Source organism: Marinomonas rhizomae (assembly GCF_024397855.1).
Classification (GTDB): domain Bacteria; phylum Pseudomonadota; class Gammaproteobacteria; order Pseudomonadales; family Marinomonadaceae; genus Marinomonas; species Marinomonas rhizomae_A.
This window is the reverse complement of the sequence record NZ_CP073343.1, coordinates 1-115,343: the sequence shown is the minus strand read 5'-3', so window position 1 is coordinate 115,343 and position 115,343 is coordinate 1. Positions and strand designations below refer to the sequence as shown.

The following is a 115,343-nucleotide window of genomic DNA, read 5'->3' as shown; positions in this document are numbered from 1 at the left end:
CACAGCAAGCCCAAGTCAGTGGTTGGTAACAACCTCTTAGAAAAAGACAGCGAAGGCAATGCTCACGACTTTGAACGTACGGTAAAAACCCGTGAAATTGTTCCCGGTGCGAACTTCTCAGGCAACGGAAGTTTCTTAGTCGGTAATATTCAAAATGGTATTCCTGTTACCGTCATCAACCAAAAAACAGTGGATTTAGATGTTTTTCGGGTTCGTGATGACGCTTTAGACCGCTTCCTTGATGAAACGTCCTTTCAAGGCATGAATGATTACTATAGCCTCAAGCGCTTAAAGCAATACGCAGACTTAGTGCATTCTGCACGCTATGAAAATGACGCTAAAGCCAATCAACGTAAAACCTACAATTTAAATTTAGATCCCGTCTTAGAAAAGAATGCTCCGGGCATTTATGTCGCCATTATTCGCAAGCCTGGTGATTATGATTACGCCTACGACACGGCGGTTTTCACCATCACAGACATAGGGTTACACGCCCGAAAATACAAAGATTCGTTGGTGGTTTACAGTCATTCCATTGCCACAGCAAAACCAATGGCTAACGTCAATTTGCGTTTCTTGTGGCCAAAAACAGAAAAGCAAGCAGCCCACGAACAAGCGGCAACCAGTGGACAAGACGGTAGCTATCAATTATCGACCAATGACCTGCCACAAGCCGTCATTGCTCGTCATGGCGACAGTATTACCTTTTTAAAATTAGATCGAGACGAATTAGACTTATCGGCTTACCCAAATGTACCAAGCTTACATCGCCCTTATCAGATGTTTATGTACGGCCCGCGAGATCTTTATCGTCCCGGTGAAGAGGTGTCGATTAATTTATTGCTACGCGATTTTGACGGCCAAAAAGTCGCACCTTTGCCCCTACAAGCTAAGCTTTACGATGCTCGTGGCGAACGTAAAAAGCAATTCACTTGGCAGCCTGACGGCACCAACCTTTATCAAACAGGCTTCCAGTTAGGCGACAACGCACCCACCGGCAAATGGCGCCTTGAAGTCAGCATCAAGGGCGACTATGTGGATACTTACTGGTTTCAGGTCGAAGATTTTTTGCCGGAAACCCTAACGCTTTCGTTTTACGATGATGCTCCCAATAAAACTCGCTATGCTCCTAAAGGCAGTTTTGATGTTCCCATTCAAGGCGATTATCTCTATGGCGCGCCTGCCGCAGGCAATGATGCCGATGCGGTTATCACAGTCACACCTTCTACCACACCGTTTCCGTCGCTAAAAGAGTACTACTTCGGCAACGCCAACGAAAAAATCAATGGCCGAACCTTAAAAACTAGCCCTATCAAACTGGATAAGGATGGCAAAGGGATGATTTCCATCCCTGATAACTGGGCCAATATGCCAGTGCCATTACGCTACAATGTCAGTGCCAGCGTTTACGAAAGTGGTGGCCGCCCAGTGACGCGTAATCAGAACGTCATACAGTTACCAGACTACGAAAAATTGGTTGGTATCCAGCCATTATTTAAAGGTCGACCTGCATCCAATGAAACGCTGCAATTTAAGTTATTGAGTGTCGATCAAGAAGGGGAACAGGTTGCTGACAAACTCAGTGTTCGCCTGTCTCGAAATTACCGAGAGTACTTCTGGGAATACAACGAATCCCGAGGCTGGTACTGGAATTATCAGAGCCATATTTATACGGTTGGTAATGAAAATATTGCCGTCAAAGACGACGCCGTCACCGTCGATTTTCCTGTGCAATGGGGCACGTATATTTTAGAAGTCACCTCTGAAACGGGTGCGAAAAGCACCTTCGAGTTTGACACAGAATGGAGTTGGAATAATCAAAGCAGTAGCAATCTAAAACCTGACATGCTGCAAATGTCGTTGGATAAAGATCACTACGAGCCCGGTGATAAAGCAACATTGCGTTTAACCAGTCCTGTTGCTGGTGATGGCATTATTAATGTGGAATCCACTAATGGCGTTCAATACAGCCTGCATAAGAACATCGAAAAAGGCACAAATGAAGTTAGTTTCGATGTACAACAGAATTGGAATCGACACGACTTATACGTCACAGCGATGGTGTTAACGCCAGCGGACCAAGTCACCGAAGTCGCACCAAAACGCGCCTTAGGAATTGTGCATTTACCCATCATTCGCCCAGATGCCATTGCCGACGTAGAGCTGACCACCGAAGAAAAAGTTCAGCCAAACAAAGTAGTTAGCGCGCATATTAAGGTAGCGAATGTATCAGTACTTGGGAATCAACCGCTTTATGCAACGGTGGCTCTTGTTGATAAAGGCGTGCTGAATATTACGCGCTATAAACCACCTCAACCTGAGCAGTATTTTTATGCTCCGCGTCGTTTTGAATCGGCGTATTTCGATATCTATGGCAAGATTATTAATAACTTAGGTTATGACATGATCCGCCAGAAATTTGGTGGCGATGCCTTTAATGAATCTGATGCCGAACTCAGCCGCGGCGGTAAAAAGCCAAAATCTGATGTGCAAATTATCTCCTTCCTGAGTGAGCCGGTTGCTCTCGTCAATGGCGAAGCCGATGTCAGTTTTGATCTGCCTAATTTCAATGGCAAATTGGAATGGATGGTCGTGGTCTATGGTGATCACAGTTACGGCAGCGCTCACAACGAAATGATTGTCGCTGACAAGCTTGTCTCGCAAATTGCCATGCCGCGTTTCCTTGCGATGGGTGATAAGAGCCAAATCAGCATTGACCTGCATAACCTTTCCGATGCCAAGCAGACATTTGATGTCAGTGTAGAAGTAAATGGCGCCATCATTAGCGAAGGTTTGCAGCAGAACCTAGAGCTTGCCGATAAAGAAAAAACCGTGCTTTCCATTCCTATCAAAGGCTCGGACATGGAAGGCCAAGGTGTCATTACACTTAATGCCACCAACGGCGACGACATCAATATCACGCGAACGTGGCGACTTGGTGTGCGAAGCCCTTATCCTTGGGCAACGAACCAATTACGTGCGACGCTTGAGCCAGACGAACAGTGGAAGCCTCATTTTGACCTAAGCACATTACGAGATAGCAGCATTCAAGCCATGCTGACCATTTCTAATCGTCCTGCGATCAACTTTAGAAGCCAATTCGAGAACCTATTACACTATCCCTATGGTTGCTTAGAACAAACCACCAGCTCGACTTACCCTTGGCTGTTGTTAAACGAAGACATGGTCAGTCAGCTCGACTTGAATGACAGTATTGAACAAGAATTCAAACAACCATTTAGCGAAGCCTTTCGCCTAACACAAATCCAGGATGGGATTGAAAAGCTTAAAGCTAAACAGTTGAGTAACGGTGGCTTTGGTTACTGGGATTCGAGCAGTTGGGAATCTCGCTGGGGCACTGTTTATGCGACAGAGTTTTTAGTCGATGCGCGTAAACAAGGCGTTGTCGTTGATGATGATATGCTAAAACGCGCCATCGAAAGATTGACCTTCTTTGTCAACAATAACCCTGAAAGCGATATGTGGAGCGACAGCGCCGATTATTATGCGTTCTCTTATCGCGCTTACGCCGCGTTTGTCTTAGCCAAAGCTGATGCCATTAGTTTGAGTTTCGTCCGCCGTCTTTATGATCAGGCGATGACCAATAATGACGACACGGTTGCTTCCAGCCATGCCAAATCAACACCATCCTTCGATGAGTCAGGTCTTGCTTGGATGCACTTAGCAGGTGCATTGCATCTATTAAATGACACCTCAAGAGCCCAAAAAGCACTTGAACTGGCTCTAAAGATTGACCGCAAACAATATGCTTATTATCGAGATTACGGCTCTATTGTGCGCGATCAAGCCCTTAGCCTTGCGGTTGCCTTAGAGCTTGGTCTGGATGACGGCAATCTGGCCGATAAAATGATTGAGAGCCTACAAAGCAAGCGTTGGTTCAGCACACAAGAGCGCATCGCCCTATTAAAAGTTGCTCGCCAATACGCGAACAAAGACAGTGAATGGCGTGCCAGTATCCAATTGCCGTCTGGGGATCAATCGCTCGTTAAAACACAGGCGTTCAATTCTGTATTCGATGCCGACCAGTTGCGCAAGCTCAAAGGCATTACCGCAGACGACCAAAAATTGTATGTCAGCCTGCAATACCAAGGCGCACCGAAAGACACACCAAAGCCCTACAGCGAAGGGCTACGCATTAGTCGTCAGTATTACGACCTTACAGGCAAGCCGACAACACCGACGCAGTTAACCAGTGGGGATTTGCTCATTGTGGAATTGAATGTGTCTACGGTTGATGATGACTTACGCATCCCAGACGCCTTAGTGGTTGACCTTTTGCCAGCAGGCTTGGAATTAGAGAACCAAAACCTCAGCAATGCCAGTGTCGACCTGGACAGCATTATGATTGACGAAAAGCCGCTTGGTCGTTACTTCCGTGAAAACAACCTACTCTATCAAGAATATCGGGATGATCGCTTTGTGGCTTCCGTGAGCCTTTCCGATAAATCTGTGAAGAAGCTCTATTACCTAGTTCGTGCTGTCACACCGGGGACTTATCAGGTCGCACCGCCCTTTGTAGAGGACATGTATCGTCCTAATTACCGTGCCATTGGTACGTCGATTACGACCTTGGAAATACAGCCTCGTTAATGGCACTGTTGAATAGTCGATTCCGGTTATGGGTTTGTTTGCCCATCGCCGGAATACTGTTGTTTTTGTCTTTCTTGTTATTCGACAAGCTTGTGCCAGTCGACTTGGAATCCCGCTCGTTGAGCCAAACCGTTCTTGCTGAGGATGGTTCGATTTTACGTAATTTTGCTGATGAAAACGGCGTGTGGCGCTTTCCGGTAACATTAGACGAGGTTTCCCCAAACTACCTCGAAGCGCTCATTACTTACGAAGATCAATACTTTTATGATCATCCCGGTGTTAATCTTTTTGCGCTCACTCGCGCCACTTGGCAATGGATAAGCACAGGCGACATCGTCTCTGGCGGCTCAACCTTGACCATGCAAGTGGCTCGCATACGTTACCCAGAACCCAGAACCGTATGGGGGAAACTCAAAGAAATCGTCCGTGCTCTGCAATTAGAGTGGCATTTTAGTAAAGCAGACATACTCACCTATTATCTCAACCATGCGCCCTTTGGTGGCACCTACGAAGGCATTCAAGCCGCTTCCTTGGGTTACTTTGGTCATAAGGTGAAACAACTGACAGACGCCCAAGCGGCTCTTTTGGCGGTTTTGCCACAAGCACCCAGCTATTACCGACCAGATCGACATAACGAACGCGCCCAGCAAGCTAGGAACAAGTTGATGCGCCGTTTAGTAACACTGGAAGAGTGGTCAACAGAGCGCTTAAACGACGCATTAATCGAAGACATTCCCACCATAACCAAACAAGACTACCAATCGGCGCCATTGCTCGCCCGCCGATTGGTAACACAAAGCACTGCACCTCAGATCAAAACCTTTATCCACTCTCAATGGCAAGGCCAGATCAGTAACCTACTGAGAAATTATGTCCATGGAATTGGGCAAAAAGTCTCGGCTGCAGCCTTGGTTGTCGAAAACGAGACAGGCAAGGTAAAAGTCTACGCAGGATCGGCGGATTTCAATGACAGCAGCCGTTTCGCTTATGTGGATATGGTTCAGGCAACCCGATCACCAGGTTCAACACTGAAACCCTTTATTTATGGTATGGCATTGGATGAAGGCTTAATTCATAGCGAAAGCTTATTAATGGATGTGCCGCTTAAGTTTGGAGACTATCAACCCGACAATTTTAACGGTGGCGTCAGTGGGCCAGTCTCTGTCACCCATGCTCTGCAAAAAAGCTTAAATATTCCTGCCGTACAAGTTCTGGAGCAGCTCAAGCCGATTTACTTTTTCTTAAAAATGAAAAAAGCAGGCATCGAGCTGAAACTCCCGATCGGGGCAAAGCCTAATCTGGCAGTGGCTCTCGGTGGCGTTGGCTCTGACTTAGAAGATCTTGTCTATGCTTACACCAGCCTTGGAAACAAAGGCCAAGCACAACAACTGCGCTTTAGTCCTACCGACCCACAATCACAGCAACCGCTTTTGAGTGAAGGCGCTGCTTGGGTTATTCGAAAAATATTATTAGATAATCCAGATTCTGTTTCTGGCTTGGCGGTTAAAACCGGAACAAGCTATGGATTCCGTGATGCCTGGGCGATTGGAGTGAGCCAGCATTACACCTTAGGCGTTTGGATTGGCCGACCCGATGGTGTTCCCATGCCAGGCCATTACGGCCAAGTCACCGCTGTGCCGTTATTAAACAATATTTATCAACGGCTCAATGATCAACGTCCAGCCCCACAAATGCCCGACAGCGTGTCTAAAGTAGACATATGTTGGCCACAAGGTGACGTGGTTAAAACGGATTGCGAGGAAAGCCACAGCGCTTATATCGTCGATGGCACCATTCCTAAGACTTGGTACAACACAGCAGCGCTAGAGCAGCCATTCAACCAAGCAGAATTTCAATTCTGGCAAGCGAATGATTCCAAGTTACGGGTCAATATCAGCTGTCAGGTCGAAGCCAAACGCCAAAAGGCCACCGTTTGGCCTGCCCCCTTAGATAATTGGCTAACACCTGAACAACACCGATCTTCCCGGATTCCGAGCTGGGACCCTAGATGTGAAACAACAGGCAATATCATTCGCCAATCAGCAGTCCGTATTCATGGGCTCACCGATCAAGATGCGTTTCAGCTACCTAAGCAACAAAATCGCAATATCCGTATTTCAGCCGAAGGAGGCGAAGCGCCTTTCTACTGGTTTTTAAACGGTGTTTTGTTACCAGACCAGCAAAGACAAACCACCTTAAAAGACCTAACGTCCGGTAATTATCAACTCACGTTAATAGACCAAGCGGGCTCAAGAGACCAAGTCGACTTCTCGGTTCTTCTCTATTAGAAAATGAAGCCGTTTTTCGCCACTAGGCAAAAACGCTTTCCATTCTCTTGCTAGCAAATTACTTACCGTTAGGTCTCTCATCGCTTCCTATCATCTGTCAAAAAAATAATTGATATTGTTTACTATACCAATAATTTATGAAGTCAGCACAAAATTGGATGACTAAGTCAAACCACCAAGTATTACACTGGATCAATGCAGTAGAACAGATTCATTGTTTTACCAAGATTGCAGACTTATAAAAATAATTAATGCATTGGTGTAAATATGAAGTTTGATTTTTCTATCTACGACCTTCAGGTCGCAGAAGCTTCTTCGCAAACGCTAACAAACATTTTACGAGATAAGGCGTTTGGAGAGTATTATTTCATTCAAAGCTCTCCCCTTCAGAAACTTGCAAAGTTAACGTTTAAGGAGTTCGGACCACTTTCTATTTTAGAGTACGAAGCTGGCAACAGCACAAATATTCGCGCATCTAACGTTTCAAATGCTTATTTCCTGCATATCATTCTCGCCGGTCAAAGCATCGGTAAGTCTAATAACGAGGTACGTACACTGCGGGCTGGTGACTCTATTTTAGTCATGCCAGGCACTCGATTTGAATCCAATAACTCTAAAAACTGCCGAAAGTTAATTGTTAAAATTCCAACCGATTTTTTACACCAGACCGCACGAAAATTCGGCTATGTAACGACAAAAGACCCAATTCAATTCGAGCATAAAGCCAATGTATTCCCAATGACAGGGCCTTTATTTAACCTACTTAATGACATGTTACAGCAGGATAAACGCACTCTTTGCGACCGAGCATTGATCTACTACTGTCGACTATTTAATAGTGCAATTCTAACCATGTTCAAGAGCAACTTTACCCAGCCTCAGTCTACTTTGTCGCTACACCGTCATGTAGAACGCGTGCGTAATTATGTGCTAGACAATATTACAGCAGACATAACAATCGATGAATTGGCCAAGGTGTGCCAGATTAGCCGCAAATCCTTATATAACCTCTTTGAAAGAGAAGCAGGACTAACGCCGTCCGCTTACATACGCCGCCTAAAGTTAGAAAGTATTCATTCCGAATTAAAGAACAATGAACGCGTTAGAAATGTGACACAAGTCGCGTTGGAGTATGGTTTTACGAATTTGGGAAGGTTTTCAGCTCAATACCGAGAACAAATTGGGGAATTGCCTTCTCAAACGCTAAGGCATTTTACTCATTAACCTAGAGTTAAAAAAAACAGACTAGGCAAAAGGGTAAGACCCAGTCTGTTCTTGCTAGTGCTCTTTACTAGAACTTATACATCGCCATGACTTCAACTTGCTGTCCAGCAGGACGCGTTACAATGCTACCGCTCGCGGCACCATTAGTCGCGGCACTTTGATCTCGTAGCTCGACACCAATATCAAGCCCTGGAAGGTAAGTGTAAATCATGTTCGCTGTGGTAATGGTCAGCGTATCATCAGCCAAGCTTGAAGCATCTGTCGACACTTGACCATAACGTAGATTCGCTCGTAACTTATCATTCACTTTATGGCCAATACCCGCGGAAAAGCCAGTGATTGTTAACAGGTCACCATTGCTATCTAATTCGGCTGAGCCAGCTGTTCCAGCGGCTCCGTTGTATCCCCAACCTGCATATATTGCAGCACCCGTACCAGAAAAACCGCTTACAGACACACTAGTGTCACCAAATTTAAGCTTTGCTGCCAAAGACAATGCGGCACCAAATTTCGACTCGCTATCGTTTGTATCAGACGGCGTTGTGTCGACGTCTCGACCTGTAACCGACACGTTATAAGCATGGCCTTCTGCAGTTCTATGAGTATATCCGGCAACCAAATCAGGAAGGTTTGCATGACTATAAAGAGGATCCTGTGCAGTTAAACGCAAGCCAGCCTTTGCATAATGCGCAACAAGGTCAGGTCGGACTACTGCTCCGTTCCCTGAAACCGTACCAATACCCGTTCCATAGAAGTTAATCATTTCAGTATCAAAAGGTGCATTGGCGAAAAACTGCCCAGTCCAAGTCTGACCCACCGTTAAATTATCAACCGTCAATGTTGCATGGCGTAGACGAAATACTGAAGAAGCGCCTCGGAAATCGCCTTCAATAAAGCCTCTCAGTTTATGATCGCCTTCTTGACGGCTAGTCGTAAAGTTCAAGCGTGACTGGCTAGCACTACTTTCAAACGTACTACGGCTCTCATCGGGATTATTGAAAACACCCTCAGCTTTAATATAACCGCCTACACTAAATTGAGTACCGTTAAAATCACCCAATTCAAGCGCAAAACCTTGAGAAGATAAGCCTGCAATAATGACCGCTTGTGCGACTTTATTTTTCATCAACATATGGATACCACCCTATTCATTCACAGTTATATTTATAATTAGAGGGTTAATATCGCAAAGGAATGCGTATCCAAATATCCATATAGTGCAATCTTTGTACACTAGGTGAAAAGACAATAAAAAAGCCGCGGCCTAGTCGGCAGCGGCTTTTTTATTGAAAGCACGAAGTTCTAAAAGATTAGAAATTACACGCGAAATTGCTTTTGCAATCCCATTAAGAAGTTACGCAAGATTTGGTCTTTGCATTCGCAGTAGTGGCGGTTGTCTGGTTTGCGGAAGAAAGAGCTTAGCTCATGTTTGCTTAAGTTGAATTCTGCTAGCGACATGATGTCGAGGATTTCCTCTGCTTGTAGGTTCAAGGCTATGCGTAATTTCATAAATACAGCGTTGTTGGTCAGGCGCTTTTCCGGTACAGGCTGTGGGCCTTCACGCTTGCCGCGTTTAGTGTTAATAAAACCATTGAGGAATGTCGCCATTTCCACGTCAATCATTTCAACATAGCCTGCATCATCTTCTTTCTTCAGCCAGCTGGTGACTTGCTCTTGTGAGGCGATACCATCAGCAGAGGCAAAAATGTCCACTATATCCAGTTCTTTCAGGTCAAAGGTATAGCGAAGGCGGCGTAAAATGTCGTTGTTGTTCAAAATGATTTCCTAGTGTTAGGGGGCATAAATAATAGTAGGATGCGACTCTAGCAGATTGGCAACTTTTTACCTACATTTGTCGCTAAATTCGTAAGAATATCGTCGAAAATGCATGATTAACGTAAAATTTTAGATTCTGTCTGCAAGCTATATTGATTAGCAACAGAACTGGCGACTTAATAGCTTATATTTCTCACTTTCATGGATGTAAGCCAGTGAACATTACGCAAAAACCCACTCTGATAGTCATCAAGACGCCCCAACAATCGTCTGTTGTCGAATCCAACCAGTCGAAAGCCAAGAAGTCCTCTCGAGTTATTGAATTTGATTATCTACGTGGGTTAGCCATTGTACTAATTGTATTAGGGCATTCCATTACCAACACCAATGACGGCTTCCCTGTTTGGCTAGAGAATATCATTCGCGGTGGCACGGGCGTTTTTGTGTTTATTTCGGGCTTTTTCTTTCATCACATCTTTGCTCAACGCTTTGATTATAAAAATTTTATGTCAAAGAAGGTGCAGAACGTATTAGTGCCATTCTTGTCGGTGTCAGCGTTTGCCATTGTAGTCAATTTCTTCGTTTTTCTGTTCGTTGATCGCGTTACTGTAATGGAGGCTTTATCAATGTGCTGGGAGCTCATACTGCAAGGTTTTGTGTTGTTTCCCCATTGGTATATCCCTTTTATTATGGCGACTTTTCTTTGCTCTGGACTGCATTTTCGTTATTTAAAACTGCCATTATTGACTCAGTTAACTATCTTGGCATTATTTTCAATCACCGCCGTCATGATTCACCGCCCAGATGGCAATATCAATGTGCTGCAGTCTGTTGTGTATTTTACCCCTTTCTATTTAGTGGGCATGCTGTACTCACAGTATTTAGATTGGATGAAGCAACACTACCGTTACTTTTTGATCGCTGCGATTATCGCAGTAATCACAACAGTCTGGCTGCAATCTAGTGTGCTATTCCATGCAGGTGGCTATCATAAAGCGGCATTTGAATGGGCGGGTATTGATTTACAGTTCATTCAAAAAATGGGCCTGTGCGTGTTATTTGTCGGGTTTTGCTATCATCTCGTTTGGCCTGCACTTGGCAAACACTTGATAATGCTCGCCTCTATTAGCTTCGCGATTTTCTTTTTGCATCCCTTACTCAGCATGATTTGGGGTAATACCAAATACTTATTGCTCAATGCTGGCTATATCGAACCCAATACCACCATGGCTTATAGCCTTATCTCATCGGTATGTTTGTTTATTTTCCAGTTCTATGGATCGGTGTGGTTGATAGGGAAACTAAAACGTTTATTTGGATCAAAAAGCCGACTGTTGATTGGCGCTTGATAGCAAAAGAGACTAAGTAAAAATATCTTTTGGTTTATTTTTGTTCAGTTTATTGTCATCTTTAAAACTCTAAAAAGATTGAAAGGTATGAATAATGATTAGTATGGAATTCTTAATCACTTCATTAATTCTGGTGCTTATTCCGGGAACGGGTGTCATCTACACGATTTCAACAGGGCTTTTTCAAGGGACTCGTGCTTCATTCTCTGCGGCATTAGGTTGCACTTTGGGCATAGTCCCTTCGATGCTAGCCAGTATTTTTGGCTTAGCCGTTATTCTGAATACCAGCGCATTGGCATTTCAAGTGGTGAAATTCGTCGGTGTGGCTTATTTACTTTATTTAGCTTGGGGAATGTGGCGTGAATCTGGTGGGTTCGCATTAGAAAAGACTGAAGATAAGCAGATTAATTTATTCCAAGTCGCTCTAAAAGGTTGTCTTATCAATGTGTTAAATCCAAAACTGACTATCTTCTTCTTGGCGTTTTTACCGCAATTTATTCATTCAAATATCAGTTCGACGACCAGCCAAATGCTATTGCTTGGCGGTACTTTTATGGCAATGACGCTCATTGTTTTCATTCTATATGGAGCTCTCGCCAGTAGAGCGCGTAAATACTTGATAGGTTCCTCTCACATAGCAAAGTACTTGCAAAAAACCTTTGCGGCTAGCTTCGCTTTATTGGGTGTAAAGCTTGCACTTACTGATCGCTGATATACCTTAGAGTGAAGAGGTAACAGAAAAATCTCGTTGTGACTCCGCATCAATTGTATTAAAAAACCATGCTATAAAAACTAAAAAAACGCCCATTTTTTCAAATGGGCGTTTTCGTTTCGCAAAAGCTGGGGCGTTATTTTTTCTTTGGTTGGCGACCGTGATAGATGGCGAAGCCTTTGTCTCGATACAGTCGAGTATGCGAGCCCAGCGCCGCATCTAAGATTGGCGGGTAACGTAAGAAATCGTTGGCAACCACAAACAACTCACCGTTTAAGGTAAGGTGTTGCTTCACCGCCATAAAGAAGCTTTCTGCAATGCTGTAGTCGGTATTCACGCCACTGTGGAATGGTGGATTAGTGACAACATAATTAAAGCGGCCTTTCACTTCACCTAAGCCATTGGAAGCAATAACGGTAACCGCGTCGCTGACTTGGTTTGCAGCGAAGGTCAGTTCCGTCGCTTTCAACGCTAACACGCTGTCGTCCAACGCGGTGATGCGCGCTCCCGTTTTGTTGTGTAGCCAAAGGGCGATAATACCGTCACCACAACCGAAATCGAGTATTCGTGCGCTGGCAACGTCGCTCATAAAGCGATGCTGGCTTAGCTGGTTCAATAAAATGTCGGTGCCCTTGTCTAATTTTCCATGACCAAAAACGCCCGGCAAGCTACATAGCGTTAATGTTTGCCCTGCAACATCTTGTTGCCAAGTCACAATCCAATCTTCGAATACGAATGGCTTCGCTGGACGGCGCTTGTAGCCTGTATAAAGCAAGCAGTGTTTTGCACCATCACGCTTACCAACGTCGTCTAATCCGTCCTCTAAACGCTTCATAGAGGATTTAACACCGCTTTTATTATCGCCCACCAGCCAAATTTGACCGCCATCTTTTAACAGAGGCAAAACCGCCGCAAGAAGATAGTCTAATAACTCTTTCGCTTTAGGCTGATAGATCACAATATGATCGAAATCATTGCCATTCTCTGGCGCCCATTGCTCGGACAAAAACAGTTTTGCGTCCGCAAAGCCAACTCGCAACAAAGCATCATAAAAGGTTTTAGATTGGCACCAAGCAGACACATCGGCTTTTTTGCTTAGATCAAGTGGATAAGTGTCTTCAGGGTTAGCAAATAATACTTTGCCAACCAAGTCTTCTTCGTTGCGCACCAATAATTGGCTCGTCGAGTTAAGATTCATAAGTTACAGATAGCTCTTTAATAGATAAGGTGGTTACCGGCGCTAATAAGGTATTCAAGCGCGCAGTAGGAAGTTCTGGTTGCACTCGCGGATAGCGAGGTGCTTTTCGATCATTCAGCAAAGGCGATGACCAGCCTTTGGTTAATGTTAGAAAGTCTTGTGCAAAATCATCACCATGTTCTAAGCAACCAGACAAAATGACATCTAGGTAACTTAGTGCAATAGGGCACTCATCATGGGGATCAACCACATCGTCAGTGTGATAAACCCAATAAGTGCCTTCTGGTAAAGGATGGTCTTGATACGCAGTTAATTGTTGGGCATCGATTACGGCTCTTTGATAGCCTTGCTCTCGCTCATCAAATAATGGAAATTGATCGTAAGGCACTTCAACCAATACACCGTTGCAGGCTTTTTCAGGAGCATGGATTACAGCAACAGAGCTCATACCATATACATCAGACATTACTGACCAATGACGCTCGAACCCATGTAATTTAACAGGCCAAACCTTGCCTGTTTCACCGGTTTTTGCACGGCTCTCACCATTAATTAGGCTGCCATAGCCCAAAATAAAGTGTCGATCTAATGTACTCATGACGGCCTCCAAACAAAACTAACCAAATCAAATCCCAGATAACCTGCATGATAACGTGTGGCTTTAGACAGTACTAGCTTATGTCATGATTGATCGAAAGAAGGAAAACCGCTAAAGGGCATCGATTAAACAAAAAAGCTCTGAAAAATCAGAGCTTTTACTGTTTTTACCTGAATAGAAGTTTTGCTTATGCTTTAGCTTGTTTCGATTTTCCTTTTAATAAAAGCACCAAAGGCAATGCAGCTAATGTCACCCACATCATCAAGCGAAAATCTTGCAAGTACGCCAAGGTAGCGGCCTGGCCAGTCACAACTTGGTTTAGCGCCGTTAAACCGGCCTCTGTAGTCGTATTATAAGCGCCCTGTTCTTGTGCCATCTGTAGCCCAAGACTGAAGGGATTAATATAATCGGCAAATGCAGCATGATTGATCTGCGTCCGCTGCGCCAAATAGGTTGTCACTACCGAAATACCAATACTGCTGCCAATGTTTCTCAGCAAGCTAAACATAGACGTACCTTCGTTTCGGTATTGGGGATCCAAGGTCGCAAAGCTGATAGTTGATAAAGGAACGAAAATAAAACCTAAGCCTGTTCCCTGTACCAAACCAGTACGAATAATATCCCACGCCGTTACTTCCGTAGTGAATAACGTCATTTCCCACATAGAGTAGGTAATCAACACCAAGCCCAAAGTAATGAACAAGCGTGCATCCACTTTATTCGATAAACGCCCCACAATGATCATCGCTGCCATGGTGCCAAACCCCCTTGGAGCCAATATCGCACCGATATCCACAACGGGATACCCCATTAATGAACTCATAAACGGCGGCAGCAAGGCCATTGAAGACAATAAAATAATGCCAACAATAAAAATGAACACCATACCAACACTGAAATTTCTATCTCGAAACATTTTTGGATCGATGAACGGATGGCTGTGAGTAAAAATATGCGCTAAAAACATAGCACCACAAACAAGGGTTAGCAGACCTTCGATGGTAACTTCCAAGCTGGCAAACCAGTTCTGCGACTCGCCTCGGTCAAGCATCATTTGCAAGCTACCAATCGCAACCCCCAGCAGCACGAAGCCATACATATCAAAGCTGCGTTTCTTATCGAGTTTTGATTCTTCTAAGAAGCCTGCAAGACCAAGCCAAGCAACGATGCCAAATGGCACATTAATGTAAAACACCCAACGCCAGCTGTAATATTCGGTCAACAAGCCACCAAGATAAGGCCCTAAGATTGGCCCCACCATGACACCCACGCCCCACATAGCCATGGCTGAACCGTGTTTTTCTTTAGGGTAAGTATCAAGTAATACAGATTGAGACAAGGGCACCAAGCTCGCACCAAACACACCTTGTAGCAGACGGAATAATACAATCTGGTCTAACGACTGTGCCGCACCACATAAAATAGACGATACGGTGAAACCCACAATTGACCACATAAACAAACGCTTACGGCCAATTCGAGCGGACAAAATCCCCGTCAATGGCATACAAATCGCCGCCGCCACGATATAAGACGTCAGCACCCAAGAAATCTGATCTTGAGTCGTTCCCATAGCGCCTTTCATGTGTGGCAGGGCTACGTTTGCAATAGTGGTATCTAAGGCTTGCATGATGGTCGCTAACATCACAGAGATCGTGATCATCATGCGATTCGTGCCAGCGCCCTCCGTTTTTAGGCTTTGCGTAAGCGCCATATCTATCGCCTCACAAAGCTAGACCGAATAAACGGCGCTGATGTTCTGTGTCTATTGTGACGTTTGAGCTAAAACCTGTACGCAATACTGGCGTATCTTGATTGGCATCAACAAGAATTTTCACTGAAAGACGCTGGGCTATTTTCACCCAATTACCCGTCGCATTTTCGGCTGGAATCACAGAGAATTCAGATCCCGTCGCAGGGCTGATACTTTCCACCTTACCTCGTAATGACACTCCAGGGTACGCATCCACTTCGATTTCAACTTCTTGGCCAGGCTGAACGTAAGTCAGATCTTTTTCGGTGAAGTTCGCTGCAATCCATTGCTGCTCATCAGACACCAACACCATAGAGGTGGAACCTGCTGTTACGTATTCTCCGCTATTTGGAACCTTAGCTACCACTCCGGATGCTGGCGCTCTCACATTAACGTGCCCAAGATTAATTCTTGCTTCATCTAGCGCTGCTTGAGCGGCCTGATAACTAGGGTGATCTTCCAGTGGAGCGCTTGGATCTCCGCCTAACGCTTCTTTCAAGCGAAACAAATCTTTTTTCAATGTGGCGACCTTAAGCTCACTAACTTCAGCTGCCTGTTTGGCTTGGTCAAACTGAGTGTCAGAAATAAATTTTTGCTTTAATAGATTTGCCTGACGCTTTTCTTCACGTTGATTAAAAGCAAATTCGTTCTCTGCCTGATTAATCTCCGCTTTTTTCTCTTCGTAAGCGGCTTTTTGTTCCAAGATATTCAATCTGACTTGCTGGAGTTGAGCTTGTGCTTTGGCTTCCGCGACTTTAAATGGCGTAGCGTCAATACTGAACAACAACTGACCTTTGGCAACTTTTTCGTTTTCTTTGACGGCTATCGTCTGAATAGCACCAGACACCTCAGCATTGATTGTCGTGATATCTGACTGCACATAAGCGTTGTCGGTTTCAACATAGCGACCGCCTTTCATATAAACAAACACAGAAGCTAAGATCACCACTAGCGGAAATGCTATTAATAAAATGCGACGAGTCGTGCGTTTTTCTACTTGCTTTGGCACGGATGGAATATTTTCTTGTTCACTCATTTCCAGTATTTCCCCAGGTAAATTCTATAATGACGATTCAGCTGATAAATTTGTGTGCATGACAGAGAGCGCACCTTGAAGAACTGTTACTTGCTCATCTGTTAAGCCTTGCAGCGCTTTCTCACGAACTCGCTTCACCTCAACATCGATTTTTTCTAACAATGGCGCCGACTTCGCCATTAAATACAATCCATAGGCTCGACGATCTTTTGGATCGGGACGACGTTCGACCAAATTATCTTCCGCCAATTGATCGATTAAACGGGCAAGCGTGATGGGCTGAATATCCAGCATTTCAGCCAATTGCACTTGTCGAATCCCCTCGTAATGAGAAACATAAACCAGTGCCCGCGCCTGCATTGGAGTCATGCATAGATCGCTTTTTAAATACTCCCTACGCATGAGACGAATGATGTCAGTTAGAAGAAAACCAATGTTGTTTGTTTGCATTCAAATCACCAAATTTAATATCTTATAATTATTATATACATTACTTACTATATTCAATCTGGCTTTATAAAGATGCCTAATACTTCCTCAATTTATGAAGAATAGTCGCTCAAAAATCCTTAATGTCAGAGGAGGTAGAATCTGGTTTTAGTCAGATGGGCACGTTATTGTTAAGAGTAAATAAAACCGCAAGGAGAGTGATTTGAAATTACCCATACTTTTGATTACTGGTGGAGGGAGAGGCATAGGCGCAGCGACGGCGAAACTCGCGGCTCAACACGGCTATGAAGTTATTATCAACTATCGAAAAGATGCGACTTCTGCAGAAAACGTCGCCACTGACATCATCGCATCTGGCGGACTAGCACATTGCGTACAAGCGGACATAAGCGACACAGAACAAGTCAGTAAAATGTTTGCCACGATTCGACGTAACTGGGGGCCTATTAAGGCTTTGGTAAATAGCGCGGGCGTACTAGATCAACAAGCGCGATTTGTGGATACCAAACCAGAGCGCTGGCAGCGAGTCTTTCAAACCAATGTCTTTGGCACCATGCAATGCTGCCAAGAAGCCTTCCAAGACATGGCTAAGAGCCAAGGTGGTGACGGCGGAGCAATCGTCAACGTATCTTCTCTGGCCTCTGTTTATGGTTCACCAAATGAGTATGTGGATTATGCCGCTAGCAAAGGGGCCGTCGACTCTTTCTCCAAGGGTTTTGCCTTAGAAGTGGCTAGCGATGGCATTCGAGTTAACGTGGTCAGACCTGGCTTAATATATACCGACATGCACGCTGATGGCGGCGAAGCGGGCCGAGTGGATCGCATAGGACCTAATTTACCGCTGCAGCGCGGAGGACAACCAGAAGAGGTCGCCGAAGCGATTCTCTGGTTTCTTAGCGACAAATCCAGTTATTCCACTGGCGGCTTTATTGATGTTGGCGGTGGGCGCTAACCTGACACAGGTTATTTGGCGACCACACATTGAAAAGACGTCGCCAGAAGAAAGTCGCCCCTATTGTATCTAGCGTAAGATGGATAAGGGCACAAAGGGCGCTTTATCCCAGTCATACGCGCGGTTATTTCTGGATTGTCCGCGCGCGTGGCAGCAACAATATATTGAGGTGCTTGCTGCTTTTCTACCCATGAAATCAAAGGCTGCAGCATATCAAACTGATCGGCTGATGGACCGCCTTGCCCATGAGGCATGCCAGGAACACGATACAAGCGAACAAAATCTGAAGCGCGACCTTCCAATATAAAGTCCAAAAAATCATACCAACGTATGGTGTCTTTCACGGAGAAAACCGGGTCACTATTGCCATGGAAAATCATCATTTTCCCTCCATGCTGCTTGAACTCTGTCAACTTTGGCTTGGCAGCATCTGGTGGCGTCATGATGGTCATTGCAGACTCTTTGAATCGCTTATTCGTCGCATAAATTTTCGGCGCATCTTTATCAAAATCAAACTTAAGTAAGTAGTCTTCTAATGAGTAAATATCACCTGAAACATTCGTATAAGGCGTGGTAAAAATATGTGCTAATGAAGCTCCACCCATCACGACATTAATCGGCTTATTGCTCCAGTCTGAAATCGTGCTTTCTACTTTCCACATGCGCCAGTTATCAGAACGAATGCCTGTGTCATATATCCAATCAGTGTACAACGCCTGGTTTTTCGAATTATGTGGCCCCATATGCATGCGCATCAAGGCTCCTATCTTATTTAACGACAAACAGTCTCGATCAAAATTGCTTTTACATACCAATGCCTTTGGCTCGAATACCTTTTGACAAGCATCCGCTGCAAACACCATATCATCGCTAATCCCATCTAAGGTGTCGCATTGATCAAGTATACGTTTTGCGAAGACTTTCAAATCTCGTTTTGTTAACGATTGACTAATATCGTCGCTTACTCGATGCAGTGCCTGAACATCCCAAGCATGCTGCAATGCCGCTTTTGGTAAATTAAAGCCAGGATACCCCACCAACAGACCATCAAACATATCGGGGAAGCGCGTTGCAGCAACCATCGCCATGCGTCCGCCATTTGACTGGCCAAGACCGTATGAATATTTGATAGGAGATTCGTAATAGCTTTCAATTAAAGAGCGCGCAACAGGATTTAACTTTTGTACTGCACTATAGCCATAATCGCGACGCGCTTCTGGATCATGACCAAACACGGCAGGACCAACCAAGCCTGATTCTGGATTAGCTTGTGCATCATGACCACCGTCGCTTGAGACAACAGCAAAACCTTGATTGATCGCATATTGAGAGTTAAGCAGGCCTGTCATTGCACCCAACGCTGGCTTCACTTCACCGTCGTTACCACCATTAAACTGATAAGCAAAACGACCTTGCCAAAAGTTAGGCAAGCGTAGCTCAAATTTGATCGCGTAGAATTTACTATCAAGCCCCATACGCTGGGACATAACGCCTGACACCAAACAATATGGACTTCTAACATCCTTGTCTCTGCCCATCATTGTGGTTTTAATTTCTACGTTCTGAGGCGCTTTTGTGATTAATGTTTGGCAATTAACAGCATAAACCGAGTTGCTGCCTAATGAAAAAAGCATCAAAGCGGGGGCTAAATAGGTGAAAAGCGCTTTCATTCACATCGTCCTTTTTGATTTTAGAATCAGAGCAAAAATTTATTCCTACCATTTCGGGAATATTTTAAAAATACGAAACTCAACGGGCAGGCTTCAAAATAACCAATAATGAGACAAATAGAAAGTTATCAAGATAAACACAGGAGGGGAAATAAAAAACGGGCTAAAAAGCCCGTTTTGAAAAGCATGGATTAATGGGCAGCAAACACCAATAAGTTTGGAGAAACTTCATTAAAATCCAATGCCATAGTCACACTAAGCGCCGTTACAGTGATAATGGAAAAGAAAAACACTTGTCGTGCCCATCCATTTACATCAATCCCAGGACGGTAGCCTCGTAACGCCATCGCTAGCCACCAAAGGCTGGTAGCCAGTGCAACAACCATAAAGCCAATTCCAACATAACCCGTCAGCGGTAAAAGTGCTGCGACGACTGCAAAAGCAGCAATATGTAGAATTATATGGCGTTTTGCTTTCGCGATACCTTGTGACACAGGCAAGACAGGAATCCCTGCCGCTTCGTAATCTTTGTAGCGAAAAATAGCGATTGCATAGGAATGTGGCATTTGCCAAATACAAAACATAGTAAGCAAGATAGCAGCACCTGCATCGAACTGACCTGCTGCGGCGCAATAGCCCACAACCGGCGGAACAGCGCCAGATAAACTACCAACAAAAGTCCCATAAACGGACTTACGCTTGAAATACAGAGTGTATAAACCGACGTAAACCACATAACCGAATACAGCAAAAGCCACTGCAACCCAGTTCGTAAAATACGACAGCAAAGCAAAACCAATAACACCTAACAAAATACCGTGGAAAAATGCCGCTTTACCTGACATCTCACCATTTACCGTCACGCGGTTACGCGTGCGTTGCATTTTGGCATCAATATCTCTATCAACATAGTTGTTAATGGCACAGCCAGAAGCAACGACCAACGACAAACCAACCACTGTCGCTAGCATAAGAATCCAGTCAATCTCGCCACGGGAGGCTAAAAAGAAGCCCCCCGCAACAGAGATGAGGTTGCCCATAATGATGCCTGGCTTTGTTACCTGAAGATAACGCTTAAACATCTTTATAGGCTCCCATCGGACACTCATTACTTATAATGAAAGAAGTCCGCATAATCATCAAATGACTCTACTTACATCATCATTGCGTTGGAAGCGTAGATAATCCATACGGATAACGCGACAACCATCACAATAATTACAGCAGAGAATATAAATGAATAAGTGTCCAGCTTACCTTGCTCAGAGAAGTCCAAATGAAGGAAATACTTCAAATGAACAAAGATCTGAACAACGGCTAACAATACGATTGTTATATAAGTTGGACCTTTATCGAACGCTTCAGTCATTACCATCCAAAATGGAATACCAGTCAAAATTACAGACCAGATAAACCCTGTTAGGTATGACTTCACGCTACCGTGTGAATGCGCTTCAGAAGAATGATCGCTCATTAGATCGCCCCCATCAGATAAACAACGGTGAATACACAGATCCAAACAACATCCAAGAAGTGCCAAAACAAGCTAAGGCAGCTAAGACGAGTTACTGCTCGTGCTGTTAGGCCTGTTTTAGTTACTTCCATAATCATGATAAACATCCAGATCAGACCAGCAGTTACGTGTAAGCCGTGAGTACCCACAAGGGTAAAGAAGGCAGACAAAAACGCACTAGCTTGTGGACCATGACCGTTGACAATTAGGTGATGGAATTCATAGATTTCCATCGCAATGAATATAGCACCTAATAAAAACGTAACAGCCAACCAAGATAGGGTGCCTTTTTTGTTTTTGCTGTGCGCGCAAATCATTGCAAAACCGTAAGTGATACTTGAAACAAGTAACGCCGCAGTTTCAGCCAACACAAAGTCTAACTCAAAAATATCTTTACCAGACACGCCCCCAGCTGTGTTCATGAAAAGCACAGCGTAGGTAGCGAAGACGGATGCAAATAACAAACAGTCCGTCATTAGGTAAATCCAGAACCCAAATACAGTGTTTCCACCAGTATCATGGTGTTCGTCGTGATGTGCACCAGCTTCGTGAGCGTCGTGCGTATTCATATGTGTAGTGCTCATGATTACCCCTTAGCCACGTTATCTAGGTGCTCATTTTCGATCTGAGCGATTTCATCAGGCTGAACATAGTAATCAACATCTGAGGTGTAAGCGCGAGCAATAAAGGTCACGATTGAACCCACCAAACCAACAATTGCCAACCACCAAATATGCCAGATCATTGCAAAACCAAATGCCGTAATAAGGGCACCAATGATAATCCCAGCCTTAGTGTTCTTAGGCATGTGGATAGGTGCGTAGCTTTCTTTACGAACATAAGCAGTGCCTTTTTCTTTCATATCGGTAAACGCATCGATATCAGAAACAACAGGCAGTTCAGCAAAGTTATAGTACTGCGGCGGAGAAGCTGTAGACCACTCAAGCGTATGACCATTCCATGGATCACCAGTGGTATCCATGTTGTCCTTACGATCGCGGAAGCTGACATACAATTGTAGGAACTGACAAATGATACCCGCAAGGATAACAAAAGCACCAACAACCGCTATATATAGCCAGATGTTCCAGTCTGGGTTATCCGTGTGGTTAAGACGACGAGTCATACCCAAGAAACCCAGTACGTAAAGAGGCATAAAGGCTAAGAAGAAGCCGACCAACCAGCACCAGAAAGCCGCTTTACCCAATTTAACATTGAGGTGGAAGCCCATTGCTTTAGGGAACCAGAAAGCGAAACCAGCTAGATAACCAAATACCGCACCACCAATGATGGTGTTGTGGAAGTGGGCAATCAAGAACAAGCTGTTATGCAATACATAGTCAGCACCAGGTACTGCTAGTAGTACACCTGTCATACCACCGACAGTAAACGTCACCATGAAACCAAGCGTCCAAAGAACCGGTACAGTCACACGAAGGCGACCACGGTACATAGTAAACAACCAGTTAAATAGTTTCACACCTGTTGGTACCGCGATGATCATTGTCATCACACCAAAGAAGGCATTGACGTTCGCACTGGAACCCATGGTAAAGAAGTGATGCAACCATACGATGAAACCAAGAATGGAAATCGACGCTGTCGCCCAAACCATAGATTTGTAGCCGAACAAACGCTTACCAGTAAAGGTAGAAACGATCTCAGAGAAGATACCAAATGCTGGAAGTACAAGAATGTACACTTCAGGGTGACCCCATGCCCAGAACAAGTTGATATACATCATTGAGTTACCGCCGCCATCATTCGTGAAGAAATGGAAGTCTAAGTAACGGTCAAGTGTCAACATCGCTAGTACAGCAGTCAAAATTGGGAATGATGCGGCGATCAAGATATTGGCCCAAGTACAGGTCCAAGTGAAGATCGGCATATCCATCAACTTCATACCTGGCGTACGCATTTTGAAAACAGTCGCCAAGAAGTTAACTGCTGTTAATGTCGTACCTATACCGGATATCTGCAGCGCCCATATGTAGTAGTCAACCCCGACCCCTGGACTGTATTCCAATCCTGATAACGGTGGATAAGCCACCCAACCAGTTTTAGCAAACTCACCAAGGCCTAAGGAAATATTTACCAATACCGCACCAGAAACAGCTAGCCAAAAGCTTAAGTTGTTTAGGAATGGGAAAGCCACATCACGAGCACCAATTTGTAGCGGTACAACAATGTTCATCAAACCGATCATGAATGGCATCGCCATAAAGATGATCATGATGACACCGTGAGCCGTGAAAATTTGGTCATAGTGGCTTGGAGGTAAATAGCCTGGATCACCGTTCGTTGCAAGCGCGAGCTGCAAACGCATCATAATGGCATCCGCGAAACCACGAATAAGCATTACCAATGCTAGAACGATATACATAATACCCAGTTTTTTATGGTCAACAGACGTTAACCAGTCATTCCAGAGTACACCAAGCAATTTGTGTTTAATAAGTAGGAAAGCAAGTACACAACCAGCGATCGCAACGACACACAATGTGCCGATAACAATCGGGTCGTACGGAAGAGCGTCCCACGATAGTTTGCCTAAGAGTGCAGACATTATTTTCCAGCCTCCGTATGCATATCATGCGATGAGTCTTCAGACTCTCCATGATTCATATCACTGTGATTCATCTCACCGTGACCCATTTCGCCATGAATCATTTTAGGTTCAAAAGACGTTTCTTTCAGCAATTCAACTTGACCATGGTCTTTCATGAACTTCGTAACGTTGTTCATGAAAATACTCGATGCAATTGAGTTGTAGTACTGAACTGGAGTCGGTTCAATGTGATGCTCATCTAAATCATGCTCAGCAAGCTTTTCATAGGATGTTTGATCCAATATGCCATTATTGATGACATTATGAGATCCAGCTTTCACACCTTCTACCCAAGCGTCAAAATCAGCTTCAGTTTCCGTAGCGATTGCTTTGAATTTCATCCCAGTAAAACCAGCACCACTGTAGTTTGCAGAGATACCATCAAATGTACCTGGCTCATTTGCAATCAAGTGAAGTTTAGTCACCATGCCTGCCATTGAGTAAATTTGGCTACCCAATTGAGGAATGAAGAACGAGTTCATTGTGCCTTCAGATGAAATTTGGAAAGCGACAGGAACGTTAGCTGGGAATCTCAGTTCGTTGACTGTAGCAATGCCTAAATCAGGATAGATGAACAACCATTTCCAGTTCATAGAAACGACCTGAACATTGATATGATCTTTATCCGATTTCAAAGGCTTGTAAGGATCCAATGAGTGAGTAGATTTCCATGTAATCACACCAAGAATGATGACGATAACAATTGGAATAGCCCAAACAATGGTTTCAATTTTTGTGGAGTGCGACCATTTTGGTTCGTAAATTTCGTCACGGCCTTCACGGTATTTCCAAGCGAAATACAGTGTCATGAAGATGACAGGAATCACAACAAGCAGCATCAACAAAGTCGCAACAATAATTAGTTGCTTCTCTTCAATACCTACTTGCCCTTTAGGATCGAGCACACCACCCTGACAACCGGCGAGCAAGCCCACCATTAGCGCCAAAGCGACTTTACTTAGGATACGAGTTAACAAGAGAATCATCCTCTAACCCTTATGTTCACAAAACTGCCACCTGACAACCAAGCAACAGAACGAAAATCCGGCAAATGCCGGGTATTTCAGTAAAGATCACCACACTGAAAACAGTACAAAGACTATTACCTAGTTAACAGAATTAACGCAGCAATAGCTTTTTGGATCACCTAAATCTGAAAAGGGGAGCTCCACATCTCATCATGCATCGCGCCTCAGCACGACTGGGTTGCTCATTAGGAGCAAACACATGAAATAAAGAGAAGGCCAATTTCTGGCGAGCGGGGTTGATATTGACCATAACGGACCAATAACTAACCAATAATAGAGTTATAAATACGAGGCTAGAGGCTAGCCCCGCATTAAAAATAGGGTCGATATTAATAACACTTTGGTTATCAACAGAGAGAGGTGCAGCAATCAGTAAGAAAAAAATCAAAAACAAGCAAGACACGGTGGCAGCATGGCGTAAAGAATCCGCCAAGACACTGGATACCGAATGCACATAGTGATGCTGAATGTCTTGAAATTTGTTCAATTTATCCATCCGATTCATAAAATCAAAAGTGTAAAAGCCGTTTTTACTCGCTTCATACGAATTTAAGTGTGCGAAATATAGCAAAAATTATACAACCGCACAAAGTCTAGTTTAGCCTTTGTTCATGTTTGCTTCACGGTCTTTTTGTAAAAATTCACATTCTTGTCTTGAGCAAATCCTGCTGCCATAGCCCGCAACTACTAAGGTTAACAACCTTCTAAGGCATTTTTCTTACAATCAGTAAGGCTTCTTTTTTACCAAATTCGCACGTGACCAATTTTGAAGAATGTTCACTATATACGTCATTTCTTCCTCTTTTGGACCACTAAAACCTAATAAAAAACCAAATCGACAATTATTAGATTCTTTTTGTGCATAAATGTAGTGGTCAGACAAAGGAGAAAGTTGTACATCATCAAGTTTAAGTTCTTCGGCTATTAGCTGATCTAAAGCCACATCAGTTTGCACGATAGGAACAAAGGCAGACTTTAATTCAATTAATACATGCATGCCACCGCGAGGCTTCTTCCATTCGAACCAAGTCGCTAAATGACGCTCTAATAGCGCTAATAGAACATCTCGTTTAAGTCGATAATGACGACGCATTCGATTTACATGGCGATCAAAATGACCTTGAATCATAAAGTCTGCTACTGCAGGCTGTATTGGCAAGGATGCAGATGACCCCAGCACTCGCTGACTTTTATGTAATGTTTCGATATGTTTCTTGGGCGCAACAATAAAGCCAAGCCGTAAACCACGGAACAGCACTTTCGAAAAACTCCCAACAAAGAACACTCGATCTCGGGTTTGATCATGCACACTCGCCGTTTGCATAAAAGGCACATTGCTTCGCCCCTGATAGACAAACTCATTGTCGTAATCGTCTTCTATCACCCACCAGCTAGTGGAGTCATTTTGCAACGCCTGCAACCATTGCTGTCGTCGAGCCGCACTCATACTTACCCCAAGCGGGTATTGCCGATTCGGTGTAACAACCGCCACGTTCGAAGCGTATTCACTGACTGGCAAGCACGGTCCATCTTCATCAATCAAAAGGGCACCCGCTTTGGCAGATGAATCAATAGCTTGGCGAATTGGCGGATAGGTCGGCTCCTCTAACCACCACTTCATTGACGATCCTCCAGAACCACCTAATAACGTAACCGCATGTTGCAATAATAGTAGTGAATCCCGACTGCCAGCCGTGACAATAATTTGCTCAGCCGAGCAGTCAAGACCACGAACACGATACAAATAATCGACTATTGCGTCTTTTAAAGCAGGGTATCCAGCTGGATAGCCACCTTCCAAGACAGTGAAATCCGGCTTTAACCAACTACGTCGCATACTCGCAGCCCATTCCTTGGTAGGAAAGACAGACACATCAGCCCCCGCATCAAATGCCCATGTCAGTGGCGTTTTATGAGTAGATGCAGAGATAGGGTGAGATGACGTCGTGCGATGGTTCACCATGGGTAAAGCCGCAACAAACACACCACGCTTTTCTTCGCTGGTTAAAATACCTTCTGCGATTAGCTGATCATAAGCCCGTGAGGTTGTACTTCGAGAAACGCCCAACGAGCCAGCTAGCAAACGCGAGGAGGGTAATTTGTCACCCACAGATAACGCTCCCGAAACAATGCCTTGCTGGATTTGCTCAATCAACTGTTGGTAATAAGGAGCGCCTTCGTCATCAAGTGAAAAACGTAAACTGCCTATGCCGTGCTTCATATCTGGCCTGCTTTTTTATCTTAATTCTGGCTATTTTTATAAAAGCCAGTTTTCTCTAAAGTCTTGTTATAGCCAATCACCCATTGAGACACAAGGAGAGAATGCATGAGTCAGTCGCTAGAAGAAACGGCATTAAGCAAAGTAAAAAGAGGGCCGAACAGAGCCTCTTATGATAAAGACCTAGCGCTAGACATTATTGATGCAGCGCTAATGTGCCATGTAGGACAAACTAAAGATGGCCAAGTCTTCGTTACACCAACGTGCCATTGGCGTGACGGCGACTATTTGTATTGGCATGGGCATTCTAAGGCGCGCAACATCAAAGGTCCCATTGATGCAGCTGAAAAGGTCTGCATTAATATATCGCAGTTAGATGGTTTGGTAATGGCGCGCTCGGCATTTCACCATTCAGTAAATTATCGTTCCGTAACCTTATTTGGCGTACCAGAGCTGGTCGAAGACAAAGAAGAAAAAGTGCATCAATTCAAACTTTTCCTAGATAAAGTAAGTCCAGGTCGCTGGGAAACATTGCGCCCCGTCAACGAGCAAGAGATCAAAGCGACGGGAGTCGTGCGTATCAAAATAGACGAAGCCTCGGTCAAATTCCGAGCTGAGCCTCCTGTCGATGATCCAGCCGATAACGACTGGCCAGTGTGGGCAGGTGTTGTTCCCTTAAAAAGAGAGTGGGGCACGATTGAGCAAGACCCGAGTCAAACGGCGCACTATCCAGCGCCCAAGGCTCCCGATGCTTTTTAACCTCAGGGACAAGATCTGCATCAAAGGATCTTGTCCCTCCTAATCGAGCCTGCTAGTATCAAAAGCATGACGTATCTTATTGCACGATCACATCGATTTATCAGCCTCCGAGTCCCTAAACTGGACGCGGCGGCTTTGCTCTTTCTGAAATAACCTTTCAAAGACAAGCTCTCTCCGAGTCCTGACTCGGAGGAATCCAAAAGATTGCATTGAATTTTTTATCTTGGATTTATGGAGCTTTATTATGTCTACACACAACAACTATCTAACCCACGAGCAATTACTTCACGCACTGTCTCTACGCGACCTGAGCAACCCTTGTCACGGCATACATGCCATGCAGCAACTCATTAGCGAAGCTGAAACCGCAGTTTCATCACTTTGGCCTTGTTACTTACAACGTGTAAATGCCAATCCTATCGTGCCGGTCTACGAAAACTACGACGCCCTCGGTTATCCGACCGATGGTGCATCAAGAGACGCTCGCTACAGCCGCTATATTTCAAATAGCTTAATGCTACGCACGCAAACATCCAGTACTGTGCCAACCTGGTTAAAGAGTTGGCAAAGTCTGCGACCGGAGTCTATAGGGATAATCAGTCACGGATTGGTTTATCGTCGCGACTGCATTGATCGCTGGCATTGCGCAGAACCTCATCAACTGGACATCTGGATTGTATTGCCAAAACATCAAGCAGAAGACAATCAGATATTGAAAGAATCCATTTCAGCGCTGATGAAAACCTTGTTACCGAATCATGTCGTACAACAATCCAAATCGCCGCACCCTTACACCATGAATGGCATTCAGCTAGACGCTGTGGAAGATCAAGGTCTTATTGAAGTAGGCGAGTGCGGCAATATAGATCCAGACTTATTAACCAGAAATGGTTGGCCAGGCAATGACTATACAGGCGTCGCCATTGGGTTAGGATTGGATAGAATACTGATGCTGCGCAAAGGCATTCCCGACATTCGATTGCTTCGAGATCCAGATCCACGGATTGAGCAACAAATGCTCGATTTATCCCCTTGGAGGCCCGTCTCGCGACAACCCAAAGCCGAGCGAGATATTTCGATTGTGGTGGACCAAAATTGCGATATGGACATTATCGGCGATCAAGTTCGTATCGCCTTAGGAGAACAAGCCCATTGGCTAGAAGAGCTTAAACTTTTATCTCGAACACAATACCAACAGTTACCAAAATCAGCGGTAGAAAGGCTAGGAATGACGCCTTCACACGTCAATTTACTGTTACGCATTAGTTTGCGTCATCCAACCAAAAGCGTACCAACTCGTCTCGCTAACGAACTGAGAAATGAAATTTATTTATCGCTAAATCAAGGACATAACTACTTAGCAAACTAATTCAAACGGCCAACACCTACAACCCCCCAACCACTTTTATGCACTTTTTATGTGCATGGAAGTGGTTTTTTTCTTGCGGTTTTCCATAAAATCGCTACCCTTGCACACTTTTTTACGACTCCGCGCGTTTCTTGGAAAGGTCTTTTTATCAAAAAAATCTTTCCAATATTCAACCCACGAACAATAAAACAATCGATATTATCGAATAACGGGAGAGGCCTACATGGCAGCCATCATAGACTTTTTAAACACTATTTTCTGGGGCTATATCCTCATCTACGGGCTACTAGCAGTTGGTGTGTATTTCACCTTGCGTCTAGGTTTTATTCAGATCCGTCGGTTTCCAGAATTCATTCGTACTGTTCTAAAAGCACCACAATCAGATCGCGGCGGCATTTCGCCTTTCCAAGCGCTTTGTACCAGCCTTGCGTCTCGTGTGGGAACAGGCAACATGACAGGCGTTGCTGTTGCTTTGTTTTTAGGTGGCCCAGGTGCCATTTTTTGGATGTGGGTTGTTGCCCTCATAGGCATGGCGACCGCTTACGCGGAAAGCTCCCTTGCCCAGCTTTATAAAGTACGCGACCAAAATGGTCAGCTGCGAGGCGGCCCAGCGTTTTACATCAGCAAAGGATTAAAAGCTCCTTGGGCTGGCGCTGTTTTCTCACTCGCGCTTATCTTGGCTTTCGGTTTGGTCTTCAACGCGGTGCAAGCTAACTCGATTGCTGGAGCAATGAAAGGCGCATTCGGTGTAGACACAGGTGTAACAGGCTTAGTGATTATGGCTCTGGCCGCGATTGTTATCTTTGGTGGCATCAAGAAAATCGCTCGTTTTGCTGAAATCGTTGTGCCATTCATGGCGGTATTGTACCTATTGCTCGCTTTGTATGTGATTTTCAGCAACATAAACGACGTGCCTGCAGCCTTTGCATTAATCTTCAAAAGCGCGTTTGGTATCGAACAAGCTGCTGGTGGTGTATTAGGTGCGATGCTAAACGGGGTTAAACGTGGTTTGTTCTCTAATGAAGCGGGTATGGGTTCTGCGCCAAATATCGCAGCCGTAGCGACACCAAATCCTCATCACCCAGCATCACAGGGTATGGTGCAGTCTTTAGGTGTATTCATCGATACCATTTTGATCTGTACTGCCACTGCATTAATGATCTTGCTATCTGGTGCTTTGGGTAATGGTGAAACAGGGATTAACTTAACGCAAACCGCCTTGACGCATCATGTGGGCAGCGCAGGTCAGTACTTTGTCGCCGTCGCTATCTTCTTCTTTGCCTTTACGTCCATCATTGGTAACTACAGCTACGCAGAAAACGCGCTAACTTACCTAAAATGGGCAAACAAACCAGGCATTTTCATTCTACGAGTTTTAGCGCTAGCCATGATCCCTTGGGGTGCTTACGAAAGCGTCGCTATGGTATTCAATGCGGCTGATGCGGCTATGGGTCTAATGGCAACTATCAACTTAATTGCCATCATGATGCTATCTGGTTTAGTTGTGAAATTGACCAAAGACTATTTCAATCAATTGAAAACACATACACCAGTATTCAATTCAGAAGACTACCCAGAAATTCGTGATGATATCGACTTAACCGTTTGGGATGAAAAGCCAAGCAAATAAGTTCTACTGTTGTAAAACAGGCTTAGCCTTGTTTCAAACACAAAAAACCCGCTGACCAAGCGGGTTTTTCGTTTCTGGCTCTATACTTAAGGAAGCCTTATCTTGAATACTAGATTTTAGCCGCTAATTTATGCGCTAAACCATGCAAAAACGGCCCAGCAATAAAAGAAATAATGCCAGCAGCTGGCCAAGCGAGCACCCAAGAATGCATCCATAATTCAATAAAATCAGCTCTAGCGCCAATATTCAAAAAAGTAATCCACGCTGACATCACCAATGACAAAGTAAACGACATTAAGATGGCAAACAGTATTCTGTGTTTCATTTTTCTCTCCTGATTAACTTATCGCCTTCTCTAAATAGAGTGCCCCAGACGAAAAGTAAGTAAACGACTCAAACTCTTAGTTCATACTAGCAAACAACAATATTTGTAAATATACTGATTTTTTAAAATCAAAATTACGAAAATGCAAAATGCTTGATGACCTAAAGATTTTTATCACTGCCGCCAATAAACATAGTCTGACGGCTGCTGCCCAGCATCTTGATATGACTATCGCCACCGTATCTCGCCGTATCAGCGCTCTTGAGCAAAAACTTGGCTGTGAGTTACTACATCGTTCTACCAAAGGCCTCAAGCTCACGCCGGTAGGAGAAAGTTACTACGAAGAATGCGCCGAGTTTATCGATGCATTAGACCAGCGTATTTCTAATTTAGATCAAACGCTTAACAGTCTAATAGGCGACCTCAAAGTGCTCGCACCGGTGAATTTAGGCAGTGGGCCATTGGATGCATTTTGGCAAGATTTTGTTCAGAGACATCCCAACATCGAATTAAATATCGAGCTTAGCAATTCCCTTCAAGACATCAGAGACACTCGAGCTGACATTGCTCTACGTTCAGGCAATCAACCCAGCTCATCATTGATTCAGAAGAAACTAGGCCACATTGTTCCAATCTTAGTTGCTTCACCAAAAGCCTCCTTCTTACTCCCTAAAACGATAGAAGACTTACAGCAAGCGCCGAGCATTGCATCGCATATTTTTTCTGACTGGCTACTGATGAATCAGCAAGGAGATCTTCATCCACTCAACAAAGAACACCGACACCTTAGTAACGATATGACCATCACCCTAAATCTTGCTAAAGCGGGTGCAGGCATTGCCTTAATGCCCATGAGTATGGTGATGAATGCCCTTGAAACGGGCGAACTGGTTCGAGTTTTACCTGAATGGCGTGGTCAAAATCGAGAGATTTTTCTTGTCTGGCCTTATCGACGTAGCTTATCAGCCAGAGCCAAATTATTGCGCGACGAATTAACTCAGTTTCTCGAGCAGCAAACATGGTTTCACTCAAGCCCTTAGCCTAAAAAGCAAGAGTTTAAAAAGACAACTTTGGTTACACTATCATTCGAATAACGACAGACCCGCTCTAAACAAGGATCAACATGGAACACTTACTCTGGTGGCAATACGCCTTAATCGGCGCCATTTTTATATGGAGCGGCTTTGTCCGCAGTGGCTTAGGATTTGGCGGCGCCGTACTCGCTTTGCCTTTCCTATTGTTAGTAAAAAACGATCCTTTGTTATTTTTACCGATCATTTCCATCCACCTTCTGGTGTTTTCCAGCTGGATTGCATGGCAAGGATCAAGAGCGACAAAACAACAAGCCAAGCTCGCAGCTGAGCGCGGTGAAGCACCACAAGAAGCACAGGGCAACATCGCTTGGGGTTATTTAAAAAAAGCCCTCGGCATCATGATAGTGCCGAAATTGATCGGTGTATTTGGCTTATTAACCTTACCGGGCAACATAGTGACAGGCGTGATTTTTGTCATCGTCGCCGTTTTTGCCGTGTCTTACATATTGAATAAGCCGTTTTATACCAACAACAAATTCCTCGACACCATTTTCCTCATGCTTGGCGGTTACGTTAGCGGCACCTCCTTAATCGGCGCACCGCTCATCGTCTCCGTCTTCGCCACCAAGGTCCCACGCCACCAACTGCGTGATACCTTATTCGTACTTTGGTTCATTCTGGTAATGATCAAAATGGTGTCCTTTCTCATCGCCGATATCGACTTACAACTGATCCATCAATTGTGGTTACTACCTTGCGCCTTGATTGGTCACGTCTTTGGACAAAAACTACACAACCGCATTCAAAAAGCCGAAACACCCGTCTTCTTCCAATTCGTCGGCTGGGCGCTACTCACCGTCTGCGGATTTGGCTTGTACTCGACGTTTATGCTCTAGTCCGCAGTTTTGCCTTCAGATTTTTCGGTACCTGTCACTAGATCAACCCTCGCTTCGGCGCTAAAGCGAGAACGCCCGCTAGGTGTCCTTTGACTAGACAGTTTTGTAGGCCGGATGAACCGAGGGACGAGGTGTAATCCGGCATTACCACATATCAAAAAATACATGGCATCATCCTTTTCTTCGATCAAAACAACGCCGGATTACGGTCGTCCCTCCCTCATCCGGCCTACAGATTGAGTTAATTGATCTACAAGGTAGACGATGGATTGATACTCGATGCCGCTGTGTTCGGTTAAGCCAATCTCGCAGGTGCGGCTGTTGGAATAGCCCGCTTCGCAGCCTTCTACGGCTTTGGCTAGGGTTTTCAAGGCGCTGGCGTTGAGCTCTGGAGTGGAGAAGCCTTTGTCGCCAGCAAAGCCACAGCAGGTAATGTCTGGCGGAATCACCACTTCGTCAGCCAGTTGATGAGCAAGCTGTACGAAGCTGTCAGCGAGCCCCATGCGGGTTGTGCTACAAGTCACATGCAGGGCGATTTTGCTGAGTTTTTCCTTCACCGTGAGATTTTGCATGACATGGGTCGATACAAATCCAACTTGCTCGTGCAGTTTTAAACAAGGATCAAGGCTTTCTTGCATTCGTAGCAAGCAAGGGCTGACATCGCAGACGATAGGGATTCGTCCGTTATCGCTGGCTTCGAGTAGTAAATTATTGAGATCGTTGGCTTTTTGGTTGGCAGCGTCGAATTGGCCTTTGGATTGAAATGCCATGCCACAGCATTGGTTTTCGATGTCTTTGGGTACAGTGACTTTGTAGCCTGCTTTTTTCAATACAGAGAACATCACCGCCATGACGGAGCGTTTATCTTCGGCATTCGGCCCTGCGCCCATGACGCGAGTCGCGCAGCTGGGGAAGTAAATCACTTCTTTCTGCCTGTCATCCGCTTGCATCTCATTACTTTGAATATCATTACATTGAATAACAGGAATAGACTTCAAAGGGGACGCTGCGCTGGGTATTTGTTTATGCCACTTCGGTACAGCGCCTTGGGAAACTTTATTCATTACCGAGGTAATGGCCGTCATTCCTGAATCGCCAATAATACGACGCGTGCCGCTGGCAAGGTTGAGGCCGACTTTGGCTGTTTTGGTCACGCCTTCAAAATGATCAGCAATCCAATAACCGACTTTGCTGTCTGGGTGACGATCATGGCGTAATTCACGGGTTAAATCGCCGGTATTGATGCCAACGGGACACTGCATCGAACACAAGCCACAGCCAGCACAGGTATCAACCCCTTGATAATCATACTCTTTTTTCAGCTCTGCTAAGCGTTTCGGATCTGTACCCATTGCGGTTAATCGCTGAATCTCACGCCAAATCACAATGCGCTGACGCGGCGTTAAGGTAATGGATTTGGACGGACAAGAGGATTCGCAGAAACCACACTCAATGCAGGTATCTACCTTGTCGTTTGCCTTTGGCAAAGGCTTGAGGTTCTGCACATGCAAGTTGGCATTGTGGGATAAAATCACATCTGGGTTCAGCAAGCCTTGCGGGTCAAAGGCGCGTTTGATTTCCCACATGATGTTATAAGCTTCTTTGCCCCATTCCAATTCCACATAAGGCGCCATGTTACGGCCCGTGCCATGTTCTGCTTTTAGCGAGCCTTGGTATTTCACCGCAACTAATTGCGCGACTTCATCCATTAACTGCTCGTAGCGTGTCACTTCCTCCGGATCATCAAAACCTTGGGTAAAAACAAAGTGCAAATTGCCTTCTAATGCATGACCAAACAAAATCGCTTCACGGTAACCATGTTTTTGAAACACGCCTTGTAGCTCCAAAACACCTTCCGCAAGCTGTTCGACAGGGAAGGCGACGTCTTCAATGATGACAGTAGTACCAACTGGTCGCACCGCACCAACGGCAGGGAACAAGCCCTTGCGAATCTTCCAATAGGAATCGTAGATGACTTTGTCTTGAGTAAATTCAATAGGATTCAGTGTTTCTTGGCCACTTAATGCTTGTTTCACTAAGGCTAAATTGGCTTCTAATTCGTCGGCATCAGCCGCGCGTACGTCAACCAATAAACCGGCCGCCTGTGAACCTAAAGACGACAATATTTCCGGCATGCCCGGTTTGCCCTCTACGGCTCGCAGGCCCGCGCGATCTATCAATTCCACGGCAGACACAGGTGAACTTTTTAACGCCGTCACCGCTCGACAGGTGATTTCCATATCGTCAAAAAAGATCATCGCTGCCGCTTTTATTGGATGATCAAGCACGGTTTCATAGGTCACTTCACTGATAAAACCCAAGGTGCCTTCGGAGCCAATCATCAAATGCAGCAAGATATCAAACGGATCTTGGTAATCGGTTAAGCTGTTTAAACTGTATCCCGTGGTGTTTTTTAGACGATATTTGTGTCTGATTTTTTCGGCTAATTCTGAATTGCCTTGCACGCTTTTAGACAAACGATTGAGCGTATCGAGCAAGTCAGCGTTGCGATTGCCAAACGCCAAACGACTGGCCTCGTCCGCGGTATCTAACAAAGAGCCATCGGCAAAAATCAGTCTTGCGCTTTTTATAGTGTGATAGCTGTTCTGCGCTGTGCCACAACACATGCCGCTGGCGTTGTTGGCAGCGATTCCACCAATCATACAAGCATTAATAGATGCTGGGTCAGGGCCAATTTTACGCTGGAAGGGCGCAAGCAGTTGGTTCGCTCGCGCGCCAATTATGCCAGGCTGAAGCGAAATGCTGTGACCATGTTCATGTACTCGATGACCTTTCCAATTATCAGACAATTGTATCAAGATAGAATCGGTTACCGCTTGCCCAGATAAACTCGTTCCTGCCGCTCGAAATGTCACTGGGAAATTGCGCTTTCTGGCTTCTTTCAGCACCAATTGCACTTCCACTTCATTATCAACTCGTACCACCAATTGCGGAATCAGCCGATAAAAACTCGCATCCGTGCCGTACGCCAAGGTACGCAGTGGATCACGGATCAATCGAGATTCCTCAATCGCGCCACTTTTCGCGTCTTTCAAAGCAAAATACACATCGCGATATTGAGCGGTTTTATCAGCAATTGAGTCTTTATCAGTTGTGGCTGTGTTCATCAGAAGTCCCACGGCGAGTCGCCTGTTTTTTATTATTCATACTAAAAATTAACGCTAGACAAATTGGTAATACCAATTTACCTTTTAAATATAAGGCACAGTAAGAAGTCAGATAAACTTTGTCAACTGATAGTTTAGTAGATATTTCGTGAATTTTAGCAGCAAGATTAATTGGTTTTACCACTTTTTAACTTATGCACAGCAATTAAGAAAACCACCGTTAAAGAAGACATTTTTAGGAAAAGCTATGGAATCCAATCAGTTTGGTCGCGTTAAGCAGCCTAAAATCTCCGATATCATCATGAAAGAACTCGAAAGCATGATTTTAGAAGGCAGCTTTACCGCTGGACAAAAACTGCCACCAGAAAGGGAATTAGCCGCACGCTTTGAAGTGTCTCGACCCTCGTTGCGGGAAGCCATTCAAAAGCTGATCGCTCGCGGCGTGTTATTCAGTCGTCATGGCGGCGGAACGTACGTTTCCGAGCAGCTAGGAACTTCCTTTGCAGATCCGTTGCAAGATTTGATCAGTTCCCACGATGAGTTTTTATACGACCAATTGGAATTTCGCGATGCGCTAGAAAGTCTTGCAGCTTATTACGCGGCGTTGCGCAGTACCGATGCAGACAAAACCAAGCTGACACACTGTTTTAATCAGCTGATAGAAGCCAACCAAAACAAAGCTTTCGCCTTGGAAGCCAAGTTAGACGTGGAATTTCACATGATCATTGCGGAAGCTGCGCACAATGTGGTGTTGCTGCACACACTTCGCAGCCTGCATGCCATGTTGGCGAAAAGTATTTCGAGTAACCTTAGGAATCTATTTGAGAAGCAAGCCGCTCGTCAGCGCGTAATGGAACAACACACCAACCTTTATCAAGCCATCATGGCTGGCGACGCCGAAGAAGCTCGCACGGCGGCGCATACGCATTTGGTTTTCGTGGAAGATAACTTACTGAAAATGCGCCAAGAAGAAACGCGGATCCAGCGCTCGCTACGCAGAAACGAGCACCAGAATCCGCTGTAAACAACCTTTGGGGATTCCAGTGAGTATTATGTTTCTGCAATGTCCAAAGCATCGCTCAATGCGGCTTTCATAACGTCAATTGAAGGGGCTTTTCCCGTCCAATATTCAAAAGCAATTGCGCCTTGCTGAACGAGCATGCCCAAGCCATTTACTGTCGTACAGCCCTTGGATTCAGCAGTTTGGATCAATCGTGTTTGCGGTGGATTGAAAATTCCATCTGCAACTACCATATTTGCTTTAATTGAGTCTGTATCTATATCAAGCTCTTCGTCCACATTCGGGAACAAACCAATAGAAGTCACATTGATCACCAAATCCGTCTCGGCAGGAATCTGATATTGCTTTGTCCAAGCATGATATTCCGCGCCAGCCGACGTGTTATCGGTAACCAGTTGGGCAAGCTCTTCGCCGCGCTCTTGGTTGCGATTCACAATAGTTATGTGTGCTACGCCAGCTAGGGCCAGTTCCACCGCCACGGCTCGTGCCGCACCACCAGCACCGAACAAAACCACACGTTTGTTGGTCAGCTCTAAGCTAGATTTCACAGATTCTACAAAACCACGGCCATCAGTATTTTCACCAACTAGCTTGCCATCACGGTTCACCACAGTATTCACCGCACCAATGATACGAGCTGACTCGCCTAACTCATCAAGGTAATCAATAACGGACACTTTATGAGGAATAGAACAATTAAAACCGCACCAATTCATGGCTTTCGCACCTAATACGGCGTTTTTAAGGTCCTCGGGCTGAATTTCACAATTGATATAACGCCAATCCAAACCCAAATTTCGATACGCGGCTTCCATCATCACGCCTGTGGGGTTTTCTAATGCTGGCGTGGCAAAAGAACCGGTTAACTCACTTAAGAAATTCTTCGACATACTGAATTTTCTCCATGTTTGGTGGCTGTAAAAAGAACACTTCACCGCATGGTAGCAAACCCAGTCGCCATAAAAATTTCAATTGTTAACAGAGGCGTACGAAGTAATGAGTTTTAAGGATTAGCGAACCAAACCCCTTTCTTCATATTCTGCAGATAACACCAATACAAAGTGATGGCCCTGGCGATAAACAACATGGCTTGGCTGAGCCATAAGCCATGATTACCAAGATCTTGGCTGATAAACCACACAGGGAAAAACACGCCGACGACACAAATGATCATGGTGTTTTGCATTTGCTTTACGCTGGTTGTGCCAATGAAAATGCCATCCAACATAAAGGACCAAATACCCAACAGAGGGAAAAATATCAACCAAGGTAGGTACAGAGCCGCGTCGTCTCGCACGGTTTGTACGTTGGTTAGTAAGGCGATGATTTGATTACCAAAAAGCCAAAATATCAGCATCAAAATACAAGCGGCGAACAGCGCCCAATAGGTAGAGAGCTGAATAACCTTCTTAAAATTCGTTTTGTCTTTGCGGCCATAATATTCGCCACACAAGGCTTCCACCGAGAAAGCAAAGCCATCCAAGGCGTTAGAGATAATCATCAAAAATGTCAGCAAAACCGCGTTGGCGGCAAGAATAGAATCCCCTTGGCGCGCGCCTTGTGCGGTAAAAAATAACATCACTAATAACAAGAGAATGGTCCGCACAAACAAATATCGATTCACTTTCACTAACGCCATGTATTCGCGCCATTTTGCTAAAACGCTTAACGGCACATGACCGGAAAAGCCTTTTAACTTATGCCAAGCCAATACGCCAGCGACCGTTACGCCAATATAATGCGCAAACACAGTTGCCCACGCCACGCCGTCACTCGCCATGCCCAAGCCATAAACGGCGACATAATCGAGAATCATGTTAGCGACATTGATCACTAACAACATCCACAGCGGCCCTTTGGAATACTGCACGCCAAAGAACCAACCCATTAAGGCATAACCCGCTAACACAGCCGGCGCACTGAAAATCCGCGCTTCACAATACAACCGTGCCCAAGGTTCGACTTCCTCGCTGGGCTCCATCAAGGTAATCGCCAAATCGATCAAGGGCCCTCGGAATAGAATCAGCATGAGCCCGATAAAAACGCCCATCAAAATCGATTGCAAAAGCAATTCACGAACGCGTCGTTCGTCGCCTTGTCCCAGAGCTTGTGCAGTCAATCCGGTTGAGCCCATGCGCAAGAAGCCAAATGCCCAAAATAGAAAGCTAAAAATGCTCGCACCAATCGCCACAGCGGCAAGGTGTGTTGCCGTGCCTAAATGCCCAACCACCGCCGTATCCACCAAGCCCAGTAGAGGAGTGGTAATGTTCGACACCATTGGTGGCCACGCCATGCGCCAAATTTTTTTATTCAATACAGCATTTGCACGATACGAGCAAAAAATAGAACTGGGGGATAACTTTGACACACGGGTCTCTCTTGTGGATAAAAATCAATCAGAATAGAAAAACAGCAAGGCGCTGATCTGTGGAAAATAATAGCAGTTATTCACAATTCAGGGCAGTTCTTCGTGACTTTGTGCAATAATTGGTCAAAAAAGCGCGATTATCAGGTATGGTTCTCGTTTAGCACCTACTTACCCACAAAAAGAAACCTCATACATTCGATAAAATTCAATCTTTCTAATATTGGATAAGTGATGCTTTTTTCCACAATCATGCTCACATCGTCACGGAAATTTGCTAGACTCGCGTTTATTTTTTATCTCTCGGAGAACTTTTATGCCCAAGAAACTCAAGCCATTTATCGAAGGTTTAGCTGTCGGGTGCGTCTTCATCAGTATCACTATGCTGTTTCAAATTCCGCTTTATATGAGCTTCATCATTGGTGCGTTGGCAGCATTAGGCGGTTATCGAAATTCGATAAAAATGGACCAAGAAAAAGCCGCCAAAAAAGAACAAAACCAGCCAAACAATAATAAGAAAGACGCCGAATAAATGACAAACTCTAACCCTCCAACGTATGGTGAAGGCGATGCTACCTTACAAGCCGTGGGCGGCTTAACGGGACTGCAAAATTTGGTTGAAACCTTCTATCGCATCATGGAGAGCACGCCAGAGTTTCGTCCGCTTTTTGATATGCATCCTAGCAATATTGAGCTGACCATCGATAAATTGGTGTCTTTTTTATCCGGTTGGATGGGCGGAGAGAAGTTATTCTCGAAAAAATATGGCCCAATCAGCTTACCTCAAGCCCATGCACACTTAATCGTCACCGAAAAAGAAAAAGCCATGTGGTTAAACTGCATGGCAGCCGCTCTCGATGAATTGGGTTATCCAGAAGATTTGAAAGCGTATTTATTGCCCAAACTTGAGTTTCCCGCGGAACGCATTCGTCAGGTGAGTGCGGCTAGACACAGCTAAGAGCTTGCAACCCCTCCCTAGCCCTCCCCTTGAAGATAAGGGGAGGGAACACAATGCATTAGCTACAGCTGCTAAGAGAGGAAGGGATAATACATAGTCTTAGCTCCTCCCCCTGCTAAAGGGGAGGCTGGGAGGGGGTTTTAACTCCTTATTTCCTTAGCAACGACAATCCCTAAGCGTTTTGCTAAGCGCGCTAGGTTGGCGCGGTCCATAGATAGCTGCTGACCGGCTTTGGTCCAATTTCCTTGATTTTCTTCTAGCGCTTTACGGATTAGATTTCGTTGATAAGTTTCTGTTTCTAAACGCAAATCGATTGGTTTGTGTTTTTCTAAGCGCGGCGGTTCCAGTTCATTTTTCTGTATCTTTTCTTTAGCACTATTATCAATTTGTAACCCTGTTAAATGAGCCGAAGTGATAACGGTAATACCCGTTGGATTATCGGCTTTTGCGCTTTCTGACTTTGAGCTCTCTGCTTTAGAAAATAGCGCAGCACGAGAAATAACATGTTCCAGTTCGCGCACATTTCCGGGCCAGTGATAAGCGTCTAATAAATCGATTGCCGACGCAGACAAGGTGAGTTGTTGCAGACCCAATTTACGGCGGAATCGCTCTGCAAAGAAGCCGGCCAATAAAGCAATGTCGCCTTGTCTATCACGCAGCGCAGGAACTTGAATAGGAAACACACTAAGACGATGAAACAAATCAGCACGAAAACGATGCTCTGCCACTTCAGTCTCTAAATGTCGGTTGGTTGCAGCAATGATACGTACGTTTACTTTGCGGATTTGATCTTTGCCAACCGCTTGGATTTCTTGGTTTTGGATAACACGAAGCAAAGTACCCTGTACTTCTAGCGGCAGTTCACCAATTTCATCGAGCAACAAGGTTCCACCATCGGCCAATAAAAACTTACCGTCGCGATCTCGATCCGCGCCAGTAAAGGCGCCTTTCACATGCCCAAACAACTCACTTTCAATAAGATGGTGCGGTATCGCAGCGCAATTTACATACACCATGGGCGCGTCGGAACGGGAAGAATGCTCATGCAGGGCTCGTGCGACAAGCTCTTTGCCAACGCCCGTTTCGCCTTCGATCAAGATGGAAAAGTCCGATGCTGCGACCAAGTTAATAGACTGTTTGAGGTCTTGCATGGCCTTACTTTGTCCAATCATTTCATGGCTTTGTTCACCCATTACTTTTAATACGTTCTGAGCATGTTGCGACTGGTTTTCTAATTGTTCCATCAAGATGGCGGTATTTAACGTCATCGCCGCCATGGTGCCGATGATTTCTAACGCACGTGCGTCAATATCATCAAAAACGCCCGGCTGGATACTGTCTAAGGTGACAACGCCGATTAACTTCCCTTCCAAATACAGCGGAACGCCCATGCAAGAGTGCACAGGTAAATTCTCATCATGACCTAACACCATGCCATCGTAAGGATCGGGGAGAGGCGAGTCAGCAGGAAAACGTACCGGATAATGGTCGCTACTAATGGCTTTTAAACGAGGATGTTCATCAATAATAAATCGGCGTCCCATCATGTCATCCGACAACCCTCGCTGGGCAAGCGGCGTCAACACACCATGGCTATGAGACAACAAAACAACAGCATCGCAGTTAATCGTAGCCCGCACCGCGTAAACCAATTGTTCAAAACGATTGGGCTGTGTCACCGCACTAGCAAGATCAAGGGCAAAACTCAGTAAGGCGTTATTTGAAACCTGATTCATGGTGGTCGACTCATAAGGTGAATTACGGTTCGTGTCAATTTGACTCAAACATATCATATGGACTTTTTAATTTGCGAGTCTTATTGACTCTTATATTAATGTTAAAAATCTAAACAACTGATTTAAATAACTATTTTTTAGTTGGCACGGGCTTCGCTATAGAAAAGATAACAAGACTTTAATCATCCACTTAAAAGGATACAAAAATGTTATCTCAACAACACATAGACACAGTAAAAGCCACTATCCCGCTTCTTGCTTCTGCAGGCACAGCGATTACAGAGCATTTTTATCAACGCATGTTTTCTCATAACCCAGAACTAAAAGATGTGTTCAACATGACGCATCAAAGAACCGGTGGCCAACCGGCGGCTTTGTTCAATGCCATCGCGGCGTACGCTACACACATCGATAATCTAGAAGTGCTAACCAGCGCCGTGATGCGTATCGCTCATAAGCACACCAGTTTTAACATCCAACCAAATCAATACGACATCGTTGGTCATCACCTGATTGAAACCTTGCGTGAACTGGCACCAGAAGCGTTCACCAAAGACGTAGAAGAAGCTTGGGCAGCAGCTTACACACAACTAGCGGGTATTTTTATCAAGGTAGAAGGCGACCTTTATGCTGAACGCGCGGCGCAACAAGGCGGCTGGAAAGACTTCCGTCGTTTCCGCGTGGCATCTAAAACACCAGAATCTGATTTAGTGACTAGTTTCGTGTTTGAGCCAGTCGATGGCGGGGCCGTAATCGATTATCAGCCCGGCCAATACTTGGGCGTTAAGTTACATCCAAAAGGCAATGAGTTCGATGAGATACGTCAATACTCTCTATCCACAACACCAAATGGCAAAAGCTATCGCATCAGCGTCAAACGCGAAGGAAACGGTGACATAGCTGGCGTGATGTCGAGCTATCTACACGATCACTTAAACGTAGGCGACGAAATTGAAGCTATGCCACCCGCTGGAGACTTCGTTTTCCAAGACAAGCAAACACCAGTGGTATTGATTTCTGGTGGTGTCGGCTTAACACCAATGCAAGCCATGCTAAACACGCTCGCAAAGCAGCAATACAGCCACCCAGTAAGCTATTTACACGCTTGTGTTCACCAAGGCCAACACTCCTTCAAAGAGCACGTAGACAGCCTTAAAGAGCAACTAAACTTGTCTGTTCACACTTGGTACGAGCAAACCGACAGCGAAGAGGTAGGCGTGATAAACGGCATGATGCAACTCGATGTCATCAAAGACAGCTTACCGCTGACAAATGGCGAGTTTTACTTATGCGGGCCAGTAGGCTTTATGATGTTTGTTAAACAGCAATTGTTGACCCTTGGGGTAGAAGCAGACCGCATTCATTACGAATTGTTCGGCCCGCATCAAGAGGTGTGATCTTTAACTCCTCTCCCTGCTAAGGGGGAGGTTGGGAGGGGGTTACTCACTTTCCTGGGCAAGCAGCAGTGCTTGGTCTTGTTGTTCAGCTTTAATAAACGCTGGACGTGAGATGACGCGTTCAATATAAGCATCCACCACAGGGTTGGTGGTGATTAGTCCAAACATACGACACCATTTCAAACTGATACCCCACAGAATATCTACCGCATAAAGTTGTTCTCCTAATAAATAAGGACCTTTGGCTATTTGGTCGAACAGTGTTTTCAGCATTTTATCAAAACTACCATAAGCTAATTGAGACGCTTCAACAGGAGATCGATTAAAGGCTTTGTCGATCAAAGCGGGTTCAAAGCTGCTGCCTTGGTAGGCCATCCAGCGCAAATAAGCACCACGTTTTGGGTCATTTAAAGCAGGTGCCAAACCTTTTTCAGGGAAAAGATCAGCCAAATATAGATAACAAGCGACTTGTTCGGTGACTACAGTGCCATTGTGAACAAGGGTTGGGAATTTACCCAAAGGATTAATAGCCAAAAATTCCGGCTGCTGGTTTTCTCCTGCTTTAAAATTCAGCACTTTCATCTCATAGGGCACACCTAATTCTTCTAGCAAAACCAAAACGCCAGTGCCTCTGGTTTGTGGAGCATGATACAAGGTGATGGTGCCATTGTTTCGAGCTGTGTTGTCGTGGATATTACTCATGTCAGTTGCCTCAAAAATGTGTTGGGGAAATAATGCTTACTACATGGGCAATATTAGCGATTAAACCTGCCATCTGATGTCAGGTATTTCTTTTATACTGGCAAAATAAAACTCGCGTGGTGTTATCACTTAGCAAAATGCATAGCTCGACTACTTAGTACAACCAAAGGAGAACCCCATGCGGGCCAGTCGAATACTGAAACTTCTGATGATGTTACAGACCCATGAAAGGGTGACTGCTCGTACATTGGCTGACGCCTGTGAAACGTCGATCCGCACGGTTTATCGGGATATCGAAGCACTTAGCGCCATTGGCGTCCCCGTCTACAGCGAACAAGGAGTGCAAGGCGGCTACCGGCTGTTACATGGTTATCGGACCCGACTGAATGGACTTTCCGCGAAGGAAGCCGAAACACTGTTTCTGACGGGGTTGTCCGGTCCAGCTCAAAAAATGGGGCTGCAAGCAACTCTTGCTGACGCGCAATTGAAATTAAAAGCCGCCCTGCCGGAAAACATGCGCTACGAATCTGACCGCTTACAGAGCCGATTTTTGCTGGATGCGCCAAATTGGTTTTCTGACGATGAACAAGTCACCTACTTGCCAACATTGATGACTGCCGTATTGGAGCAACAGCTTATTACCATGCGCTATCAGAGTTGGAAAGGCGAAATACAACGTCAGACCCAACCTCTAGGCATCGTTTTAAAAGGTGGACAGTGGTATTTGATGGCGAAGGTCGATACAGACGTTCGAACGTATCGCGTATCTCGTATTGAATCACTGACCTTACTGGATGAGACATTCGAGCGGCCTAAAGACTTCAATTTAGCCGCGTTTTGGCAGGATAGTTTACGCCGTATGGAAGCGCTTCAATTTCCAATTATCGCCGAAGTACGTTTAACCGCGTTGGGTGTTAAGATCATGGAATACGTGAGTTCTTCTTATGTGGTGAGACAAGCGACGATTGAGCCAATGGATGATTCAGGCTGGCACCGAGCCAAATTTCCAGTGGGAGAATCGGTACACGGCTGCGCGGAACTCTTGCGCTTTGGTGCCGAACTAGAAGTCATTGGCCCACCAGAACTACGCATAGCAATGGAAGGTCTGGTGTCGTCCTTGGCAGTGCTGTATCAGAGAAATGATTCTCCAAATTAAGCAAATTTCCTCCCGAGCCATTGGCAGTAATCAGCTTTCCTGCTTAAACGGCAACAGCGTATGGGTATCTTGATGGTACTCACGCACGGCTTGCGCTTCTTCTTCACAGAAGTTGCCAATGGCTTCGCGGAAACCCTCATGGGCGATGTAGTGGACGCTGTGGCTGAAGACAGGTTCGAAGCCTCGGGCGATTTTGTGTTCCCCTTGAGTACCTGGATCAAAATGCTGTAACCCTTTTTCTAGGCAAAACTCGATGCCTTGGTAATAGCAGGCCTCAAAGTGCAAGCAATCGACTTCTTCCATACAGCCCCAATAGCGGCCATACAAAGAATGATCGTCAAAGAAACACCAAGACGCCGCGATGGCTTCATCACCCCTGAAAGCTTGCACCAAGAGGATTTGATCGCCCATATTCTTAGCTAATTGGCCGAAAAACTCTCGCGTCAAATAACCTTGTTGTCCACGTTTAGCGTAAGTGGATTGATAACACAGATAAAAGAAATCGATGTCCGCTGTAGTTAAGTCTTTACCGATGGTGCGAGTCAGTTTAATGCCTTCTTTAGCGACTTTTTCTCGTTCCTTACGTGCGGTTTTGCGTTTGCGACTAGAAAAGTGAGATAAGTAATCGTCCATGTCTTTATAGTCACGATTAAACCAATGAAACTGACAGGAGACCCGATGCAGTAAGTCTTTGTTTGGTGCGAATAACGCTGCGTGTTCTGGCTTGGTAAATAACAGGTGCCAGCTTGAAAAAGCGCGCTCTTGGTTGGCTTGAGTCATTAATTCAGCCAGCGCTGGGTACAGATGAGAAAACTCGTCATCATCACCTTTTGGATCAAGGTGAGAGAAGATACGTAAGCCCGTTACTGGAGAGAAAGGAATCGCCCAGATACGCTTAGGAAAGTAACGCATGCCGTAACGTTGGTAGGCATCTGCCCAAGACCAATCGAAGACAAATTCACCTTGGGAGTGGGTTTTCAAATAAGTTGGAGCAATGGCAAGTGGGCTGTCATCATCGTTCATTACGAGCAAGTATTCAGGGTACCAACCGGTTCCGTCGCCAATACTTTTGCTCTGTTCTAACGCTTGATGAAAAGCAAATTGCGCAAACGGGTATCGCGTTTCTCCAATAGCCTCTTGCCATTTGGCTTCGCCTATTTGATCGACCGAACTGAACCATTGCGCTTTCATACTACTTTCCTTTCTATCGCTGATTGCCAATACCTTTAGATTTACATCTGCTGGCGCATTACCTCAACTAAACTGGCCGTTTCAGGGCGAATTTGTCGCCACAGATAAAAGGCTTCTGCTGCTTGGCCTACGAGCATACCAAGACCATCAGCGCCATCGGCACCATGCTCATGGGCCCACTGTAGAAAGATGGTGCGCCCTTTGCCATACATCATGTCGTAGCACCATGTTTCAGAGTTTATTAGCTCACCTTTTAAGGGTGGCAAACTGCCAGATAAACTCGCTGATGTGCCATTGATAATAATATCAAAATGGCCTTCGAGCGCCTCAAAAGACGACGCCAGACAATCAAATTGATCCGCCAAGGATTGTGCTTTCTCAAGAGTGCGGTTGGCAATGGTGACAGATTCTGGGTTTTCAGACAAAACAGGTTCAAGCACGCCACGCACAGCACCGCCTGCCCCCAAAATAAGAATACGTTTGTCAGTTAAGCTCTGTCCGTGGTTTGTAACAATGTCACGAACCATACCGATTCCGTCGGTATTATCGCCGAAAAGGTCACCATTCTTAGCCATTAGCAAGGTATTTACGGCACCCGCTTGTTTTGCGCGCTGGCTTAAGATGTCGCACATTGCATAAGCGCGTTCTTTAAAAGGCACCGTAACATTCAAGCCTTTGCCGTCTTTTTCAAAAAAATCTCTGACTTGGTTTTCAAACTCTGCTTCATCACCAAGCAAGGTCGAATAGGCCAATTCTTGTTTTGTTAGTTCAGCAAAGTGAGCATGAATGCTCGGCGATTTACTGTGAGCAATCGGATTTCCAACAACAGCGTATTGATCCAAAATGTATCCTCTTATTTATGCTTTAAATTAGCGAGCGACAAGCCAATTTTTTGAGGTTAAGTAATAGTCGGTTAATTTCGCTTCTTCACTGTTTGGCTCGATTTGATATTCATAGGTCCAACGCACTTCTGGCGGCAATGACATCAGAATCGATTCTGTACGGCCCAAACCACTTTGCAGACCAAAATGCGTACCACGGTCAAATACCAAGTTAAATTCAACATAACGTCCGCGACGATGCAATTGGAAGTCGCGTTGCTGTTCAGTGAATGGCAAATCTTTACGGCGCTCGAGTATCGGCAAATAGGCTTTAGTAAAGGTATTACCTACCGATTGCATCATGCCGAAACAATGCTCAAAGCTGCCTTCGTTAAAGTCATCATAAAATAAACCGCCGACACCTCGCGGTTCGCCACGATGTTTTAAATAAAAGTATTCATCGCACCATGTTTTAAAGCGCGAATAATAGCCTTCACCAAAGGGTTCGACAGCGTCATAAGAAGCTTGGTGCCAATGGATACAGTCTTCATCAAAACCATAATACGGTGTCAAATCAAAACCGCCGCCGAACCACCAGACTGGCGCCATGCCATCTTTATAAACGATGAATAAACGCACATTCGCATGGGATGTTGGGGCCATTGGATTGTTCGGATGAATCACCAAAGACACACCCATGGCTTCAAATCGTCCGCCAGCCAATTCTGGACGATCCACTGTCGCCGAGGGCGGTAAATTATCCCCCATGACGTGAGAGAAGTTCACGCCACCTTTTTCAATCACATCGCCACCCGCGATAACACGAGTGCGTCCGCCACCGCCATTCGGTCGATCCCAAGCATCTTCTTTGAAACGCATAGACGGCTCAACACTTTCTAACGTCGCGCAAATATGATCTTGAAGAGACAGGAGATAGTCTTTTACAGCTTGGACATCAAGGTTCGTTACCGTAGCGGTTGAACTTGCTGACATGAAATGCTCCATCTTGTGGTGTCGGTTGTAGAGTAAATAAAAACGGCCTAATCATTTAGGCCGTAGTTTATCACTTAATAGACAGTTTTCGTGAGCATCTCTCTAATAAAGACGAGTACCATCAGGCCGAGTTCGAAGCAAATTCAAAATCCACATATATTGTTCAGGATGAGACTCTATCATTTCTTCTAATGCTTTATTCATGACAATGGCGTCTTGTGTTTCATCTCCAGTAGGGAAGTTTTCAAGCGCCGGAAACACGTGCAATTCATATTTACCAGATTTGGCATTATAAGCCTGAAACATTGGAATAATTTTGGCTTTCGTTAGTTTGGTTAATTTACCCAACCCTTTAAGCGTTGCCTTTTCCGTACCAAAGAAGGGAACAAAGACCGATTGCTGAAGACCATGATCTTCATCCGGTAGATAATACCCTAAGCATCCTTCCCTTACCGATTTTAGGAACGGTTTGATGCTCGCATCACGAGGGTAAACCACCCCTCGGCCATATTGCATACGCTGCTTATGCATTAGCCAATCAAATAATGGGTTTTTCTGTGGGCGCATGATAGTCGTAATGGTAATACCACGAGAAGCAAGCATAGAGCCCGTGTAATCAATTGACCAGCAATGTGGCGTCAAAGAAATAATATTTTCACCTTTCTCAACAAGCGGAAACAAATTCTCTCCACCAATCACCTCATCGCGGCTTTTTTTGTACTTCTCACTACGAACTAACAGTTCACCATAAGCTAGGCAAAATTGCGCCCCGGTTTCTAAGCTTTTGCGCAACATCGTTTCTCGCTCTTTTAGCGACTTTTCTGGAAAACAATGCTGAATGTTTAGGCGCGCACGCTTTAAAGCGCCGCTATTTTTCTTCATTACCAAAGGAACGATTTTCGCGGCTAATTTGTCACGTAGACGAAAAGGAACATAAGCCAACAAGATGGACAGTAGAACCATCAACCAAGTTGCCCAAAATCGAGGCGCAAGGAAACGCCATTTAAACTGAGGGTTATGTATATTTTTATCTAGTGAGCTCATGAATGTCGTTTCGTTCATTAATCGTAAAGAGCAATTTTACCTCAAGGAAGCAGTAATTTAATATAGCATTACAGCGTTAAGAGTAAGCCATTCGCCAATCAGACAAAGCATGATTAAAAAAATCGGGCTGATTTGTGCCTTGCACTAAAATCGAAGCGCCATGGAGACTAGCCAGTAATTGACTCGCTTTCATAAATCCTGCGTTTTTATCAACCTTATCCAAACGCACAAATACGTGGGTCAACCAATCTAAGATCAGCTGATAGAACGCGGCTAACTCAATACAAACAGCTTCGGGTAAAGTGGCCTTATTCGAGGTCAACATAGTACACAAGCTCATGTCACGCTGATCAACTATCTTGGCTTTAAAACCATCGATGAATCCATTGATCATAATTTTTGGATCTAAGCTTTCGTCTGTTGGGTCGGGTAATTGTATAGAGAACGATTCGGTGTAACGAGCCATCACGGCAGAGACCAAGTCAGCTTTGGTCGGATAGTGATAGTGAACACTCGCACTTTTGATCCCCACCGCTTCAGCGATGTCTCGGAAGCTAAACGCGTTATAGCCACCTTGCACTATAAAGCCTTCGGCCGTGTCCATAATTTTCGTTTTGGTGTCGTTTTTATCCGTCGTCATTTACTTATCTCATGTATTTATCTATCTAGTGATAGGTATTTTATTGACCCTACTTGAATACTCAAGCTATATTCTACCTATCTAGTGATAGATAGAATACTTTCCTACCTCATCAAACAGCCAGAGGAGAAGAATATAATGTACGATTTAGTAGTGTTGGGCAGTGGTCCTGGCGGGTATGCAGCGGCGTTTCGAGCAGCAGATTTGGGTTTAAACGTCGCCATGATAGAGCGCTACGCGACTTTGGGTGGCGTTTGCCTAAACGTTGGCTGTATTCCATCCAAGGCCTTGTTGCATGTGGCAGGCAAAATACTGATGGCCGAAGAACCGTCCCATGGTGTGCAGTTTTCTAAACCGACTGTCGACCTTGAAGCGATTCGACACCACAGACAATCCACCGTAGACACTCTAACCAGCAACCTTGCACTGATGGCTAAGGGGCGAAAAGTCACGGTTTTTTATGGTGAAGGTAAGTTTGAATCCTCGCAATCCATGACAATTACCAAAAACGATGGGAAAGAAGAAAAGATTTCATTCAACAATGCCATTATTGCCGTTGGTTCTAGTGCAATAAAACTGCCTTTTGTGCCTTATGACGATCCACGGATTTTAGATTCCACCAGCGCACTGCAACTTGAACGTATTCCAGAACATTTGCTCGTGCTTGGTGGCGGTATTATTGGTTTGGAAATGGCCACTGTTTACCAATCACTTGGCGCGAAAATTACCGTCGCAGAACTTGGCGAACAAATCATGACGGGCGCAGACAAAGATCTAGTGCGTGTGTTCGAGCAAGCCAACAAAAATCGCATGAGCTTTTTAACCAAAACCCAGGTAACCGATATAGAAGCCACACCAGAAGCGTTAAACGTTACCTTGAAGGACAAAGATGGCGAACGCCAGCTCGCTGTCGATGCAGTACTGGTTGCCGTTGGCCGCTCGCCTAATGGTAAAACGGCAGGCATTGCAGACATTGGCGTCAAATTAGACGAGCGTGGTTTTGTATTGACTGATGATAAGTGCCAAACATCTGTACCCAATATTTACGCCATTGGCGATGTCACTCATGGCCCGATGCTGGCGCATAAAGCCTCGCACCAAGGCCATACCGCCGCCGAGGTGATTGCAGGTCACAAGGTCGATTTCCAACCGCTTGCTATTCCTTCTATTGCCTACACTTTCCCAGAAGTGGCTTGGGTTGGTTTAACCGAAACTGAAGCGAAAAAGCAGGATATTCCGGTTAAAATCGCCGTATTTCCATGGAGTGCCAGTGGACGCGCCATTGCCTCCGGTGTCACCCAAGGCAAAACCAAACTCATTTATGACGAAACAACAGACCGTGTCTTAGGTGCTGGCATCGTTGGTTCTCATGCAGGGGAATTACTCGGAGAACTGACCCTAGCCATCGAACTAGGTGCCACACTGGAAGACATAGCCTTAACCATCCACGCCCACCCAAGCCTACACGAAACCGTCGGCTTGGCAGCAGAACTTGGCGCCGGGACGATTACAGACTTGCCGAACAAGAAAGCGAAAAGAGCGTAATAGTCTTATTTTGATTGATATTCACCTTAAACAAACCAACGCCTCTTGGTTTGTTTAAGGTGATAGAAGGCAAAAGAAACGATAAACGACAAAGGTCAGCTGACATACACGATATGTTGCTCGTCATCATAATTAAAATTCAGAACAATCTGGATTTGGCTTTCTTCTAGATGCAGTTTAGAAACCAGATTGAACGTGCCTTTTTCGGCTTTTTCCGCAAAGGCTTTTAACTGCTTTTCCAACATAACCCACGCCACGTTATCCCTTGCTTCATCAATTCCAACAAGCTCAATGGAATGCGTTCTCAACCAAGTAAAATACGCCAGTGAATTCGTCTTAATATCCGTAGCATCACCAGCCTCCGAGACTATATAGTTCATACCACATAGGGAAAGCTGCTGTTGTAAATACGTTTTCCACTGCTGCATGAACTGATCTAAATAGGACAAACAAACCTCTTACAATATAACCAAACTAACACTGCCTATCTTATAGGTTACTTGTGCTTCTCGTAATCTGTTATTGTTCAAGTAACTGATTAAAGGACTTCTCATGAGCACTGAGCAAACGACCCAGCCTTTTGAATACTGCGCTTCTAACGGAAAACGTAAGCAGCTTGCAGAACGTTTCACCGCTTACCTGAATACCCGTGATACGGAAAAACATGCTTTCGTTGCCAACCTTAATGGCGGGTGGGGAACAGGGAAAACTTACTTTGTTGAAGAGTGGCAAAAGCTGCTGCAAGAACAAGGCTATACCACCATAAAGGTTGACGCTTGGGAGTCGGATTATCTTAATGATCCCTTATCTATTCTTGTCGCAGAAATAATGGAACAAGTGAAAGAACAAGACTCAGGAGATGACTTTACAGAAGTTGAAAAGAGCATTGCCCGCCACTTAATAGGATTAACGAAAGCAGTAGCTCCAGCAGTAATAAAAGGCATTCTTGCTAACTGGGTTTGGGGAGAAGAAACCAACAAAGAGCTAATTGATGTTGTTGAAAAGGGCATCGATTCTATCAAAGGGATTAACTCTCCAAAACTTGATGCAAAACTTGGGGAATTTGGTCTAGAAGTAATGGGCCAACACAAACGCCACAAACAATTCTCAAAAAACTTCAAGATAGAACTAGAAAATCTCTTAAATATCGTCAATAACAGCAAAGACGAACCAAAAGAAAAAACCTACATTTTCATTGATGAACTAGATCGTTGCCGACCAACCTATGCCATCGAAATGCTAGAAACGGTGAAGCATCTCTTCGATATTCCAAACGTTATCTTTGTGCTATCCACCGATACTGAACAGCTCGAACATTCAATCAAGGCTGTTTACGGACAAAAATTTAATTCCCGAGAGTATTTAAGCCGATTTTTTAACCAAAGAATGGTTTTGCCTGAACCTGATTTACTGGAGTTCATAAAAGCCGAAAAAGCGTTTGAAAATTTAGACTTTAGTTACCTGAAAAGCTTCCCTCAGATCAACCAAGCGGATCAACTTCAGGATGCGTTTTGTATCTTCTGTGAGCTCAACAAACACAACCTGAACTTGAGAAAAGTTAAACATCTAATAGCTATTACCGAAGGGCTACTTATCGACCCTAAAATTCTTCAATATCAGTTTTGTATCTATTTACTACTAGCAGCTATATTTGGGGAAAACTTATATATCGGAACAATCTATGATGGTGAAAAAGATAAACTCCCTGATTCCCGCGCAGTCCTTTATTCCTATAAAGCACCGTCTCCTAGATATGCACGAAATATTTCTAGTGCAGCAAAAAATCAAAATATGTCTGATTTTCTAGAGCAAACTATAAGTCACTTCCATATCTTTCAACAGAACAGCATAGTGGCGGAACAAATAACTGGCTGGCCAATTTTTAAAGCTCTTCACACAGAAAGGCATCCACTTATACTTAACATATTTATGAACGAATCTGACTGCGATGCTCAATTTACAGCCATTCGCAGCAACTTAAATGCTGGAATTAAAAGCATATACACACCTGATGAGATGATAGGTCTAGTCAGAAGAACTTCCACCCACTTCGAAGAAGGCTAAACTAGTCGCTTAGCTCTTCCTTCTACTCTTCATCATCCACTTACTCTTAAATCATCTAAATTAACACTAAATATTATTGACTACTTTTTGCTCTAGTTATATTTTGGATACAAAATCCATTTTTACTAATGGTCAGCAAATTCCTCCAATTTCTTTGAAAAGGTATCGAATGATGAGTAATGCAGTTTTAGACGTGAGCGTTTTCCAAGGCATCATGCCGGCGTTGATGACGCCTTGTAAGTCTGACCGTACGCCAGATTTCGATAACTTGGTGAAGAAGGGTAAGGAAATGATCGCGGCGGGCATGTCGGCGGTGGTGTATTGCGGCTCTATGGGTGATTGGCCTTTGTTGACCGATGCCGAGCGCATGGAAGGCGTAGAACGCTTGGTAGATGCTGGTGTGCCTGTGGTGGTCGGTACGGGGGCGATTAATACAAAGTCCGCAGTAGCGCTGGCGGCTCACGCACAAAAAGTCGGTGCGGCAGGTTTGATGGTGATTCCTCGTGTGTTGTCTCGCGGCTCCGTGATTGCTGCGCAAAAAAATCATTTCAAGGCGATATTAGCAGCGGCTCCTGATGTGCCAGCTATTATTTACAACAGCCCAGTGTATGGTTTCGCAACGCGCGCTGATTTGTTTTTCAACTTACGTGCAGAGCACGCAAATTTGGTTGGTTTTAAAGAATTTGGTGGGGAAGACGACCTTCGTTATGCTGCGGAGAATATCACCTCAAAAGACGACAGTGTGTTACTCATGGTTGGCGTCGATACCGCGGTATTCCATGGTTTCGTCAATTGTGGCGCCGTGGGTGCGATCACAGGCATAGGCACAGCATTACCAAAAGAAGTATTGCTACTGGCAAATTTGTCGCGCAAAGCAGCCACAGGCAATGCCGAAGCGCGAGTCCGTGCAAAAGAATTGGAAGAGGCCTTTAGTGTATTGGCCAGCTTTGATGAAGGGCCAGAATTAGTGCTGTTCTTCAAATATTTGTTGGTGTTGAATGGGGAAGAGGAATACCGCTTACATTTCAATGAAACGGACGAATTGAACGATGCCCAACGCCATTACTGCGAACAGCAATATGCCTTGTTCAAGGCGTGGTTTGCCGATTGGTCTAAACAAGGTGGAGTGATTACAGAATGCAGGTAACACAATGATAGTTGTTGTCGATAGCCATACGGAAGGCGAACCAACCCGCGTCGTATTAGAAGGTGGCCCTGATCTTGGATCTGGGCCTTTAGCTGAACGAGCCAAACACCTTGCGACAGAACATAAAGACTTCTATCGCTCATTAGTGGTGGAACCCTACGGGCAAGAAGCCATGGTTGGCGCATTATTGGTCGAGCCAACAAATCCTGAGTGCGTTACAGGGGTAATTTACTTTGATGCGGCGGCTGTCATTGGTATGTGTGGTCACGGCACCATTGGTCTTGCGGCGACACTGGCGCACATTGGCAAAATAGGCATTGGCACCCATAAGATAGAAACGCCTGTGGGCATTGTTGAAGTCACTTTGACTGACAGCAATACTGTTACGGTGCAAAACATCGACAGTTACCGCTTCAAAAAAGGCGTTATTCTGGATGTAGAAGGCGTCGGTACGGTTATCGGTGATATTGCTTACGGTGGCAATTGGTTTTTTATTGTTGATGACAGCCCAACGCCCGTATTACCCAGTAACATTCGGACATTGACCGACGTTGGTATCAAGGTACGAGAAACCATTTATGCCAATGGTATTGAAGGAGAAAACGGTGGCATTATCGATCACATTGTTTTCTATGGACCTGCACTAACAGACAAAGGGCACAGTCGTAATTTCGTCTTGTGCCCAGACGATGCTTATGACCGCTCGCCTTGTGGCACAGGCAGTTCTGCTCGCTTATCCAGTTTAGCAGCGGATCAGCGCCTCGCTCCTGGTGAAGAAATATATCAAGAAAGCACCATCGGCAGCGGCTATACATTGAGCTATCAGTTTTCCTCATCCGCCAACGCGCCTGCTGGTGCTATCGTGCCATCAATCACTGGACAAGCTTTCGTCACCAGAGAGGCCAAGATGATGACAAACACGACGGATCCACTTCGCCACGGCGTGTCCCTATGAAGGACCAACACGATGTCATCATCATTGGCGCAGGCATCATTGGCATAAGCACAGCGCTAAAACTGCAGCAGCAAGGTAAACAAGTCCTTGTGTTAGATAGTAAAGGCGTTGCAGCTGAAACGTCGTCTGGTAATGCAGGGGCGTTCGCCTTTGCCGATGTAATTCCTCTTGCGACACCGGGCATTATGCGCAAAGCACCAAAATGGTTGATCGATCCACTTGGTCCATTGTCTTTGCGTCCGGCTTACGCGTTAAAAATACTGCCTTGGATGCTGCGTTTTTGGCGAGCCAGCTGGAAAGACAAATACCAAGCCGCTTTGGCAGCGCAAGCCAGTTTAATGGATTTTTCAAAAGCCGCATTAGAACGTCAGATTGAGGCCGTAAATGGCGAAGCCATGATTCGTCGCGAAGGGCAGTTACAACTATACGAAGGCCAAGATGAGTTCAACGCCAGCCTTGCCGGTTGGCAAACTCGCCAAGAACACGGCGTGGTTTATGAATTACTACTCAATCCAGAGGCCATTGCCAAAATTCAGCCAGGCATTCATCCGAGATTTACCCATGCCGCGTTTACACCAGAATGGAAAAATGTCGTCGACCCTAAAATTTGGACAGATCATTTGGCCAATGAGTTTGAAAAACTAGGTGGTAAAATTGCCATTTCAGAGGTTCACGCTATTGATTTAAAAGGGGGTTCTGTCAGATTGAAATGCGATTCGGCAGATTATGAAGCCAGCCAAATCGTACTGGCAGCAGGCGCTTGGTCAAAAGCTTTAGCCCAGTCTATTGGTGACAGTTTGCCACTGGATACCGAGCGAGGGTACAACACAACCTTGCCTGCTGGTGCATTTGATTTAAAAACCCACATAACTTTTAGCAATCATGGTTTTGTGGTCACCAAGGCGGGCGGTGGCATACGGGTTGGCGGCGCCGTCGAATTAGGTGGCTTGTCTTTAGCGCCAAACTTTAAGCGCTCCGAAATCTTGCTCAATAAAGCCGCTCAGTTTTTACCGGATCTGAATATTGAAAATGGCAAACAATGGATGGGCTTTCGGCCCTCTATGCCAGACAGCTTGCCAGTCATCAGTTACTCCAGCCAATCTAAGCGGGTGATTTATGCATTCGGACATGGTCATTTAGGCTTAACGCAATCCGCAGGCACTGCAGAATTGGTCACAGAGCTAATACATCATCAGCCTTCAAGTATTCCGCTTGAAGCCTATTCAGTTCTGCGTTTTAAGTGATTTTAGACGCATTTCATTGAATCTTGGGAGATAACATGAGCGACAACATTACTCTTAGCTTAAACCAAGTACGTGAACTCAGCGAATCTGTGCTCACCAGTAATGGCTTTAATGCAGAACACGCCAGTGCTATTACTGACATTATTTACACCAACCAGCTTGGTGATTGCCATTCCCATGGTTTGTATCGCTTGTTTATGTGTGTTGAAAGCATTCGATCTGGTCGTGCCAGTGGCACCGCCGAGCCAACTATTAGCGATGTGAGTCCCGCTGTTGTTCGCGCCGATGCTAACGATGCCGTTTCGCTGCTGGCGATGAAGGCGGCAATGCCTTTATTAATAGAAAAGGCGAAGAAGAATGGCGTCGCCGCTCTGGCGATCAATCGTTGCTTTCATTTTTCAGCGCTGTGGCCAGAAGTTGAAATACTGTCGGCGGCAGGCCTTGCAGGCATGGCCATGTTACCAAGCCATGCATGGGTCGCCCCTGCTGGCGGCAAACGGGGCTTGCTAGGCACCAATCCTTTTGCTTTCAGTTGGCCACGACATGGCAAAGCGCCATTTACCTTTGATTTTGCCACCAGCCAATTCGCTCGCGGTGAAATTGAGCTGTACCGACGCGCAGGCAAACCGCTTCCAGAAGGCGTGGCGATAGACAGTGAAGGCAATCCGACGACAGATGCAGAAGCTGCTATGAATGGCGCTATGCTGACTTTCGGCGGGTACAAAGGCTCAGCATTATCCTTGATGATCGAATTAATGGCAGGGCCACTGATCGACGATCTAACCAGCAAAGAAAGTATGGAAGTCGCAGGCGGTAAGCCAGAAGCGCCGTATCACGGTGAAATCATTCTTGCGTTTGACCCTAATATGCTCAGTGCCGGCCGTGCCGTTGAAAACAATGACCGCGCAGAGCGACTGTTTGCCGAAGTGATTGACCAAGGTGCTCGTTTGCCATCACAACGACGCCAAGCAGCTCAAATGTTCAATCTAGAACGTAACGAGCTGGAGATTCCACGGGCGCTTTACGAGGACTTGTTAAAGCTAAAGAAAGGATGAGCAGAATAGGGCAAAGTACGGTTACTGAGCCCTAGTTTGTTTAACGAATTCTATTACTTGGTTTTTGGTGTTGACCAGATGACGACGAAGTTGCTCTGTCGCCCCAAGCACATCACCTTGGCGTGCTAAGTCCAATAACTCATGATGATCATGGCTGGCGCTTTCACGTTTATTTTGCTTATCAATGTGCATGCTGACATAACGGTTAGCCTGCAAAGTCACTCGAACTAATAACGCTTCCGTTAAATGACGGCCGGCCGCTTCATACAGTTTAGCGTGATACTGTCCATTAAGTGGTCCCCATTCGGCGACGTTACCCGCTTGATAGGAAGCATCCATGGCTTCTAGCAATACCTCGCACTCAACCACCTGTTGCGCTGTCATGTTTGGGATCGCTCGCTGAAACAAATCGACTTCCAGTAAAATACGCACATCAAAAATTTCAGCAATTTCTTCCAGAGAATGCTGAGTCACAGTCGCGCCACGATTATTCTGGAAAACCACCAAGCCTTCAGCATCAAGACGCTTTAAGGCCTCTCGGATGGGCATCCGCGAGACATCGTATTCTTCTGCCAATAATTCCTGACGAATCAACTCGCCTTCAGCAAGGTCACCAGACAAAATTCGCTGACGTAAATCCGCCGTAATGACATCGGGTAAGCTCTGACGAACAACCGCTCTTTTTTGCGCCAATCTACTACTCCTTCGCGAGCTGAATCTTCGGAATCAAAAGTGTGGGATATTGGCTTATTATACGCAAAAGCGCCGCTAACGTGAGATTAGCGGCGCTTTTTTAGTGCATTAATTTTATCGCTCTAAGCAGTCAAAACCGTTAAAACGTAAGGTTGCCTGTCACGCTGTAGGTACGACCCAAGGCTGGGTAACGGCCTACAGGGCTGGTATCAACGCCGCGGAAGTAGTATTCCTTGTCAAATACATTGTTTACCGCCACATCAATACTCAACTTAGTATTACCTTGTTCATAAAGATCTTTGCTGACATTTAGATTCCACACCGTGTAGGAAGGTATTTTACCTAAGGAGCCACTCGCGTTTTCCTCTGTGGTGTTAGCCGAATCCGAGAAAGCATCACTGTAGTAGTAACCAGACACCGTAGATTGGTAACCTGCTAGGTTATAGCTCGCATCCCAAGAAATCTGATGCTTAGAGGCATCAACAAGATTATTGCCTTTGTTGTCGCCTTCTTCATAAGTGGCATCTAAGTAAGTATAAGCCAGCCCTAAACTCAAGTCAGGCAAGGATTCTGGACCATAGCGTCCAGATAATTCAACACCTTGATGGAGCGTTTTTCCTGCGTTTTCAAAGGTTTGATCGGCGGCAATCCATTGCAACTGATCCTTGTAGTCAATGCGATATAACGCGGCGTTAAAAGAATTTCTTCCATGGGTATATCGAGCGCCCACTTCATAATTCCATGACAATTCGCCATCTTTGTTACCATCACCACGAATAGAAGAAATCTGCGGTGCACGCAGCGATTTCTGTGCATTGGCGTAAGACACCCAATCGTTCGTCAAATTGTATGCAACGTTCAACCCTGGCAAAGCTTCGTTGATCTGGTTACTTCGCAGTTCATTTTTGCCTATGTCTTGATAATTCATATGAACCGATTCAAACCGCAACCCAGGTGTTACTTTCAAGCGGTTATTCATCAGACCAATTTCATCACTCACATAAACGGCAACCGCATCCGTATCCAGTTTCCAATCACGTGGCACCGTTACCGCTCCTGTCGAAATAGAGGTCTGACGTAATTGATAATCTATGTCTTCGTTCACATAACGCATACCCACAATAAGGTTTTGCGTCACGCTCTCAGATGAGCCAAATGCCACCGACAATTTAGGCTCCACACCAAATACATTAAACTCACGAGGCGAGTTACGGATGTCTGTGGAAGCAAATCGTGGATCAGACCAAGCAATACCAGAGGTTCCATTGAACCCCCAAACAAAGTTACGAGTATCACGATGACCAAAAGTCAACACCTCGAATTGCGCGGCATTTCCCCAGTCCAAGTCTTGTAAAAACTTCAGATGCCAACGAGTTGCGCTGGCTTCATAATTATCATTAGTTCGCTGAGACTGCGTTCTGTCATCTTTATACGCTTGTGGCGACAACGCTCCCGGCATTTGGGTATCGGCATCATAACGCTGCACAAAGGCTTGTAGCTCTTGAGAGTCACTGATCAACCAATCGGTTTTAATTTGGAAATTCTGGATATCGGTATCAGAGTGATCACGAGAACTGTCACCATTTTGAGTATTGGCTTCAATCTGTATAGCAAAGTCATCGTTTACCCAGCCGCCCGTGCGCAAATACAAGTTATTCAATGTATTGCTACTGTGTTCAAATCCAGTGATTCGATTGCTGATCTGTGACTCCCAATCCTTAGGAATTGGCTTAGTCACCAAGTTGATCACACCGCCAACGTTATTTGGGCCATACTGAACCGCTGCGCCACCGCGAACCACATCGATACGCTCTAATGATGACAAGGTCGCAGGGAAAACAGACTGTCCTGTGTGACCATAAGGTGCGAGTGTTAATGGTACGCCATCCATTAGGAACTGTGCTTGGCCACTTCGGCTTGCGCTCAAACCTCGAACAGAAACGTTTGGCAATACACCCGTTCCCGTTTCATCTTGTACTTTTACACCTGGCACTTGTTGCAAAGCATCGTCAATGGACTTAGCGGCGGTTTTGGTCATCTGTTCAGCAGAAATAACGGTTCGACTACCTGCGTATTCTTTGACATCTGACTCTTTGGATTCACCAATTACGCTTGCGTTAACGGTGAGTGCTTTTAGCTCTGTCGCTTCACTGGCAGCTTGAGCAGATAAGCCAAACATCATAGAACAGGCCAAAATGGAATAGCGGAATACTGTGGTGCTTACTGAACATTTTTCTTGAATAGACATAGAACAAGTTCTTCCTTAACAACAAAATAATAAGGTGGGGTGATTAAAGCTCATAGCTGTAGCTGACCATGAATTCTGCTGGAGAACCGTAGCCAATTGAGTTGATACCGGAGGTGCCATCAGTTGAACCTAGGTAATACTTTTCATCAAAAATGTTGTAAGCATTAAATTGCACTCGATGTTTACCGGTTTGATAGGACGCCATGGCGTTCACTGTGGTGTAGTCGCCTAGGTCAACAGCTTCGTTGTTGCCAGCGTAGCGATCTCCCACGTATTTCACGCTACCACCAAAGCGCCACACATCGTTGAGTTGATAAGTCGTACCAAGGGAAATGAGTTGATCAGACACATCGTTTGGTTTTTTACCTGTATCTCGATCTTCTGCATCTAGGTAGGTGTAACTAGCCGTTGCGCTTAATTGCTTCGTTAATTGTCCACGAGCTTCAAGTTCAAGCCCTCGGTGACGTTCTTGGCTTTTGTTTACAATAAAGCCATTTGTGTCAGTTTGAGGTTGCTCTTGATCTATCTGGAACACGGCCGCGTTCAACATTAGGGCGTCATCAAGCAAGTAGGCTTTAATACCGACTTCTTTTAATTTCGTAGAGTAGAATTCGGCAAGCGTGGGGTTTATAAAACTACCGCCATACGGCAGCTGCCAAGATTTAGCAAAAGTGGTATAGGCCGACATATTGTCCGTAAGACGATAAGCAGCTCCTATACGGTAACTGGTTTTATCATCGTTATTTGTCGACTCTAAACCGGTTGAAATGATTTTTTGATCCAGTTCCATGTGATCTTGACGAATATTGCCGGAGAATGACCAATCACCCAATGTAATAATGTCTTGAATATACAAACCTACAGTTTTAGTCGTATTTTCTCGAAAGGCAGGAAAACCAGGACTCGTAACGTTATCAGCAATAGGGTTATCAATACTTTTTGCAGGAAGAGCTTGGCTTCTTAGGTTCAAATCAATGTCTATTTGATTGTAATCAGCACCAAACAATATTTGCTGATTGCCCACATCCCATTTTAATTCTGACTGCAGGGTCACTGTGGTACGTGGGTCATAGCCAAAATCATTCACTGTTTGAGCCACTGTATTAGCGCCCGTGACTGCTGCTGTCGTTTGGCGAGTACCTTGCTGTTCCAAAGTCACCCTTGTAAAAGCAACACGGTTATTCCATGTGATATCAGGGCCAAACTGCAATTCGTCATCTATAGCGACTCGAATACTGTCTGATTCTTGAAAATCGTTTTTACTGCCAAAAAAGGTGCTGCGAGGCACATCAACAGGCTTCCCATCCTTAGACGGTACACCACGATAAGGCACCAAGTTTTGGTGCATTATTTCAATATCTAGATTGACCGTATGATCATCCGATGGCTGAAATTGAAATGTCGGAGCAATAAAATAATCGTCTGACTCCACATGATCGACAAAAGAGTTTGCACGACGCACTTCCACATTCAAACGACCATTAATAGTGTCAGTTAATTTAGCCGATGTATCGATTGAGCCTTTGAGCTTATCGTTACTGCCGTAGCTGGTAGATAAACGCGTAAATTCATCGCCATTTGCACGCTTTGTCACTAGGTTAATAATACCGCCAGCGGATCCTCTTCCATACAAAGCGCCAGCAGGGCCTTTGACTATTTCAACTTGTTCTACGTTTGCCAAGCTGCGATAAGACTGCAAATTGCCATCGTCTCTTAATCCATCACGATAAATATCACGAATTGCATCAAAGCCACGAATTACAAATTGGTCACGGCTACCTTCACCCAATGTATTGTTGACACCTGCGACGCCATCCAGAGCGTCCACCAGCTTTACAGCCCCTCGATCCTTCATTTCTGTATCGGTCACAACAGATACAGATTGTGGAACATCCAACCATTCAGCATCAGATTTACTGCCAGAAGTGGGTAACTCCTGAGCATAGCCCTTGTAGCCTTCAACCGTTAGAGAGATCACTTTATCAGGATCTCCATTATTCGTTTTTACTTCCTCCGCAAAGGAAGAAAAAGACGCTAAAGACACAGCAAGCGCCAAAGGCGTTAGAAGAAAATTTTTTATTCTCATTTTGAAATTTCCACAGCATTAGGACAAGAGGATGAAATATTTTTGAGAATGAGAACACATATCATTAATGTTTACAATCAGAAATGACGCGCTGCATTTTGAGCAACAGGCTTCAAAAAACGAGAGTCGAATCAGGGAAATATGAAGAGATGCCCATGGATGACATAAGGTTAAGAAAAAGAGGCTAGTTGAGAGGCCGTTAGTTTATAGCTTCTATTTCTTAAGGAGAGAGGATTCTATCAAGGTCTTTCGCTATCCCTTCTGCGGCCATCATGCCGCGGTTCAAAGACCATAGCTCTGGCGAAACTTTGATGGCTTGCTGCTTCTTAACCGCGGACAACAACTGAAATAAAGGCACACTGCGCCAGTCATCCAATACCGTTTTATCGCCATAAGTTCCCATCAAAAGCCAGTCAGGATTCACCTGCAACAAAAACTCCAAACTTGCTGGAATATAGGGCGTGTCTAATTGGTTTTTGATCGGGCTGGGAAAACCTAGTGCCGTTAACACACTACCAGCGTAAGAATTAGGGCCGTGTAACCACATGCCACGTGAGCTTACGATAGCAAACTGAACACTCCCTAGGTTTTCCTTTTGTTCCAAGGTTTTTCTATATTTCGCCATCGTTGCTCTGTGCTGCTGAATTCTTTGCTGCATTTGTGTGTTTTTATTCACAATAATGCCAATTTTCGCCGCCGCTTCTAGGTTTTCTTCATAGGTTTCACCACGGCTTTTCAGCAACAATGTTGGGGCAATGCGGGACAAACTATCGTAGGCTGCAGCATGGCGTTCAAAATCCGCAATAATAAGGTCTGGGTGTAAATCGGCGATATTTTCCATGTTTGGTTGCGAACGCATGCCTAATGACGTCCATGGTCTTAGCTTAGCTTTCACCTCAGGCAGTAGGATATTCGGGTTGTTATCGTCGGCGATACCAACAGGAGAGATACCAACAACAGCAAGCGCATCGACAAAGGACAACTCTAAAACAACGATACGTTTAGGTTCAGACGCTAGAGTAAAAGTACCATTTTCATCTTGAATGCTTGGGTATGCCCAAGAGGCCAATGACATAACAAGTGAGGTGACGCAGATAATCAGGTGACGGTACAACATAGTTAAAGCTCTTTTTTTAGATACGGGCATGATATTTCAAAAGAGAATGACTATCAATTTCGTTTTTTGGTTGGCTCTTTTTTACCGCTCTCAAAGGCTTTATCTATTCTTCCTCTGTAAACTTTCTATCCCCTAGCGCCTAATGTTTGAAAGACATCAAACATTGAATTGATAGCTTCTCATTTTTCAAACTCTGGCCATTGCCTACTATCGATAAACATTGACAGTGCGGCACTGTGACGCGCACTCACCATCCTCCGCAATATAGTCTGGAGTGTTTTATGACAGCAATACTATCTCAGCCTTCTCTACTCAAAAGTCACTCGTACATTGGTGGCGAATGGGTAGCAGCCAAGTCTGGCAAGACCTTCGCTATTACCAATCCAGCCAACGGTGATCATATTATCGATGTTGCGGATTTAGGCGCTGAAGAAACCACACTTGCTGTTGAAGCGGCTGAAAAAGCTCAGAAAGAATGGCAAGGCCGCACAGCCAAAGAACGTGCAATATTATTACGCCGTTGGAACCAGCTTATTCTAGATAACCAAGACGACTTAGCGACCTTGATGACTTTGGAGCAAGGCAAACCATTTGCGGAAGCAAAGGGCGAAGTCGGTTACGGCGCGTCTTTTATTGATTGGTTTGCTGACGAAGCTCGTCGCCTGAACGGCGATGTGATTCCAACCTTCGCCAAAGACAAGCGTATTTTGACCATCAAACAACCGATTGGTGTTGTCGCAGCCATTACGCCTTGGAACTTCCCAATCGCCATGATCACTCGTAAAGCGGGCCCTGCACTTGCTGCGGGCTGTGCGATTGTTATTAAACCTTCTGACGAAACGCCTTTATGCGCCTTGGCATTAGCAGAATTAGCGCATCAGGCAGGTATCCCAGCAGGCGTTTTGAACGTGGTGGTTGGTAAAGACGCAAAAGCCATTGGCGGCGTATTAACAGGCCACCCAACGGTGCGTAAGTTGTCTTTCACTGGTTCTACACCAGTCGGTAAATTGTTGCTTTCTCAGTGCGCGCAAACGGTGAAACGTACATCGATGGAATTAGGCGGCAACGCACCTTTCATCGTATTTGATGATGCAGACCTAGACGCTGCAGTCGAAGGCGCGATCGCTTCTAAATATCGAAACGCTGGCCAAACCTGTGTTTGTGCAAATCGCATTTTGGTACAAGAAGGTGTGTACGATGCCTTCGCAGAGAAACTGGCCAAACGTGTTGCGACGTTTAAAACTGGCGATGGTTTTGCTGAAGGCGTCAATATTGGCCCACTGATCAATCCAGCGGCGATCAGTAAAGTGGAACAGCTTGTTGATGATGCAGTAGCAAAAGGTGCGAAAGCGCTAATCGGTGGTTCAAAAGCCACAGCCGCTGGCGCGCAGTTCTTTGAACCAACTATTTTGACAGGTGTAACGGAAGAGATGGACATTTTCTCTAACGAAATTTTTGGTCCAGTTGCGCCATTGTTTCAGTTTAAAACCGAAGACGAAGCCGTTGCCATGGCAAACAATACCCCATTTGGCTTGGCATCTTACTTCTATTCCCAAAATATCGCTCGTATCTGGCGTGTATCTGAAGCCTTGGAATACGGCATGGTGGGCATCAACGAAGGCATTATTTCCAGTGAAGTCGCGCCATTCGGCGGTGTAAAAGAGTCAGGCAGTGGCCGTGAAGGTTCTCAGTACGGCATCGACGAATACGTTGAAATCAAATACTTGTGCATGGGCGGCTTGGCGTAAGGACTTTACCTTACTCAACCACTCTTATCGTTAACTATTTTAGGCGGTGTTATCGCCGCTTCATGTACATAGAGCTTGCTCTAAAAGGTGAAAGACAATATGAACAATGCAGATCTACAAAAACGCAAAGAAAGTGCTATTGCTCGTGGGCAAGGCAACATGGCGCCAGTTTACGTTGACCGTGCTTTAAATGCTGAAATCTGGGACGTGGAAGGCAAGCGTCACATCGATTTTGGTGCAGGAATCGCAGTGGTCAACACAGGCCATAACCATCCAAAAGTAAAGGCAGCAGTACAAGCACAACTTGAGCGCTTCACTCACACTTGCGTGATGGTTAGTCCATACGAATCAGCGGTAGCATTAGCTGAGAAGCTAAACACAGCGGCACCGGGTAACACTCCGAAAAAATCCATCTTCGTCACCACAGGTGCAGAAGCGGTGGAAAACTGTGTGAAGATTGCCCGTGCTTACACCGGTCGTCCGGGCATTATTGCTTTCAACGGTGGCTTCCACGGTCGTACGAACATGACTATGGGTCTAACAGGTAAAGTGAACCCTTACAAAATTGGCTTTGGCCCTTTCCCAAGCGATATTTTCCATATCCCTTACCCAAATGATTACTTGGGCATTACCGAAGAGCAAGCACTTGCTGACCTTCAAATGCGCTTCACTTGCGACATTGAGCCTTCTCGCGTTGCGGCGATCATCATCGAGCCAGTACAAGGCGAGGGTGGTTTCTACCAAGCATCTGCTAGTTTCCTACAGAAACTACGTAAGTTGTGTGACGAACATGGCATTTTGTTAATTCTTGATGAAATCCAAGCAGGCTTCGCACGTACAGGCACTATGTTTTGTCACGAGCAAGCAGGTATTGAGGCTGACTTGATGACAGCAGCAAAAGGCATCGCGGGTGGTTTCCCAATCGCCGCGGTTGTAGGTAAAGCGGACATTATGGATGCACCAATTCCTGGTGGTTTAGGTGGTACATACGGCGGTTCTCCAGTGGGTTGTGCGGCCGGTCTTGCGGTATTTGATGTTATCGAAGAAGAGAAACTATGCGACCGGGCAGTAGAAGTAGGTGCTCACTTCGTTAAGCACTTAGAAGAAATGCAAACTGAGTACCCAAGCATTATTGGTGATATCCGTAATGCCGGCGCGATGATCGCAGTGGAGTTTGTTCATGATGGCGATGTGAACAAGCCTTATCCAGAGCTTGCTAAGAAGCTGTCTGCCAAAGCCGCAGAAAATGGTCTAGTTCTACTTTCTTGCGGTATTCGCGGCAACGTTATTCGCTTCTTACCTGCTTTGACCATCGAGATGGACATCATCGATGAAGGCATGGAAATCTTTAAACGCTGCTTTAAAGAGCTTGTTTGATTTAACTGCTCTAATGTAAAAAGCATCCGCTTCCCCTTGCAAGAATGATTCTTGCTGCAAGCCACCGTGGTAACACAGTGGCTTTTTTATGCCGGCTTTTTACATCAATACATTTCCTATGCGAAAGCCACTCTCATTAGAAAACCTGAGAGATTACCGAGAATCTTTGGATCGCGTATCACGATGCTCTGTGTAGGGCGGAAGTCCCATATCTCGACGCAAATAAGCGGGGAGATGACTCGCGAGCATCATTTGCTTTCTCGCTATTCGTTTGGCTTTTTGCACTTCATATCTACTCTTTAGCCATATATAGCTTGCTAAAGCTTTCTGATTCAACCACAACAATAACGTCCACATATTCACACCTCCTGTCGATAAGGACTTTATTGTGTCGCCAAAAAGAGTTAAAAACGAATGCTATATTCTTACATATAATATTAGAAAAACTTATGGATTCTATTTTGGATACTCGCTTATGAGCAATCGTGTTACTCACCTCAAAGCAGCACATTACTTTTCGGTAGCAAGCCAAACCTTGAGTTACACCAAGGCGGCACAGCAGTTGCACGTATCACAGGCCGCAGTGAGTCAGCAAATTCGTTTGTTAGAAGAATATCTGGGGGTTCCGCTGTTTTATCGCTCTGGACGAGACATGCGGCTCACTAGCCAAGGGGCTGAACTCGCCGGCCACCTGACCCAAGGGTTTGATTTTATTAGCAAAGGACTAGATAGCGTCAAACTGGAACCTGTTGAGGGAACATTACTGGTTTCAGGGTTACAAAGCTTTGTGTCTTTATGGTTAATGCCAAAGTTGTGGCGCTTCTCGGATCGTCAAAAAGACATCACAGTAAAACTATTCTCATCTGACGAGAGCAGGGACATACACAATGGCAATATAGACCTAGGCATTGATGATAGTCAGCATTGGATTGGTGACAGAGATGACACAGTGAAGCGAACGCTCATATCGTCTGACATTATTCCCGTTTGCTCCCCATCACTAGCTAAAAGAATTGGCTTATTTCAACCGACCGACTTATTAAAGTGCTGGATGATTCAAGTGGACGATGCCGTCTATCAATGGCGTACTTGGTTTGAAGAACAGGCGATTTGCCCCATTCGCAGCAAAAGTATTCTTTGGGCAGAAGTAAACTCTTGGTATATGGGAATTAGCGCAGTAAAGGCCGGACATGGCGTCTTTTTATGTCCGAAGTTTATGGTTCAAGAAGAACTTGATAAGGGAACGCTCGTCCAAGCCTACCCAAAAGCATTGAATGAAAAGATCGAGTTTTACGCTTACTACGCCAAAAACTCGCCAAGAAGGGCTCGAATTGAAGCCTTTGTAGAGTGGATGAAAGAAGAAAGTCTCGGGCAGAATAATCGAGCAACGAAAATAGAACCTCACCAGCCACTGCCATGGCCATAAAAAAAGGCGCTTCCAGAGGACCAGAAGCGCCTTAACAGGCCAAAGTTAGCCTAAAAAAGAAGGTAACCAAAGTGAAATTGCAGGGACGTAAGAAACCAGTAGAAGGACGACAAGGTTACAGAGTAAGAATGGCCAGATGGCTCTTACGACAGCCGTCATTGGTAGCTCGCTGATTCCCGCCGCAACAAACAAACACACCCCTACAGGAGGCGTTGTTAAGCCAATAATCAGATTAAGCACCGCCATCACACCAAAGTGAATTGGATCCATACCAATGCCTTCAGCCACTTTTAGCAAAGTAGGGAAGAGGATAATCAATGCCGCGATGGTTTCCATGAAGCCACCAACAACCAATAACACGATGTTGATGATTAAAATCACCACCAATGGGTTCTCACTGATGCTAAAAATAGCACTCGCCAGCATCTGTGGGATTTGCTCGCTGGTAAGAATCCAGCCAAATAAGTTTGCCATCCCTACCAATAACAGCAAGCTGGTAGAGCTTAAAACCGTATCCACTAAGAGCTTGGGAAGATTCTTCCAAGTCAGGCCTTTATAGACAAACATGCCGACAACAAAGGCATATAGGCTGGCCATAATAGAGGCTTCAGTTGGCGTAAAGAGTCCACCAATAATCCCGTACAGGATAATAAAGGTCATCAGAAGTGCCCAAAACGCACCTTTACCAACAATATAAATTTCTTTTAATGTGGCACGCTTTTCACGTGGGTATTGACGCTTTACGGCAATAATATACGCCGTTACCATCATAGCTAAACCCAACATGATACCGGGGACGACACCCGCTAAAAACATTTTACCAACAGAAATACCGCTTAATGACCCCACAATAATCATGGGAACACTAGGTGGAATAATAGGCCCAATCGTCGATGAAGCAGCCGTTACCGCTGCAGCAAAGGGTTTGTCGTAACCACTTCTTGCCATACCGGGAATCATCACGGCACCAATACTCGCCGTATCGGCGACGGCCGTACCGGAAATACCACCAAAGATCATCGAGCCACCAACATTGGCCAGTCCAAGGCCGCCACGAATATGGCCTAACAAGGCGTTACTGAAACGAATAATGTAATCCGTAATATTACCGACGTTCATTAAATTACCGGCCAGAATAAAGCCAGGAATACACAGCAAGACAAAGGAATCCATACCGGCATATAGGCGCTGAGGCACGATGGTTAACGGAATCCCCGCCATGGTTAAATACGTTAGCGATGCAATACCCAAGCAAAAAACGATTGGCACGCCCACGAACAGCAATAAAAAGAATACGAGAAACAGTAAAATGACTTCCATTATGAAGCTACCCCTTGGTCATCACGTTCGAGCAGAACAAGCAGCACACTCATAAAGCTATAAAATGCCGTTAACGCGAAGAAAAAAGTCACTGATAAGAATGCCCAGTACATAGGAACTTCTAAAGCAGGAGAGGTCTGCCAGCGACCTATTTGAGCGTATTTGATGGCATAAGGCAGGATATAAATCGCAAAACTACCAGCCAAAAGGTGACAGAAAATCTGATAAAACTTTGTCCAAAATCGATTCAAAGCGCCTTGAAACAACTCTAGGCGTACATGACGGTTATGACTGATCACCAATCCAGAACCCATCACGACAAGATAAATAAACAAATATCGAGACAGTTCCTCTGTCCAAATAGGAGAGCTAGGTAACAAGAAGCGTGAGACGACTTGCAAAATAACCACGGCAGCAATCGCCAATAAGGCCGATGCCGCCAACACTGAAAAGACCCAATTAACGATGCGTAGCAACCATTGGATACTTGCTTCCAGCTTGCTCACAAAGTCTCTTGGGTTATTAGTTTGAGATGAGATACTCATCGCACTTATCTCCAAAGTGGCCTATTTTCGCTGTTAGAAGCGAAAATAGGCGTCTTAAACGGATGTAGATCTGGATCTGTTACTAGAGATTTAGATCTTGTTATAAAGCTCAAGCTGTTCAGGCGTCAAAGCTTCTTGTACTGCTTTTTGTGCTGCAGCCTTGAATGCTTGAAGATCAGGTTGCACAAACTCCATTCCACGAGCTTCTAGAGTAGAACGCAATTGCGCTTCATCCGCGGCAAACATGCCATGCTCATAAGACTGCATTTGTTTACCAGCATCCAAAACAATGGCGCGTAAATCAGCAGGCATGCTGTTTAGTTTGCTTTGACCAATCACTACATAAATCCAGCTACGCACATGGCCAGTCAAGTTCACATATTTCTGAACTTCGTAGAAACTCGCGCTGTTAATCAAGCTAAGCGGGTTTTCCTGTCCATCAATCGTATTCTGTTGCAAGGCAGTGAACACTTCACTGAACGCCATAGGAATCGGTTTGGCGCCTAGCGTCTGCCACGTTTTTACAAACAGAGGCACGTTAGGTACGCGCAACTTCAAGCCATCTAAGTCACTTGGTGTATGAATTTTACGGTTAGAGGTTAAGTGACGAGGTCCGCGCTCAAACCATGCGATAGGCTGAAGACCTGTACGCTGAGTAATTTGATCGGTAATTTCTTTACCAACGTCACCATTAACAGCTTTTTGAAGCTGTTCGGAGCTAGTAAAGGCATAAGGAACCGCCATCAGTGCCGCTTTTGGTGCCCAGTTTTGTAGCGATTCACCCGTGATGGTCATATCCGCTGTACCAAGCTGAATGCTGTTGATCACATCCATTTCTTTGCCTAATTGTTCATTAGGGTAAAGCTTCACGTCGATACGGCCATTCGATTTTGTTTCGGCTACTTCTTTGAATTTCAAAGCGGCTTTGTGCCAAATATTCTCTTCATTCGCTGGGTAGCCAAACTTCAAAGTAACATCAGCTGCCTGAGCTAAGCCAGTCAACAAGATTGAAGACATAACGGCGACTTTTAACATTGGTTTAATCATGGGGAACTCCGTTTTTATTTTTAGATTTATATTATTGGTTTATCAATTACTTACTCATCTCAACAAGCACTTTACGAGTAAGTTCTGGGTGGTTTTCCATTAACTGAATACCATCGCCAATGTCGTTTAAAGCGATTCGATGACTGATTAAAGCCAAAGGATCCAAACGGCCTGACGAAATCATTTCAAGCACTTGAGGAAAACGGCGGTTATTAAGGCGAGAACCCACTATTGTCAGCTCTTTCTTAATCACTTCAATTTGCGCAAGATCGCTTGGCGTAGAGGTAAAGCCCAACAAACCAACACGTCCAGCAGGGCAGGCGATACGTAAAATTTCAGGTAAAAGAGCAGGAATACAAGCGGCATCGGCAATCAAAGGTACACCTTCGCCATTAGTCCATTCTTGGATACAGTCTTCAACTTTATTTACCCGACTATTGATCACGTCCGTTGCACCAAGCGCTTTGGCTGTTTCTAAGCGCTCATCAACAATATCAGTAACAATGATGCGTTCGATGCCCATGGCTTTCGCCACTTGCACGATAGTCAATCCAATGACTCCCGCGCCATACACCAACAAGGTGTCACCAGGGATAGGTTCCATGCGAGATAAAACATTGGTGGCAATGGAATAAGGCTCAACTAAGGCTGCTTGCTCAAGCGTGACATTGTCAGGAAGCACTAAAACGTTGCTTGCAGGCGCGCTGGTGAATTCGCCAAAGCCGCCATTACGGTGTACACCAAACACTTGTAGATTCGCACAGACGTTAAAGCGTCCTGCACGGCAGGCATAACATTCGCCACAACTAATAACAGGATCAACACAGACTTTATCGCCAACATTAACGTGCGTGACGCCTTCACCAACGGCGGCCACTACACCTGAAAACTCATGCCCTGTAATTCGAGGAAATTGCACGAAAGGGTTTTGCCCATGAATGATGTGAAGATCAGAGCCACAAATTCCTGCAAAGGCGGTTTTAATCAATACTTCACCCGCTTCAGCAACAGGCTGTTTGGTATCGATCAAGGCATAGTCATTTACATTTTCTACTTGAAACGCTTTCATAATTTTCTACCAATTCCACAAGGTGCCATCTTCAAGGCGATTAACCGGAAGATAAGCAGGTTTATAGGGATATTTCGCCGCAAGCTCTTCATCAATGTCGACACCATGGCCAGGTACGTCACCCGGCGTGAAGAAGCCATCGTTAAACTCATACGCATGAGGGAAAACAAGATCCGTTTCCTTGGTATGCGGCATGTGTTCTTGAATGCCAAAGTTCGGCACCCAGGTATCAAAGTGCAATGCTGCGCCCATACAAATAGGGGAAAGGTCCGTCGCACCATGGAAACCCGTTTTAACATGAAAGATAGACGCGAAATCGGCAATGCGCCGTACATTCGTTATGCCACCAGCATGGGTAATTGTCGCTCGGATATAGTCGATGAGCTGGTTTTGAATCAACTCTTGGCAATCAGACAAGCTATTGAAGACTTCGCCAATCGCAAGCGGCGTTGTCGTATGTTTGCGAATTAATTCATAAGAAGACTGATTTTCAACAGGCGTACAATCTTCTAGCCAAAATAAGTGAAATTTCTCAACTTCTTTACCTAAACGCGCAGCTTGGATTGGTGTAAGGCGATGATGTACATCGTGCAGTATATGCAAGTCTTCACCGAACTCTTTGCGCACAGCAGCAAATAGCTCAGGTACATGATTAAGGTACTTTTCCGTCGACCAAACATTCTCAGAAGGTAGAGCAGAGTCTGCAGGCTCATAAGGTTTGCCCGCTTCTTTAGAAACACCGTAGGTCGTTGGTATGCCTGGTATGCCACATTGCACTCGAACCGCTTTGTAGCCTAGTTCAACATGCTTGCGAACTTCTTCTAGGCAGGAATCAATATCTAATCCAGTGGCATGACCATAAACCGTCACTTTTTCACGGCTTTTTCCGCCAAGTAATTGGTACAAAGGCATACCAGCAAGTTTGGCTTTAATATCCCACAAAGCAACATCAACAGCGGCAATCGCCGTCATACCAACTGGACCTCGACGCCAATAAGCACCACGGTACAAGTACTGCCAAATGTCTTCTATTCGCTGTGGGTCTTTGCCAATTAGGGTAGGGATAACGTGGTCTTCAAGGTAAGAAACAACAGACTTTTCACGACCATTAAGCGTCGCATCGCCAATGCCATAAACACCTTCGTCTGTTTCTATTTTTAATGTGACTAGGTTGCGACCAGGACAGGTCACTATTACTTTTGCTGATCGAATTTTCATAAACTACGATACCTAATTATTTTTTTGGTATGCCAAATACCTATTATTTTCTCAAAATAGCTGAAAATTTCGCGTCTAACAAGTAAAAACAGCAAAATTGGCATACCAAATTGTAATTTATATCGGTCGGATTGATTAAAATATCGACTTTAAGTGTGTCTTACGTGAAAATGGCATACCAGATTAATGGCAATTAAAGTAACTAAGAATCCTCCTATGGCAGAACGACTCTACAGAGAAATTGGCGAAAGCATTAAGCAAGAAATTGCAAAATCCACAATGAAGATTGGTGATAAGTTACCTACGGAACGTGTTTACGCAGAATTATTTGGCGTCAGCAGAACCTTGGTAAGAGAAGCCTTCATCATGTTGGAAATTGAAGAGCTGATCGAAGTTAGAAAAGGCTCAGGCAGTTATTTGAAAAATAGCCTCGCTTCTTTACAGCCTATTATTCAGGTATCGGATGTCGGTCCATTTGAGTTATTACAAGCCCGCCAAGAGATTGAAAGCTCAATCGCCGCTTGCGCGGCGCCTGTTATCACTAAACAAGACCTTCAAAAGCTGCAAGATATTCTAGATATCGAAAGTGCGGAATTAGAAGTCGTCGAAAATGCCAATAACGCAGACAGAGACTTTCATTTGTCTATCGCTCAAGCTACTCAGAACACGGTGCTGCTGGATACAGCCACACGCTTATGGGATATGCGCGATGGTAATCCGATGTGGAAAAAGCTTCATGCTCGCATACAAGACACGTCGTATCATGATCAATGGTTAGACGATCACAAAAAAGTACTCGTTCAGCTGCGTAAACGAAATGCAGAGGGAGCAAGACAAGCCATGTGGCAGCATTTAGAGAACGTTAAACAAACCTTGTTTAAGCTCTCAGATACGGAAGCGCCAGATTTTGATGGTTATCTTTTTGCTCAACCGCACGACTAACCTCTAATACGGCGCAGAAATAAGCTCCTCAACCGTCTGATGTAACACTTTTAGGAACAATTCACGGGGTTTATTAGGTTGGGTGGTTTTCTTGCAAATCACGGCGACGCCTAAAGTGTAAGAGCGATTCTCTGGCGCGACAGCAAGTATTTTTCCAGATTCGACGTAGGGCTCCGCATAGCGTTCAGGTAAGAAGCCAATGTATCGACCAGATAGAATTAAGGCTAATCGGCTGTCGTAGAAGTAAGAAATCGCCGTCAGATTCATCCCAGATATTTGATCACTGATCGCTTCGTGCGGCTTTAATCCCGCATGAGTGGCAGGGAATTTGTTCACCTGTTCGTCCTGCTCTTCAATGAACATAGTCGCCAACGGGTGATCCTTGCCGCAATACAAATAACAATCATCGCTATATAAATGTACGTAACTTAGCCCGTCCAATTTGCGATGATAAGGAATAAATCCGATATCAGCCTCATCATTCAAAATCATGCGCTCAATGTTCGACATCGAAGACACGTTAGTAGTGATCGATACTTCTGGCGCGTCCGTGGAAAAGCGTTGAATCAATTCTGGAAAGTGACTACGCGGATCTAGGCTCACTTTGTCAGAAAGCGCGAGGCGAAGCTTTCCCGTCAAGCTGGCGTTTAGGTTATTGACTGTCGTTCGAAACGCGTCTAATGATTCGAGTAAGTTCTCGGTCATTTTATAAATGATGACGCCTTCTTCCGTGAGAGAGAATCCGCCGCGACCACGCTTACACAAAACAAGATTCAGGCGCGCTTCTAAATTAGAGATATGTAGACTGATAGTTGATCGGCCAATATTAAGCGAAGTTTCTGCCGCCGAAAACCCACCGCAATCGACGACGGTTTTAAAGACTTTTAATTGCTTGATCTCATAATCGCCGACCTGTCCCAGTGAATAATTCTTAACGCTCATTGCCTCTCCCCACGTGTACTAACCTAATCATCGCAATTTAGTTCGCTGATTATCTAACTTTACATTGATTTAAGCATCTTTGGCTTAAAAGCCCATATTGGTGTAGACGCTAGAGCGGGGTTAACTCACAGAATGAGCACAACGGCGTCCAACATTCATGGCGGATTCTGGCTATCGTGACACTCAAACAAGAGAAGAGTTAAAAGGTGTCAAAGCAAACGGGTTGATTGCATAGATTCCAATCTAAATATGTCTAAACTTATTATGAATATTGGTTGTTTTAGTGGTTTAACAAATACTTTTTCCTAGAATAATCTAGGATAGTTGAAATAAGTTCGTTCTTCTTTCAACTTTACATTGATCCACAACGACTCCCACCTATATAAGTTTATTTTATCACATATGATCTAAATATATGATTTTAATGCTCCCAGCTTTTCATCTAGCCTGTTTACCGTAATTAATACATTTAATATGGAGTTTTTTATGCCCTTAATGTCGTTATCTGTACGTCAAAAACTAATGGCAATTGTACTCCTTGTCTGCATTGGCTATGCAGGGTTTGGTGCCTACTCAGTTTATAATTTATCTTTGCTGTCTAGCGCCTCAGGTGACGCCAGTAATTTGAGCCGACTGACCACCCAAGTAAAAAATCTAGAAGTTTCTCTATTAAAGCTTGAACGAAAAATATCTGCGCTCACACCAAACGATGTAGAACCACTTAACCAAGAACTCAAGAGTATTAAAGAAACCATGGCCACAGGTTTTCAGATACCTCCTTCTCTGATCGATTCTGAAGGTATTTCACTGCTGGCAGATACACAAACCTTATTACCCAACTATATTACTGCCATTGAAAATTATCTAAAAACCCGCCAAACGCTAGGACTAAATAGCGAATCAGGGGCACTAGGAAAGTTAAATCAATCCGCCGACGAGCTGGCAGAAAAGTTCGGTACATTGGCTAGCTTTGGATCAAGCTTTAAAGACATAAGAAACCTAGAAAAAGACTTTCTTTTTTACAGAGATAACAGCCATCAAGAAGCTTTAATGGCGTCATTAAACGCACTGAAGGACAATATTAATAATCTCGGCTTTGACGATGTATTCGGCCCAATGATTCAAACCTATGAAGATGCCTTGGCCCCAGTTATTGCTCTCTCCATTGCCTTAAAAAAGCAACAAAGCGAACTTACAACATTAAGTAATCAATACACACAAGCCATGGATGAGAGCGCCAAATACCTGCAAAACACCTTACTGGCTAAGGCACAAATACGTTCATTAGAAACTGCTGAGCAAGCGCGCAGTTCTTTGGTAATCGCTTGTGTTTTACTTGCACTTGTTATCGGTCTTATTTTGTCGACGGTGATTCGCTCTTTAAACCGCAACCTAATCGCTGTGTTGGCGATATTAAAAGAAGTCGCGCAAGGCAAACTTGGTTCCCATAAACAGAACCAAGGTTCAGGTAATCCAGATGAATTCCAGCAACTATTTATTGCTTCAAACCAAATGTCCGATAGCCTGCGCTTATTGATTGGTCATTTAATCAACAGCAACGAGAAGCTGGTGCTCACGGCTGATGAGTTGGACAGCGGTATTCAAACCATTGTCAGCGGCAGTGAGCGAATTCGTGATCGAAGCAATACATTAGCCACTTCTACAGAAGAAATATCCGCCACCGCTGATACAGTACAATCAATGACGCAGAACGTGCAAAGCGCTGCCAATGTCGCTTATGAATCAGCAACCAGCGGTGTCACAGCCATGCGTGATGCCATGACCAGCATTAGCGATGTGGCACAAACCATTCAAGATACTAACGAACGAGTTGATCGCCTTGGTGCACTTTCTAAAGAGATTGATGTGGTTATTGAGCTCATCGTCGGTGTCGCAGAGCAGACGAGTCTATTAGCTCTCAACGCAGCTATAGAAGCGGCTCGTGCCGGAGAAGCAGGTCGTGGTTTTGCTGTTGTGGCAGACGAAGTTAAAACGCTTTCAGAGCAAACAGTAAAAGCATCGGGAAGTATTACAGAGAAAGTCGAAAATATTCAGAAGGAAACACAAGCAGTCATTGATGCTATGACGCTTAGCCTACAGAAAGTTGGTCGCAGCAAAGAACAAGGCGAAAACGCTGTCATGACGATCCATAGAGTCGAGCAAAACACTCTGGAAGCAATGAACCATACGCAGGAGATTACCCAAGCAATCAAAGAGGTTGCATTGACGACAGCACAAATGGCGCAAGACATGGACATCATTGCTCACGATATCAAAGACAATCACGCGGCAACACAATCTATCCAAATGGCCAATAAAAATGTTCATTTTCAAACAAACGAATTAGCCAAACAGATACAAGGTTTTGACATCACTTAGCGGTTTTAAAGACCGGCTTGAATAATCTAAAAAACAACCGCCCCACTTCGGGGCGTTTTTGTTATTGAAAGCCTTATTCAAATCGAGATTAAGAAAAAGTAAAAAACATGCACGTTTTCAACACGATAGATCAATATTATTCACTATAATGTTGCACTCTATTCACCTATTGCTTGCACGAATTTGGTGCGTTATGAGCATTTTTTGTGCGAGCCTGTCCTTTAGTTAACTGATTTTAAAAGGCTTTTCACTTTTTTAATTGTTTGATAGTGACAAAACTTTAGATAGATTTTACGCGCTTTAATGGTGGCGGCCTTTTTGAAAGTATCGAGTACAAGGCGTCACAACATTCAAGGCGTGACTTTTTTATGCACTTTTGCACTCGAGGTAGCTCAATGATTAAGACGATACTAAAAGTAAAAAAACGATTGGTTGTAAGCTCTCTAGCGGTAGCTCTTGGATTAGGCGCTGTCGCTTCTTCTGCTAACGCTGCAGATTATAACTGGCGCTTCGCTAACCTATACAGCCGTGGTTCTGCATTCGGCGCTGTGTATGAAGATTTAGCAAAAAACATTGAGACTATGTCTGACGGCCGCATCAAGGTACAGGTTCTTTATGACGGTGAAGGCGTGGGTGCATCTGGTATTTTTGGTGCCGTAAAAACGGGCCTAATCACGATGGGCGCAACCTTCCAATCTTTGAACGCGGGCGAGCTTCCAGCAGGTTTGGTGGAAATCGGTTTACCTGGCGGTACCAGTGACGTTGGTGAGCTAACGACCTTGTTCCAAGAAAAAGGCTGGGCTCCTATCCTTAAAGAAGCGTACGGTGCTCAAGGTCTAGTTTGGCTTGACCCTTACATTCAGCCAGCGGTATACGTTATTACCAAAGAGCCAATCAACTCAGTAGAAGACTTCCAAGGTTTGAAAATTCGAGCGCCTGGCGCATACGGCAAGTTCCTTCGTAACCTAGGCGCTTCTCCGGTATCGCTTGCTTGGTCTGAAATTTACACCTCGCTATCTACTGGTGTAATCGATGGCTCTATTGGCTCTAACATGATCGACCATCGCGATGGTAACCACGTTGAAGTAGCGAAATACATGTACCCACTTCCACTAGCTGGTGCTCAAGTGTTACCTATCATCGTTAACCAAAGCGCTTGGAACAAACTTCCAGCAGACTTGAAAGCAATTGTTAAAGCGGCAACAACGGTTCACGCTCAAGAGCAAATGACCAAGTCTAAACTTTGGGAATCTCAAGCAGTTGCTGACATGGAAGCGAAAGGACTTCAGTGGAGCCCAGAGCCAAGTGCTGAAGACAAAGCAGCATGGAAAGATGCTGGTGCGAAACTTTGGGATGAGTACGCAGCGGCAGACAAATACAGCAAAGAGTTAATTGACGTTCTACGTGAAGAACAGAAATAATTAACACAGTACTAACTAAAACGGCCTTCTTGATGAAGGCCGTTTTAGTTTTCCGATCCATCCTTACAGGTACAAAACAATGATAATGACTGCGATTAGACGTTATTGTCTAGGCGTCCACGCATTGGTGGCTTCCATTGGAAACTCCGTTTCCTATCTGATGCCAGTATTAGCATTTGTCGTTGCATTCGAGGTTTTCTCTCGTTACATCTTAGACAGCCCGACCATTTGGGCTTACGACACATCGCTATTTATTTTTGGTTACATTGCAGCACTAGGCGGCGCTTACGCCCAACAGCAACGTGCTCACATCAATGTCGACATCCTTTACAACAAAGTCTCTGCTCGAACCAAAAGCATATTTAACCTATTTTCATTCGCTCTCGCCATGTTCTTCATGATCATCGTCTGCAAAATGAGCATAGGTAAGTTTGAAGAAGCGCTCGAGTTTAATTACCGACGCCAAAGTGAATGGGCTCCTCATATGCATCATTACTGGCTAATGATGGCAATCGCTAGCGTGCTGCTAATTTTGCAACTTTCCAGCGACTGGATTGATTCCTTACATCAAGCGATTACTGGCAAACCCTTATTGCCAGAAGTACAGACAGAGCAAGAGGAAACGGCACCATGATTAGTATTGAACTATTAACGGGCATTTTATTCGCCTGCATCATAGCGTCGTTTGCCTTGGGGGCACCCGTTGGTTTAGCGCTTGGTGGCATTGCCATGGGTATTGGTTACATGACGTGGGGCGATGCGCTCTTTAACGTTATTCCCACTACGCTTGAGTCGACACATTTTAGTTTCATCCTGCTCGCCATCCCCTTGTATATTTACATGGGGCAATTGCTTACTCGCTCCGGCATTGGTGATGCCATGTTTAACGCCAGCCAAATGCTAATTGGTCGAGTACGTGGCTCACTCGCTATCAGCGTTATTGTGGTGTGTTCTATGATTGGTGCCATGGTTGGCATTATCGGCGCAGGTATCATGACGTCAGGCAGTATCGCATTGCGTCCCATGTTAGAGCGTGGCTATGATAAACGCCTTGCTTTAGGCGTCATCATGGCCGGTGGTGGTTTAGGTATTTTGATTCCACCTAGCATCCCAATGATCATGTTTGCATCGTCGACACAGAACTCAGTAGGGCGTATGTTTATTGGCGCTTTAATTCCAGCGCTTATCACAATTGTTTTGCTGATCGCTTACGTGGTGATTTCTTGTAAATTGAACCCTCAACGCGCACCCATGGATGTTGTGCCAGAAGTGCAACCAACACCAAAAGAGAAGTTTCTAACCGCTCGTGATGGCTTGCTAGCTCTGCTGCTGATTGTCGCGGTTTTGGGCAGTATTATCATGGGCATTGCGACGCCAACAGAATCCGGTGCCATCGGGGTCGTTGGCGCGATTATTTTGGCGATTTTCTTTAAACGATTCAAACCACGTATGGTTCAAAAAGCCGGCATGCAAGCAGCATTGCTTGTCACGGTCGCAATGTGGATTATCGTTGGGGCATCTGTGTTCAGTAACTTCCATTTGCTAATGGGCGTACAAAGCATGGTAGCCGGCTTCACCCAAGATTTGGGCTTACCACCAATCGTAGTCATCATGCTGTTCCAATTGATCATGCTGTTGCTGGGCTTCATTATCGATGAATTCATCATCGTTCTAATGTGTGCACCTATCTTCACACCGATTGCTGTATCCCTTGGTTATGATCCGATTTGGTTTGGTATCTTGATGATTCTAAATATTGAGATCGCCGTACAAACACCGCCTTATGGTTTTGCGTTGTTCTACCTAAAAGGCATCGCACCTCCAGGCATAACCATGTTGGATATCTACAAGTCCATTACGCCATTTGTATTGCTGAAACTTCTGGTTCTTGTCATCGTAATGATGTTCCCAGAATTGGTCACGTGGTTGCCTAACCAATTAATGGATGGCTAAAATCAATACCTTTTCGTAGTACAACAATAAAAAGGCGACTCTTACAAATTGAGTCGCCTTTTTTGTTTCAGTTTACTCGATAAATTGCCCTATAGATTAGTAACGCTTCAAGATAATCGCTGCGTTTACGCCACCAAAACCAAAGCCATTACATAATACATATTCAACACTTTTTTCTCGTGAAACCAATGGGATAAGATCCAAATCCGCCATACTGTCTTCTGGATTTTCAAGGTTTAGTGTCGGTGGCAAGATGCCTGATATTAGCGCCTGCGCACTGAAAATAGTTTCTACGCCACCGGCAGCACCTAGCAAATGACCCGTGGCAGATTTCGTCGATGAAATCGCAACCTTTGTCACCTTATCTCCAAACACTCGACGCAAAGCGTTTATCTCACCACGATCGCCCACTGGCGTCGACGTAGCATGAGCATTCACATAGCCAATTTGATCCGCAGAAATGCCAGCCATTTTAAGCGCTGTTTGCATCGCACGGGCAGCACCGTTGCCGTCTTCTGGGCCAGATGTCAGATGGTAAGCATCACCACTGGTGCCATAGCCAACAACCTCCGCCAATGGTGTGGCACCGCGAGCCAAAGCATGCTCAAGCGTTTCGAGCACAACTAAGCCTGCACCTTCGCCCATGACAAAGCCTTCGCGATCTTTATCAAAAGGGCGAGACGCTTTTTCAGGATCCTCATTTCTCGTAGAAAGCGCCTTCAAGGCACCAAAGCCAGCCAGAGACAAAGGATCAATACAGGCTTCCGTACCGCCAGCCAGAGCCACTTTCGCTTCACCCGTACGCAACAAGCGCATAGCATCACCAATCGCTTGCACGCCCGCGGCACAAGCGGTCACTGGCGTACCAATCGGTCCTTTGAAACCATATTTAATCGACACATTACCCGCCGCAAGATTGGCAAGAAAAGCAGGAACCGTGAAAGGCGACAAACGTCGAGCGCCTTGCTCCATTAGCGTTGTATGCGCTTGAGTGATCGTCGGTAAACCACCAATGCCAGTGGCAATGATGGTGGCGGTCGCTTCTTGATCTTCGACAGAAGCAGGGTGCCAATTCGCTTGAGATAGGGCTTCTTCAGCTGCAGCCAGAGCAAATAATGTAAACAAATCGACACGCTTACGATCTTTAGATGACAGATAGTCCGATTCATTCAAACCGTTTTCTTGCTCTGTATGACCGGGAACTTGTCCTGCGATATGAGTAGTTAGCCCTTCAGACAGAGTGGTAGGCAGCAAACGAATACCTGATTGCCCTCGAATCAATCTGTCCCAAACCGATGTCACGCCTAAACCCAGTGGTGACACCAAACCCATACCAGTAATAACAATTCGTTCTTTAAGTGACATGAGATAACCCTCTTAAGTTTCAGCAGAAAGAAAGTCACCATGCTAGAGTGAGTCTAAATATGATCAAGATAATATTTAGAAAGCGTTTTACAATGTCGCTCTAGCGTTTCATTTTGGAGGTTAATTATGTCTTACACCCCAAGACACAAAGAACAAACCAGACAACGAATATTACAAGCCGCGGCAAAACTATTTTGCTCCCATGGTTTTGATCGCGTCACACTGAATCAAATCATGAAAAAAGCCAACATGACACATGGTGCGTTTTATGCGCATTTTTCTGGTAAAAGCAGTCTATATGAAGCGGCCATGCAGTTCGCCACATCTAATGGTTTTTGGGCGAGGGACGACAAACAGACCGAAGGAAAAGAAACTCATATCAAGGCACTAGTAACTCGCTACCTAAGCTGGGGACGAAATGACAAAGAACATCCATCGCCTTTGGAATTTTTAGTCACAGACGCGGCGCACAAAGAAGAGAAAGTTCGCCAAGCCTACCAAGCGTGTTTTGATAGCCTAGTCGAACGTCTTACTGAGATTCTAAAAAAACGCGGCAACAAAGAAGCCGAAGCGCTAGCGGAAGAGACCGTGGTTTCATTAGTGGGAACCGTCGCCATCGCACGGTCTTTTGCGCAACCACTGCAAAGCGACTTCTTAAAACGCGCCCAAGAACGCATCGTCAATCGGCTTAACGGCACAGCAAAGTGTTGATTTAAGAAAATTCAGTGTGGAATTCACTATAGATCATAGTGAATTTATTTATATTTTTTCACGTGAAACAATCAGATAAGGTAAAGGAAAGAACAAGAAGAGTAACGCTTACTCTTCTTCCTCGTTTTCTAGATACCAGTTCATTACATAGGGGGCAAGTTCAGCACCCGATACAAAGAAGTGGCCGTTGAGCAGGGTTTCTCTTTGGTTGTAACGAAAGGGTTTTCCATCCGGTGTGACGAGCATTCCGCCAGCGGCTTCGATGATGGCTTGCTGAGCGGCGGTGTCCCATTCACTGGTTGGGCCACGACGCAGATGCAAGTCAGCAATCCCTTCTGCAATTCGGCAGCCTTTGATTGAACTGCCTTTTGGTAACTCTCGCACTTGCTCGTAACTTTGCTTTAATTTATTTTTCAGCGAGGCTGGAAGAGCAGGGCCGTGACTACGACTTGTCATGGCAATAATAGGTTCGCGTGGTTCACGAACATTGATACTTTCGTATTCATCACCTTGCCATTTAAATGCGCCGACCGGTAAGTTTTTCCATGACTGGGTAACACCAAAATAGCCTTCGGTTGTGGTTGGCAAATACACCACACCAAGAATGGGCGAGCCATTTTCAACCAAGGCGATATTAATACTGAATTCACCATTACGCTTGATAAATTCTTTGGTGCCGTCGAGCGGATCGACGATCCACAACATTGGCCATTTAGAACGCTCTTCAAACGCCACCACGCCTTCTTCCGACAAAACCGGAATATCAGGTGTAAGTGCTTGCAAACCTGCTAGAATCACTTTGTGCGCAGCGAGATCGGCAGCGGTCACTGGACTGTCGTCCAGCTTTTGCTCGATACCCAAATCGGCACGTTGATAAATGTCCATGATCACATCGGCGGCATCGTGTATTATTTTTTGAAGAGCTTGGAAAATTGGGTGTCTACTAACGTCCTGCATAACAGCCTCAAATATGACAACAGAATAGGGTCAACGCATTCTTATGAGTAAACCAGAAAAACAGTCGGCACCACAAGCCGTTCGTTTAGATAAGTGGCTTTGGGCCGCACGTTTTTATAAAACTCGCTCACTTTGCAAGGAAGCCATCGATGGTGGCAAGGTGACTTATAACGGCAGTAAGGGTAAAGCTAGCCGTAATGTGGAAATTGGTGCCTTAATTGGTATTCGCCTTGGTTGGGACGAAAAGGTTGTCGAAATCAAAGATATCAGCGGCCAACGTCGTGGCGCACCAGAAGCACAGTTGCTTTATGAGGAAACGCCTGAGTCGATTGCAAAACGTGAAAAACGCGTGCTCGAAAACAAGTCTTTTGGTGGCCGAATTATGTCCGACCACAAACCCAACAAAAAAGAGCGCCGTGACATTAAGCAGCTGAAAAAAGATATCTTTAGCGACAACTAAATTATGTCGTCATACTTTAAAGTGCATAAGGTCTTTATTGCCCATTCAACAGCGACAATAAAGACCTTCACGATTCTCCACACAACCATACAATTCCAATTCCATTAAGACCTGCATCATCAATCCCGCGTGCATTTTGCTTTGCCGAATCAAGGCATCAAAATCCATTGGTTGTGCTTCTTGCTCCATAATGACAATTATCGCTTTGGCGTTATCAGAAGTTGATTCTGGCAGATCACGAAACGGATTCGACGCTAAAATAGAAACGCTTTCTATTGCTTGGTTTGTGTTTTCAGATGATCGCTTTTTATTATTCTTGGTCGTCTTATTATTCTTGGTCGTCGTTAATCTCTTGGTTAGAGGAGCAGAGGGCAGCTCTGAACACTCAGCCAGAATATCATCCACATGACGAACCAAAGTAGCGCCTTGCCGAAGTAGTTGATGACAACCCACTGATTTTGGATCAGTCAAACGTCCGGGCAAAGCAAACACTTCCCGGTTTTGTTGGATGGCATAACTGGCGCTGATCAAGGAGCCACTTTTGACGGACGCTTCAGACACCAACACGCCCATACTCAAACCGCTGATGATTCGATTACGCGGTGGAAATAGGTGAGGTCTGGGACTGGTTGATAGTGGGTATTCACTTATTAATACGCCGTCTTGCTCTAGGATTTCTTCAAACATCTCTCGATTATGATGCGGGTAGCGGTGAAATAAGCCCGTGCCCATAACGGCAATAGTGGGTGTTGTCTTGTTGTATAGAGCACCTTGATGGGCAGCGGTATCAATTCCCATGGCACCACCACTGACCACACAAATACCACGAGCGGATAATTGCTCTGCAAACTGAAAGGTGGCGTCTCTTCCATAGCGAGAGCACTTACGCGCGCCGACAATACCAATTTTCGGTAACGCCAACCCGTCAGGATTGCCCTCCACGTAAAGAAAGGCTGGCGCAACAGTGATTTCTTTTAAGGCTTTGGGATAGAGCTCATCTTCTTGCAACACCAAATGATGATTGGCGTCTTCCATCCATGCTAACGATTCATCTCGTTTGCTTTCTTGCTCCTTGGTCAGAGTGCCATTGGAAAAATACTCCATGGCCTGATGCGCAGTAATGTCTGGCCACTTTAAGGCGGTCAATAATTCATAAGAAATAGTTTCGGATGAGTTATCGCCACTAAACAAGGATAAGGTTTCAGTGCCCTCTGTTGATGTAGGATGATCGAGTTGACTAAGGTAAGTATAAAGACGTGAGAGTCGGGATGGACCGATTCCCGATAAGAAACTTAAGCATAACCAATCGGTTTTAGACAAACCTGTGGCGTTAAAAGTAGACATGATAAACGGCTTCCTTCCGAATTAAACATGGGCATTCCTTGCCCGTACGTTTACTTAAAAAACAAAATAAGAGTACTTAAAATACAAAGCCAAGAGCGAATAGTCTTTGGCTATGGAGGCTATTCAATCATATTGGCCAAAAAACCGCCATGAGAAGACTGCTCAACGGCCAGACTTGCGTTACAATAGACGTAATGAAAAGAGTAGGAGAGAGTGTCTCCACTCATGAACAAAGACACATCGTTGGAAAAGATCATGGCTGTTTTAACTGTACTTGAATACCCAGACAAACGCTTACGCAAAATTGCGAAGCCAATTACCGAGTTCACTGATGAGCTGCAAACTCAAATCGATGACATGCTTGATACCATGTATGACGAGAACGGTTTGGGCTTGGCTGCGACACAAGTGGATTATCATCATCGTCTTGTCGTAATGGATTTTTCTGAAGAACGTAACGAGCCGATCGTTTTTATTAACCCAGAATTCGAAATTTTAGACGACGAGCCAAATGAATTCCAAGAAGGTTGTTTGTCTGTACCAGGCTTTTACGAACACATTTATCGTGCTGCTAAAGTACGAGTGAAAGCATTAGACCGCAACGGTGAACCCTTCACTATGGATGTCGACGAGCTTCTTGCAGTTTGTGTTCAACATGAGATTGATCACCTAGATGGCAAACTTATGGTCGATTATTTGACGCCTCTAAAACGCAATCGCATTAAGAGCAAGCTCGAAAAAGCTCACAAGCTGGCTCTTAAGCAAGGCTAAAAGAACGTTCTTTTAGCCTAAAGAACATTGATACTCGTATTATAAAATCAGGCTTTGGCCTGATTTTTTGTTAAGGAACCTTTATGCCAACCTCACCACTTCGTATCGTTTTTGCGGGCACACCAGAATTCGCAGCAGCTAGCTTGCAAGCAGTCTTAGACTCTAAAGCAGACAACCAATATTACATTGTCGGCGTTTATACTCAGCCAGATCGCCCGGCAGGGCGCGGTCAGAAACTGGTTCAAAGCCCAGTGAAACAGCTAGCCATTGCCAACGATATTCCCGTTTATCAACCGCTAAATTTCAAGCTAGAAGAAGACAAGGCACAGCTTGCTGCGTTAGATGCAGACATTATGATTGTCGCGGCTTATGGCATCATTCTCCCGAAAGTTGTCTTAGATACGCCCAAACTTGGTTGCATCAATGTCCATGCTTCCTTACTGCCTCGCTGGCGTGGCGCAGCTCCTATCCATCGCTCTTTGATTGCAGGCGATAGCGAAACTGGCATCACCATTATGCAAATGGATGTGGGCTTAGATACGGGTGACATGCTGTTAAAGGCACACTGCGATATCAAGCCGACAGACACGTCTGCAACACTGCATGATCGATTAGCGGTTTTGGGTGGTAACGCATTAATTGAAGCTCTAGAGAAACTGAAAACGGGTTCATTGGTTCCAGAGCAACAAGATGAAAGCCTTACTTGCTACGCCGCCAAATTAACCAAGCAAGAAGGAGAGGTGAACTGGGCATCTTCGGCAGAATTGATCGAGCGTCAGGTTCGTGGCTTGTCTCCTTGGCCTGTAGCTTACACAAACAGCCTTGCTGGTGTGATGAAAATCCATGCAGCGCATATTGCCAGCGTGAACGATGAAGCCTCGCCTGGTGATATTTTGGTAGTGAGCAAAGAGGGCGTTATCGTCGCAACAGGGCAAGGTTCTATTTTAATTACTGAGATCCAATTTGCAGGCGGCAAGCGCATGAAAGTACAAGACGCCTTAAATGGTAAACACAAAGCCGCTTTAGAAATTGGTCAACGCCTTGGCGTTAATCAAACTGAAAACAAGAGTGAGCAAACAGCATGAACCAATACGACAATGCTTTCTCATCCAACTCAAGTCAGTCTGGAACAAGTACGGGACAACAAAGCCCTCGCCAAGTAGCCGTTAAAATCCTAACCAATATTTTACTTCAGCAAGGGTCGCTTAGTACGCAATTGGCGCGCCATCAACTTGACGTCGCTAGCGAACACACTCCTATGCTGAAAGAATTATGCTTTGGTGTATGTCGTCAGTATCCAAGACTAAACAGCATCGCACTGCATTTATTGGCGCATCCTTTTGAAGAAAAGGACACAGATTTATATGCCGTCTTACTTTTAGGTTTGTATCAATTAACCTACATGAACACGCCAGATCATGCGGCGGTAAATGAAACAGTAGAAGCCTGTCGTCTATTGAATAAAGACTGGGCGACCAAGTTAATGAATGCAGTGCTTCGTCGTTATCAAAGAGAAGCAGACGAGATCGTTGAGATTCTTGAAGCTCAGCCTTCCGTAGAATTCAATATGCCCAAATGGCTCGTAAAGCGTTTTAATAAGCATTGGTCGGAGCATCTTGAAGACATTATCGACGCCAGTAACACGCATCCACCCATGTGTATTCGTGTCAACGAAAGTCTGGTTTCACGTGAAACATACAAACAGAAGCTTGCGGATTTGGGTATAGACTCAGAAGAAGGTAAGTATTCAGATTCAGCTTTGTACCTAAGAAATGCCGTTCGCGTTGGAGAGCTACCAGGTTTTGATGATGGTTTTGTTAGTGTTCAAGATGAAGCGGCCCAGCTTTCTGCCCATATTTTATCGCCCAAAAGCGGTGAGAAGGTATTGGATGCGTGTGCAGCACCTGGAGGAAAAACTGGCCACTTATTAGAGAAAGCCAACTTGACAGGACTGAGCTCAATGGAACTCACTGCCGTTGAACTAGAGCCATGGCGCATGGAAAAAATCGAATCCAATTTGGCTCGCCTTGGCTATTCTGCTCATCTAATTTGTGCCGATGCGAGTGATCTTGATGCATGGTGGGATGGCGAGCATTTCGACAAAATACTACTCGATGTGCCATGTACTGCAACAGGCGTTATTCGTCGCAATCCCGATATTAAGATCAATCGAAAGCCCGCAGACATTGATGACCTAGTTCTCATTCAGCGAGAGATCCTTAATAAGGTTTGGACGACATTAAAATCTGGCGGCTTCATGCTGTACGCAACTTGCTCCTTAATGCCGGAAGAAAACGAGCAACACATTCAACATTTTCTTGCGAAGCAAGAAGATGCTAAAGAAGTTCCTTTGAACTCATTAGCACCCGACTTGGCGGTAGAGTGGGGAATTCCAGTTAGCCATGGCCGACAGTTATTTCCACATACAGACGGTCATGATGGTTTTTACTACTGCCTTCTGCAAAAGGCTTGAATGTCGTCAGCAAGTAAAAATCCTACAGTAGGCACAGATCAACTCAAGCAAACAACTGAAAAATAAATCGTTTTATAAAAAGGCCCGACAAATTGTTTCACATGAAACACAGTTTGTTGGGTCTTCTTTTATACAGGGCTTGATGATGCAAGGCTAAAGATTCAACATTGAGTTAGCGATTTCAATACTCGTAAAGGAGAGCTTTCATCGGATTGCATGATCATCCAAAATAATTACGAGTATTTATCAACTTCAAGTTAAATAATTGTCCTTATGTGGGTAAACTTGCTCTACTTGATTCGAGCAAAAAATATGCACGCTCGATAGACCAACGACTCAATTTTGACATTTGAATTAATACACTCAACAAAGAGCCATAAATACATCACGCTCTAAGGCAGACTATGAAAATCATCATTATAGGTGCGGGCCAAGTTGGCGCCACGCTTGCAGAAAACTTAGCAAGTGAAGATAACGATATTACCGTCATTGATACAGATTTAACTCGCCTTAGAGAGCTACAAGATCGTCTCGACATTCAAACGGTTGAGGGCAGTGGTTCACACCCTGCAGTATTAGATCAGGCCGGTTGCAACGATGCAGACATGCTCATTGCGGTGAGCAACCAAGATGAAACCAACATGATCGCCTGTCAGATTGCTCATACGCTCTTTAAAACGCCGACTAAGATTGGTCGTGTTCGCTCTAGTGCTTACGCAAACTACCCAGAACTCTTTGTGGATTCCGCTATCCCAATGGATGTTCGTATCAGCCCAGAAAAAGAAGTGACGAAACATTTAAGTCGTTTGATTCGCTATCCAGGTGCGTTGCAGGTGATGGAATTTGCGGAAGGCAAAGTACAGCTTGTTGTCGTCAAGGCAGAAAAGGGCGGTCCACTGATTGATCAACCTATCAGTTTCTTAAAAGAACACATGCCCTCGATCCAAACGCGTATTGCGGCAATTTATCGTGATGGTAAGTCAATTTCCCCTGATGGCAACACTGAGATTCGCGCCAACGATGAAGTCTTCTTTCTGACCGCACAACGAGATGTATTGGATGTAATGAGTGAGTTGCGCCCATTGGATGTTCCTTATCGCCGTATCATCATCGCTGGCGGCGGTAACATTGGCGAGCGTTTGGCACAGAGTTTGGAAAAAGAATACCGCGTTAAAATCATCGAACGGGATCCTGAACGTTGCCGTTATTTGTCCGAAACCTTGGACAACACCATAGTGCTCAACGGCGATGCGTCTAAGCAGGAATTGCTGCTTGAAGAAAACATAGAATCCACCGATGTATTCTGTGCTTTAACCAACAACGACGAAGCCAATATTATGTCTTCTATGTTGGCAAAAGTACTTGGCGTTCGCACCGTTATGACCATCATCAATAACCCTGCGTACGTCGACATTGTTCAAGAAGGCATGATCGACATTGCGATTTCGCCACAACAAACCACCATCAGTTCGCTGCTAAGTTATATCCGACGCGGTGACGTGGTGAACGTTCACTCGATGCGCAAAGGGGCTGCGGAAGCATTAGAAGCGGTTGCTCATGGCGATTATCGTTCTTCGAAAGTAGTTGGCCGCAGCATTGCCAATTTGAATTTACCTGAGGGAGCGACCATTGGAGCAATCGTTCGTGAGGACGATTTGATTGTTGCCACCAGTGAATTGGTTATTCAAGCAGAAGATCACGTCATTATTTTCGTGACTAACAAGAAACAAATTCCAGCGGTAGAGCAGCTATTCCAAGTGGGTTTAACCTTCTTTTAATTAGACAATTTTCAACCAAGTTAGAAGCGCATATCATTGTGCTTCAGCCGGTTTTTAACCACGGCCCGACACGAGAATACGTCGGGTTCTAGGAAGCATGTATGCATTTTAGTGTTATTTTAAGAGTCATCGGATTATTGGTTATGGTGTTCAGTGTGTCGCTGATTCCGCCAATAATTGTCTCTTTGATTTATTCTGATGGCGCGCTCAATGCGTTTCTTTATGCGTTAGGAATAAACTTAATCGGCGGCTTTCTTCTGTGGTTCCCTGTTCGTAATGAACGCGGTGAATTAAAGATTCGCGATGGTTTCTTGGTGACAGTACTGTTTTGGACGGTATTGGGCTTGTTCGGTTCGGTGCCGTTCTTCTTAGCGGAAACACCAGACTTAAGCTTTACCGATGCCTTGTTTGAATCGATTTCAGGACTCACCACCACAGGGGCCACCATCCTCATCGGCATTGATGCTTTGCCTCAGTCTATATTGTTCTATCGACAGCTACTTACTTGGTTAGGCGGCATGGGTATCATCGTATTGGCCGTTGCCATTATGCCAATGCTGGGTATCGGCGGTATGCAGCTTTACCGTGCAGAAACTCCTGGTCCAGTTAAAGACACCAAGCTCACGCCTCGTATTGCCGAAACCGCAAAAGCGCTTTGGTACATTTATGCAACCTTAACCAGCGTTTGTGCTTTGGGTTATTGGATTGCAGGAATGAGCTTATTCGATGCCATTTGCCATAGTTTTTCGACGGTCGCGATAGGCGGTTTCTCAACTCATGATGAGAGTATAGGTTACTTCAATAGTGTCGCTATCGAAATGATTTGTACCTTCTTTATGATTGTTTCGGCATTCAACTTCGCTCTGCATTTCTACGCTTGGCGTCATAAAAGCGTATGGCATTATTTTAAAGATCCAGAAGCACGTTTCTTTTTATTGATCCTGTCCTGTACGGTTATTTTGTCGACTCTCGTGCTTGCCATGACATCGACTTACGATTGGAGTTCATCGATTCGCTATGCGGTATTCGAGAGTGTTTCCATCGCAACGACATCCGGCTTTGGCACATCGGACTTCGCTAGCTGGCCGCATTTCTTGCCTTTCTTGTTGATCGTTACGTCGTTTGTCGGTGGCTGTGCCAGTTCGACAGGCGGTGGCATGAAAGTAATACGTATTCTGTTAATCCTTAAACAGGGTATGCGTGAGATCAAACGTTTGATTCACCCAAATGCGGTTATTCCGGTTAAAGTGGGCGGCAAGGCCATCAATGAAAGAGTGGTATCTGCAGTGTGGGGCTTCTTCTCAGCCTACTTACTAGTTTACGTGGTACTAATGATTGGCTTAATGGCAACGGGATTGGATCAAGTCACGGCTTGGTCTGCCGTTGCAGCAACATTGAATAACTTAGGTCCGGGCTTAGGCGACGTCGCTTCTAGCTTTACGAATGTCAGTGATCCAGCAAAATGGATGCTGTGTTTTTCTATGTTGTTGGGTCGTTTGGAAGTCTTTACCTTGTTGGTATTGTTCACTCCAATGTTTTGGCAAAAATAGACAGTAATACATGTTAGAAGGATTAAGACAGTGACGCCGGCGATTAACCAACTTAAAAAACGCAAGATTGAGTTTAATATTCACGAATACGAACACGATCCACATTGTTCTAATTTTGGTGAAGAGGCGGCAGATAAACTGAATCTTGATCCCGCTTGTGTGTTCAAAACACTGTTAGTCACCGACGACAAAAACACCTTCGTTACTATTGTTCCAGTAACAGGTACTTTGAATTTAAAGCGCGCGGCCAATGCACTGGGCGTTAAAAAATTGCATATGGCAGACGTGAAAGACGCCGAGCGCCTTACCGGTTATTTAGTGGGTGGCATCAGCCCAATAGGGCAAAAGAAAAGCCTTGTCACTTGTATCGATGAAAGCGCCCAAGCCTTTGAAAAAATCTATGTCAGCGGTGGACTACGTGGGTTGGAAATAGGCCTATCCCCAAAGGATCTTAGTCTCGCTTGCCGTAATACCACCTTCGCAGCGATTGGCGAAACAAAATAGCACCAAAGAGTACACCGCGAACTACATACCTCAATTAAAAAAGGCATTTCTCCCCATGGCGCAAATTAAACCTATTATTCTGTTAGACCGAGACGGCGTCATTAACCAAGACTCAGATGCTTATGTGAAATCAGTTGAAGAATGGCAACCCATTCCAGGCAGCATTAAATCCATCGCTGCACTTTCCAAAGCAGGCTTTAAAGTCTTTGTGGTGACGAACCAATCAGGTATTGCCCGCGGCTATTATGATGAAGCCACTCTAAACGCCATGCACGATAAAATGATAGCACTGGTCGAAGCTGAGGGCGGTAAAGTAGATGGCATTCAATATTGCCCCCATGGACCTGATGATAACTGCAACTGTCGCAAGCCCAAAAGCGGCATGATTGAAGCGATTGAAGCTGAACTTGGCTTGTCTTTTGAAGAGCACCCAGCAATCATGGTTGGAGACTCTCTACGAGACCTTCAGGCAGGAAATGCGCGTGGTTGTTCACCAGTATTGGTGTTAACAGGAAAAGGCCGTGAGACGCAGTACAAGACGATAGACTTCCCATTCAATGTCTATACTGATCTTGCCGCATTCACCATAGCGACGTTACACAAATACAGCTAAGCGACGTTACACAAATACAGCTAAGCGACATTGAGCATTCATAACTAAGGAGGCAGAATGTTAGTGACTATTTACTAACATTCTGCCTCCTTATGTTTATGGCTCTAGCGGCCTCGAGTCATCACAGCCAACCTCTGCCAACTCAAGGTAACTAACACCACCAAAGCTAATAACAGATAGGGAAACGCTGAGGCGCTAAATGCTTCAAGAATTGGCCCAGTTAAAGACGGAGCCACCAGCGCACCCAATCCACAGCACACGAAGACATAACCTGTACGTTTGCCGTTAAGTGCCATAATGCTGTTGCCAAAGGAAAACAGCATAGGGAAAAAAGCAGAGCAGCCTAATCCCAACCACAAGGCGATCAACACCAGTGATACATCAGAGAAAATCATCATCAGGCTTCCAGTTAAACTCACTAGCAGCAAACCGTAAATGCCTTGTCCTGGGGTAATAAATCGCAATAAGAATACCGAGAATAAACGTCCCAGAGATAAGCTAACAAAGAACCAGGTTACTAAAATCGCCGCGGTGTTTTGATCCTCTCCAGACAAAACCGCATACGTACTGATCCAACCAGCGATGGTAATCTCAAACCCCACATACAAAAAAATGACTGTAAGGAACGCCAAGAAAGTGGCTTTTTGCTTTGTTGCAGGAACAACTTCACTGGCTCGGACTTCGAAAGTTGGGCTCGGTTGTTTCCATAAAAATATAGGTAACAACAAAGCGTAAATAGCGATCATCCAATAACCAGCACCATAAGTTTGCCCTGTCGCCCATTGAGCAAAGACCAAAATCAATGGAGCTAACATGGCGCCAGCACTATGGCATAAATGCAAAATGGTCACATATGAGCCCACTTTATCTTTATGCAGCCACAGCATCATCATATTGCCACCAGCGTTAGCAGACACTTCTGTAGCGCCAAGCAAGAAAAACAATACCACCAACATCGACAAACTGGTCGAGAAGGGCACTAACAGCAAACCCACGATCATCAACAACAGCATGAGAATCAGATAGTGATGACCCTGCCAGCGATCAAACATTCGACCGGCCAATAGAGCGCCAAGAATATTGCCGATTGCTCGGGCACTAAACACTATGGATATTTCAGCTACCGAGGCATCGATCAAATCCGCCAAGTAAATCAAACTCGGCCCAAGAACGCCGGCCACCGCACCAACCGCAACAAACATGGCGCAATAGAGCGCAGTACGAGCTAATTCCTTCATCGGGCAACATCCATTTTTTGATATTATTTTGAACGATATAAGATGAGTTGGATTTAATCATGCGACTTGATTAATTAATAGCCACGAATACGGGAATCACAAACAGCCTTAGAATAAGTTGGCTTTTAAAACCAATTAGATGATAATGGTTATTATTTAATATCTAGTAGCCATGGCATATCAAAACAGACTCACACGTATAGAAAAGGTTTTAGACTACATCCACGAAAATCTGGATGAGTCGATCCATGTCACGAACTTAGCCGAAAAAAGCTGCTGGTCGCGTTGGCAATTTCAACGGGTATTTGGTCAGGCAACTGGTCTTACCGTTGCTCAATACATTAGAGAATTACGCTTAAGCAAAGCCGCTGAACTGTTACTGTGCTCTACAATTCGCCATGTAGATATTGCCATGCAATGTGGCTTTGACTCAGAAATAAGCTTCTCACGCGCGTTTAAGCAGATGTTTAACTGTACCCCAAGGAATTATCGACAACGAGGGAAGCGATATGGATTACGCACACCCTTACAATATAGAAGCCTTCACAAAACGCACACAGACACAGAAAAAACCTTCACCCAAATACGTATCGAAAGCCGCGATGACTTTCAAATCCAAGGTAGATACGATTGGATACGAGGACCATTTTCTTCTGCTCCAGATTTTTCCGAGCGAGTTCCACAACTATGGTTCAAAGTAATGGCTGAAATCGAAACAGTGAAAAAGGGCGCTCGGCCCATTGGCATAATCGACACTCAAGATCATCTCCAACATCCAGATCAAATGCTGTATTGGGCAGGGTACTTAGAACCAATCAAAGCATCATCCCCAACCACTTTTAATGGTGCCAAGCCATTTAATACCACATTAGATACGGTGAAGGTGCCACTTCAAGAATACGCGGTGATTCCGGTACATGGAAAAGCCACGGCAGTGGAAAAAGCCTTTGAATGGTTTATTCATCACTGGCTACCTGAATCTAATTATTACGGTGTGCAAGGCTATGAATTAGAAGTTTACGAGCCAGATTACGATCCAAACAGTCCCCAGAGCTATATGGAGTACTGGCTTCCAATAAAACCAAGGTAGCATTTGTTCTACCTAATTCGACATGTATTCCTCAGACTTTTATTCTTTAAACTAAAAAGATGCACCAAAAGGTTAAGTTTTACATCCCCAGAAAAAATAGAATGAGATTCATTATCAATATTGTTTTATTCTATTTCTGGAGTTAACATGAAACCGTCTGCGCATTTCCAATCCACTTTACTTGCTTTAGCCATTGCTTCTGCTTCGTCTTACTCACACGCTGCTGACACATCAGAAATGAGCGATACGAGCTTAGAAGATCAATTAAGCACTCTTGTAGTGAAAGGTCAGACGTATCGAAATACAGCCACTAAAACCCAATTAGACCCAGAAGAAACACCACAAGCGATTTCAGTAATAGATCAAAATGCATTACAACAAAGGGGTACAGAAACAGTGGCGGAAGCCGTTCGCTATGCTTCTGGCATCAACACTGAATTGCGTGGCGGTGCGGTAACGCGATTAGACTTTTTCAATATCCGAGGGTTCAAGAACGACAAAGCCTACTATGACGGACTGCAGCTCCTTTATAACGATTGGAACCTACAGCCACAAATCGACATGGCAGCCGTAGAACAAGTGGAAGTATTCAAAGGCCCAACTTCAACTCTATATGGCGCTATGCCTCCTGGCGGCATGGTGAATCTCATCAGTAAAGCACCACAGTCAGACAGCCAACATAGTGTGGAATTAACATTAGGCAGCGACAATAAACGCGAAACACAGATCGATAGCACTGGCGCCATTAACGATAAACTCAACTATCGTGTCGTGGGTCTATTTCGCCAAAAAGATGGGCAAGCCGTTACCTCAGAAGAAGAGCGCATCATGATAGCGCCTTCTATTGATTGGAAAATCAGTGATGACACCATGCTTAATCTCAATATGTATTACCAACAAGACCCCAAAATGGGCGTCTATTCCTCTTTGCCATCGAAAGGCACTGTCTATAACAGTATTAATGGCAAGCTGCCTTCTAATGCCTATTCAGGTGATGCAAACTGGGAAACTTATGATCGAGATGTCCTATTGCTTGGTTATAAGCTCGATCACAACATCAATGATACTTGGCGCTTTTTACAAAATGCTCGTTTCACCACAGCAAAAGCCTACCAAGAAAACACCTATTCTTCTTCGCTAGACAGCGATGAAAGAACCTTGAACCGTCGCGCCTATCTCACAGACGAAAAATCCGAAGGCATCAACATAGACAACCAATTTTCTGGATTATTTGACATTGGCAATGCCGAGCACAATATCTTGGTCGGTCTAGATTACCTAAAGCTTAAGTCAGACGTGATCTACGAAGACGCTTTGGCGCCTAGCATCGATCTATATAACCCAGATTACGAGCAGATTATTAGAGATAACCTAGACTTTGCAGGGTCAGGCTACAGCAGCGATTTCACGATCGACAAAGAACAAACAGGCATGTATCTGCAAGATCAAATACGCCTTGATCAATGGGTACTGATTGCTGGTGGCCGCTACGATCAATTCAAAGCAACAGAAAAGGGCAGAAAATACGGCGCGACAACCAATACCAAGGTCGATCAAAGCCAATTTAGTGGCCGAGCTGGCGCTCTATACGAGTTTGATAATGGCATAGCGCCGTTTGTTAGTTACGCGCAAAGCTTCGAACCTATCACAGGCGCAGACCGAAATGGTAAAACGTTTGATACCTCTACAGCCGACCAATGGGAAGCGGGTCTGAAATACAAAAGACGAAACATCACCGCCAGTGCAACGGCGTTCGAAATAGTCAAAAGCAAGGTACTCACTCGTGATCCGAATGGTTCTGCGTACGACAAAATTCAAGTAGGTGAAATGCGCTCTCGTGGTATAGAGCTTGAATTACAGCAAGCACTTACATCCGATGTCACCCTAAAAGCCGCCTATACGCTGCAAGATGTAGAAGTCACCAAAGACAATAGCGGTATAGAAGGGAACACACCGATTTGGGTGCCTAAAAGCCAATTCAATTCCTGGCTAACGTACGAACCAGTCGAAGGAAAATTAGCGGGGGCGTCATTCGGTGCCGGTGTTCGTTATGTTGGTCAAATGCAGCTCGACGCTGCGAACTCTAACACCGTACCGTCTTACACCTTGGTCGATTTATCCATAGGTTACGACTTGGCGATGCTGTCTAAGCAATGGCAGGGCGCCAGTGTGAGATTTTCCATGAGCAACGTATTCGATAAAACCTATTACAGCTGCTACGACGAATCTAACTGCTGGTTCGGTGACGAAAGAGCCGTCGAAGTCAGCGCCCGCTATGCGTTCTAGGTATCACATAGCACAACTTAGAGGTAAAGAAACATGGAAAGGCTTATAGACCGTCTTTTCACCGCCGCCAGATCTTATATTGCCGTACTGGACGGAGAAGAAAGCGTCTTTAACGAGAAGCGAAACACTACCAACGTGTCCGCCAAAACACCGGAATACGCACTGCAAATTTTGCATAGCACATTACAAAAGGCGCACCCAGAAACGGGTGCGCCTTATTGGCGTATTAGATCTTGGGGATTAGTCTGTTGGCAGCCGATTTATCTGGCAATGATTTGCGTCTATCAGCTCAAAGCGGTGCCTCTGCGTTTACAAGACCTAGAACAAAAGCAAAACGGCGAAATGGTCTCAGGGTATATTTTACCGGATGGAATATGGCAGGAGGGAAATCACGAAGTTCTGATAAAAAGCATTTGTGAACAGCTAACGGTTCTTTTCCAGTCCTTTGAAAACGCGCATGTTAATGCTTTCGGCGGAAGACCTGCGCTTTACAAAGGCTTGCTAGCGGATCAGGTAATGAGCGCATTGATCGCAATAGGCAACTTACTACCAGTAACGCAAAAATTCGATCTTGAACAGGATTTTCGAAACTGGGCAGAAGCGATGAATTTACCCTTGAAACCGCTTGCAGGGCTTAGCCAACAAGATACAGAAGCGCCTGTTTTTGTCCGCCATACTTGCTGTTTACACTTCCGTCGTGATGGCGGTGAGCTTTGTAGTAATTGCCCTAGGCTGCATAATAAAAAGGCCAATTTGGCCTCCTAAGCGCTTTTCAGACTATGGTTCTTGTCGGAAAAGCGCTTCACAGGAATAGATTAGCCTTGTAAGAACTTACCAATCCAAGCCATTAGAGCTTTATTCTGTATAGCTTCGCTTTCGACACTTTGACGCGCTTTATGAACAACATCCGGTGCCAGCGTCGCCCCATCATAGAGATCTATCAACGCCATTTCGTAGTCCTTAGAGAACTCAGGGTGACCTTGGAACGTCAAGATGCGATCTTTATAAATCAACCCCGCATGTTGGCAAAAATCACTGCTCAAAAAGCTCTTCATTTTTTCCGGTTTTTCCAGTACTTGGTCTTGGTGGAAGGCACAAAACGCAATGTCTTGCAGATCCAAAGGCACCACATCCTCCTCAACAATCTTATAATGATGTACACCGACACCCCAGCCGCCATCGAACTTGGCAACCCGACCACCCAAAGCACGGGCAATCACTTGGTGACCAAAACAGATGCCCACCAGCACTTGGCCCTTAGCATCCACATCCCGAATAAACTCACACAACCGACTGATCCATGGATCATCACCATAAGCATCGGATTTTGACCCGGTAATTAACCAAGCATCACAAGAATCAGTACTTTCTGGAAACTCATCCAAACGAACATCAAATATTTCAAACGACAAATCCGGCTCTAATACAGCGATCTGCTGAGCAAACATTTCTGCGTAAGTCGGGTACTTATCGCGTAACACATCAGGCGTAATACCCGCGGCGAGAATTCCTATCTTCATTTATAACTTACCTCAGTAACACAACGTTTATGGTTTCTTGAATCGATTTTGACGACGCATGATGAAAGTAGCCAGCCAGGCAATATTGCCGATGTAATTAAAGGCAAGGTAATTAAGAAAAACAACGAGACAGGCTTATCACCAAGGTCCATCGCGCTTCTTTGACGTCTTTTTATTGATTGCTAACCTGATAGCTACAAATAGGCTTCGTATTCGACGTTAGAAATACGGCTGTATATTTTTTGCTGTTCTTGTTCTTTTACTGCGCCATAAACACGGACAAACTCTTCGCCTAAATAATCCCGCAAGAAAGTACTATCGGCAAAGGATTTTGCTGCCAATTCCCATCTATTGGGCAAGGGCTCAAAACGTTCCGACATAGCGTAAGCATCACCTTCGATCGCTTGAGGTGGAGACAATTTTGCTTCAATGCCATTTAAAGCGGCTCCTAATACAGCAGACAACACCAAATACGGGTTAGCATCAGCTCCCGCCACACGATGTTCAAGGCGACGAGCTATGTGTTCGCTTTCCGGAATTCGAACCGCTACGGTACGGTTTTCATAACCCCAACTAGCGAATGTTGGAGCATGAGCGCCATTTTGGAAACGGCGGTAAGAATTCATGTGCGGTGCAAACACTAACATTGAACTAGACATATGCTTTAACACCCCAGCAACAGCTTGCTGTAACAAACCAGAACCTTCATCAGTGCCGTTATCGAATACATTCTTGCCTTGTTCATCCAATAAACTAAAATGCACATGGAAGCCATTGCCACTTTTATCTGCATAGGGTTTCGCCATAAACGTCGCGCCAAAGTCATGATGACGTGCCACGCCTTTCACTAAACGTTTAAACATAATCGCATGATCGGCAGCTTGAACGGCGTCATTGCTGTGTTTCATATTGATTTCAAACTGGCCTGGGCCTAATTCAGAAATGATGGTATCGGCAGGAATACCTTGTATTTCACACGCACTGCGAACCTCGGCGAAAAAGCCTTCTAGACCGTCCATTTCTTCAATGGAGTAGCAATCGGTTTTGTTCAAACGCACGCCGTTGCCTTCGACGATGATAGGAGGGGAAGGCTGACGCTTGGCTTCTGCCTCGCCATCTAATAGGTAAAATTCCAGCTCTGTTGCCACAACGGGTGTGTAGCCAAGGTCTTTGAAGCGTTTAACAATGCGCGTCAAAATTTGACGAGGATCTGGGTAAAAGGGCGTGCCATCTGCGTTATACATCATCGCCAAAACTTGATCACGAACCGATTCGGCCCACGGCACTGGAATAGGTTGAGAATGGACAGGGAAACAAACACCGTCGCTGTCTCCTGTTTCGAATACCATGCCGTTATCGAGAACATCGTCCCCCCAGTGGTCAAATCCAATCACCGACTGAGGAAGTTTTACCCCTTGCGTCATGACGCTTTCTAAACCGCTAGAGGGAATACGCTTACCGCGCAAGTTGCCATTTAAATCTGTAATAAACAGATCAAACTCGTTATTCCCTTCATATATATCCGACATAGAATATTCTCTTATAAAATGAATCTTACTGTGGAAGAGGTCATTTTTAATCTGCTTATAATCGAACTTTGATTCGACTTTTTTGTTTTACAGACAGAATTAAAGTTACATTTTTTCAATATAAAGCACCTTAACCCAAACAATTTCCGCGAGTAACTCACCCAGAATGGATACATATAAATTTCGACATGTTTATGAATACTCACCAAAACCAGACAAAGTGGCATAAGTCCGAAGAATTGATCAGGCGATATCTTCATTTTTACTACAAAAAGAGTAAAAAAGTCGAAAGATATTTTGCTCCAGATAGCGTCATTGATAGGTAACAGCAAAACCGAGTAATAAGTCGACTTGCTAATAGAATTATCTGGATCGCCATGGCATCACTCTTTTGAATACAATGAGTACGACCAAGTCTATTACTGAGACGCTTTAGAGCGATAAAAAAGCCAACTAGAAAGCACTTAGTATCAGGCTGTTGTTTCGTTGAGATGTCTCTCCAATAAGCAAGTTAGCATCAACTTTAGATCCGACAAGGTGCTCGACGCACGACGCTCATTTTGATTCACCACCACCAAATACGTACTGTGCGTCACTTCCAAATACAAACGAGCAATTCGCTCTCGCTCTCGGATGTGCTTTTTCAGTCCGATACGTTTAAATATTTTGGCCATTTGAGAAATCACCATGTCATCATGCTGCTCATCTAACTCACGCAGCTCCTGTACTGAAAACATCGCTTGTACCAATCGCAAAACAGCGCGTTGCTGACGATATGTACGCAAGTTAATGTCGACTATCTGATCGATAAAGTCAGCTAATGTCATGTCTTCTAGAGACCACTCTTGGATTTCGGCAAGCACGTCTTCAATACTGTCGAGCCAAGATTTTCCCATGGCATACAGAATCGCGTGTTTATTTGGGAAGTAGTGATACAAAGACCCAACCGAAATACCAACTTCTTTGGCAATAATCGCCGTGTTTAGATCGTTCAAACCCACTGTTTCCAACAGCTCGCTCGTCACCTCTAATATTTGCTTAGCACGTTTAATAGAACGAGATTGCATAGGCTCACTACGAGGCGAAACAGATTGCATGGTTTTCATTTGAGAAGGTGGAGTAGCCATAGTTTAAGTTGACTTCCTTTTAACAGAGTACAAGAAATTGATTGCCTAAATTATATAAATGGCACCCCAAACAGGGCTCGGCGATGCAAGCTCACTCATCAAGTTAAGGCAATCGATCCAACATCGAGTAATACAGCATGCCAGCCACTAATCCTGGCCAACGCAACAAAGTGCCACCAGGAAAATCACGGGAGGGCAGTTTTTCAAATGCGTCCACTTCTTCTAAAGAGCCTTGCACCGCTTTGGCAAAAATGGCGCCTGCATAAGTGGCCAACGCCACACCGTGCCCTGAATACCCCTGCGCCACAAAGATATTCTCCTGTTGACGTGTAATCTGTGGCATACGATTAAGCGTGATGGCGAGCGTGCCTCCCCAAGCATAATCAATGCGGTATTTGGACAGTTCTGGATAGGTTGCCACCATGTGCTTTTTTACAAATCCAGCAATGTCTTTAGGGAAGGACGGAGTATAGTTTTCTCCGCCACCCCATAACATGCGCCCATCACGAGATAATCGGTAATAGTTCACCACAAACTTGGAATCTGCAACGGCAATACGCTCTGGATTAATGTGTTCTGTCACCGTATCAGGTAAGGGTTCAGTGGCGATAATAAAGTTATTGATCGGCATAATCTTACGGGCCGCAGGGCCATTTAAATGCCCCATATAACCATTACAAGCAAACAATAAATAGCGACATTTAACACGGCCTTTAGCGGTGATCACCTCAGGATTTTTGCCATCGGTATACTCTAGCACTGCCGAATTATCGTACAGCTTAGCCCCATGAGACTCAGCTGCATTAGCCAATCCAAGGACAAAATTCAGAGGGTGAATGTGAGCGCCTTCTTTATACCATTCCCCACCGTAATAGCAGTCTGTACCCAATTTTTCGGACACAGATCTGGCATCTAGATAATCAACACCATCGTAATTTAACTGCTGACGTTTGTATTCAACCGCTTTTTTTATATCGTCAGCGTGACGTGCTTTCGAAGCCACATGTAATACACTCGGCGTTAAATCACAGTCAATTTGGTATTTCGCAATCAGATCTTTGACCATGGTTACGGAATCCACCGAGGTTTGCCATAGTAAATCAGCGATCTCTTTGCCAACCTTATCGACTAGGTCAGCATGGCCCATATTATAACCTTGGCATATTTGACCGCCATTACGTCCCGACGCTCCCCAGCCGATTTCATTCGCTTCCAGCAAGATCACCTTATAACCCGCCTCGGCAAGATGCAAAGCGGCAGATGTGCCGGTGAATCCACCACCAATGATACAAATATCAGCACTGTGATCATCCACGAGCTGCGGACGGCTTTTTAATCCGTTCGCTGTCGCCTCGTAGTAAGAGGGTTCATGCTTGGTCAATGGATACTCCTGTGTCGTCAAAAGATCAATAACCGAATAATTGATCGATTATATATGTGGTGTCAACTGGCAACTATTCGATAGAGTGGATATGGTGTGAAAGAGCACAGCCTGTTAATTTAGATACATAGCAATATCTTTAGCATTTTTTGTTGGACGACAAAGAAAGGAATTACGTATGAAAACTTACCAAGAATGGCAAGCCCTTCGTAACACGATCAGCCTACATTCCGATGCCTACATTAATGGTGCTTTCACACCAGCGCAAAGCGGTGACAGGTTTGATTGCATCAATCCTACGGACGAGTCCTTGCTGGCAAAGGTCGCCAGCTGTGATGAAGCGGACGTTAACCTTGCTACCGCGGCGGCTAAAGCGTCCTTTAAAAGCGGTGCTTGGTCAAACATGGCGCCCAATAAGCGTAAACGTATCCTACAGAAATGGGCCGATTTGCTAGAAGAACATCAAGACGAACTCGCCTTAATCGATACCTTAGATATGGGTAAGTCTATTTCAGAAATGGTCGGCATCGACGTGCCAGATTCAATAGATAGTTTACGTTGGTCAGCCGAATGCATCGACAAATTGTACGGTGAAATTGCACCAACGAACCCAGACAATTTAGCGCTGATTAGCCGCGAGCCACTGGGCGTTGTTGCCATCATTACCCCGTGGAACTACCCATTAATGATGGTGATGTGGAAAATCTCGCCAGCATTAGCTGCGGGCAACAGCATTATTTTAAAACCGTCTGAGAAATCGCCTTTAAGCGCACTTAGAATTGCCGAACTAGCAACACAAGCTGGGCTTCCAGATGGTGTATTTAACGTCCTCCCAGGATTTGGCCACACCGCTGGAAAAGCCCTAGCACTGCATCATGATATCGGCACCTTGGCGTTTACCGGTTCCAGCCGCGTTGCGGGTCTATTAATGCAATACGCGGGTCAATCGAACATGAAACGCGTTTGGCTAGAAGCAGGCGGTAAATCCCCTTGTATCGTCTTTGAAGATTGCAAAGACATTCAAGCGGCCGCCAAAGGAGCTGCAACCGCCATCTTCACCAACCAAGGGGAAGTTTGTATCGCATGTTCGCGCTTGTATGTTCACAACAGTATCAAAGACGCCTTCATGGTCGCCTTACTCGACGCTGCCAAAACCTACGTACCTGGTGATCCATTAGACCCAGCCACCAAAATGGGACCAATGGTCGACAAAGCACAGCTTGATACCGTGACCGGCTTTATTGAGAGTGCCATTGCTGATGGCGCAACATTGGCGTTAGGTGGCGTGCCCGATTACCAAGAAGGCCAGGGGTTCTATGCAAAACCGACTATTTTTACCGATGCAAGTCACACGATGACATTCGTTCAGGAAGAGATTTTTGGTCCCGTACTCGCGGTCATGACATTCGATACCGAAGCCGAAGCCATTGAATTGGCAAACGATTCCAAATACGGCTTAGGCGCGGCAATTTGGACCAATGATTTGGGCCGCGCGCACCGCGTCAGTCGTCTATTAGAGTCCGGTATGGTATGGGTCAATACTTGGGGCGATGGCGATACAACAGTACCCTTTGGTGGCGTTAAAGCCTCAGGAAACGGCCGAGACAAATCTTGGCATGCGCTAGAAAAATATACCGAGATTAAAAATACCTGGATCAGCCTGAAATAGGCTAATACTAAGATGGATAACACGTCGTTAAATGAACAGGGGCATCAATAGCCCCGCTTTTTACACTAGTGGGTGCGCAGATTAAAGCGTCTACGCGCCATAGGAGAGGTTCTATATGTCGTCCCCTACACATGCAAATTCATACTACGCAGACTCTGCAAATGATAAAGCCATTCGTCCACAGCTAACGGGTGAGCATCGTTGTGATGTCTGTGTCGTTGGTGCTGGGTTTACTGGCATATCAACGGCATTAAGCCTAGCGGAAAAAGGCAAGCGCGTTATTGTGGTTGAAGGGTCACGCATCGGCTTTGGCGCTTCTGGTCGCAATGGTGGCCAAATCGTTAACAGCTTTAACCGCGACATTGATTATATCTTCAATAATTATGGCGATGACATAGGCCATAAAATGGCAAAAATGGCGTTTGCCGGTTCTGAACTGATTCGTCGCCGCATCAAAAAATACAACATTGATTGTGACTTAAAGCACGGTAACCTTTTTGCCGCTTGCAATAACAAACAATTCGAAGAACTCAAAGCCAAAAAAGCCCTGTGGGAGAGTCATGGGCATAACGAATTGGAGCTATTAACTGCTTCGTCTATTCAAGATCATATCGGCTCAGATCGCTATGCTGGTGGCTTACTGGACAAGAAGGGCGGGCACATTCAGCCATTGAACCTAGTTCTTGGCCAAGCCAACGCATTTGAAGAGCTTGGCGGACAAATATTCGAAGATTCCGAAGTAATTCGTTTGGAGCAAGGTAAATCAGGCAAGGTCGTCACCAAACAAGGCACCGTCATCGCGGATACGATCGTTGTCGCTGGTAACGCCTATATGTTTGGTTTATTGCCAGAAATAGAGAAAAAGGCCATGCCATGCGGAACACAGGTCATCGCAACCGAACCGCTAGCAGAAGAAATCCAAAAACAACTGTTACCAACAGATCACTGTGTAGAAGACTGTAACTACTTATTGGATTACTACCGTCTGTCGGGAGATGGCCGTCTTATCTACGGAGGAGGCACAACGTATGGTGCTCGTGACCCCGGTAAGATTGAATCCATCATAGTGCCAAAAATGCTAGAAACCTATCCAATGCTTAAAGACACTAAAATCGATTTTGCGTGGACAGGCAACTTTCTTCTAACCATGATGCGCATGCCGCAAGTGGGTAAGATTGGCGATAATATCTATTACGCACAAGGCTATTCTGGCCATGGCGTGACCAACTCGCATTTAATGGGGGAGATTTTATCAGACGCTATTGATGGTGAAATGGAACGCTTTGATGTCTTCGCCAGCATGCCACAATATCAATTCCCTGGCGGTCGCTTGCTACGCGTACCGTACACAGCTGTCGGTGCCGTGTATTACAATCTACGCGATAAGCTCGGCATCTAGTTTTCTATCATCTCTTCAATCAAACACACCTCTCGAAAGCGGTGTGTTTGATTTTAAGTAAATAAGTGTGAGTATTCACTTACTTTTAATTTCAATAAATATAGAAACTTAACAATTCAAAAATCATTTATGCCGATCGTTTAAAGCAATGGTTTAGGCACTTAATGAATCGCTCTGCGAGGACTGAGCCGCCAAAATATCGGTAATATTGTCTTCTATCCAATCTGCCAAACTGGCGACACGAGCAGACACTTCAAACCCTAATTCCGTCAAGCTGTATTCCACATGAGGCGGGACAACAGGATACGAAGTACGTAAAACAAAGCCGTCTAGTTCCAATGCTTGAAGCGTTTGCGCGAGCATCTTTTCGCTCACTCCCGTAATCTTACGACGCAATTCACTGAAACGATGTGTTTGACCACCTTTCAAAGCAAACAATACCAACACACCCCAACGACTAGTGACATGCTTCAAAATATCACGGGAAGGGCATTTGTCTGAAAACACATCGCCTTTCTCAAATAATCGAGACATACCGTGCTGAGAATCTTGTAAATTATTTTCCATACTTACCTTTTTGTATGTACTTACTAAAAGTTTGTTAGTGATATATTCTACTTACATCCACTCAAAACTCAAAGGAGAATATTATGATTTTAGTTACTGGCGCATCCGGTCAACTTGGCCGTCTTGTTATTGATTCACTATTGGAAAAAACAGCAGCGAGCAACATTGTTGCAGCCGTTCGCAGTCCAGAAAAAGTCGCAGATTTGGCAGAAAAGGGCGTTCAAGTTCATCAGGCAGACTACACAGACCAAGACTCTCTTGTTGCAGCGATGCAAGGCGTTGAAAAAGTATTATTGATCTCTTCCAGCGAAGTTGGACAGCGTACCGCTCAGCACAACAACATTATCAATGCTGCCAAACAAGCTGGGGTTTCTTTGATCGCTTACACCAGTATTTTGAAAGCTGACACGTCACCACTTATCTTAGCAGAAGAGCATGTAGCGACAGAGAAATTATTGGCGGAATCAGGCGTACCTCATGTACTTCTTCGCAATGGTTGGTATTCAGAAAACTACACAATGAGTGTAGCAACCGCATTAGAATATGGTGTTGTAGGCTGTGCTGGAGACGGTAAATTAGCAACAGCGTCCCGTGCCGACTTTGCCGCCGCCGCAGCAGCCGTATTAGTCAACGACGGACAAGCTGGTAAAGTATACGAATTGGCTGGCGATAATGCCTTCACGCTAAGCGAATACGCCGCAGCAATCAGCAAAGTAACAGGCAAAACGGTTGCTTACCAAAATGTTCCTGAAGCAGAATTCACCAAGATTCTGGTTGGCGCAGGCTTACCAGAAGGCTTCGCGGCGATTCTTGCGGACTCTGAGGCAGGCGCTTCTAAAGGGGGCTTATTCAGCGAAAGCAAAGACCTATCCACACTCATTGGCCGTCCAACCACGCCAATCGAAGACAGCATCAAAGCGGCGCTGTAAGTACTTAAAGATCTTTATCTAGCAATAAAAAAAGCGGTTAGAGCTTTCACTCTAACCGCTTTTTTGTTGGTCAAACTAAGACTTAAACGTCTAGGTTCGCTACGCTCAAGGCGTTGTCTTGGATGAAGTTACGACGTGGTTCTACTTCGTCACCCATCAAGGTAGTGAACATTTGGTCAGCCGCAACGGCGTCGTCGATGGTAACGCGCAACATACGACGTGCTTCTGGGTCCATGGTGGTTTCCCAAAGTTGCTCAGGGTTCATCTCACCCAGACCTTTGTAGCGCTGGATGGTCATGCCGCGAGACGCTTCTTTCATCAACCATGCCTTCATGTCACTGATGGTTTTCACGGTTTCACGACGTTCACCACGTTGGATGTAGGACTCTTCACCAAACAATTCTGCTACGGTTTCAGACATAGCAACAATGCGTTTGTATTCTGGTGAGTTGAAGAAGGTGCCTTCGAAACGGTAACGGTTAGACACACCATGAGACATGATGTCGACTACTGGTAAGTAGATATTACGTTCGTCGTCTTTCTCTACAGAGAAGTCAAAACGGAAGCCAGTACGAGCATCTTGTGGCATTTGACTACGGATAGCTTCAACCCATTCCAATACAGAGGCTTCTTGAGTCAAGTCTTCTTGCGTTAGCGCTTTGCAGTACAGAAGCTTGCCCATTACATCTTTTGGATACACACGAGACAAACGATCTACATCCGCTTCAATGTGGATGAAATCACGCATTAGTTTCGCCAAATGCTCACCTTGAATGCCCGGAGCATCAGCGTTCACATGCATGTGAGCACCGTCTAACGCCACTTCGATCAAGTGTTGATCCAATGCAGCTTCGTCTTTGATATATTGCTCTTGTTTACCACGTTTGATTTTAAACAAGGGTGGTTGGGCAATGAAGATGTGACCACGTTCGATGATTTCTGGCATTTGACGGAAGAAGAAGGTCAAAAGCAGAGTACGAATGTGCGATCCATCCACGTCGGCATCGGTCATGATAACGATGCTGTGGTAACGCAATTTGTCAGCGTTGAATTCGTCACGGCCGATACCACAACCCAATGCAGTAATCAGGGTGCCGACTTCAACAGACGCCAGCATTTTATCAAAACGGGCTTTTTCGACGTTCAAGATTTTACCTTTCAAAGGCAAAATGGCTTGTGTACGACGATCACGACCTTGTTTTGCCGAGCCACCTGCAGAGTCACCCTCCACTAGGTAGATTTCAGAAAGCGCAGGGTCTTTTTCCTGACAATCAGCCAATTTACCCGGCAAGCCTGCGATATCCAACGCGCCTTTACGGCGAGTCATATCACGAGCACGACGTGCAGCTTCACGCGCACGAGCCGCATCAATCATTTTATTAACGATGATTTTGGCTTCACCAGGTTTCTCAAGTAAATACTCAGAAAAACGTTTCGCCATTTCTTGTTCTACGGCCGTTTTTACTTCAGAAGATACGAGCTTGTCTTTGGTCTGAGAAGAGAACTTCGGATCCGGTACTTTTACCGATACAATCGCAGTCAAACCTTCGCGGCTGTCATCGCCTGTCGTTGCGACTTTTTGCTTTTTCGCAAGGCCTTCTTTTTCAATAAAGTTGTTCAACGTTCGCGTTAACGCACCACGGAAACCCGCAAGGTGAGTACCGCCATCGCGCTGAGGAATATTGTTGGTGTAACAATAGATGTTTTCTTGGAAGCCTTCGTTCCACTGCAATGCCACTTCAACAGCGATACCATCTTCTAGGTCATCACGTTGGCAAATAAAGTGAAAAATATCGTTGATTGGCGTTTTGTTGGTATTCAAATGCTCAACAAAAGAACGCAATCCGCCTTCGTAGTTAAAGAATTCTTCTTTACCAGAACGCTCGTCTTTTAATTTGATAGCAACACCAGAGTTCAAAAATGACAATTCACGTAGGCGTTTGGCCAAGATGTCATAATAAAACAAGATGTTAGTAAAAGTATCAGCAGAAGGTTTGAAATGAACCGTTGTTCCCTTGCCGTCAGAATCACCGACAATAGCAAGAGGGGCTTGTGGTACACCATGCTTGTAATGTTGCTCGTAAACTTTGCCGTTCTTACGGATCGTCAAGGTTAGTTCTTCAGATAGGGCGTTTACAACCGAAACACCTACACCGTGAAGACCACCAGAAACTTTATATGAGTTATCGTCAAACTTACCACCAGCGTGAAGTACCGTCATGATAACTTCGGCAGCAGACACACCTTCTTCTTCGTGCATATCAACCGGAATACCACGGCCGTTATCAGACACGGAAATAGATTCATCAGGGTGAATCAAGACGGTAATCGTGTCACAGTGACCAGCAAGGGCTTCATCAATGGAGTTATCCACGACTTCAAATACCATGTGGTGCAAGCCTGTGCCATCGTCCGTATCGCCGATATACATTCCTGGGCGTTTACGTACGGCATCTAGCCCTTTGAGCACCTTGATACTGGACGCTTCGTAATTATTTTCACTCATTTAACTCTCCTGCAAACCTTTGCTCAATAAAGACAATTCGCCGTTATTCATAGCAAATTGACGAACGTCTGTTGTATCGGCCCACGTAAAATCCGTTGTATCAGGCTCGACACTGGTAATAAAAATTTGGCTGTTTAGTGACTCCAACAACTGACACAGTTTCTGTCTGTGGTTGGCGTCCAACTCTGCTGGCAAATCATCCACTAAAAATACCAGAGGGCGACCCATATCAATCAGCAACTGCCCTTGAGCAATCTTTAGCGCGGAAACCACCAGCTTTTGCTGACCACGAGACAGGGTATCTAATGCATCGCCCGTCGCAGTTTTCACGCGTAAATCTGCTCTTTGGGGGCCAGTGTGCGTGTAACCTAATTCAATATCTCGCTCACGTCCCGCTTCCACCGCCATCGCTAAATTTTTCTGCGCATCCCAGCCCTGAAAGAACTGAAGATTCACCGAAAGCTCTGTGGTTAATTGCGATAAAACCGTCTCAAAATGCGGTGTTAACTTTTCCACATACGATTTGCGAGATTGATTGACTTGCTCACCCAGTCGGATCAATTCCTGATCAAATGCCGCCAATAAACTGAGGGATATTTTACCACGTCTGAGCAAGGTATTCCGCTGTTTTAATGCTTTTTGCCAACCTCGCCACGCTTGAATGAAGTCTTTATCAAAATGAAACGCTCCCCAATCGATAAATTGACGTCGAATGCTTGGAGAACCCTCTAATAATCGAAAGGCATCGGGATTAATAAGCTGTACTGGAAGACGTTCTGCCAACTCAATAACCGATTGCGCTCGTTGTCCTTGGATACGAACGTCAATTTGACCATCACGATAGCGCTGTAGACCCACTCGAATCGGGCTACCTTGCGTTTGATAGAGCTGTGCAAAGACGATACAAGCTTCATTTTCATGCTGAATATAGGTTTTGTGCTTATGGCTACGAAAGGAACGACCAAACGATAATAAATGAATGGCTTCTAAAACAGAGGTTTTACCGCTGCCATTTTTGCCAACGATCACATTCACTTGGGGCGAAGGTTCAAAGCGCACACTAGAAAGGTTGCGAACATGAGAGATGTCCAAACGCACCAGCGGCATAACTCTTAAACCTTAATAGGGGGAGGGAAGACAAGCCAGCAGGCGTTTGATTTTCTCAAACGCCTGATGGGTGATAGGTCTATTCATCTAGCAGAGAATTATAGACGCATCGGCATCACAACGTATTGTGCTGCGTGACTTTGAGCTTCTTCGATCAAGGCACTGCTGTTTGAGTCGTTTAACGATAAACGTACTTCCTGAGAGTCTACGACACCCAGTACGTCTAACAAGTAACCCACGTTGAAACCCACTTCCATATTGTCGCCTTGGTATTGCACCAATACGGATTCTTCAGCTTCTTCTTGCTCTGGGTTATTAGCAAAGACTTGCAACATGCCATTAGACAGAATCAAACGCACGCCACGGTATTTCTCGTTAGAAAGAATCGATGCACGCAGGAATACTTGACGTAATTCCAAACGATCAGCAATAACGATTTTTTCGTTGTTACGAGGAATAACACGATGATAATCAGGGAATTTGCCATCAACTAGCTTAGAAGTGAACACATAATCCGCGACTTTGGCACGAATATGGTTTGTGCCTATGGTTAGCTCAACCACTTCATCGGTATCGTTCAGCAAGCGGTTTAATTCCAATACACCTTTGCGAGGTACGATAACTTGCGTCAGATCGCCACTTACTTGGGCATCTTCAACAGCGGTTGCTAAACGGTGTCCATCGGTTGCTACTACGCGTAGTTGACCATCAGCCACTTCTAACAGCATGCCGTTAAGGTAATAACGCACATCTTGGTTCGCCATGGCAAAACCCGTACGGTCGATCAAACGACGTACACTGTTTTGCGCGATAGACACAGACAAATCACCTTGCATATCTTGGATATTCGGGAATTCATCGGCTGGCAAAGTAGATAAGCTAAAACGTGAACGACCTGAACGAATGACCGCTTTTTGGTCATCCAAGGTAAACTCAATAACAGCGCTATCAGGTAAACTTTTACAAATGTCCATTAGTTTACGAGCAGGCACGGTAATACGGCCTTCTTCGCATTCATCTAATGGAACATGGCCAACCAATTCGACTTCTAAATCAGAACCGGTAAGCGTCAGTACTTGGTCTTTTACTTCCACCAATACGTTGGCCAAGACAGGCATGGTTTGTTTGCGCTCTACAACGCCTGCCACTAGTTGAAGTGGCTTAAGAAGTGTCTCGCGGACGACTGAAAATTTCATTATTTTCCTCGTAAACTCAAAGTCTTAGACCATCAGGTGGTCAGAATTCGCATCAATTGTTTGTAGTCTTCACGGATATCCGAATCCGTATCTTGCAGTTCTTTAATCTTGCGAATCGCGTGCAAGGCTGTCGTATGGTCACGACCACCAAACGCATCGCCAATTTCTGGCAAGCTATGGTTGGTCAATTCTTTTGCTAACGACATCGCCACTTGGCGAGGACGAGCAACAGATCGACTACGGCGTTTGGACAACAGATCACTAATCTTAATTTTGTAATATTCCGCCACAATTCGCTGGATATTATCAATGTTAACCAGCTTATCTTGCAAGGCCAAAAGGTCTTTTAACGACTCACGAACAAAATCAGGCGTAATTGCACGCCCAGTAAAGTGCGAGTTGGCAATAACACGCTTTAACGCGCCTTCTAATTCACGAACGTTAGAACGTATTTTCTGCGCAATAAAGAAAGCGGAATCATAAGATAGCTTAATGCCACTTTCATCCGCTTTACGCATCAAAATCGCCACACGCGTTTCTAATTCTGGCGGTTCAATCGCAACGGTTAAACCCCAACCGAAACGCGACTTAAGACGATCTTCTAAGCCTTGAATTTCTTTTGGATAGCGGTCGCAGGTCAAAATCATCTGCTGGCCACCTTCTAAAAGAGCATTAAAGGTGTGGAAAAACTCTTCTTGTGTGCGGTCTTTACCGGCAAAAAATTGGATATCATCAATTAATAACGCATCCACTGAACGGTAATAACGCTTGAAATCGTTAATTGCGTTCAATTGCAGTGCTTTTACCATGTCGGCAACAAAACGTTCTGAATGCAGGTAAACCACCTTAGCATTCGGATTGTGACGCATCATTTCCGTACCGACGGCTTGCATTAAGTGAGTTTTACCTAGACCTACGCCACCGTATATAAAGAGAGGGTTATAAGCTCCGCCTGGATTTTCAGCGACTTGCAAGGCGGCGGCATGTGCCAGCTGGTTCGATTTACCCTCGATGAAGTTATCAAAGGTAAAAGAATTATTCAGGTTCGCGCCGTGGTTAATACCACCTTCAACTTGTACTTTACGTTTAGGCGCCGTTAACGGCAGTTGCCCCTGTTCATAAGGTTCAAGATCTCCACGTAATCCCGCTCCAGATAACGTTAATGGCGCTTCAAACTCAAGGTCTGCATTCGGGCTGCCTTCTTCGTCATCCATTAAGCCAAAACCCGGACGATAGCCAGACTCTCTTGCGACTTCATTATTTAAAGGATTAATAGCCGGTTCACTTGAGACCGGAGGAGGTGGAGGAGACATCTGATTAGCTTGGGCAAAATTTTGAGCTTTCACTGCCAGCTTTAAGGCCGGTGCAAGATCATCGCCAGCAAATTCAGATAATAATTCCTTTATGCGCGTTTGATATTTGTTACTCACCCAGTCCAACACAAAACGGTTTGGTGCACTTAGGCACAATTCTCCATTCGGCATCATTTCAGCCTGCAATGGACGAATCCAGGTGTTGAACTGAGATGTGGAAAACTCACTCTGCAAACGCTGCAGACAAAGATTCCAATGCTCCAAAGACAC

95 protein-coding genes and 1 pseudogene (1 of these 96 running past the window's edge) are annotated in these 115,343 nt (G+C 45.0%); 46 read left to right on the top strand and 50 right to left on the bottom strand.

Translation table 11 applies throughout. The features are described from left to right. From KDW99_RS00480 to KDW99_RS00470, 3 genes are all read left to right on the top strand, one after another. Nucleotides 1-4,611, top strand: partial view of an alpha-2-macroglobulin family protein gene (locus tag KDW99_RS00480; RefSeq protein WP_255827390.1) — the 3' portion only. Its footprint begins 291 nt before the window's first position; only the last 4,611 of its 4,902 coding nucleotides appear in the window; its start codon lies off the left edge, out of view; its stop codon occupies nt 4,609-4,611. Further along, a complete protein-coding gene (pbpC, locus tag KDW99_RS00475) occupies nt 4,611-6,899 on the top strand; it encodes a penicillin-binding protein 1C (RefSeq protein WP_255827389.1) in 2,289 nt (762 codons plus the stop codon). The genes KDW99_RS00480 and pbpC overlap by 1 nt, the downstream gene beginning before the upstream one ends. 267 nt (nt 6,900-7,166) lie before the next feature. Beyond that, complete coding sequence (locus KDW99_RS00470; RefSeq protein WP_255827388.1) at nt 7,167-8,123, top strand: AraC family transcriptional regulator; 957 nt, start codon at nt 7,167-7,169, stop codon at nt 8,121-8,123. Nucleotides 8,124-8,190: 67 nt separating this feature from the next. Here the strand turns inward: KDW99_RS00470 and KDW99_RS00465 are convergent, their stop codons facing one another. Beyond that, nucleotides 8,191-9,255 carry a hypothetical protein gene (locus KDW99_RS00465; RefSeq protein ID WP_255827387.1) on the bottom strand — a complete coding sequence of 355 codons (1,065 nt, stop codon included), beginning with the start codon at nt 9,253-9,255 and terminating at the stop codon, nt 8,191-8,193. A gap of 185 nt (nt 9,256-9,440) precedes the next feature. Further along, nucleotides 9,441-9,899, bottom strand: coding sequence for a DUF1456 family protein (locus KDW99_RS00460; RefSeq protein ID WP_255827386.1), 459 nt, complete (start codon nt 9,897-9,899; stop codon nt 9,441-9,443). 215 nt (nt 9,900-10,114) lie between these two features. On the opposite strand from KDW99_RS00460, the gene KDW99_RS00455 reads away from it, so the two are divergent. Together KDW99_RS00455 and KDW99_RS00450 are read left to right on the top strand one after the other, a co-directional pair. Continuing rightward, entirely contained in the window at nt 10,115-11,248 is a 1,134-nt protein-coding gene (locus tag KDW99_RS00455) for an acyltransferase family protein (RefSeq protein ID WP_255827385.1), read from the top strand. Between the two features lie 94 nt (nt 11,249-11,342). Then, nucleotides 11,343-11,960, top strand: a complete 618-nt coding sequence (locus KDW99_RS00450; protein WP_255827384.1) for a LysE family translocator — start codon at nt 11,343-11,345, stop codon at nt 11,958-11,960. Nucleotides 11,961-12,096: 136 nt separating this feature from the next. Here the strand turns inward: KDW99_RS00450 and KDW99_RS00445 are convergent, their stop codons facing one another. From KDW99_RS00445 to KDW99_RS00425, 5 genes are all read right to left on the bottom strand, one after another. Beyond that, nucleotides 12,097-13,158 (bottom strand): class I SAM-dependent methyltransferase, encoded by a 1,062-nt coding sequence (locus KDW99_RS00445; RefSeq protein WP_255827383.1) that lies wholly within the window; start codon nt 13,156-13,158, stop codon nt 12,097-12,099. After that, on the bottom strand, nt 13,148-13,756 hold the full coding sequence (locus KDW99_RS00440) for a gamma-glutamylcyclotransferase family protein (protein ID WP_255827382.1): 609 nt from the start codon (nt 13,754-13,756) through the stop codon (nt 13,148-13,150). The genes KDW99_RS00445 and KDW99_RS00440 overlap by 11 nt, the downstream gene beginning before the upstream one ends. A 187-nt stretch (nt 13,757-13,943) precedes the next feature. After that, entirely contained in the window at nt 13,944-15,470 is a 1,527-nt protein-coding gene (locus KDW99_RS00435) for a DHA2 family efflux MFS transporter permease subunit (protein ID WP_255827381.1), read from the bottom strand. Nucleotides 15,471-15,480: 10 nt separating this feature from the next. Continuing rightward, nucleotides 15,481-16,545, bottom strand: coding sequence for an HlyD family secretion protein (locus KDW99_RS00430; protein WP_255827380.1), 1,065 nt, complete (start codon nt 16,543-16,545; stop codon nt 15,481-15,483). 24 nt (nt 16,546-16,569) lie between these two features. Then, nucleotides 16,570-16,995, bottom strand: a complete 426-nt coding sequence (locus tag KDW99_RS00425) for a MarR family winged helix-turn-helix transcriptional regulator (RefSeq protein WP_255827379.1) — start codon at nt 16,993-16,995, stop codon at nt 16,570-16,572. A gap of 202 nt (nt 16,996-17,197) precedes the next feature. Here KDW99_RS00425 and KDW99_RS00420 point away from each other — a divergent pair, with 202 nt between their 5' ends. Further along, nucleotides 17,198-17,947 (top strand): SDR family oxidoreductase, encoded by a 750-nt coding sequence (locus KDW99_RS00420; RefSeq protein WP_255827378.1) that lies wholly within the window; start codon nt 17,198-17,200, stop codon nt 17,945-17,947. An 11-nt stretch (nt 17,948-17,958) separates the two neighbouring features. Here KDW99_RS00420 and KDW99_RS00415 read toward each other — a convergent pair whose 3' ends face one another. The 8 genes from KDW99_RS00415 to pdxR form a co-directional block, all read right to left on the bottom strand. Continuing rightward, complete coding sequence (locus tag KDW99_RS00415; protein ID WP_255827377.1) at nt 17,959-19,617, bottom strand: tannase/feruloyl esterase family alpha/beta hydrolase; 1,659 nt, start codon at nt 19,615-19,617, stop codon at nt 17,959-17,961. Between the two features lie 191 nt (nt 19,618-19,808). Beyond that, nucleotides 19,809-20,699 (bottom strand): heme o synthase, encoded by an 891-nt coding sequence (gene cyoE, locus KDW99_RS00410; RefSeq protein ID WP_255827376.1) that lies wholly within the window; start codon nt 20,697-20,699, stop codon nt 19,809-19,811. A 71-nt stretch (nt 20,700-20,770) separates the two neighbouring features. After that, nucleotides 20,771-21,091 (bottom strand): cytochrome o ubiquinol oxidase subunit IV, encoded by a 321-nt coding sequence (cyoD, locus tag KDW99_RS00405; protein WP_255827375.1) that lies wholly within the window; start codon nt 21,089-21,091, stop codon nt 20,771-20,773. Then, the gene (gene cyoC, locus KDW99_RS00400; RefSeq protein WP_255827374.1) at nt 21,091-21,714 is read right to left on the bottom strand and encodes a cytochrome o ubiquinol oxidase subunit III; all 624 of its coding nucleotides are present in this window, start codon (nt 21,712-21,714) and stop codon (nt 21,091-21,093) included. Before cyoC ends, cyoD begins: the two co-directional genes overlap by 1 nt. A gap of 2 nt (nt 21,715-21,716) precedes the next feature. Further along, complete coding sequence (cyoB, locus tag KDW99_RS00395) at nt 21,717-23,696, bottom strand: cytochrome o ubiquinol oxidase subunit I (RefSeq protein WP_255827373.1); 1,980 nt, start codon at nt 23,694-23,696, stop codon at nt 21,717-21,719. After that, the gene (gene cyoA, locus KDW99_RS00390) at nt 23,696-24,724 is read right to left on the bottom strand and encodes a ubiquinol oxidase subunit II (protein ID WP_255827372.1); all 1,029 of its coding nucleotides are present in this window, start codon (nt 24,722-24,724) and stop codon (nt 23,696-23,698) included. The genes cyoB and cyoA overlap by 1 nt, the downstream gene beginning before the upstream one ends. A gap of 157 nt (nt 24,725-24,881) precedes the next feature. After that, on the bottom strand, nt 24,882-25,253 hold the full coding sequence (locus KDW99_RS00385) for a hypothetical protein (RefSeq protein WP_205113077.1): 372 nt from the start codon (nt 25,251-25,253) through the stop codon (nt 24,882-24,884). 237 nt (nt 25,254-25,490) lie between these two features. After that, complete coding sequence (gene pdxR / locus KDW99_RS00380; RefSeq protein ID WP_255827371.1) at nt 25,491-26,987, bottom strand: MocR-like pyridoxine biosynthesis transcription factor PdxR; 1,497 nt, start codon at nt 26,985-26,987, stop codon at nt 25,491-25,493. A gap of 105 nt (nt 26,988-27,092) precedes the next feature. On the opposite strand from pdxR, the gene KDW99_RS00375 reads away from it, so the two are divergent. The 3 genes from KDW99_RS00375 (at nt 27,093) to KDW99_RS00365 (ending at nt 30,742) form a co-directional block, all read left to right on the top strand. Beyond that, on the top strand, nt 27,093-27,743 hold the full coding sequence (locus KDW99_RS00375) for a pyridoxamine 5'-phosphate oxidase family protein (RefSeq protein ID WP_255827370.1): 651 nt from the start codon (nt 27,093-27,095) through the stop codon (nt 27,741-27,743). A gap of 244 nt (nt 27,744-27,987) precedes the next feature. After that, nucleotides 27,988-29,112 (top strand): PheS-related mystery ligase SrmL, encoded by a 1,125-nt coding sequence (gene srmL / locus KDW99_RS00370; protein WP_255827369.1) that lies wholly within the window; start codon nt 27,988-27,990, stop codon nt 29,110-29,112. Nucleotides 29,113-29,335: 223 nt separating this feature from the next. Further along, nucleotides 29,336-30,742 (top strand): alanine/glycine:cation symporter family protein, encoded by a 1,407-nt coding sequence (locus KDW99_RS00365; protein WP_255827368.1) that lies wholly within the window; start codon nt 29,336-29,338, stop codon nt 30,740-30,742. Between the two features lie 109 nt (nt 30,743-30,851). Here KDW99_RS00365 and KDW99_RS00360 read toward each other — a convergent pair whose 3' ends face one another. After that, nucleotides 30,852-31,067 (bottom strand): DUF2798 domain-containing protein, encoded by a 216-nt coding sequence (locus KDW99_RS00360; RefSeq protein WP_110576395.1) that lies wholly within the window; start codon nt 31,065-31,067, stop codon nt 30,852-30,854. A gap of 149 nt (nt 31,068-31,216) precedes the next feature. Here KDW99_RS00360 and KDW99_RS00355 point away from each other — a divergent pair, with 149 nt between their 5' ends. Together KDW99_RS00355 and KDW99_RS00350 are read left to right on the top strand one after the other, a co-directional pair. After that, nucleotides 31,217-32,107 (top strand): LysR family transcriptional regulator, encoded by an 891-nt coding sequence (locus tag KDW99_RS00355; protein ID WP_255827367.1) that lies wholly within the window; start codon nt 31,217-31,219, stop codon nt 32,105-32,107. A gap of 83 nt (nt 32,108-32,190) precedes the next feature. Next, nucleotides 32,191-32,997 (top strand): TSUP family transporter, encoded by an 807-nt coding sequence (locus KDW99_RS00350; protein WP_255827366.1) that lies wholly within the window; start codon nt 32,191-32,193, stop codon nt 32,995-32,997. A gap of 203 nt (nt 32,998-33,200) precedes the next feature. Here KDW99_RS00350 and KDW99_RS00345 read toward each other — a convergent pair whose 3' ends face one another. Then, the gene (locus KDW99_RS00345) at nt 33,201-36,125 is read right to left on the bottom strand and encodes an FAD-binding and (Fe-S)-binding domain-containing protein (protein ID WP_255827365.1); all 2,925 of its coding nucleotides are present in this window, start codon (nt 36,123-36,125) and stop codon (nt 33,201-33,203) included. Nucleotides 36,126-36,372: 247 nt separating this feature from the next. Between KDW99_RS00345 and KDW99_RS00340 the strand changes: the two genes are divergently transcribed. Beyond that, complete coding sequence (locus KDW99_RS00340; protein ID WP_255827364.1) at nt 36,373-37,149, top strand: FCD domain-containing protein; 777 nt, start codon at nt 36,373-36,375, stop codon at nt 37,147-37,149. Between the two features lie 26 nt (nt 37,150-37,175). Here the strand turns inward: KDW99_RS00340 and aroE (KDW99_RS00335) are convergent, their stop codons facing one another. Next, nucleotides 37,176-38,036 (bottom strand): shikimate dehydrogenase, encoded by an 861-nt coding sequence (gene aroE, locus KDW99_RS00335; protein ID WP_255827363.1) that lies wholly within the window; start codon nt 38,034-38,036, stop codon nt 37,176-37,178. Nucleotides 38,037-38,149: 113 nt separating this feature from the next. Then, nucleotides 38,150-39,439 (bottom strand): MATE family efflux transporter, encoded by a 1,290-nt coding sequence (locus tag KDW99_RS00330; protein WP_255829334.1) that lies wholly within the window; start codon nt 39,437-39,439, stop codon nt 38,150-38,152. Nucleotides 39,440-39,827: 388 nt separating this feature from the next. Here KDW99_RS00330 and KDW99_RS00325 point away from each other — a divergent pair, with 388 nt between their 5' ends. Continuing rightward, nucleotides 39,828-40,043 (top strand): hypothetical protein, encoded by a 216-nt coding sequence (locus KDW99_RS00325; protein ID WP_255827362.1) that lies wholly within the window; start codon nt 39,828-39,830, stop codon nt 40,041-40,043. Then, nucleotides 40,044-40,469 carry a group II truncated hemoglobin gene (locus tag KDW99_RS00320; protein ID WP_255827361.1) on the top strand — a complete coding sequence of 142 codons (426 nt, stop codon included), beginning with the start codon at nt 40,044-40,046 and terminating at the stop codon, nt 40,467-40,469. It begins immediately after the preceding gene. A gap of 140 nt (nt 40,470-40,609) precedes the next feature. Here the strand turns inward: KDW99_RS00320 and norR are convergent, their stop codons facing one another. Then, nucleotides 40,610-42,205 carry a nitric oxide reductase transcriptional regulator NorR gene (norR, locus tag KDW99_RS00315; protein ID WP_255827360.1) on the bottom strand — a complete coding sequence of 532 codons (1,596 nt, stop codon included), beginning with the start codon at nt 42,203-42,205 and terminating at the stop codon, nt 40,610-40,612. Between the two features lie 206 nt (nt 42,206-42,411). Between norR and hmpA the strand changes: the two genes are divergently transcribed. Then, nucleotides 42,412-43,602: an NO-inducible flavohemoprotein gene (gene hmpA / locus KDW99_RS00310; protein WP_255827359.1), complete on the top strand. Its 1,191-nt coding sequence runs from the start codon at nt 42,412-42,414 to the stop codon at nt 43,600-43,602. Nucleotides 43,603-43,644: 42 nt separating this feature from the next. On the opposite strand, the gene KDW99_RS00305 is transcribed toward hmpA, so the two are convergent. Continuing rightward, on the bottom strand, nt 43,645-44,304 hold the full coding sequence (locus KDW99_RS00305; RefSeq protein WP_255827358.1) for a glutathione S-transferase family protein: 660 nt from the start codon (nt 44,302-44,304) through the stop codon (nt 43,645-43,647). A gap of 178 nt (nt 44,305-44,482) precedes the next feature. On the opposite strand from KDW99_RS00305, the gene KDW99_RS00300 reads away from it, so the two are divergent. Beyond that, nucleotides 44,483-45,460 (top strand): helix-turn-helix transcriptional regulator, encoded by a 978-nt coding sequence (locus KDW99_RS00300; protein WP_255827357.1) that lies wholly within the window; start codon nt 44,483-44,485, stop codon nt 45,458-45,460. A gap of 30 nt (nt 45,461-45,490) precedes the next feature. Here the strand turns inward: KDW99_RS00300 and KDW99_RS00295 are convergent, their stop codons facing one another. The 5 genes from KDW99_RS00295 to KDW99_RS00275 form a co-directional block, all read right to left on the bottom strand. Next, on the bottom strand, nt 45,491-46,651 hold the full coding sequence (locus KDW99_RS00295; RefSeq protein WP_255827356.1) for a GNAT family N-acetyltransferase: 1,161 nt from the start codon (nt 46,649-46,651) through the stop codon (nt 45,491-45,493). A gap of 41 nt (nt 46,652-46,692) precedes the next feature. Continuing rightward, a complete protein-coding gene (aroE, locus tag KDW99_RS00290; RefSeq protein ID WP_255827355.1) occupies nt 46,693-47,493 on the bottom strand; it encodes a shikimate dehydrogenase in 801 nt (266 codons plus the stop codon). A gap of 27 nt (nt 47,494-47,520) precedes the next feature. Beyond that, the gene (gene hemF, locus KDW99_RS00285; RefSeq protein WP_255827354.1) at nt 47,521-48,465 is read right to left on the bottom strand and encodes an oxygen-dependent coproporphyrinogen oxidase; all 945 of its coding nucleotides are present in this window, start codon (nt 48,463-48,465) and stop codon (nt 47,521-47,523) included. Between the two features lie 102 nt (nt 48,466-48,567). Next, on the bottom strand, nt 48,568-49,509 hold the full coding sequence (gene lpxM / locus KDW99_RS00280) for a lauroyl-Kdo(2)-lipid IV(A) myristoyltransferase (protein WP_255827353.1): 942 nt from the start codon (nt 49,507-49,509) through the stop codon (nt 48,568-48,570). A 76-nt stretch (nt 49,510-49,585) separates the two neighbouring features. Then, a complete protein-coding gene (locus tag KDW99_RS00275) occupies nt 49,586-50,149 on the bottom strand; it encodes a TetR/AcrR family transcriptional regulator (RefSeq protein WP_255827352.1) in 564 nt (187 codons plus the stop codon). A gap of 138 nt (nt 50,150-50,287) precedes the next feature. On the opposite strand from KDW99_RS00275, the gene lpdA reads away from it, so the two are divergent. Further along, entirely contained in the window at nt 50,288-51,694 is a 1,407-nt protein-coding gene (gene lpdA, locus KDW99_RS00270) for a dihydrolipoyl dehydrogenase (protein ID WP_255827351.1), read from the top strand. Nucleotides 51,695-51,789: 95 nt separating this feature from the next. Here lpdA and KDW99_RS00265 read toward each other — a convergent pair whose 3' ends face one another. After that, nucleotides 51,790-52,143: a hypothetical protein gene (locus KDW99_RS00265; protein WP_255827350.1), complete on the bottom strand. Its 354-nt coding sequence runs from the start codon at nt 52,141-52,143 to the stop codon at nt 51,790-51,792. A gap of 103 nt (nt 52,144-52,246) precedes the next feature. Here KDW99_RS00265 and KDW99_RS00260 point away from each other — a divergent pair, with 103 nt between their 5' ends. The 5 genes from KDW99_RS00260 (at nt 52,247) to KDW99_RS00240 (ending at nt 58,159) form a co-directional block, all read left to right on the top strand. Further along, nucleotides 52,247-53,758 carry a KAP family P-loop NTPase fold protein gene (locus KDW99_RS00260; protein ID WP_255827349.1) on the top strand — a complete coding sequence of 504 codons (1,512 nt, stop codon included), beginning with the start codon at nt 52,247-52,249 and terminating at the stop codon, nt 53,756-53,758. Between the two features lie 172 nt (nt 53,759-53,930). Continuing rightward, entirely contained in the window at nt 53,931-54,905 is a 975-nt protein-coding gene (locus KDW99_RS00255; protein ID WP_255827348.1) for a dihydrodipicolinate synthase family protein, read from the top strand. A gap of 4 nt (nt 54,906-54,909) precedes the next feature. Further along, nucleotides 54,910-55,860 carry a 4-hydroxyproline epimerase gene (locus tag KDW99_RS00250; protein ID WP_304941372.1) on the top strand — a complete coding sequence of 317 codons (951 nt, stop codon included), beginning with the start codon at nt 54,910-54,912 and terminating at the stop codon, nt 55,858-55,860. Continuing rightward, nucleotides 55,857-57,104 carry an NAD(P)/FAD-dependent oxidoreductase gene (locus KDW99_RS00245; protein WP_255827347.1) on the top strand — a complete coding sequence of 416 codons (1,248 nt, stop codon included), beginning with the start codon at nt 55,857-55,859 and terminating at the stop codon, nt 57,102-57,104. Before KDW99_RS00250 ends, KDW99_RS00245 begins: the two co-directional genes overlap by 4 nt. A gap of 35 nt (nt 57,105-57,139) precedes the next feature. After that, nucleotides 57,140-58,159: an Ldh family oxidoreductase gene (locus tag KDW99_RS00240; protein WP_255827346.1), complete on the top strand. Its 1,020-nt coding sequence runs from the start codon at nt 57,140-57,142 to the stop codon at nt 58,157-58,159. A 21-nt stretch (nt 58,160-58,180) separates the two neighbouring features. On the opposite strand, the gene KDW99_RS00235 is transcribed toward KDW99_RS00240, so the two are convergent. From KDW99_RS00235 to KDW99_RS00220, 4 genes are all read right to left on the bottom strand, one after another. Then, nucleotides 58,181-58,852 (bottom strand): GntR family transcriptional regulator, encoded by a 672-nt coding sequence (locus tag KDW99_RS00235; protein WP_255827345.1) that lies wholly within the window; start codon nt 58,850-58,852, stop codon nt 58,181-58,183. 139 nt (nt 58,853-58,991) lie between these two features. Beyond that, the gene (locus KDW99_RS00230; protein ID WP_255827344.1) at nt 58,992-61,100 is read right to left on the bottom strand and encodes a TonB-dependent receptor family protein; all 2,109 of its coding nucleotides are present in this window, start codon (nt 61,098-61,100) and stop codon (nt 58,992-58,994) included. A gap of 43 nt (nt 61,101-61,143) precedes the next feature. Continuing rightward, the gene (locus KDW99_RS00225) at nt 61,144-63,186 is read right to left on the bottom strand and encodes a TonB-dependent receptor (RefSeq protein WP_255827343.1); all 2,043 of its coding nucleotides are present in this window, start codon (nt 63,184-63,186) and stop codon (nt 61,144-61,146) included. A 220-nt stretch (nt 63,187-63,406) separates the two neighbouring features. Continuing rightward, nucleotides 63,407-64,303 carry a Fe(3+) dicitrate ABC transporter substrate-binding protein gene (locus KDW99_RS00220; protein WP_255827342.1) on the bottom strand — a complete coding sequence of 299 codons (897 nt, stop codon included), beginning with the start codon at nt 64,301-64,303 and terminating at the stop codon, nt 63,407-63,409. A gap of 281 nt (nt 64,304-64,584) precedes the next feature. Between KDW99_RS00220 and KDW99_RS00215 the strand changes: the two genes are divergently transcribed. From KDW99_RS00215 to KDW99_RS00205, 3 genes are all read left to right on the top strand, one after another. Beyond that, a complete protein-coding gene (locus KDW99_RS00215; protein ID WP_255827341.1) occupies nt 64,585-66,051 on the top strand; it encodes an NAD-dependent succinate-semialdehyde dehydrogenase in 1,467 nt (488 codons plus the stop codon). A gap of 99 nt (nt 66,052-66,150) precedes the next feature. Further along, nucleotides 66,151-67,428, top strand: a complete 1,278-nt coding sequence (gene gabT, locus KDW99_RS00210) for a 4-aminobutyrate--2-oxoglutarate transaminase (RefSeq protein ID WP_255827340.1) — start codon at nt 66,151-66,153, stop codon at nt 67,426-67,428. Nucleotides 67,429-67,903: 475 nt separating this feature from the next. Next, nucleotides 67,904-68,854 (top strand): LysR substrate-binding domain-containing protein, encoded by a 951-nt coding sequence (locus KDW99_RS00205; protein WP_255827339.1) that lies wholly within the window; start codon nt 67,904-67,906, stop codon nt 68,852-68,854. A 45-nt stretch (nt 68,855-68,899) separates the two neighbouring features. Here the strand turns inward: KDW99_RS00205 and KDW99_RS00200 are convergent, their stop codons facing one another. The 5 genes from KDW99_RS00200 to manD form a co-directional block, all read right to left on the bottom strand. Then, on the bottom strand, nt 68,900-70,174 hold the full coding sequence (locus tag KDW99_RS00200) for a TRAP transporter large permease (RefSeq protein ID WP_255827338.1): 1,275 nt from the start codon (nt 70,172-70,174) through the stop codon (nt 68,900-68,902). After that, on the bottom strand, nt 70,174-70,719 hold the full coding sequence (locus tag KDW99_RS00195; protein WP_255827337.1) for a TRAP transporter small permease: 546 nt from the start codon (nt 70,717-70,719) through the stop codon (nt 70,174-70,176). The genes KDW99_RS00200 and KDW99_RS00195 overlap by 1 nt, the downstream gene beginning before the upstream one ends. Nucleotides 70,720-70,809: 90 nt before the next feature. Beyond that, nucleotides 70,810-71,766 (bottom strand): TRAP transporter substrate-binding protein, encoded by a 957-nt coding sequence (locus KDW99_RS00190; RefSeq protein ID WP_255827336.1) that lies wholly within the window; start codon nt 71,764-71,766, stop codon nt 70,810-70,812. 46 nt (nt 71,767-71,812) lie between these two features. Then, nucleotides 71,813-72,835: a Zn-dependent oxidoreductase gene (locus KDW99_RS00185; protein ID WP_255827335.1), complete on the bottom strand. Its 1,023-nt coding sequence runs from the start codon at nt 72,833-72,835 to the stop codon at nt 71,813-71,815. 6 nt (nt 72,836-72,841) lie between these two features. After that, nucleotides 72,842-74,053 carry a D-mannonate dehydratase ManD gene (gene manD, locus KDW99_RS00180; RefSeq protein ID WP_255827334.1) on the bottom strand — a complete coding sequence of 404 codons (1,212 nt, stop codon included), beginning with the start codon at nt 74,051-74,053 and terminating at the stop codon, nt 72,842-72,844. A gap of 216 nt (nt 74,054-74,269) precedes the next feature. Here manD and KDW99_RS00175 point away from each other — a divergent pair, with 216 nt between their 5' ends. Beyond that, nucleotides 74,270-74,995, top strand: a complete 726-nt coding sequence (locus tag KDW99_RS00175; RefSeq protein WP_255827333.1) for an FCD domain-containing protein — start codon at nt 74,270-74,272, stop codon at nt 74,993-74,995. Nucleotides 74,996-74,998: 3 nt separating this feature from the next. Here the strand turns inward: KDW99_RS00175 and KDW99_RS00170 are convergent, their stop codons facing one another. After that, the gene (locus KDW99_RS00170; RefSeq protein WP_255827332.1) at nt 74,999-75,937 is read right to left on the bottom strand and encodes a LysR family transcriptional regulator; all 939 of its coding nucleotides are present in this window, start codon (nt 75,935-75,937) and stop codon (nt 74,999-75,001) included. Between the two features lie 78 nt (nt 75,938-76,015). Here KDW99_RS00170 and KDW99_RS00165 point away from each other — a divergent pair. The 5 genes and pseudogenes from KDW99_RS00165 to KDW99_RS00145 form a co-directional block, all read left to right on the top strand. After that, a pseudogene (locus KDW99_RS00165) lies at nt 76,016-76,169 on the top strand (IS5/IS1182 family transposase); the annotation flags it as partial. Between the two features lie 254 nt (nt 76,170-76,423). Continuing rightward, entirely contained in the window at nt 76,424-78,316 is a 1,893-nt protein-coding gene (locus KDW99_RS00160) for a methyl-accepting chemotaxis protein (RefSeq protein ID WP_255827331.1), read from the top strand. Nucleotides 78,317-78,711: 395 nt separating this feature from the next. After that, nucleotides 78,712-79,737, top strand: a complete 1,026-nt coding sequence (locus tag KDW99_RS00155; protein WP_255827330.1) for a TRAP transporter substrate-binding protein — start codon at nt 78,712-78,714, stop codon at nt 79,735-79,737. A gap of 79 nt (nt 79,738-79,816) precedes the next feature. After that, the gene (locus KDW99_RS00150) at nt 79,817-80,371 is read left to right on the top strand and encodes a TRAP transporter small permease subunit (protein WP_255827329.1); all 555 of its coding nucleotides are present in this window, start codon (nt 79,817-79,819) and stop codon (nt 80,369-80,371) included. Then, the gene (locus tag KDW99_RS00145) at nt 80,368-81,690 is read left to right on the top strand and encodes a TRAP transporter large permease (protein ID WP_255827328.1); all 1,323 of its coding nucleotides are present in this window, start codon (nt 80,368-80,370) and stop codon (nt 81,688-81,690) included. The genes KDW99_RS00150 and KDW99_RS00145 overlap by 4 nt, the downstream gene beginning before the upstream one ends. A gap of 96 nt (nt 81,691-81,786) precedes the next feature. Here the strand turns inward: KDW99_RS00145 and fabF are convergent, their stop codons facing one another. Then, complete coding sequence (gene fabF / locus KDW99_RS00140) at nt 81,787-83,055, bottom strand: beta-ketoacyl-ACP synthase II (RefSeq protein ID WP_255827327.1); 1,269 nt, start codon at nt 83,053-83,055, stop codon at nt 81,787-81,789. Nucleotides 83,056-83,181: 126 nt separating this feature from the next. Between fabF and KDW99_RS00135 the strand changes: the two genes are divergently transcribed. Beyond that, the gene (locus KDW99_RS00135; RefSeq protein ID WP_255827326.1) at nt 83,182-83,766 is read left to right on the top strand and encodes a TetR/AcrR family transcriptional regulator; all 585 of its coding nucleotides are present in this window, start codon (nt 83,182-83,184) and stop codon (nt 83,764-83,766) included. A 108-nt stretch (nt 83,767-83,874) separates the two neighbouring features. Here KDW99_RS00135 and cysQ read toward each other — a convergent pair whose 3' ends face one another. Further along, the gene (gene cysQ, locus KDW99_RS00130) at nt 83,875-84,723 is read right to left on the bottom strand and encodes a 3'(2'),5'-bisphosphate nucleotidase CysQ (RefSeq protein WP_255827325.1); all 849 of its coding nucleotides are present in this window, start codon (nt 84,721-84,723) and stop codon (nt 83,875-83,877) included. Between the two features lie 43 nt (nt 84,724-84,766). Between cysQ and KDW99_RS00125 the strand changes: the two genes are divergently transcribed. After that, complete coding sequence (locus KDW99_RS00125) at nt 84,767-85,183, top strand: RNA-binding S4 domain-containing protein (RefSeq protein WP_255827324.1); 417 nt, start codon at nt 84,767-84,769, stop codon at nt 85,181-85,183. Nucleotides 85,184-85,228: 45 nt separating this feature from the next. Here the strand turns inward: KDW99_RS00125 and dprA are convergent, their stop codons facing one another. Next, a complete protein-coding gene (dprA, locus tag KDW99_RS00120) occupies nt 85,229-86,527 on the bottom strand; it encodes a DNA-processing protein DprA (RefSeq protein WP_255827323.1) in 1,299 nt (432 codons plus the stop codon). Nucleotides 86,528-86,782: 255 nt separating this feature from the next. On the opposite strand from dprA, the gene def reads away from it, so the two are divergent. The 7 genes from def (at nt 86,783) to gmhB (ending at nt 94,216) form a co-directional block, all read left to right on the top strand. Next, on the top strand, nt 86,783-87,298 hold the full coding sequence (gene def / locus KDW99_RS00115) for a peptide deformylase (protein ID WP_255827322.1): 516 nt from the start codon (nt 86,783-86,785) through the stop codon (nt 87,296-87,298). Between the two features lie 83 nt (nt 87,299-87,381). Next, a complete protein-coding gene (gene fmt / locus KDW99_RS00110) occupies nt 87,382-88,383 on the top strand; it encodes a methionyl-tRNA formyltransferase (RefSeq protein ID WP_255827321.1) in 1,002 nt (333 codons plus the stop codon). Then, on the top strand, nt 88,380-89,771 hold the full coding sequence (rsmB, locus tag KDW99_RS00105; protein ID WP_255827320.1) for a 16S rRNA (cytosine(967)-C(5))-methyltransferase RsmB: 1,392 nt from the start codon (nt 88,380-88,382) through the stop codon (nt 89,769-89,771). Before fmt ends, rsmB begins: the two co-directional genes overlap by 4 nt. A 404-nt stretch (nt 89,772-90,175) precedes the next feature. Then, on the top strand, nt 90,176-91,549 hold the full coding sequence (gene trkA / locus KDW99_RS00100) for a Trk system potassium transporter TrkA (protein ID WP_255827319.1): 1,374 nt from the start codon (nt 90,176-90,178) through the stop codon (nt 91,547-91,549). Nucleotides 91,550-91,650: 101 nt separating this feature from the next. Further along, entirely contained in the window at nt 91,651-93,099 is a 1,449-nt protein-coding gene (locus KDW99_RS00095) for a TrkH family potassium uptake protein (RefSeq protein ID WP_255827318.1), read from the top strand. 30 nt (nt 93,100-93,129) lie between these two features. Further along, nucleotides 93,130-93,603, top strand: coding sequence for a Cys-tRNA(Pro) deacylase (gene ybaK, locus KDW99_RS00090; protein WP_255827317.1), 474 nt, complete (start codon nt 93,130-93,132; stop codon nt 93,601-93,603). Between the two features lie 55 nt (nt 93,604-93,658). Then, a complete protein-coding gene (gmhB, locus tag KDW99_RS00085; RefSeq protein WP_255827316.1) occupies nt 93,659-94,216 on the top strand; it encodes a D-glycero-beta-D-manno-heptose 1,7-bisphosphate 7-phosphatase in 558 nt (185 codons plus the stop codon). 104 nt (nt 94,217-94,320) lie between these two features. Here the strand turns inward: gmhB and KDW99_RS00080 are convergent, their stop codons facing one another. Next, nucleotides 94,321-95,454 (bottom strand): MFS transporter, encoded by a 1,134-nt coding sequence (locus KDW99_RS00080; RefSeq protein ID WP_255827315.1) that lies wholly within the window; start codon nt 95,452-95,454, stop codon nt 94,321-94,323. 172 nt (nt 95,455-95,626) lie between these two features. Between KDW99_RS00080 and KDW99_RS00075 the strand changes: the two genes are divergently transcribed. The 3 genes from KDW99_RS00075 (at nt 95,627) to KDW99_RS00065 (ending at nt 99,595) form a co-directional block, all read left to right on the top strand. Beyond that, complete coding sequence (locus KDW99_RS00075) at nt 95,627-96,544, top strand: AraC family transcriptional regulator (protein ID WP_255827314.1); 918 nt, start codon at nt 95,627-95,629, stop codon at nt 96,542-96,544. A 147-nt stretch (nt 96,545-96,691) separates the two neighbouring features. Beyond that, a complete protein-coding gene (locus KDW99_RS00070) occupies nt 96,692-98,830 on the top strand; it encodes a TonB-dependent siderophore receptor (protein ID WP_255827313.1) in 2,139 nt (712 codons plus the stop codon). 33 nt (nt 98,831-98,863) lie between these two features. Then, entirely contained in the window at nt 98,864-99,595 is a 732-nt protein-coding gene (locus tag KDW99_RS00065) for a siderophore ferric iron reductase (protein WP_255827312.1), read from the top strand. A gap of 50 nt (nt 99,596-99,645) precedes the next feature. Here the strand turns inward: KDW99_RS00065 and KDW99_RS00060 are convergent, their stop codons facing one another. The 4 genes from KDW99_RS00060 to KDW99_RS00045 form a co-directional block, all read right to left on the bottom strand. Then, on the bottom strand, nt 99,646-100,350 hold the full coding sequence (locus tag KDW99_RS00060) for a glutamine amidotransferase-related protein (protein ID WP_255827311.1): 705 nt from the start codon (nt 100,348-100,350) through the stop codon (nt 99,646-99,648). A gap of 194 nt (nt 100,351-100,544) precedes the next feature. After that, the gene (locus KDW99_RS00055; RefSeq protein ID WP_255827310.1) at nt 100,545-101,879 is read right to left on the bottom strand and encodes a glutamine synthetase family protein; all 1,335 of its coding nucleotides are present in this window, start codon (nt 101,877-101,879) and stop codon (nt 100,545-100,547) included. 470 nt (nt 101,880-102,349) lie between these two features. Further along, nucleotides 102,350-103,006: a TetR/AcrR family transcriptional regulator gene (locus KDW99_RS00050; protein ID WP_255827309.1), complete on the bottom strand. Its 657-nt coding sequence runs from the start codon at nt 103,004-103,006 to the stop codon at nt 102,350-102,352. A 103-nt stretch (nt 103,007-103,109) separates the two neighbouring features. Continuing rightward, entirely contained in the window at nt 103,110-104,387 is a 1,278-nt protein-coding gene (locus KDW99_RS00045) for an NAD(P)/FAD-dependent oxidoreductase (protein ID WP_255827308.1), read from the bottom strand. 178 nt (nt 104,388-104,565) lie between these two features. Between KDW99_RS00045 and KDW99_RS00040 the strand changes: the two genes are divergently transcribed. Then, nucleotides 104,566-106,056 (top strand): aldehyde dehydrogenase, encoded by a 1,491-nt coding sequence (locus tag KDW99_RS00040; protein WP_255827307.1) that lies wholly within the window; start codon nt 104,566-104,568, stop codon nt 106,054-106,056. Between the two features lie 115 nt (nt 106,057-106,171). Beyond that, nucleotides 106,172-107,455 (top strand): NAD(P)/FAD-dependent oxidoreductase, encoded by a 1,284-nt coding sequence (locus tag KDW99_RS00035; RefSeq protein WP_255827306.1) that lies wholly within the window; start codon nt 106,172-106,174, stop codon nt 107,453-107,455. Nucleotides 107,456-107,608: 153 nt separating this feature from the next. Here KDW99_RS00035 and KDW99_RS00030 read toward each other — a convergent pair whose 3' ends face one another. After that, nucleotides 107,609-108,022: a winged helix-turn-helix transcriptional regulator gene (locus tag KDW99_RS00030; protein WP_255827305.1), complete on the bottom strand. Its 414-nt coding sequence runs from the start codon at nt 108,020-108,022 to the stop codon at nt 107,609-107,611. An 83-nt stretch (nt 108,023-108,105) separates the two neighbouring features. Here KDW99_RS00030 and KDW99_RS00025 point away from each other — a divergent pair, with 83 nt between their 5' ends. Beyond that, nucleotides 108,106-108,951: an SDR family oxidoreductase gene (locus KDW99_RS00025; RefSeq protein WP_255827304.1), complete on the top strand. Its 846-nt coding sequence runs from the start codon at nt 108,106-108,108 to the stop codon at nt 108,949-108,951. Nucleotides 108,952-109,033: 82 nt separating this feature from the next. Here the strand turns inward: KDW99_RS00025 and gyrB are convergent, their stop codons facing one another. From gyrB to dnaA, 4 genes are all read right to left on the bottom strand, one after another. Beyond that, a complete protein-coding gene (gene gyrB, locus KDW99_RS00020) occupies nt 109,034-111,457 on the bottom strand; it encodes a DNA topoisomerase (ATP-hydrolyzing) subunit B (RefSeq protein ID WP_255827303.1) in 2,424 nt (807 codons plus the stop codon). Beyond that, nucleotides 111,458-112,564, bottom strand: coding sequence for a DNA replication/repair protein RecF (recF, locus tag KDW99_RS00015; protein ID WP_255827302.1), 1,107 nt, complete (start codon nt 112,562-112,564; stop codon nt 111,458-111,460). It lies immediately after the preceding gene. A 98-nt stretch (nt 112,565-112,662) separates the two neighbouring features. Next, nucleotides 112,663-113,760 carry a DNA polymerase III subunit beta gene (gene dnaN, locus KDW99_RS00010; protein ID WP_114410490.1) on the bottom strand — a complete coding sequence of 366 codons (1,098 nt, stop codon included), beginning with the start codon at nt 113,758-113,760 and terminating at the stop codon, nt 112,663-112,665. 32 nt (nt 113,761-113,792) lie between these two features. After that, a complete protein-coding gene (gene dnaA, locus KDW99_RS00005; RefSeq protein WP_255827301.1) occupies nt 113,793-115,343 on the bottom strand; it encodes a chromosomal replication initiator protein DnaA in 1,551 nt (516 codons plus the stop codon).

Excerpts from the sequence above, each read along its gene's own strand:
- KDW99_RS00260 (WP_255827349.1), top strand. The coding sequence starts at position 52,247 with ATGAGCACTGAGCAAACGACCCAGCCTTTTGAATACTGCGCTTCTAAC.
- KDW99_RS00195 (WP_255827337.1), bottom strand. The coding sequence starts at position 70,719 with ATGAGTATCTCATCTCAAACTAATAACCCAAGAGACTTTGTGAGCAAG.
- dprA (WP_255827323.1), bottom strand. The coding sequence starts at position 86,527 with ATGTCTACTTTTAACGCCACAGGTTTGTCTAAAACCGATTGGTTATGC.
- KDW99_RS00340 (WP_255827364.1), top strand. The coding sequence starts at position 36,373 with ATGGAATCCAATCAGTTTGGTCGCGTTAAGCAGCCTAAAATCTCCGAT.
- KDW99_RS00055 (WP_255827310.1), bottom strand. The coding sequence starts at position 101,879 with ATGTCGGATATATATGAAGGGAATAACGAGTTTGATCTGTTTATTACA.
- KDW99_RS00375 (WP_255827370.1), top strand. The coding sequence starts at position 27,093 with ATGAGTCAGTCGCTAGAAGAAACGGCATTAAGCAAAGTAAAAAGAGGG.
- fmt (WP_255827321.1), top strand. The coding sequence starts at position 87,382 with ATGCCAACCTCACCACTTCGTATCGTTTTTGCGGGCACACCAGAATTC.
- cysQ (WP_255827325.1), bottom strand. The coding sequence starts at position 84,723 with ATGCAGGACGTTAGTAGACACCCAATTTTCCAAGCTCTTCAAAAAATA.
- KDW99_RS00150 (WP_255827329.1), top strand. The coding sequence starts at position 79,817 with ATGATAATGACTGCGATTAGACGTTATTGTCTAGGCGTCCACGCATTG.
- dnaN (WP_114410490.1), bottom strand. The coding sequence starts at position 113,760 with ATGAAATTTTCAGTCGTCCGCGAGACACTTCTTAAGCCACTTCAACTA.
- KDW99_RS00175 (WP_255827333.1), top strand. The coding sequence starts at position 74,270 with ATGGCAGAACGACTCTACAGAGAAATTGGCGAAAGCATTAAGCAAGAA.
- KDW99_RS00190 (WP_255827336.1), bottom strand. The coding sequence starts at position 71,766 with ATGATTAAACCAATGTTAAAAGTCGCCGTTATGTCTTCAATCTTGTTG.
- KDW99_RS00275 (WP_255827352.1), bottom strand. The coding sequence starts at position 50,149 with ATGACGACGGATAAAAACGACACCAAAACGAAAATTATGGACACGGCC.
- KDW99_RS00435 (WP_255827381.1), bottom strand. The coding sequence starts at position 15,470 with ATGGCGCTTACGCAAAGCCTAAAAACGGAGGGCGCTGGCACGAATCGC.
- KDW99_RS00470 (WP_255827388.1), top strand. The coding sequence starts at position 7,167 with ATGAAGTTTGATTTTTCTATCTACGACCTTCAGGTCGCAGAAGCTTCT.
- KDW99_RS00230 (WP_255827344.1), bottom strand. The coding sequence starts at position 61,100 with ATGTCTATTCAAGAAAAATGTTCAGTAAGCACCACAGTATTCCGCTAT.
- recF (WP_255827302.1), bottom strand. The coding sequence starts at position 112,564 with ATGCCGCTGGTGCGTTTGGACATCTCTCATGTTCGCAACCTTTCTAGT.
- KDW99_RS00025 (WP_255827304.1), top strand. The coding sequence starts at position 108,106 with ATGATTTTAGTTACTGGCGCATCCGGTCAACTTGGCCGTCTTGTTATT.
- KDW99_RS00155 (WP_255827330.1), top strand. The coding sequence starts at position 78,712 with ATGATTAAGACGATACTAAAAGTAAAAAAACGATTGGTTGTAAGCTCT.
- trkA (WP_255827319.1), top strand. The coding sequence starts at position 90,176 with ATGAAAATCATCATTATAGGTGCGGGCCAAGTTGGCGCCACGCTTGCA.
- KDW99_RS00325 (WP_255827362.1), top strand. The coding sequence starts at position 39,828 with ATGCCCAAGAAACTCAAGCCATTTATCGAAGGTTTAGCTGTCGGGTGC.
- KDW99_RS00095 (WP_255827318.1), top strand. The coding sequence starts at position 91,651 with ATGCATTTTAGTGTTATTTTAAGAGTCATCGGATTATTGGTTATGGTG.
- KDW99_RS00170 (WP_255827332.1), bottom strand. The coding sequence starts at position 75,937 with ATGAGCGTTAAGAATTATTCACTGGGACAGGTCGGCGATTATGAGATC.
- KDW99_RS00305 (WP_255827358.1), bottom strand. The coding sequence starts at position 44,304 with ATGAGTAATATCCACGACAACACAGCTCGAAACAATGGCACCATCACC.
- KDW99_RS00160 (WP_255827331.1), top strand. The coding sequence starts at position 76,424 with ATGCCCTTAATGTCGTTATCTGTACGTCAAAAACTAATGGCAATTGTA.
- KDW99_RS00080 (WP_255827315.1), bottom strand. The coding sequence starts at position 95,454 with ATGAAGGAATTAGCTCGTACTGCGCTCTATTGCGCCATGTTTGTTGCG.
- KDW99_RS00355 (WP_255827367.1), top strand. The coding sequence starts at position 31,217 with ATGCTTGATGACCTAAAGATTTTTATCACTGCCGCCAATAAACATAGT.
- hmpA (WP_255827359.1), top strand. The coding sequence starts at position 42,412 with ATGTTATCTCAACAACACATAGACACAGTAAAAGCCACTATCCCGCTT.
- KDW99_RS00245 (WP_255827347.1), top strand. The coding sequence starts at position 55,857 with ATGAAGGACCAACACGATGTCATCATCATTGGCGCAGGCATCATTGGC.
- gabT (WP_255827340.1), top strand. The coding sequence starts at position 66,151 with ATGAACAATGCAGATCTACAAAAACGCAAAGAAAGTGCTATTGCTCGT.
- KDW99_RS00040 (WP_255827307.1), top strand. The coding sequence starts at position 104,566 with ATGAAAACTTACCAAGAATGGCAAGCCCTTCGTAACACGATCAGCCTA.
- KDW99_RS00135 (WP_255827326.1), top strand. The coding sequence starts at position 83,182 with ATGTCTTACACCCCAAGACACAAAGAACAAACCAGACAACGAATATTA.
- KDW99_RS00205 (WP_255827339.1), top strand. The coding sequence starts at position 67,904 with ATGAGCAATCGTGTTACTCACCTCAAAGCAGCACATTACTTTTCGGTA.
- gmhB (WP_255827316.1), top strand. The coding sequence starts at position 93,659 with ATGGCGCAAATTAAACCTATTATTCTGTTAGACCGAGACGGCGTCATT.
- aroE (WP_255827363.1), bottom strand. The coding sequence starts at position 38,036 with ATGTCGAAGAATTTCTTAAGTGAGTTAACCGGTTCTTTTGCCACGCCA.
- KDW99_RS00030 (WP_255827305.1), bottom strand. The coding sequence starts at position 108,022 with ATGGAAAATAATTTACAAGATTCTCAGCACGGTATGTCTCGATTATTT.
- cyoC (WP_255827374.1), bottom strand. The coding sequence starts at position 21,714 with ATGAGCACTACACATATGAATACGCACGACGCTCACGAAGCTGGTGCA.
- KDW99_RS00445 (WP_255827383.1), bottom strand. The coding sequence starts at position 13,158 with ATGAATCTTAACTCGACGAGCCAATTATTGGTGCGCAACGAAGAAGAC.
- KDW99_RS00060 (WP_255827311.1), bottom strand. The coding sequence starts at position 100,350 with ATGAAGATAGGAATTCTCGCCGCGGGTATTACGCCTGATGTGTTACGC.
- KDW99_RS00220 (WP_255827342.1), bottom strand. The coding sequence starts at position 64,303 with ATGTTGTACCGTCACCTGATTATCTGCGTCACCTCACTTGTTATGTCA.
- manD (WP_255827334.1), bottom strand. The coding sequence starts at position 74,053 with ATGAAAATTCGATCAGCAAAAGTAATAGTGACCTGTCCTGGTCGCAAC.
- KDW99_RS00125 (WP_255827324.1), top strand. The coding sequence starts at position 84,767 with ATGAGTAAACCAGAAAAACAGTCGGCACCACAAGCCGTTCGTTTAGAT.
- KDW99_RS00415 (WP_255827377.1), bottom strand. The coding sequence starts at position 19,617 with ATGAAAGCGCTTTTCACCTATTTAGCCCCCGCTTTGATGCTTTTTTCA.
- KDW99_RS00215 (WP_255827341.1), top strand. The coding sequence starts at position 64,585 with ATGACAGCAATACTATCTCAGCCTTCTCTACTCAAAAGTCACTCGTAC.
- pbpC (WP_255827389.1), top strand. The coding sequence starts at position 4,611 with ATGGCACTGTTGAATAGTCGATTCCGGTTATGGGTTTGTTTGCCCATC.
- KDW99_RS00225 (WP_255827343.1), bottom strand. The coding sequence starts at position 63,186 with ATGAGAATAAAAAATTTTCTTCTAACGCCTTTGGCGCTTGCTGTGTCT.
- KDW99_RS00330 (WP_255829334.1), bottom strand. The coding sequence starts at position 39,439 with ATGGCGTGGCCACCAATGGTGTCGAACATTACCACTCCTCTACTGGGC.
- KDW99_RS00295 (WP_255827356.1), bottom strand. The coding sequence starts at position 46,651 with ATGAAAGCGCAATGGTTCAGTTCGGTCGATCAAATAGGCGAAGCCAAA.
- pdxR (WP_255827371.1), bottom strand. The coding sequence starts at position 26,987 with ATGAAGCACGGCATAGGCAGTTTACGTTTTTCACTTGATGACGAAGGC.
- norR (WP_255827360.1), bottom strand. The coding sequence starts at position 42,205 with ATGAATCAGGTTTCAAATAACGCCTTACTGAGTTTTGCCCTTGATCTT.
- KDW99_RS00065 (WP_255827312.1), top strand. The coding sequence starts at position 98,864 with ATGGAAAGGCTTATAGACCGTCTTTTCACCGCCGCCAGATCTTATATT.
- KDW99_RS00350 (WP_255827366.1), top strand. The coding sequence starts at position 32,191 with ATGGAACACTTACTCTGGTGGCAATACGCCTTAATCGGCGCCATTTTT.
- KDW99_RS00075 (WP_255827314.1), top strand. The coding sequence starts at position 95,627 with ATGGCATATCAAAACAGACTCACACGTATAGAAAAGGTTTTAGACTAC.
- KDW99_RS00320 (WP_255827361.1), top strand. The coding sequence starts at position 40,044 with ATGACAAACTCTAACCCTCCAACGTATGGTGAAGGCGATGCTACCTTA.
- KDW99_RS00255 (WP_255827348.1), top strand. The coding sequence starts at position 53,931 with ATGAGTAATGCAGTTTTAGACGTGAGCGTTTTCCAAGGCATCATGCCG.
- gyrB (WP_255827303.1), bottom strand. The coding sequence starts at position 111,457 with ATGAGTGAAAATAATTACGAAGCGTCCAGTATCAAGGTGCTCAAAGGG.
- rsmB (WP_255827320.1), top strand. The coding sequence starts at position 88,380 with ATGAACCAATACGACAATGCTTTCTCATCCAACTCAAGTCAGTCTGGA.
- cyoB (WP_255827373.1), bottom strand. The coding sequence starts at position 23,696 with ATGTCTGCACTCTTAGGCAAACTATCGTGGGACGCTCTTCCGTACGAC.
- cyoA (WP_255827372.1), bottom strand. The coding sequence starts at position 24,724 with ATGATTCTCTTGTTAACTCGTATCCTAAGTAAAGTCGCTTTGGCGCTA.
- hemF (WP_255827354.1), bottom strand. The coding sequence starts at position 48,465 with ATGTCAGCAAGTTCAACCGCTACGGTAACGAACCTTGATGTCCAAGCT.
- KDW99_RS00035 (WP_255827306.1), top strand. The coding sequence starts at position 106,172 with ATGTCGTCCCCTACACATGCAAATTCATACTACGCAGACTCTGCAAAT.
- KDW99_RS00200 (WP_255827338.1), bottom strand. The coding sequence starts at position 70,174 with ATGGAAGTCATTTTACTGTTTCTCGTATTCTTTTTATTGCTGTTCGTG.
- KDW99_RS00360 (WP_110576395.1), bottom strand. The coding sequence starts at position 31,067 with ATGAAACACAGAATACTGTTTGCCATCTTAATGTCGTTTACTTTGTCA.
- KDW99_RS00070 (WP_255827313.1), top strand. The coding sequence starts at position 96,692 with ATGAAACCGTCTGCGCATTTCCAATCCACTTTACTTGCTTTAGCCATT.
- lpdA (WP_255827351.1), top strand. The coding sequence starts at position 50,288 with ATGTACGATTTAGTAGTGTTGGGCAGTGGTCCTGGCGGGTATGCAGCG.
- fabF (WP_255827327.1), bottom strand. The coding sequence starts at position 83,055 with ATGTCACTTAAAGAACGAATTGTTATTACTGGTATGGGTTTGGTGTCA.
- KDW99_RS00345 (WP_255827365.1), bottom strand. The coding sequence starts at position 36,125 with ATGAACACAGCCACAACTGATAAAGACTCAATTGCTGATAAAACCGCT.
- KDW99_RS00185 (WP_255827335.1), bottom strand. The coding sequence starts at position 72,835 with ATGAAAGCGTTTCAAGTAGAAAATGTAAATGACTATGCCTTGATCGAT.
- KDW99_RS00145 (WP_255827328.1), top strand. The coding sequence starts at position 80,368 with ATGATTAGTATTGAACTATTAACGGGCATTTTATTCGCCTGCATCATA.
- KDW99_RS00430 (WP_255827380.1), bottom strand. The coding sequence starts at position 16,545 with ATGAGTGAACAAGAAAATATTCCATCCGTGCCAAAGCAAGTAGAAAAA.
- KDW99_RS00450 (WP_255827384.1), top strand. The coding sequence starts at position 11,343 with ATGATTAGTATGGAATTCTTAATCACTTCATTAATTCTGGTGCTTATT.
- KDW99_RS00465 (WP_255827387.1), bottom strand. The coding sequence starts at position 9,255 with ATGTTGATGAAAAATAAAGTCGCACAAGCGGTCATTATTGCAGGCTTA.
- cyoD (WP_255827375.1), bottom strand. The coding sequence starts at position 21,091 with ATGAGCGATCATTCTTCTGAAGCGCATTCACACGGTAGCGTGAAGTCA.
- KDW99_RS00440 (WP_255827382.1), bottom strand. The coding sequence starts at position 13,756 with ATGAGTACATTAGATCGACACTTTATTTTGGGCTATGGCAGCCTAATT.
- KDW99_RS00240 (WP_255827346.1), top strand. The coding sequence starts at position 57,140 with ATGAGCGACAACATTACTCTTAGCTTAAACCAAGTACGTGAACTCAGC.
- lpxM (WP_255827353.1), bottom strand. The coding sequence starts at position 49,509 with ATGAGCTCACTAGATAAAAATATACATAACCCTCAGTTTAAATGGCGT.
- KDW99_RS00050 (WP_255827309.1), bottom strand. The coding sequence starts at position 103,006 with ATGGCTACTCCACCTTCTCAAATGAAAACCATGCAATCTGTTTCGCCT.
- KDW99_RS00300 (WP_255827357.1), top strand. The coding sequence starts at position 44,483 with ATGCGGGCCAGTCGAATACTGAAACTTCTGATGATGTTACAGACCCAT.
- srmL (WP_255827369.1), top strand. The coding sequence starts at position 27,988 with ATGTCTACACACAACAACTATCTAACCCACGAGCAATTACTTCACGCA.
- cyoE (WP_255827376.1), bottom strand. The coding sequence starts at position 20,699 with ATGTTTAAGCGTTATCTTCAGGTAACAAAGCCAGGCATCATTATGGGC.
- KDW99_RS00365 (WP_255827368.1), top strand. The coding sequence starts at position 29,336 with ATGGCAGCCATCATAGACTTTTTAAACACTATTTTCTGGGGCTATATC.
- KDW99_RS00250 (WP_304941372.1), top strand. The coding sequence starts at position 54,910 with ATGATAGTTGTTGTCGATAGCCATACGGAAGGCGAACCAACCCGCGTC.
- def (WP_255827322.1), top strand. The coding sequence starts at position 86,783 with ATGGCTGTTTTAACTGTACTTGAATACCCAGACAAACGCTTACGCAAA.
- KDW99_RS00425 (WP_255827379.1), bottom strand. The coding sequence starts at position 16,995 with ATGCAAACAAACAACATTGGTTTTCTTCTAACTGACATCATTCGTCTC.